At 62.7% G+C, this 115,343-nt stretch carries 99 protein-coding genes, 1 tRNA gene and 2 rRNA genes (1 of these 102 cut by a window edge); 44 read left to right on the forward strand and 58 right to left on the reverse strand.

Annotated features, from left to right (window positions below; genetic code table 11):
* The 3 genes from SPYCA_RS17100 to SPYCA_RS17110 form a co-directional block, all read left to right on the forward strand.
* Positions 1-1,911: ribosomal RNA gene (locus SPYCA_RS17100) — 23S ribosomal RNA — on the forward strand (it extends 880 nt beyond the left edge of the window).
* Between the two features lie 115 nt (positions 1,912-2,026).
* Positions 2,027-2,141, forward strand: a 5S ribosomal RNA gene (gene rrf, locus SPYCA_RS17105).
* Positions 2,142-2,247: 106 nt separating this feature from the next.
* A tRNA-Met gene (locus tag SPYCA_RS17110) sits at positions 2,248-2,324 on the forward strand.
* Positions 2,325-2,411: 87 nt separating this feature from the next.
* Here SPYCA_RS17110 and SPYCA_RS17115 read toward each other — a convergent pair.
* Positions 2,412-3,044 carry a TetR/AcrR family transcriptional regulator gene (locus tag SPYCA_RS17115; protein ID WP_232003394.1) on the reverse strand — a complete coding sequence of 211 codons (633 nt, stop codon included), beginning with the start codon at positions 3,042-3,044 and terminating at the stop codon, positions 2,412-2,414.
* 65 nt (positions 3,045-3,109) lie between these two features.
* Between SPYCA_RS17115 and SPYCA_RS17120 the strand changes: the two genes are divergently transcribed.
* The 6 genes from SPYCA_RS17120 (at position 3,110) to SPYCA_RS17145 (ending at position 11,165) form a co-directional block, all read left to right on the forward strand.
* Positions 3,110-4,537, forward strand: a complete 1,428-nt coding sequence (locus SPYCA_RS17120) for an efflux transporter outer membrane subunit (RefSeq protein WP_120221923.1) — start codon at positions 3,110-3,112, stop codon at positions 4,535-4,537.
* A complete protein-coding gene (locus SPYCA_RS17125; protein WP_120221924.1) occupies positions 4,537-5,685 on the forward strand; it encodes an HlyD family secretion protein in 1,149 nt (382 codons plus the stop codon). Before SPYCA_RS17120 ends, SPYCA_RS17125 begins: the two co-directional genes overlap by 1 nt.
* A 161-nt stretch (positions 5,686-5,846) precedes the next feature.
* A complete protein-coding gene (locus tag SPYCA_RS17130) occupies positions 5,847-7,397 on the forward strand; it encodes a DHA2 family efflux MFS transporter permease subunit (protein WP_120221925.1) in 1,551 nt (516 codons plus the stop codon).
* Positions 7,398-7,449: 52 nt separating this feature from the next.
* Positions 7,450-9,330: an ABC-F family ATP-binding cassette domain-containing protein gene (locus SPYCA_RS17135; protein ID WP_120221926.1), complete on the forward strand. Its 1,881-nt coding sequence runs from the start codon at positions 7,450-7,452 to the stop codon at positions 9,328-9,330.
* Positions 9,331-9,531: 201 nt separating this feature from the next.
* Positions 9,532-10,623: a 4-hydroxyphenylpyruvate dioxygenase gene (gene hppD, locus SPYCA_RS17140; RefSeq protein ID WP_120221927.1), complete on the forward strand. Its 1,092-nt coding sequence runs from the start codon at positions 9,532-9,534 to the stop codon at positions 10,621-10,623.
* Complete coding sequence (locus tag SPYCA_RS17145; RefSeq protein ID WP_120221928.1) at positions 10,620-11,165, forward strand: VOC family protein; 546 nt, start codon at positions 10,620-10,622, stop codon at positions 11,163-11,165. Before hppD ends, SPYCA_RS17145 begins: the two co-directional genes overlap by 4 nt.
* Positions 11,166-11,286: 121 nt before the next feature.
* Here SPYCA_RS17145 and SPYCA_RS17150 read toward each other — a convergent pair whose 3' ends face one another.
* Positions 11,287-11,643 (reverse strand): UrcA family protein, encoded by a 357-nt coding sequence (locus SPYCA_RS17150; protein WP_120221929.1) that lies wholly within the window; start codon positions 11,641-11,643, stop codon positions 11,287-11,289.
* Positions 11,644-11,874: 231 nt separating this feature from the next.
* On the opposite strand from SPYCA_RS17150, the gene SPYCA_RS17155 reads away from it, so the two are divergent.
* The gene (locus SPYCA_RS17155) at positions 11,875-14,220 is read left to right on the forward strand and encodes a BTAD domain-containing putative transcriptional regulator (RefSeq protein ID WP_172595121.1); all 2,346 of its coding nucleotides are present in this window, start codon (positions 11,875-11,877) and stop codon (positions 14,218-14,220) included.
* Here the strand turns inward: SPYCA_RS17155 and purH are convergent.
* Complete coding sequence (gene purH, locus SPYCA_RS17160) at positions 14,192-15,784, reverse strand: bifunctional phosphoribosylaminoimidazolecarboxamide formyltransferase/IMP cyclohydrolase (protein WP_120221931.1); 1,593 nt, start codon at positions 15,782-15,784, stop codon at positions 14,192-14,194. The two genes, SPYCA_RS17155 and purH, sit on opposite strands and share 29 nt — an antisense overlap.
* A gap of 248 nt (positions 15,785-16,032) precedes the next feature.
* Entirely contained in the window at positions 16,033-17,061 is a 1,029-nt protein-coding gene (locus SPYCA_RS17165; RefSeq protein WP_120221932.1) for a phytase, read from the reverse strand.
* A gap of 196 nt (positions 17,062-17,257) precedes the next feature.
* Between SPYCA_RS17165 and SPYCA_RS17170 the strand changes: the two genes are divergently transcribed.
* Positions 17,258-19,606 carry a TonB-dependent receptor plug domain-containing protein gene (locus tag SPYCA_RS17170; protein WP_120221933.1) on the forward strand — a complete coding sequence of 783 codons (2,349 nt, stop codon included), beginning with the start codon at positions 17,258-17,260 and terminating at the stop codon, positions 19,604-19,606.
* A 213-nt stretch (positions 19,607-19,819) separates the two neighbouring features.
* Here the strand turns inward: SPYCA_RS17170 and SPYCA_RS17175 are convergent, their stop codons facing one another.
* The 8 genes from SPYCA_RS17175 to crtY all read right to left on the reverse strand — a co-directional run bounded on the left by SPYCA_RS17175 (position 19,820) and on the right by crtY (position 27,929).
* Positions 19,820-21,598 carry a heparinase II/III family protein gene (locus tag SPYCA_RS17175; RefSeq protein WP_120221934.1) on the reverse strand — a complete coding sequence of 593 codons (1,779 nt, stop codon included), beginning with the start codon at positions 21,596-21,598 and terminating at the stop codon, positions 19,820-19,822.
* A gap of 3 nt (positions 21,599-21,601) precedes the next feature.
* A complete protein-coding gene (gene rpe / locus SPYCA_RS17180; protein WP_120221935.1) occupies positions 21,602-22,276 on the reverse strand; it encodes a ribulose-phosphate 3-epimerase in 675 nt (224 codons plus the stop codon).
* Positions 22,277-22,633: 357 nt separating this feature from the next.
* Positions 22,634-23,152, reverse strand: a complete 519-nt coding sequence (locus tag SPYCA_RS17185; protein WP_120221936.1) for an AAA family ATPase — start codon at positions 23,150-23,152, stop codon at positions 22,634-22,636.
* Positions 23,149-23,718 carry a nicotinamide riboside transporter PnuC gene (gene pnuC / locus SPYCA_RS17190; protein WP_120222416.1) on the reverse strand — a complete coding sequence of 190 codons (570 nt, stop codon included), beginning with the start codon at positions 23,716-23,718 and terminating at the stop codon, positions 23,149-23,151. Before pnuC ends, SPYCA_RS17185 begins: the two co-directional genes overlap by 4 nt.
* Complete coding sequence (locus SPYCA_RS17195) at positions 23,715-24,683, reverse strand: phytoene/squalene synthase family protein (protein WP_120221937.1); 969 nt, start codon at positions 24,681-24,683, stop codon at positions 23,715-23,717. The genes pnuC and SPYCA_RS17195 overlap by 4 nt, the downstream gene beginning before the upstream one ends.
* A complete protein-coding gene (locus tag SPYCA_RS17200) occupies positions 24,683-25,264 on the reverse strand; it encodes a TIGR00730 family Rossman fold protein (protein ID WP_120221938.1) in 582 nt (193 codons plus the stop codon). Before SPYCA_RS17200 ends, SPYCA_RS17195 begins: the two co-directional genes overlap by 1 nt.
* 32 nt (positions 25,265-25,296) lie before the next feature.
* Positions 25,297-26,775, reverse strand: coding sequence for a phytoene desaturase (locus tag SPYCA_RS17205; RefSeq protein WP_120221939.1), 1,479 nt, complete (start codon positions 26,773-26,775; stop codon positions 25,297-25,299).
* Positions 26,772-27,929 carry a lycopene beta-cyclase CrtY gene (crtY, locus tag SPYCA_RS17210; RefSeq protein WP_120221940.1) on the reverse strand — a complete coding sequence of 386 codons (1,158 nt, stop codon included), beginning with the start codon at positions 27,927-27,929 and terminating at the stop codon, positions 26,772-26,774. The genes SPYCA_RS17205 and crtY overlap by 4 nt, the downstream gene beginning before the upstream one ends.
* 74 nt (positions 27,930-28,003) lie before the next feature.
* Here crtY and SPYCA_RS17215 point away from each other — a divergent pair, with 74 nt between their 5' ends.
* The 6 genes from SPYCA_RS17215 (at position 28,004) to SPYCA_RS17240 (ending at position 34,475) form a co-directional block, all read left to right on the forward strand.
* Entirely contained in the window at positions 28,004-28,765 is a 762-nt protein-coding gene (locus SPYCA_RS17215; protein WP_120221941.1) for a sterol desaturase family protein, read from the forward strand.
* The gene (locus tag SPYCA_RS17220) at positions 28,719-29,120 is read left to right on the forward strand and encodes a DUF2141 domain-containing protein (protein WP_120221942.1); all 402 of its coding nucleotides are present in this window, start codon (positions 28,719-28,721) and stop codon (positions 29,118-29,120) included. The genes SPYCA_RS17215 and SPYCA_RS17220 overlap by 47 nt, the downstream gene beginning before the upstream one ends.
* A gap of 232 nt (positions 29,121-29,352) precedes the next feature.
* On the forward strand, positions 29,353-31,095 hold the full coding sequence (lnt, locus tag SPYCA_RS17225) for an apolipoprotein N-acyltransferase (protein WP_120221943.1): 1,743 nt from the start codon (positions 29,353-29,355) through the stop codon (positions 31,093-31,095).
* A gap of 51 nt (positions 31,096-31,146) precedes the next feature.
* Entirely contained in the window at positions 31,147-32,367 is a 1,221-nt protein-coding gene (metK, locus tag SPYCA_RS17230) for a methionine adenosyltransferase (RefSeq protein WP_120221944.1), read from the forward strand.
* 51 nt (positions 32,368-32,418) lie between these two features.
* Positions 32,419-33,138, forward strand: coding sequence for a tRNA (guanine(46)-N(7))-methyltransferase TrmB (gene trmB / locus SPYCA_RS17235; RefSeq protein ID WP_120221945.1), 720 nt, complete (start codon positions 32,419-32,421; stop codon positions 33,136-33,138).
* Between the two features lie 137 nt (positions 33,139-33,275).
* Positions 33,276-34,475 (forward strand): tyrosine-type recombinase/integrase, encoded by a 1,200-nt coding sequence (locus SPYCA_RS17240; protein WP_120222417.1) that lies wholly within the window; start codon positions 33,276-33,278, stop codon positions 34,473-34,475.
* Positions 34,476-34,626: 151 nt separating this feature from the next.
* Here the strand turns inward: SPYCA_RS17240 and SPYCA_RS17245 are convergent, their stop codons facing one another.
* Positions 34,627-35,577 (reverse strand): NAD(P)H-dependent flavin oxidoreductase, encoded by a 951-nt coding sequence (locus tag SPYCA_RS17245; protein ID WP_232003395.1) that lies wholly within the window; start codon positions 35,575-35,577, stop codon positions 34,627-34,629.
* 269 nt (positions 35,578-35,846) lie between these two features.
* Between SPYCA_RS17245 and SPYCA_RS17250 the strand changes: the two genes are divergently transcribed.
* The 16 genes from SPYCA_RS17250 (at position 35,847) to SPYCA_RS17325 (ending at position 53,436) form a co-directional block, all read left to right on the forward strand.
* Positions 35,847-38,378 carry a TonB-dependent receptor gene (locus tag SPYCA_RS17250; protein ID WP_120221947.1) on the forward strand — a complete coding sequence of 844 codons (2,532 nt, stop codon included), beginning with the start codon at positions 35,847-35,849 and terminating at the stop codon, positions 38,376-38,378.
* 129 nt (positions 38,379-38,507) lie between these two features.
* Entirely contained in the window at positions 38,508-39,488 is a 981-nt protein-coding gene (locus tag SPYCA_RS17255) for an NADPH:quinone reductase (protein WP_120221948.1), read from the forward strand.
* A gap of 16 nt (positions 39,489-39,504) precedes the next feature.
* Complete coding sequence (locus SPYCA_RS17260; RefSeq protein ID WP_120221949.1) at positions 39,505-41,415, forward strand: AMP-binding protein; 1,911 nt, start codon at positions 39,505-39,507, stop codon at positions 41,413-41,415.
* Positions 41,412-42,296 carry a GntR family transcriptional regulator gene (locus SPYCA_RS17265; protein WP_120221950.1) on the forward strand — a complete coding sequence of 295 codons (885 nt, stop codon included), beginning with the start codon at positions 41,412-41,414 and terminating at the stop codon, positions 42,294-42,296. The genes SPYCA_RS17260 and SPYCA_RS17265 overlap by 4 nt, the downstream gene beginning before the upstream one ends.
* 23 nt (positions 42,297-42,319) lie before the next feature.
* Positions 42,320-43,696, forward strand: coding sequence for an aromatic ring-hydroxylating dioxygenase subunit alpha (locus SPYCA_RS17270; RefSeq protein ID WP_120221951.1), 1,377 nt, complete (start codon positions 42,320-42,322; stop codon positions 43,694-43,696).
* A gap of 55 nt (positions 43,697-43,751) precedes the next feature.
* Positions 43,752-44,288: an aromatic-ring-hydroxylating dioxygenase subunit beta gene (locus SPYCA_RS17275; protein WP_120221952.1), complete on the forward strand. Its 537-nt coding sequence runs from the start codon at positions 43,752-43,754 to the stop codon at positions 44,286-44,288.
* Between the two features lie 10 nt (positions 44,289-44,298).
* Positions 44,299-44,625 carry a non-heme iron oxygenase ferredoxin subunit gene (locus SPYCA_RS17280; protein WP_120221953.1) on the forward strand — a complete coding sequence of 109 codons (327 nt, stop codon included), beginning with the start codon at positions 44,299-44,301 and terminating at the stop codon, positions 44,623-44,625.
* Positions 44,622-45,851, forward strand: coding sequence for an NAD(P)/FAD-dependent oxidoreductase (locus tag SPYCA_RS17285; protein ID WP_120221954.1), 1,230 nt, complete (start codon positions 44,622-44,624; stop codon positions 45,849-45,851). The genes SPYCA_RS17280 and SPYCA_RS17285 overlap by 4 nt, the downstream gene beginning before the upstream one ends.
* Positions 45,848-46,693 carry a 3-(cis-5,6-dihydroxycyclohexa-1,3-dien-1-yl)propanoate dehydrogenase gene (gene hcaB / locus SPYCA_RS17290; RefSeq protein WP_120221955.1) on the forward strand — a complete coding sequence of 282 codons (846 nt, stop codon included), beginning with the start codon at positions 45,848-45,850 and terminating at the stop codon, positions 46,691-46,693. The genes SPYCA_RS17285 and hcaB overlap by 4 nt, the downstream gene beginning before the upstream one ends.
* Entirely contained in the window at positions 46,690-47,565 is an 876-nt protein-coding gene (locus tag SPYCA_RS17295; protein WP_120221956.1) for a VOC family protein, read from the forward strand. Before hcaB ends, SPYCA_RS17295 begins: the two co-directional genes overlap by 4 nt.
* 43 nt (positions 47,566-47,608) lie before the next feature.
* Entirely contained in the window at positions 47,609-48,481 is an 873-nt protein-coding gene (locus SPYCA_RS17300) for an alpha/beta fold hydrolase (RefSeq protein WP_269462430.1), read from the forward strand.
* 30 nt (positions 48,482-48,511) lie between these two features.
* On the forward strand, positions 48,512-49,570 hold the full coding sequence (locus SPYCA_RS17305; RefSeq protein ID WP_120221957.1) for an alpha/beta fold hydrolase: 1,059 nt from the start codon (positions 48,512-48,514) through the stop codon (positions 49,568-49,570).
* 602 nt (positions 49,571-50,172) lie between these two features.
* Positions 50,173-51,456: an aromatic ring-hydroxylating dioxygenase subunit alpha gene (locus SPYCA_RS17310; protein ID WP_269462431.1), complete on the forward strand. Its 1,284-nt coding sequence runs from the start codon at positions 50,173-50,175 to the stop codon at positions 51,454-51,456.
* 72 nt (positions 51,457-51,528) lie between these two features.
* Positions 51,529-52,086, forward strand: a complete 558-nt coding sequence (locus tag SPYCA_RS17315; protein ID WP_120221959.1) for an aromatic-ring-hydroxylating dioxygenase subunit beta — start codon at positions 51,529-51,531, stop codon at positions 52,084-52,086.
* A gap of 24 nt (positions 52,087-52,110) precedes the next feature.
* Positions 52,111-52,470: a 2Fe-2S iron-sulfur cluster binding domain-containing protein gene (locus tag SPYCA_RS19810; RefSeq protein ID WP_120221960.1), complete on the forward strand. Its 360-nt coding sequence runs from the start codon at positions 52,111-52,113 to the stop codon at positions 52,468-52,470.
* A 24-nt stretch (positions 52,471-52,494) separates the two neighbouring features.
* Positions 52,495-53,436 (forward strand): catechol 2,3-dioxygenase, encoded by a 942-nt coding sequence (locus tag SPYCA_RS17325; protein ID WP_120221961.1) that lies wholly within the window; start codon positions 52,495-52,497, stop codon positions 53,434-53,436.
* A gap of 31 nt (positions 53,437-53,467) precedes the next feature.
* On the opposite strand, the gene SPYCA_RS17330 is transcribed toward SPYCA_RS17325, so the two are convergent.
* Together SPYCA_RS17330 and SPYCA_RS17335 are read right to left on the reverse strand one after the other, a co-directional pair.
* A complete protein-coding gene (locus SPYCA_RS17330) occupies positions 53,468-55,162 on the reverse strand; it encodes a sigma-54-dependent Fis family transcriptional regulator (RefSeq protein ID WP_120221962.1) in 1,695 nt (564 codons plus the stop codon).
* Positions 55,163-55,375: 213 nt separating this feature from the next.
* Positions 55,376-56,158, reverse strand: a complete 783-nt coding sequence (locus SPYCA_RS17335) for an IclR family transcriptional regulator (protein WP_331852511.1) — start codon at positions 56,156-56,158, stop codon at positions 55,376-55,378.
* Positions 56,159-56,230: 72 nt separating this feature from the next.
* On the opposite strand from SPYCA_RS17335, the gene SPYCA_RS17340 reads away from it, so the two are divergent.
* The 4 genes from SPYCA_RS17340 to SPYCA_RS17355 are packed head-to-tail and all read left to right on the forward strand — an operon-like array spanning position 56,231 to position 59,906.
* Positions 56,231-57,016: a 2-keto-4-pentenoate hydratase gene (locus tag SPYCA_RS17340; RefSeq protein WP_120221963.1), complete on the forward strand. Its 786-nt coding sequence runs from the start codon at positions 56,231-56,233 to the stop codon at positions 57,014-57,016.
* A 2-nt stretch (positions 57,017-57,018) separates the two neighbouring features.
* Positions 57,019-57,960: an acetaldehyde dehydrogenase (acetylating) gene (locus SPYCA_RS17345; protein ID WP_120221964.1), complete on the forward strand. Its 942-nt coding sequence runs from the start codon at positions 57,019-57,021 to the stop codon at positions 57,958-57,960.
* A complete protein-coding gene (gene dmpG, locus SPYCA_RS17350; RefSeq protein WP_120221965.1) occupies positions 57,957-58,982 on the forward strand; it encodes a 4-hydroxy-2-oxovalerate aldolase in 1,026 nt (341 codons plus the stop codon). Before SPYCA_RS17345 ends, dmpG begins: the two co-directional genes overlap by 4 nt.
* Before the next feature lie 27 nt (positions 58,983-59,009).
* Positions 59,010-59,906: a LysR substrate-binding domain-containing protein gene (locus tag SPYCA_RS17355; protein ID WP_120221966.1), complete on the forward strand. Its 897-nt coding sequence runs from the start codon at positions 59,010-59,012 to the stop codon at positions 59,904-59,906.
* Here SPYCA_RS17355 and SPYCA_RS17360 read toward each other — a convergent pair.
* The 29 genes from SPYCA_RS17360 to SPYCA_RS17500 all read right to left on the reverse strand — a co-directional run bounded on the left by SPYCA_RS17360 (position 59,894) and on the right by SPYCA_RS17500 (position 93,704).
* Positions 59,894-60,121 (reverse strand): DUF2274 domain-containing protein, encoded by a 228-nt coding sequence (locus SPYCA_RS17360; RefSeq protein ID WP_120222420.1) that lies wholly within the window; start codon positions 60,119-60,121, stop codon positions 59,894-59,896. The genes SPYCA_RS17355 and SPYCA_RS17360 overlap by 13 nt on opposite strands.
* A complete protein-coding gene (locus tag SPYCA_RS17365; RefSeq protein ID WP_120221967.1) occupies positions 60,121-61,323 on the reverse strand; it encodes a TrbI/VirB10 family protein in 1,203 nt (400 codons plus the stop codon). The genes SPYCA_RS17360 and SPYCA_RS17365 overlap by 1 nt, the downstream gene beginning before the upstream one ends.
* Positions 61,320-62,360, reverse strand: a complete 1,041-nt coding sequence (gene trbG / locus SPYCA_RS17370; RefSeq protein WP_232003400.1) for a P-type conjugative transfer protein TrbG — start codon at positions 62,358-62,360, stop codon at positions 61,320-61,322. Before trbG ends, SPYCA_RS17365 begins: the two co-directional genes overlap by 4 nt.
* Entirely contained in the window at positions 62,357-63,040 is a 684-nt protein-coding gene (gene trbF / locus SPYCA_RS17375; protein WP_120221968.1) for a conjugal transfer protein TrbF, read from the reverse strand. The genes trbG and trbF overlap by 4 nt, the downstream gene beginning before the upstream one ends.
* A 4-nt stretch (positions 63,041-63,044) precedes the next feature.
* A complete protein-coding gene (trbL, locus tag SPYCA_RS17380; protein WP_120221969.1) occupies positions 63,045-64,364 on the reverse strand; it encodes a P-type conjugative transfer protein TrbL in 1,320 nt (439 codons plus the stop codon).
* Between the two features lies 1 nt (position 64,365).
* Entirely contained in the window at positions 64,366-64,701 is a 336-nt protein-coding gene (gene trbK-alt, locus SPYCA_RS17385; protein WP_120221970.1) for a putative entry exclusion protein TrbK-alt, read from the reverse strand.
* A gap of 5 nt (positions 64,702-64,706) precedes the next feature.
* A complete protein-coding gene (gene trbJ, locus SPYCA_RS17390) occupies positions 64,707-65,465 on the reverse strand; it encodes a P-type conjugative transfer protein TrbJ (RefSeq protein WP_120221971.1) in 759 nt (252 codons plus the stop codon).
* Positions 65,466-65,471: 6 nt separating this feature from the next.
* Entirely contained in the window at positions 65,472-67,946 is a 2,475-nt protein-coding gene (gene trbE / locus SPYCA_RS17395; protein WP_120221972.1) for a conjugal transfer protein TrbE, read from the reverse strand.
* A gap of 5 nt (positions 67,947-67,951) precedes the next feature.
* Positions 67,952-68,227 carry a VirB3 family type IV secretion system protein gene (locus SPYCA_RS17400; RefSeq protein WP_120221973.1) on the reverse strand — a complete coding sequence of 92 codons (276 nt, stop codon included), beginning with the start codon at positions 68,225-68,227 and terminating at the stop codon, positions 67,952-67,954.
* Complete coding sequence (locus SPYCA_RS17405) at positions 68,227-68,544, reverse strand: TrbC/VirB2 family protein (RefSeq protein WP_443029509.1); 318 nt, start codon at positions 68,542-68,544, stop codon at positions 68,227-68,229. The genes SPYCA_RS17400 and SPYCA_RS17405 overlap by 1 nt, the downstream gene beginning before the upstream one ends.
* 11 nt (positions 68,545-68,555) lie before the next feature.
* On the reverse strand, positions 68,556-69,539 hold the full coding sequence (gene trbB, locus SPYCA_RS17410) for a P-type conjugative transfer ATPase TrbB (protein WP_120221975.1): 984 nt from the start codon (positions 69,537-69,539) through the stop codon (positions 68,556-68,558).
* 139 nt (positions 69,540-69,678) lie between these two features.
* A complete protein-coding gene (locus tag SPYCA_RS17415) occupies positions 69,679-70,866 on the reverse strand; it encodes a GIY-YIG nuclease family protein (protein WP_120221976.1) in 1,188 nt (395 codons plus the stop codon).
* Positions 70,859-72,922, reverse strand: a complete 2,064-nt coding sequence (locus SPYCA_RS17420) for a DEAD/DEAH box helicase (RefSeq protein WP_120221977.1) — start codon at positions 72,920-72,922, stop codon at positions 70,859-70,861. Before SPYCA_RS17420 ends, SPYCA_RS17415 begins: the two co-directional genes overlap by 8 nt.
* 5 nt (positions 72,923-72,927) lie before the next feature.
* Positions 72,928-75,678, reverse strand: a complete 2,751-nt coding sequence (locus tag SPYCA_RS17425) for a class I SAM-dependent DNA methyltransferase (protein ID WP_120221978.1) — start codon at positions 75,676-75,678, stop codon at positions 72,928-72,930.
* 272 nt (positions 75,679-75,950) lie between these two features.
* Complete coding sequence (locus SPYCA_RS17430; RefSeq protein WP_120221979.1) at positions 75,951-79,457, reverse strand: DEAD/DEAH box helicase; 3,507 nt, start codon at positions 79,455-79,457, stop codon at positions 75,951-75,953.
* On the reverse strand, positions 79,441-80,217 hold the full coding sequence (locus SPYCA_RS17435) for a Hachiman antiphage defense system protein HamA (RefSeq protein ID WP_120221980.1): 777 nt from the start codon (positions 80,215-80,217) through the stop codon (positions 79,441-79,443). The genes SPYCA_RS17430 and SPYCA_RS17435 overlap by 17 nt, the downstream gene beginning before the upstream one ends.
* A 145-nt stretch (positions 80,218-80,362) precedes the next feature.
* The gene (locus tag SPYCA_RS17440; protein ID WP_232003402.1) at positions 80,363-81,310 is read right to left on the reverse strand and encodes a DUF2971 domain-containing protein; all 948 of its coding nucleotides are present in this window, start codon (positions 81,308-81,310) and stop codon (positions 80,363-80,365) included.
* A gap of 90 nt (positions 81,311-81,400) precedes the next feature.
* Positions 81,401-81,997, reverse strand: coding sequence for a hypothetical protein (locus SPYCA_RS17445; RefSeq protein ID WP_146625178.1), 597 nt, complete (start codon positions 81,995-81,997; stop codon positions 81,401-81,403).
* Positions 81,998-82,044: 47 nt separating this feature from the next.
* Positions 82,045-85,164 carry an HsdM family class I SAM-dependent methyltransferase gene (locus SPYCA_RS17450; RefSeq protein WP_120221983.1) on the reverse strand — a complete coding sequence of 1,040 codons (3,120 nt, stop codon included), beginning with the start codon at positions 85,162-85,164 and terminating at the stop codon, positions 82,045-82,047.
* Entirely contained in the window at positions 85,161-85,367 is a 207-nt protein-coding gene (locus SPYCA_RS17455; protein ID WP_120221984.1) for a helix-turn-helix domain-containing protein, read from the reverse strand. Before SPYCA_RS17455 ends, SPYCA_RS17450 begins: the two co-directional genes overlap by 4 nt.
* A 400-nt stretch (positions 85,368-85,767) precedes the next feature.
* Positions 85,768-86,148 carry a ribbon-helix-helix protein, CopG family gene (locus SPYCA_RS17460; protein WP_120221985.1) on the reverse strand — a complete coding sequence of 127 codons (381 nt, stop codon included), beginning with the start codon at positions 86,146-86,148 and terminating at the stop codon, positions 85,768-85,770.
* A complete protein-coding gene (locus SPYCA_RS17465) occupies positions 86,145-88,136 on the reverse strand; it encodes a conjugal transfer protein TraG (RefSeq protein ID WP_120221986.1) in 1,992 nt (663 codons plus the stop codon). The genes SPYCA_RS17460 and SPYCA_RS17465 overlap by 4 nt, the downstream gene beginning before the upstream one ends.
* A 136-nt stretch (positions 88,137-88,272) precedes the next feature.
* A complete protein-coding gene (locus SPYCA_RS17470) occupies positions 88,273-90,018 on the reverse strand; it encodes a relaxase/mobilization nuclease domain-containing protein (RefSeq protein WP_120222422.1) in 1,746 nt (581 codons plus the stop codon).
* Between the two features lie 235 nt (positions 90,019-90,253).
* The gene (locus SPYCA_RS17475; RefSeq protein WP_120221987.1) at positions 90,254-90,946 is read right to left on the reverse strand and encodes a lytic transglycosylase domain-containing protein; all 693 of its coding nucleotides are present in this window, start codon (positions 90,944-90,946) and stop codon (positions 90,254-90,256) included.
* A gap of 3 nt (positions 90,947-90,949) precedes the next feature.
* Positions 90,950-91,279, reverse strand: a complete 330-nt coding sequence (locus SPYCA_RS17480) for a DUF736 domain-containing protein (protein WP_120221988.1) — start codon at positions 91,277-91,279, stop codon at positions 90,950-90,952.
* 4 nt (positions 91,280-91,283) lie between these two features.
* On the reverse strand, positions 91,284-91,862 hold the full coding sequence (locus SPYCA_RS17485; protein ID WP_120221989.1) for a S26 family signal peptidase: 579 nt from the start codon (positions 91,860-91,862) through the stop codon (positions 91,284-91,286).
* Positions 91,859-92,332: a DUF2840 domain-containing protein gene (locus SPYCA_RS17490; RefSeq protein ID WP_120221990.1), complete on the reverse strand. Its 474-nt coding sequence runs from the start codon at positions 92,330-92,332 to the stop codon at positions 91,859-91,861. Before SPYCA_RS17490 ends, SPYCA_RS17485 begins: the two co-directional genes overlap by 4 nt.
* Before the next feature lie 212 nt (positions 92,333-92,544).
* Complete coding sequence (locus SPYCA_RS17495; protein WP_120221991.1) at positions 92,545-93,423, reverse strand: replication initiator protein A; 879 nt, start codon at positions 93,421-93,423, stop codon at positions 92,545-92,547.
* A gap of 8 nt (positions 93,424-93,431) precedes the next feature.
* Positions 93,432-93,704, reverse strand: coding sequence for a helix-turn-helix transcriptional regulator (locus SPYCA_RS17500; protein WP_120221992.1), 273 nt, complete (start codon positions 93,702-93,704; stop codon positions 93,432-93,434).
* Positions 93,705-94,011: 307 nt separating this feature from the next.
* On the opposite strand from SPYCA_RS17500, the gene SPYCA_RS17505 reads away from it, so the two are divergent.
* The 5 genes from SPYCA_RS17505 to SPYCA_RS17520 all read left to right on the forward strand — a co-directional run bounded on the left by SPYCA_RS17505 (position 94,012) and on the right by SPYCA_RS17520 (position 98,477).
* Positions 94,012-95,655 (forward strand): AAA family ATPase, encoded by a 1,644-nt coding sequence (locus SPYCA_RS17505; RefSeq protein WP_120221993.1) that lies wholly within the window; start codon positions 94,012-94,014, stop codon positions 95,653-95,655.
* Positions 95,656-95,657: 2 nt separating this feature from the next.
* Complete coding sequence (locus SPYCA_RS17510; RefSeq protein ID WP_120221994.1) at positions 95,658-96,515, forward strand: HNH endonuclease; 858 nt, start codon at positions 95,658-95,660, stop codon at positions 96,513-96,515.
* A gap of 460 nt (positions 96,516-96,975) precedes the next feature.
* Positions 96,976-97,104 carry a hypothetical protein gene (locus SPYCA_RS19740; RefSeq protein ID WP_269462433.1) on the forward strand — a complete coding sequence of 43 codons (129 nt, stop codon included), beginning with the start codon at positions 96,976-96,978 and terminating at the stop codon, positions 97,102-97,104.
* Between the two features lie 40 nt (positions 97,105-97,144).
* Entirely contained in the window at positions 97,145-97,444 is a 300-nt protein-coding gene (locus SPYCA_RS17515) for a helix-turn-helix domain-containing protein (RefSeq protein ID WP_232003403.1), read from the forward strand.
* Complete coding sequence (locus SPYCA_RS17520) at positions 97,431-98,477, forward strand: reverse transcriptase family protein (protein WP_120221996.1); 1,047 nt, start codon at positions 97,431-97,433, stop codon at positions 98,475-98,477. Before SPYCA_RS17515 ends, SPYCA_RS17520 begins: the two co-directional genes overlap by 14 nt.
* Before the next feature lie 141 nt (positions 98,478-98,618).
* On the opposite strand, the gene SPYCA_RS17525 is transcribed toward SPYCA_RS17520, so the two are convergent.
* The 3 genes from SPYCA_RS17525 to SPYCA_RS17535 form a co-directional block, all read right to left on the reverse strand.
* Positions 98,619-99,119, reverse strand: coding sequence for a DUF2285 domain-containing protein (locus SPYCA_RS17525; protein ID WP_172595122.1), 501 nt, complete (start codon positions 99,117-99,119; stop codon positions 98,619-98,621).
* A complete protein-coding gene (locus SPYCA_RS19630) occupies positions 99,064-99,390 on the reverse strand; it encodes a transcriptional regulator domain-containing protein (protein WP_232003690.1) in 327 nt (108 codons plus the stop codon). Before SPYCA_RS19630 ends, SPYCA_RS17525 begins: the two co-directional genes overlap by 56 nt.
* A gap of 155 nt (positions 99,391-99,545) precedes the next feature.
* Positions 99,546-99,839 (reverse strand): DNA -binding domain-containing protein, encoded by a 294-nt coding sequence (locus SPYCA_RS17535; protein ID WP_269462452.1) that lies wholly within the window; start codon positions 99,837-99,839, stop codon positions 99,546-99,548.
* A 203-nt stretch (positions 99,840-100,042) separates the two neighbouring features.
* Here SPYCA_RS17535 and SPYCA_RS17540 point away from each other — a divergent pair, with 203 nt between their 5' ends.
* Positions 100,043-100,252 carry a helix-turn-helix domain-containing protein gene (locus SPYCA_RS17540; protein ID WP_120221999.1) on the forward strand — a complete coding sequence of 70 codons (210 nt, stop codon included), beginning with the start codon at positions 100,043-100,045 and terminating at the stop codon, positions 100,250-100,252.
* A gap of 69 nt (positions 100,253-100,321) precedes the next feature.
* Here SPYCA_RS17540 and SPYCA_RS17545 read toward each other — a convergent pair whose 3' ends face one another.
* The 3 genes from SPYCA_RS17545 to SPYCA_RS19355 all read right to left on the reverse strand — a co-directional run bounded on the left by SPYCA_RS17545 (position 100,322) and on the right by SPYCA_RS19355 (position 101,962).
* The gene (locus tag SPYCA_RS17545) at positions 100,322-100,642 is read right to left on the reverse strand and encodes a DUF736 domain-containing protein (protein WP_120222423.1); all 321 of its coding nucleotides are present in this window, start codon (positions 100,640-100,642) and stop codon (positions 100,322-100,324) included.
* Between the two features lie 606 nt (positions 100,643-101,248).
* Positions 101,249-101,758: a hypothetical protein gene (locus tag SPYCA_RS17550; RefSeq protein ID WP_146625179.1), complete on the reverse strand. Its 510-nt coding sequence runs from the start codon at positions 101,756-101,758 to the stop codon at positions 101,249-101,251.
* A gap of 39 nt (positions 101,759-101,797) precedes the next feature.
* Positions 101,798-101,962, reverse strand: a complete 165-nt coding sequence (locus SPYCA_RS19355; RefSeq protein WP_172595123.1) for a hypothetical protein — start codon at positions 101,960-101,962, stop codon at positions 101,798-101,800.
* Positions 101,963-102,215: 253 nt separating this feature from the next.
* Here SPYCA_RS19355 and SPYCA_RS17555 point away from each other — a divergent pair, with 253 nt between their 5' ends.
* Positions 102,216-102,749: a hypothetical protein gene (locus SPYCA_RS17555; RefSeq protein ID WP_146625180.1), complete on the forward strand. Its 534-nt coding sequence runs from the start codon at positions 102,216-102,218 to the stop codon at positions 102,747-102,749.
* A 17-nt stretch (positions 102,750-102,766) separates the two neighbouring features.
* On the opposite strand, the gene SPYCA_RS17560 is transcribed toward SPYCA_RS17555, so the two are convergent.
* From SPYCA_RS17560 to SPYCA_RS17595, 8 genes are all read right to left on the reverse strand, one after another.
* Positions 102,767-103,678: a DUF2493 domain-containing protein gene (locus SPYCA_RS17560; RefSeq protein ID WP_120222002.1), complete on the reverse strand. Its 912-nt coding sequence runs from the start codon at positions 103,676-103,678 to the stop codon at positions 102,767-102,769.
* A gap of 345 nt (positions 103,679-104,023) precedes the next feature.
* Positions 104,024-105,073 (reverse strand): DUF7146 domain-containing protein, encoded by a 1,050-nt coding sequence (locus SPYCA_RS17565; RefSeq protein ID WP_120222003.1) that lies wholly within the window; start codon positions 105,071-105,073, stop codon positions 104,024-104,026.
* A 1-nt stretch (position 105,074) separates the two neighbouring features.
* The gene (locus SPYCA_RS17570) at positions 105,075-109,412 is read right to left on the reverse strand and encodes a strawberry notch family protein (protein ID WP_120222004.1); all 4,338 of its coding nucleotides are present in this window, start codon (positions 109,410-109,412) and stop codon (positions 105,075-105,077) included.
* A gap of 41 nt (positions 109,413-109,453) precedes the next feature.
* On the reverse strand, positions 109,454-109,669 hold the full coding sequence (locus SPYCA_RS17575; RefSeq protein ID WP_120222005.1) for a DUF6117 family protein: 216 nt from the start codon (positions 109,667-109,669) through the stop codon (positions 109,454-109,456).
* On the reverse strand, positions 109,656-110,174 hold the full coding sequence (locus SPYCA_RS17580) for a hypothetical protein (protein ID WP_120222006.1): 519 nt from the start codon (positions 110,172-110,174) through the stop codon (positions 109,656-109,658). The genes SPYCA_RS17575 and SPYCA_RS17580 overlap by 14 nt, the downstream gene beginning before the upstream one ends.
* Before the next feature lie 66 nt (positions 110,175-110,240).
* Positions 110,241-112,328, reverse strand: a complete 2,088-nt coding sequence (locus SPYCA_RS17585; protein ID WP_120222007.1) for a ParB/RepB/Spo0J family partition protein — start codon at positions 112,326-112,328, stop codon at positions 110,241-110,243.
* A gap of 130 nt (positions 112,329-112,458) precedes the next feature.
* On the reverse strand, positions 112,459-113,664 hold the full coding sequence (locus SPYCA_RS17590; protein ID WP_120222008.1) for a DUF932 domain-containing protein: 1,206 nt from the start codon (positions 113,662-113,664) through the stop codon (positions 112,459-112,461).
* A 588-nt stretch (positions 113,665-114,252) separates the two neighbouring features.
* Positions 114,253-115,167, reverse strand: a complete 915-nt coding sequence (locus SPYCA_RS17595) for a ketopantoate reductase family protein (protein WP_120222009.1) — start codon at positions 115,165-115,167, stop codon at positions 114,253-114,255.
* Positions 115,168-115,343: the final 176 nt, after the last annotated feature.

The raw sequence follows: 115,343 nt of genomic DNA on the forward strand, positions 1-115,343 counted from the left end.
CCTTGGGGGGTAGAGCACTGGATGGATGCGGGGGTCGCGAGATCTACCAATTCTAACCAAACTCCGAATACCCAAGAGTAATATCCGGCAGACAGACGGCGGGTGCTAAGGTCCGTCGTCAAAAGGGAAACAGCCCTGACCTACAGCTAAGGTCCCCAAGTCATCACTAAGTGGGAAAGCATGTGGGAATCCCAAAACAACCAGGAGGTTGGCTTAGAAGCAGCCATCCTTTAAAGAAAGCGTAACAGCTCACTGGTCTAAATAAGGGTTCCTGCGGCGAAAATGTAACGGGGCTCAAGTGATGCACCGAAGCTTAGGGTGTGTAGCAATACACGCGGTAGCGGAGCGTTCCGTAGGCTGATGAAGCGGTCTGGTAATGGGCCGTGGAGGTATCGGAAGTGCGAATGCTGACATGAGTAGCGATAAAGAGGGTGAGATGCCCTCTCGCCGAAATCCCAAGGGTTCCTGCTTAAAGCTAATCTGAGCAGGGTAAGCCGGCCCCTAAGACGAGCCCGAAGGGGGTAGTCGATGGGAACCACGTTAATATTCGTGGGCCTGGAGGTGTGTGACGGATCTCGTAAATTGTCTGGCCTTATTGGATTGGTCAGGCTTTGAAGAGGTTCCAGGAAATAGCCCCTCCATTATAGACCGTACCCTAAACCGACACAGGTGGGATGGTAGAGTATACCAAGGCGCTTGAGAGAAGTCTCCTGAAGGAACTCGGCAAATTGCCTCCGTACCTTCGGAAGAAGGAGGCCCCACATTTGGGCAACCATTTGTGGGGGGCACAGGCCAGGGGGTAGCGACTGTTTAGCAAAAACACAGGGCTCTGCTAAGTCGGCTTCAAGACGACGTATAGGGCCTGACGCCTGCCCGGTGCCTGAAGGTTAAGTGGAGGGGTGCAAGCTCCGAAATGAAGCCCAGGTAAACGGCGGCCGTAACTATAACGGTCCTAAGGTAGCGAAATTCCTTGTCGGGTAAGTTCCGACCTGCACGAATGGCGTAACGACTTCCCCACTGTCTCCAGGAGATGCTCAGCGAAATTGAATTCTCCGTGAAGATGCGGAGTACCCGCGGTTAGACGGAAAGACCCCGTGCACCTTTACTGCAGCTTCAGAGTGGCATTAGGAAAGAACTGTGTAGCATAGGTGGGAGGCTTTGAAGCACTGGCGCCAGCCGGTGTGGAGCCATAGGTGAAATACCACCCTGTTGTTTTCTGATGTCTAACCTCGATCCATGAAACTGGATCAGGGACCCTCTGTGGCGGGTAGTTTGACTGGGGCGGTCGCCTCCTAAAGAGTAACGGAGGCGCGCGATGGTAGGCTCAGGACGGTTGGAAACCGTCTGTTAGAGTGCAATGGCATAAGCCTGCCTGACTGCGAGACTGACGAGTCGAGCAGAGACGAAAGTCGGTCATAGTGATCCGGTGGTCCCGAGTGGAAGGGCCATCGCTCAACGGATAAAAGGTACGCCGGGGATAACAGGCTGATGATTCCCAAGAGCTCATATCGACGGAATCGTTTGGCACCTCGATGTCGGCTCATCACATCCTGGGGCTGGAGCAGGTCCCAAGGGTTTGGCTGTTCGCCAATTAAAGTGGTACGTGAGCTGGGTTCAGAACGTCGTGAGACAGTTTGGTCCCTATCTGCCGTGGGCGTCGAAATTTGAGAGGAGTTGACCCTAGTACGAGAGGACCGGGTTGAACATACCTCTGGTGTACCTGTCGTGGCGCCAGCCGCGCAGCAGGGTAGCTATGTATGGACGGGATAACCGCTGAAAGCATCTAAGCGGGAAGCCTCCCTCAAGATAAGATTTCACAGAGCCGTGGAAGACCACCACGTTGATAGATCGGATGTAGAAGCGCGGTAACGCGTGGAGCTAACCGATACTAATTGCTCTATTCGCACTTAAGAGTCCCTCCATCAACGACAAGCCTGAAAGGTTTGTCCGTGGATGACGGATGATTGATCAGACAGTATTGCACGGATATCGATTGAAACCCTTTTGACCTACGCCGGCTTCATTGCTTGGTGACCATGGCGTCAGTGACCCACCCGATCCCATCTCGAACTCGGCCGTGAAACCTGACAGCGCCGATGGTACTGTGGCTCAAGCCCCGGAAGAGTAGGACGTCGCCAGGCATTGTGGCCGGCGTAAGGTTGAAAGAAACCCATTCACAAAGTCAGGGCGGCGTTGGCCGCCCTTTGCCGTTTTGGCGATCCTGCCAGGGATCGCTGGACTGGTTGACGCGGGATGGAGCAGCCCGGTAGCTCGTCAGGCTCATAACCTGAAGGTCGCAGGTTCAAATCCTGCTCCCGCAACCAACAAAAAGCCCGCCAGGTCGATGACCCGGCGGGCTTTTTGCGTCCTGGCACGGCCTTTGTCCGGACCAATGGTTCGGGCGCAAGCAATCACGTCTCCGCCAGCCAGGCGCGGCAGAAGGTGTCGACCGCGGCATCGACGTCTTCCGCAAGGCGGCTGAGATCGCGGCTTTCGGGAAGGCTCAGCACCGCAAATTGATACAGCCCCGATTGGCAGAGGCCCGCGAACTGTTGCACCGCGCGCATCGGATCGCCTTTGCGAATCTCGCCGCGCGCCATCTTTTCGGCAACCCAGGCGGCGGCGCGCGCCTTGCCCCGACGCGGTCCACGATCATAGAATGTTTCGGCCAGATGCGGGAAGCGCTCGGCCTCGCCGACGACCAGCCGATAGAGAGACAGCAGCGGCGATGCCGTCAGCTTGGTCATCAATATCATGCCGAAGTTGCGGAGCACGTCGGCGACGGGCGCGTCGATCGGCAGGTCGACGGTCAGCGCATGGCCATGCCGTTCGACGATGTCATCGACTACCGCGGCGAAGAGATCCTCCTTCGAGGGGAAATAGGTCCAGAGCGTCGTTTTTGAGCCGCCGACCTTGCTGGCTATCGATGACATCGTCGTTCCCGCATAGCCGTTGGCGAAGAACAGCTCGCGCGCCGCTTCGACGAACGCCTTGCGGCGCGCCGCGGCGGCGGCGTCGCCAGCAGGCGTACTATCTGGTATCATTTCGATTGACAACGCATCCTCCAGAGTTCATTTGCGCATGATACCAGCTAGTATCGTTGGAAGCCATGCCTCGTTCGATTTTTATCACAACCGCCGTTTTCAGCCTGTTGGCGGGCTGCGCAAGCGTTCCCGACCTCGGCCCGAAGCCCGCCCCGACGGCGCCCGAGTCGCTGGCGTCGGACGTCACGCTGGCCGGAACCGGCGCGGCCTGGCCGGTCGAAGGCTGGTGGCGCGGCTTCGGCGATGCGCAGCTCGACGCGCTGGTGGCCGAGGGGCTCGCCGGGTCGCCCGACGTCGCCATCGCCGCGGCGCGCGTGCGCGCAGCCGAGGCGATGGCGCAGCAGGCGGGCGCCGCGCTGCTGCCGCGCGTCGGCGCCGACGCGAGCGCGGGCGGGGGCCAGCAAAGCCGCAACATGGGCATTCCGCCGCAGTTCGTTCCCGAGGGCGTGCAGGACACGGGGCATATCGCCGCGACCTTTGCCTTCGACCTCGACCTGTGGAGCAGGAACCGCGCCGCGCTCGCCGCCGCGACCTCCGAAGCCGAGGCCGCGCGCGTCGATGCGGCGCAGGCGCGGCTGATGCTGACGACCGCCATCGCATCGGCCTATGCCGATCTGGCGGGCTATTATCGCGCGCTCGACGTCGCCAGCGACGCGGTGCGCGTGCGCACGGCGAGCGCCGAGCTGTCGGGCCAACGCGCGCGCGCGGGTCTTGAAAACCAGGCGAGCCAGCGGCAGGCCGAAAGCCGCGCGGCGTCGGCGCGCGCCGATGTCGCCGCGCTCGACGAAGCGATCGCGACGACGCGCAACCGGATTGCCGCGCTCATCGGCGCCGGTCCCGACCGCGGACAAAGCATCACCCGGCCGCAGATGGCGCGACCGGCGCTGGACCTCCCGACCGGCGCCGGGATCGACCTGATCGGCCGCCGCCCCGACATCGTCGCGGCGCGGCTGCGCGCCGAGGCGGCGGCAAAGCGCATCGACGTCGCGCGCGCCGATTTTTACCCCAATATCAGCCTGTCGGCGCTCGTCGGGCTGCAATCGCTCGGCCTCTCCAACCTGTTCGACGCGGGGTCCGAATATGGCAATGGCGGCGCCGCGATCAGCCTGCCGATCTTTGAAGGCGGGCGGCTTTCGGGTCGCTATCGCGGCGCCCGCGCCGATTATGACACCGCCGTCGCCACCTATGACCGCACGCTGACCGGCGCGCTGCGCGACGTCGCCGACATCGTCGCGGGCCGCGCAGCGACGGCGCGCCAGCTCGCCGGGCGCCGCGAGGCGCTGGCGGCCGCCACCGAGGCATCGAAACTCGCCAGACTGCGCTATCGCGCGGGTCTTGCCAACCAGATTGAGCAGCTGACCGCCGAGGACAGCATGGTCACATTGAGCCGCGCGGTCGCCGAGCTGGAGGCGCGCGAACTGTCCCTCGACATCGCCCTGATCCGTGCGCTCGGCGGCGGGTATCAGGCACCCAACCCCACAGGAGACGAATGATGGCCGACGAAACGGCTGCGACCGAAACCGGCGCTCCCGAGATCACGCCCGAGGTCAATGGCGCGCGGCGCAAGAAGCTGCTCCGCATCCTTGCCCTCGTCGTGCTGGCGGCCGCGATCCTGTGGGGCGTCTGGTATTTTCTGACGCAGGCGGGGCGCGTTCACACCGACAATGCCTATGTCGGCGCCGATTCGGCGCAGGTCACCGCGCTCGTTTCGGGCCCGGTCAAAGAGGTGCGCGTCAGCGGCACGCAGGCGGTGAAGAAAGGCGACATCCTCGTCATCCTCGACGATGCCGACCAGCGCATTGCCGTTGCCGACGCCGAGGCGGCGCTGCGCCTCGCGCGCCAGCGTTACGGGCAGGCCGATGCGAATGCGGACGCTGCACGCGCGCGCGTCGCCGCGCGCGGCGCCGATGTCGCGCAGGCGCGCGCACGGCTGCGCGATGCCGAGGCGAGCGTCGAACGCGCACGCGCCGATCTGGCGCGGCGCGAGAGCATCGCAGGCACCGGCGCGGTGTCGGCCGAGGAGCTGACCGCGGCGCGCGCGGCGGTCAAGCAGGCGCAGGCGGCGCGCGACCTTGCCGCCGCGGCCATTGCCGCGGCCGAGGCGACGCGCGGATCGGCAAGCGGCGACCTCGGCGCCGCCGAGGCGGTGGTGCGCGGGACGACGGTGGACACGGCCCCTGAAGTGGCGGCGGCCGAAGCGCGGCTCGAAAAGGCGCGTCTCGACCTCGCGCGCACGGTCATCCGCGCGCCGGTCGACGGCATCGTCACCAATCGGCAGGTGCAGGTCGGCCAGCGGATCGCCGCGGGCGCGCCGATCATGGTGATCGTTCCGATCGCCACCGCCTATGTCGACGCCAATTTCAAGGAAAGCCAGTTCGGCGACATCCGCATCGGCCAGCCGGTCGAGCTGACGTCCGACTATTATGGCGGCGACGTCGTCTATCGCGGCAAGGTGGTCGGCATCGCCGGCGGTACGGGCGCGGCCTTTTCGTTGATCCCCGCGCAGAATGCGACGGGCAACTGGGTCAAGGTCGTCCAGCGCCTGCCGGTGCGCATCGCGCTCGATCCGAAGCAGCTGAAGGAGCATCCGCTGCGCGTCGGGCTGTCGATGGAAGCGACGATCGACACGCGGGGGAACTGAGATGCGCGTCCATCATCTCTCCTCCTCGTCATTGCGAGCGAAGCGAAGCAATCTCCAGCTAACGATCTGGATGGGCGCTCGCTGGAGATTGTCGCGTCGCCCCGGATCAAGTCCGGGGCTCCTCGCAATGACGACGCCTTTTTCGGGACTGATAGCCTGACATGGCCAGCGTTGCTGCCCCCACCGCCACGATCCCCGCCGAGCCGCAGCCGCTTTCGGGCGTGCGGCTGCTCGTCGCCGCCTTCGCGCTCGCGCTCGCCAATTTCGTCGTCGTGCTCGACACGACGATCGCCAATGTGTCGGTGCCGCATATCGCGGGCGGCCTCGCCGTGTCGCCGACGCAGGGGACGTGGGTGATCACCAGCTATGCGGTCGCCGACGCGATCAGCGTGCCGCTCACCGGCTGGCTTGCCTATCGTTTCGGCACGGTGCGCTGGTTTCTCTATTCGATTTTCGGTTTCGGGCTGTTTTCGCTGCTCTGCGGCGTCGCGCAGACGCTCGACGCGCTCGTCCTCTTCCGCATCCTCCAGGGCCTGTCGGGCGGGCCGCTGATGCCGCTGTCGCAGATATTGCTGCTGCGCATCTTTCCCAGGGAGAAGGCGGGTATCGCGCTCGCCATCTGGGCGATGACGACGACGACCGCGCCGATCCTCGGCCCCATCCTCGGCGGGCTGATCAGCGACAATTGGAGCTGGCACTGGATCTTCTTCATCAACCTGCCGGTCGTTGCGATCTGCGCCTTTGGCGTGGCGACGCTGCTGATGCCGTTCGAGACGCAGCGCGCGAAGGCGCCGATCGACGTCGTCGGGCTCATCCTGCTTGTCGTGTCGGTCGGCGCGTTCCAGATCATGCTCGACACGGGCCGCGAGCATGACTGGTTCGGGTCGGCGTGGATCGTCACGCTCGCGATTATCGCCGCAATCGGTTTCGCCGCTTTCGTCATCTGGGAACTCACCGACGCCAATCCGATCGTCAACCTGCGTATCTTTCGCTTCCGCGGTTTCACCTTTGGCACCATCGCGCTGTCGCTGGGGTTCGGCGCCTTTTTCGCGCAGGTTGTGCTCACCCCGCTGTGGCTGCAACAGGTCGCGGGCTATACCGCGACCGAGACGGGCTATGTCGTCGCCTGGCTCGGCTGTTTCGCGGTGCTGTTTTCGCCGATCGCGGCGGGAACGCTGGGCAAGCTCGACATCCGCCTGACGGTGAGCGCGGGCATATTGTGGATGGCGACGATGTCGGTGCTGCGCGCCGGCTGGAACGCCGATGTCGATTATTGGACGCTGGCGCTGCCGCATGTGTTGCAGGGCATGGGCATGCCCTTTTTCTTCGTCGGCCTGACCGCGCTGGTGCTGAGTTCGGTGCCGGTGAAGGATCAGACGTCGGCCGCGGGGCTGATGAGCTTCCTGCGCACGCTGAGCGGCGCGATCGGCACGGCGGTCGCGACGACCGCGTGGGACGAGGCGGGGCGGACGTCGCGGTCGGAGCTGGTCTCCTCGCTCAACGATCCGGGCGGCTTCACGGCCGCGCTCGAACGCGCGGGGCTGACGCTCGAACAGGCGCGCGCGCTGCTCGACCGGCTCGTCGAGGTGCAGGCGCTGACGCTCGGCGTGATCCACATCTTCCTCGCCGCAGCGGTGGTGTTCGTGATCGCCGCGGCGAGCGTCTGGATCGCGCCGCGCCCCAAGCAGGTGTCGATGGGCGCCGCGCACTGATCCTGCGCCGCAGGGCTTGGGTCGACGCTCCCGCCATGCTAGGCGCGCGACCATGTTGACGATCAACGGCCTTACCGTTCGCCTTGGCGGGCGCACCATCCTCGACCGCGCGACCGCGAGCCTGCCCGGCAAAAGCCGCACGGGCCTGATCGGCCGCAACGGCGCGGGCAAATCGACCCTGATGAAGGTGATGATCGGCCAGCTCGAAGCCGACGAGGGCGGCATCGAAATGCCGCGCAAGACGCGCGTCGGTTATATCGCGCAGGAGGCGCCGAGCGGCAGCGCGACGCCGTTCGAGACGGTGCTCGCCGCCGACATCGAACGCGCCGAGCTGCTCGCGGCGTCGGAGGTCGAGCGCGACCCGCACAAGCTCGGCGACATCCACGAACGGCTGATCGCGATCGATGCCTATACGGCGCCCGCGCGCGCCGCGCGCATCCTGATCGGATTAGGTTTCGACGAGGCGATGCAGGGACAGCCGCTCGACAGCTTCTCGGGCGGGTGGAAGATGCGCGTCGCGCTTGCCGCGCTGCTCTTCTCGAACCCGGACCTGCTGCTGCTCGACGAACCGTCGAACCACCTCGACCTCGAAGCGACGATGTGGCTTGAAAACTTCCTCAAATCCTATCCGGGCCAGCTCGTCGTGATCAGCCACGAGCGCGACCTCTTGAACAATGTCGTCGACCATATCCTGCATCTGGAGGGCGGGAAGGTCACGCTTTACCCCGGCGGCTATGATGATTTCGAGCGGCAGCGCGCCGAGCGCATCGCGCAGCTTGCGGCGGCGAAAGCGGCGCAGGACGCGCAGCGCGCCAAGCTCCAGGATTATGTGGCGCGCAACAGCGCGCGCGCCTCGACCGCCAAACAGGCGCAATCGCGCGCCAAGCAGCTCGCAAAGATGCAGCCGATCGCCGCGGTTGCCGAAGATCCCAGCCTTGTCTTCGATTTCCCCAGCCCCGACGCGCTGAAGCCGCCGCTCATCACGCTCGACCTCGCGAGCGTCGGCTATGCGCCGGGCGAACCGATCCTGACGCGGCTCAACCTGCGCATCGATCCCGACGACCGCATCGCGCTGCTCGGCCGCAACGGAAATGGCAAGACGACGCTCGCGCGCCTGCTCGCGGCGCAGCTCGCGCCGATGGACGGCGCGATGGCGGCGTCGGGCAAGATGCGCGTCGGTTATTTCACCCAATATCAGGTCGAGGAACTCGACGGCGGCGACACGCCGCTGGGCCATATGACGCGCGTGATGGCGGGCAAGACGCCGGGCGCGGTGCGCGCGCAACTGGGGCGGTTCGGCTTCACCGGCAACAAGGCGACGACCGAGGTGGGTAAGCTGTCGGGCGGCGAACGCGCGCGGCTGGCGCTCGCGCTCATCACGCGCGACGCGCCGCATCTGCTCATCCTCGACGAGCCGACCAACCACCTCGACGTCGATGCGCGCGAGGCGCTTGTGCAGGCGCTCAACGGCTTCGACGGCGCGGTGCTGATCGTCAGCCACGACCGCCACATGCTCGAACTCACCGCCGACCGGCTGGTGCTCGTCGATGGCGGGACGGCGCGCGAATTCGACGGCAGCATGGACGATTATGTCGCCTTCATTCTGGGCAAAGCGGCGGCGAACGACGATGCGAAGCCCGCCGCAAAGCCCAGGGATGCGAAAGCCGCGCGGCAGGAAGCGGCAAAGGCGCGCGAGGCGCAGGCGGCGCTGCGCAAGAGCGCGAAGGAGCTGGAGGCCAGGGCTGGAAAGCTTGCGCAGCAGATCAGCGCGATCGACCGCGCGATGTTCGACCCCGCCAGCGCCGAACCCGCGCTCGCGAAACTGACGATGGGCGACCTCGCGCAGCGCCGCGGCAGGCTGGCGGCCGAGCTGGAGGCGGCCGAGGCGGCGTGGATGGACGCGCTGGAGGCGATCGAGACGACGGCGGCTTGATAGCCCCTCCCCTTCAGGGGAGGGGTTGGGGTGGGGTCCATCGGCCTTGCGCAAGGCCGATGGACCCCACCCGCTGCGACTAGCGAACAAGTTCGCAAGTCTCGCTGCCCTCCCCTGAAGGGGAGGGCGTCACCGCCACATTGACTCGCCTGCCCAAATCCCTCATAATAGTTTCAATTGAAACCATATGAGGGAATGACCATGGCCGACCTGTTCGAAAACCCACTGGGCCTCGACGGCTTCGAGTTCGTCGAGTTTTCGGCGCCCGAAAAGGGCATTCTCGAACCCGTGTTCGAACGCATGGGCTTTACCCGGATCGCGCGGCACCGCTCGAAGGACGTGCAATTGTGGCGCCAGGGCGACATCAACCTGATCGCCAACTACGAGCCCCGCTCGCCTGCCGCCTATTTCGCCGCCGAGCATGGCCCGTCGGCGTGCGGGATGGGGTGGCGTTGCCGCGACGCGGCCATGGCCTATGCCGAGGCCATCGAGCGCGGCGCCGAGCCGGTCGAAACCACGCCCGGCCCGATGGAACTCCGCCTCCCCGCGATCCGCGGCATCGGCGGCTCGATCATCTACCTCATCGACCGCTATGGCGACGACCTCAGCATCTATGACATCGACTTCGTGTACGAGGAGGGCGTCGATCGCCATCCGGTCGGCGCGGGGCTGAAGCTGATCGATCACCTCACCCACAATGTCTATGGCGGCCGCATGGCGCATTGGGCCGCCTTCTACGAGCGGATCGCGGGTTTCCGCGAAATACGCTATTTCGACATCAAGGGTGAATATACCGGGCTGACGTCAAAGGCGATGACCGCCCCCGACGGCAAGATCCGCATTCCCCTGAACGAAGAAGGCGCGGGCGGCGGCGGCCAGATCGAGGAATATCTGCGCGCCTATAATGGCGAGGGCATCCAGCACATCGCCTTTGCCTGCGACGATCTCTATGCCGCGTGGGACAAGCTGAAGGCGCTCGGCAACCCGTTCGCGCCGTCGCCGCCCGACACCTATTATGAGCTGCTCGCCGAACGTCTGCCCGGCCATGGCGAGCCGGTCGACGAACTGAAATCGCGCGGCATATTGCTCGACGGTTCGACCACCGAGGGCGACCCGCGCCTGCTGCTCCAGATTTTCGGCCAGACCGTCATCGGCCCGGTCTTTTTCGAGTTCATCCAGCGCAAGAAGGACGAAGGGTTCGGCGAGGGCAATTTCACCGCGCTGTTCAAGTCGATGGAGCTCGACCAGATCCGCCGCGGTGCGCTCAACGTCGAAGCGGAACCCGCCGAATGACCAGCCCGATCAAATTGGGCGGCGTCCACCACGCCGCTTATCGCTGCAAGGACGCGAAGGAAACGGTCGAATGGTATGAGGCCATGCTCGGCATGACCTACACCACCGCCTTTGCCGAGGATCATGTGCCGTCGACCGGCGAATATGACCCTTATATGCACGTCTTTCTCGACGCCGGGAACGGCAACATCCTCGCCTTTTTCGAGCTGCCCAACCAGCCCGACATGGGGCGCGACGAGAATACGCCCAAATGGGTGCAGCATCTGGCGTTCAAGGTCGGCAGTTATGACGAGCTGACCCAGGCGAAGGCGCATCTGGAAGCGAATGGCGTCGACGTGCTCGGCCCGACGCACCATGGCATTTTCAAGTCGATCTATTTTTTCGACCCCAACGGCCACCGCATCGAGCTGGCGTGCGACATCGGCACCGAGGACCAATATGCCGAACTGAGACGGGTAGCGCCGCTGATGCTCGAGGAATGGAGCCGGACCAAAAAGGCGCCGCGCCACGCCGACTGGCTGCACCAGGCGGCGAACGAATAGCGCCAAAGGCCGGAAATAATGCGCCGGGACCGCCGCAGGGCGATCCCGGCACTGCTCCCGCAAGGGACGAGGGGAGCATGGGGGAGCGATAGCGTCCGCGCGCGAAGCGGCCGCCGGATCGTCAGCGCCTGACGATGGTGATGGTCGCCGCGGCGGCGACCTGTATCCCGGCCTGCCGCGCCGCAATCAACTCGCGTCCGGCTTCGCGCCCGTCGGTCAGGGCGGTGTCATAGCACCGCTCGGCCGATATCTTGCGAACCAGCGATTCGGGATCGGGTCGCACGTCGCACACCGACCGGGCGGCGGCGCGAAGCCGACGGTCGAGGCGGGCGAGACCGCTTTTCGACTCGAGGTTGAGGTCGGCGACCTGGACGATCACCGATCGCGAGTCGCTCCACGGCGCCGTCGCGACGATCGGTTCGGCGGCGACGGGCGGCGCGACCAGCGCCAATATCGGCAAGGTGACGAAAATCTTCATGAAACTCCTCCTTCATGCCTCCGCCAGCCGCAATGCGGCGGCTGTGGACGTTGCGAAGGCTTAGCCGGAGGACGTTCCTGCCGCCGTCAAAGGCGCGTCAAAGGCGAATTAAAAATACGTGAAATGCCAGAATGATGAAATTATGCGTTCGTTGATGCGTCAAATCGGTGCTATTCAGCCGCGGGGATAAAAGATCAGGGTGCGCAGATCCCCATGTCAGGAGGCTGCGCCGTGCACGCGATATTCGCGACGAGTACGCGGGGATCGACATGTCCGCCACCCACGCTTCGGCTGCTGGGGGATTTCGCGGTCGATCCCGCCCTGCTTGCGCCGCATGGCCGAAAGGCCAGAGCGCTTCTCGCGCGCCTCGCCCTGGCCGACGGCCCGCTGTCGCGCGACCGGCTTAGCGCGCTGCTGTGGAGCCATCGCGCCGAGCCTCAGGCGCACGCCAGCCTGCGCCAGTGTCTGATGGAACTGAAAGCCTGGACGCGTGCCTCGCCGCCGCTGCTCCATGCCGACCGCGAGGCGATCGCGATCGACCATGCGCATGTCGCTGACGATGTCTCCCTGTTGCTTTCGGCTTGCGCGCGCGATGATGCCGACGCGGTGCTGCGCTGGCTGCCCGCCGACGAGGCGCCGCTGCTCGCCGACCTCGACGGGGTCGACGAAGCCTTTGACGACTGGCTGGCTGCCGAACGGGCGCGCAACACCGAACTGGTCGTCCGTGAGGTGCTGGCGATGGCGGAACGGTTGCTGGCCGCCGGCGAGGTCGACCGGTCGCTGCGCGTCGCCGACCGGATGACCCGATTCGATCCGTGCAGCGAACATGCCGCCCGTCTGGTCATGCAGGCGCGCTGGCAGTCGGGGGATGATGACGGGGTGCGCCATGCGTGGCACAGGCTCGAGGATGCCGTGGCGCGCGGCCTCGACGGGCGCCCTTCGCCGGAAACGGCCAGGCTGTATCATCGGTTGATGGCCGAAACATCGCGGCTGCCCGGTCGCGGCGCAGCCTGGTCGCTCGTCGCCAGGCCGCCCGACCGGCGCGTGCGCCGCGTCGCGGCGGTCGTGGCGGCGATGATCGCCTTTGGCCTGACGAGCGCGGACGCGCCGCGAAAGGGGGGCGGCGCTTCGGGCGCGATGACGCCGACGGTGCGGATCGACCCGGTCGTTTCGCGCAACCATGGCACGATCGAACGTGGTTTCGCCGACGCGCTGGCCGGCGATTTCGTTCGGCTGGCCAATGCGTCGGGCGGCCTCGTCCGCATTCTCGATGGACAGGCCAGGGGTGGTGGCGACTTCATCGTCCGCGTCGCGATCAATCGCGATGCCGACGCCTTGACGAGCGAATCGCGCGTGGTCGACGCGCGGAGCGGCGCGATTCTCTGGTCCAATCAGCTTTCGGGGTCGCCCCGCGACCTGACGCGCCTGCGCGAGCGGACGGCGGTTTCGGTTGCGGCGGTGATTGATTGCGCGTTGCGTCTCAACGACGGCCGGGCCGCGCTTGCCGCCGATGCCGACCGGCGCGCGCAAGTGTTTGCGATCTGCGACGCGCACGACGATCAGGACGGCGCGCGCGCCGTCGCCCTGCTCGAACGCTTTGCAGCGCGCTGGCCGGGCGACGGGGTCGCCCTTGGCCAGCTCGCCCTGGCCCGTGCGAAGCGCATATTCGGTGAGGCGGAAACAGCCGATCAGGAAACCCACCGCCAGCTCGCGATCCGCGCCGCGCGCCGCGCGCTGGCGACCGACCCTGCCAATGTCTATGCGATGGTGGCGCTGTCGCAGTCGGGGCGACGCGAACGCTATATGGTCGACGGCCTTCCGATGCTGAAACGGGCGCTCGCGGTCGATCCCCGATTCTCGACCGCGCTGATGCTCCAGGCGACGGGCCTGTTCCAGGCCGGTTATGTCGCGGCCAGCGTCCGGCCGTCGATCGACGCGGCGAATGCCGATCCCACCTCGATCTTCAAGGCGCTCGCGGTCGTCCGGCGGCTGGCCGCGGCGGGACGGCTGGCGGAAGCCTGGGATCGTCTCGACGCGATCGCCGCCATATGGCCGGACCATCCGGATCTCGTTGAGCATCGCTATCGGCTGATGCTCGAACAGCCCGATCCGGTCCGCGCCGCAGCGCTTGTCGCAGCCACGGACCCCGACGAACAATGGCAGTTCGATCGGTTCATTCTGACGCATATCGCGACGGGCAGCCATGACAGCGCCGCGCTCGATGCCGCGGCCGAGATCGAGTATTCGCGATTCCCCGCTGTCGCCTATCAGCTGGCGGCGCATTACACGCGGCTCGGCGACATTCGCCGCGCGCTGATCTGGCTCGACCGGGCGCCGGTTCGACAGACCAGCGGCCAATGGTCACTGCTCTATTGGCCGTCGGTCGCGCCGCTCCGCCGCGAACCGCGCTTCTTTGCCAAGATGGCGCGGCTTGGCCTCGTCGATTACTGGCGGCGCGAGAATCGCTGGCCCGACTTCTGTCGCGAACCGGGTCTGCGCTACGATTGTCGGCGCGAAGCGGCCCGGCTGGTCGACGCTGCGCGGTCGATCAATGCCGGAAGTGCCGCATCCCGGTGAACAGCATCGCGAGTCCCGCATCATTCGCCGCCGCGATCACTTCGTCGTCGCGGATCGAGCCGCCCGGCTGGATCACGCAGGTCGCACCCGCCTCGACCGCGGCGAGCAGCCCGTCGGCGAAGGGGAAGAAGGCGTCGCTGGCCACCGCGCTGCCGACGGTGCGCGGGCTTGCCCAGCCGTGGCTCTCGGCCGCCTCGCGCGCCTTTGCCGCGGCGATCCGCGCGCTGTCGCGGCGGTTCATCTGCCCGGCGCCAATGCCCGCGGTCGCGCCGCCCCTGGCATAGACGATCGCGTTCGATTTCACATGCTTGGCGACGGTCCAGGCGAACAGCGCGTCGGCCAGTTCTTCCCCGGTCGGCGCGCGGTCGGTCACGACCTTGAGGTCGGCGCGCGTGATGCGGCCATTGTCGCGGCTCTGCGCCAGCCAGCCGCCCGCGATCGTCTTCATCATCAACCCGCCGCGCGCCGGGTCGGGCAATTCGCCCGTCAGCAGCAGGCGGAGGTTCTTCTTCTTCGCGAAGATCGCGCGCGCGTCGGCGTCGGCGTCGGGGGCGCAGACGACTTCGGTGAAGATCGCGCTGATCGCCTCGGCCGTCGCCCCGTCGAGCGGCCGGTTGACCGCGATGATCCCGCCGAACGCCGATACATCGTCGCATTTCAGCGCCGCGTCATAGGCTTCGGTCAGGCTGGCGGCGGTGGCGACGCCGCACGGATTGGCGTGCTTGACGATCACGCATGTCGGATCGGCGTCGCGAAACTCGGCGACGAGTTCGAGCGCGGCGTCGGCGTCGTTGATATTGTTATAGCTGAGCTCCTTGCCCTGCACCTGCTCAGCCTGCGCAACGCCGCGCGCCGACGGCCCGGCGGGGAGGTAGAGCGCGGCCTTCTGGTGCGGATTTTCGCCATAGCGAAGCTCGCTATCGAGCTTCGCGGTCAGCGGCAGCGTGTCGGGGAAGAGTTTGCCCTGGTCGGCAAAGGCGAACCAGCTTGCGATCATCCCGTCATAGGTCGCGGTGTGGGCAAAGGCGGTCGCGGCGAGCCGCTTGCGCAGGTTCAGCGTCGTCGCGCCGCCGTTGGCGTCCATCTCTTCGATCACCGCGCCATAATCCTGCGGTTCGGTGACGATGCCGACGAATGCGTGGTTCTTGGCCGCCGAGCGCACCATCGCGGGGCCGCCGATGTCGATATTCTCGATGACCTCGTCGCGCGCGGCGCCCTTCGCGACGGTCGCGGCGAAGGGGTAAAGGTTGACGACGACGAGGTCGATTGCGCCAATCCCATGTGCGTCCATCGCCGCGACATGCGCCGCATCGTCGCGCACCGCCAGAATGCCGCCATGGACGGTCGGGTGCAGCGTCTTGACGCGGCCGTCCATCATCTCGGGAAAGCCGGTCAGGTCGGCGACATCGCGGACATTATGCCCGGCGTCGCGCAGCGCCTTCGCCGTGCCGCCGGTCGATACCAGCTCGACCCCATGGCGGACGAGCGCGGCGGCAAGCTCGGCGAGTCCGGCCTTGTCGCTGACGGACAAGAGCGCGCGGCGGACAGGAATCAGGTCGGTCATTTGGGAGGTGCCTAAGATAGCGTGGGAAGGACGCGGTTCCCCTAGGCGCCCGACGGCTTTTGAGCAACCGTTTGAAGGTTCACGCGGAGACGCGGAGGCGCGGAGAAGAAGAATATCAGAGGCGCAGAGAACGCAGAGAGGAAAATGGGCGAAGCCGCCAATCTCTGTTTCCTCCGCGTCTCCGCGTCTCCGCGTGAACCGATTTTCTCTGCGATCTCTGCGATCTCTGCGCGCTCTGCGCGAATCCTTTACAGCCCCAGCGCCGCCGCGATCCGGTCCCAGCGCACCAGTTTGAAGTTCTGCGCCCTGGGCGCGTTGTCGCCGTCCTGCGCGATGAAGATGCCGTCGGGATAGGCGGGGCCGAAATGGCCCGCGACCGCCTCGATCCCGTCGGTTTCGCTCGTCGCGCCGAACGCGCCCGCAGCCACCGCGAATCGACCGACATATTCGACCGACGGCAGGCGAAACACCGCATAGGCATTGTCGCCCTGGCTCGACGCGATCAGATAGCGCTGGCCCTTGTGGTCGATCGTCGCCAGCCCTTCGAGATCGGCGACGAGCCGCTGGTTATCGATCGGCGCCACCAGGCGCGCCGCCGCGCCCCGGCCCTGTTGCTTCAATTCCCACAGTCCGCCGACCTCTTCGCCGACATAGAGCGTGTCGCCGTCGAAGACGCAGCCTTCGGACTGGGTCGCGATCTTGTGCTCCCACTCGATGCTGAAGGTCGGGGCGCCGCCCGCGGGCACCCCCACTGTGCCGACGCGCACCGTGCCATCCTTGACGATCAGCGCCGCGGTGATCGGCTCGCCCGGCGCGCTTTTCCTGACGCACAGGCCATAGGCTTCGCCCGGTCCCGCCGCCGCGCGGCCGAGCGCGGTGATTGCGGGCGTCGCGCCGTCGAGGCGAAAGATCGCGAGATGCGCGTTGACGCCGTCGTTGCGGTCGCTCGCGACGATGATGTCGCCCGCCACGTCGACATTATTGACCAGTCCGGCCCTGATGAAGGCGACATCCTTGCCGGCGAGGTCATAGACGTGCAGCCCCGCCTTCTTGTCGGTCGCGATAATCAGCGCGCGGCCGGGGTTGGCGGGATCGACCCAGACCGCCGGATCGTCGGCGGCATCGGCGCGGCCCGTGCCGACCGGCTGCGTCTCGCCGCTCGCCGTCACCTGCACCGGCGGCAGGCCGGTGATGACCGGGCCGCTCGCGGCGCATCCGGCAAGCAGCGAAGCAAAGGCGAACGAAGTCAACGGCTTCGCCTGGCGGATGGCGGTCATGGTGGTTCCCCTCGTCACATCGGCGTCGGATCGGCGCAGCTCCGCGCCCGGTCGCGTCCCCTTTCAGCAAAGCGCGCCCGCGTCAATTGCACAATATTTCCGTCACTTAACTGTCGTCAAAATGTCATTTGACTCGCCGCAAACTGTCACACGCCGCCCCTAGACGCCCGGCAACCACAAGGGGGGTCTCGTCAAAATGATTCGAACTTTCAGCCTGCGTTCCACCGCCGCTCTCGCCATCGTCGCCGCGCTTGCCGCCGCCCCCGCGGCCGCGCAACAGACGCCCGCCGACACCGCGCCGATCCAGCGCGACGATAGCGAAATCACGACCTCGCAGGACATCGTCGTGCTCGGCAGCGTCGGCTATCGCAACCGCAGCGACGCGGCCGAGCCCATCCTCTCCTATGACAGCGAATTTTTCCAGCGCTTCGAGCCGCTGACCGCGGGCGACGCGCTGAAGCGTGTGCCGTCCGTCACCTTTCTGTCGGACGTCATCGAAAGCGACGGCGCGCGGCTGCGCGGCCTGCCGCCGGGCTATACGCAGATCCTCATCAACGGCGAGCGCGTGCCCGGCAATGCGTCGGACCGCAGCTTCTTCCTCGACCGCATCCCCGCCGAACTGATCGACCGCGTCGAGATCGTCCGCTCCTCGTCGGCGCGCCGCACCGGCGACGCGGTGGCGGGCACGATCAATATCGAATTGCGCGACGGCTATGAGCTCGATGGCGGCTATGTCCGCGCGGGCGCGCTCTATTATGACGACGAGGAACTCGAGCCGAGCCTCGGCTTCGTCTATGGCGGCCAGGTCGGGCCGGGCCGCCTGCTGATCGGCCTCAACTTTCAGGGGCGCCACAATCCCAAGAAGAAATTCTCGCTCCGCTATGGCGATTCGCCGGAGAATGATCCCGATTTCGCCACCAGCGAGTTCGACAATCGCAAGGATCAGACCGATACGCGCGACGGCAAGGATTATTCGGCGAACGCGAGCTACGAGATCGACGGCGAGACGACCGATTTTCGCCTGAGCGGCTTCTTCGTCCGCACCGACCGTTTCGAGAGCGAGCGCAGCTTTGAATATGACGATCCGGTCGCGGTGAACGGACCGCTGCCGACGGGCAATCTGCTCAGCGACAATGCCAACGACAATGACATCGACCAGCAGAATTACAGCATCGACGCCAAGCTGTCGCACCAATGGTCGCTCGGCAAGACGACGCTGCGCGTCGGTTTCGCGCGCTTCGACGACGAACAGAGCGAAAGCGAATATCAGATCGAGTTCAACGACGAGGGCGACGATCCCGAGTTCGAGCAGGAGTTTTTCACCACCGACATCGCCGACAAGGAGTTTTCGGTGAAGCTCGACCATGCGTTCGAGCTGGGCGGCGATACGCAGCTGATCGTCGGCGGCCTGTATCAGGACAAGGATCGCCGCACCGCGATTCTGGAAACCGACGATGACGCCGAGTTTCCGGGGCTGGAGGACAGCTACGACCAGTTCCGCAACAATCCGGCCGAGCTTGTGGCTCCGTTCGGCGAGCTCGAACCCGCCGACGGCGGGGTGAACAGCATCGAGGAGCGCCGCCTCGACGCTTTCGCGCTGGTGCAGGGCAAGTCGGGCGGGCTGACGTGGGAGGCGGGCATCCGTTACGAAACGACGCGCTTCGACATCACCGACTTCACCGAAGCCGCCGCGGTGCCGACACAGCGCAACGAATATGAAAAATGGCTGCCGTCGGCGTCGATCAAGTTCGACCTGACCCCGCGCGACCGCATCACCGCGTCGGTCGCGCGCACCAACCGCCGCCCCGATTTCAACTTCATCTCGCCCGCGCTGCTCGAAGAGGAAGTCGGCGACAGCGACCTGCTCGGCAATCCGCAACTCGGCCCCGAAACGGCGTGGGGTTTCGACCTCGGCTATGAGCGCCGCATCGGCCGCACAGGGGTCGTCGGGATCAACGCCTTCTACCGCGACGTGACCGACCTCATCGAGCTGACCAACACCGGCGAAGAGGGATCGGAAGGCGAGGGCACCTTTGTCTACCAGCCGCAGAATGTCGGCGATGGCAAGGTGTGGGGCGTCGAGTTCGACCTGTCGACCGACCTCGCTTTCCTCGGCCTGCCCGACACCGGCATCTTCGGCAATATCTCGTGGCTCGACAGCGAGATCACCGATTTTGCGGGCAAGCGCCGCTTCAACGGCCAGTCGGACTATGTCTACAATATCGGCTTCATTCAGGACATTCCGAGCTGGGGCGTCGCCTTTGGCGCGACGCACCGCAAGCAGGGCGCGGCCTATGACCGCGTCATCAGCGAGGAAGTCCGCACCACCTATGGCGCCGACCTGGAAATCTTCGTCGAAAAGCGGATCGGCAGCAATTTCACCATCCGTGCGGTCGGCTCGAACCTTCTGAACGGCGCCAAGCGCGAGGTGTTCAACAAGTTCGACAATCTCGAAGACCAGCAGACACGCGATTTCGACGAATATGAGCTCGAAAGCGAAAAGGCGGGTCCGGTGTTCCAGCTGATGGCGCGCTACGCCTTTTAGGCTCGGCGGCCGGCGCTCGGTCCCTTGGGCGCCGGCTGTTGACCCATGTGTGTCGGGCGTCGGTCTTGGGGTGGTAAGCCGTCAGCCCGACACCTCACCTCGTCATCCCGGACTTGATCCGGGATCCATGCCTTCGGCGCGGCTATGGATCCCGGATCAAGTCCGGGATGACGATGATGGAGAGGACAGTTTCCGGTCGAAAACCGCCACAGCTCACCCGATATGCTTGAAAATCCACCCCACGCTCGCCCCGCCCGCGGGGGCGGTGCCGGTGATGACGAGCTGTTCGGTCGGGTGCGGGCGGCCGTCGCCGTCGACCCACAGGCTTTCCTCGATCGCCAGCGCGCCGCCGGACGTGCGGAACTGCCACAGCGGCCCGCCGCTGATGCGCAGCAGCGCGCCCAGCCCGTCGGCGGTCAGGCTCGCCGAAATGTTGCGGCCAAGGTGAAAGCGCATCGTGAAAGTCTTGTCGCCCTTGCGCCGCGTGCGCGGGGCGGGGAGCAGCATGTCCTCGCCGCGCAGCTCGCGCCCGTTGGGCGACAGGATGAGCAGGCGGCGGTGAATCAGGCCGTGGCGGCGCGCATAGCCGTCGTGGCTCATCTCGAGCCGGCTGCCCTGCGGCGTCTCGCGCCGGTCGAGCTCGACTTCGGTGACGCCCTTGCCGAGCGCGCCGCCCGGCAGGATCGCGGTCGAATTGCTGTCGCCCAGCGTCAGCGTCGAATGCGCCGCGGTGGTTCTGAGGCCGCGCGCGAGGTCGGCGGGGATGGTCGCGCCGGAGAGCGCCGCGCCGCCGCAATTGACGACGATGCGCTCGTCGCCGTCGCTGAGTTCAAAGGCAAGGGTGGAGGCGCAGCCCGCCTCGGTCACGCGGGCGATCGGCGGCGGCGCGGCGTCGGCGAGCAGCACCACCTTGTTCGCGACGAGCCGCTGATAGCCCCAGTCGCGCGCCTGCTTCAATGGCCGGGTGCGCACGCCGCTGGCGGCGACGATCGCCTGCACATGCGCCGCCGACGTCGCGCCGCTGCCCTGCCAGCTGCCCATGCCGCCATCGGCGTGGAGCAGCCCGAGCAGCGCGGGAACGGCGCGCGCGAGCACTTCCTGGACGAAGGGCGGCACCTCCATCCGGCGCATCTCATAGGTGCGCGCGAGCATCGACAGCGCCATGATCGCATCGAGCTGCGCCTGCGGCGAGCGCGAGATATTGCCGCCGTCGGCGTAGAAGCTGGTTTCCAGCACCTTGCGCAGCCCCGCCTCGCCGAACACCTGCCGCGGCTCGCCGCCGGGCATGAGGAGCGACGCGGCGACGATGCCGACCCACGCGACCATCTGCCCCGTGCCCGGCCGCGTCTTGTCGGCGACGCGGTCGAGGTGCCGCGCCGCGCGCGCGAGGTGGTTGAGCACCGCCGAGCGATAGACGAGGTCGCTCGATGACAGGATCAGCGGCGCATGAGCGGACCAGAACAGGATGCGCCACCCCGTATTGTCGGCGCGCCACGCGGGTTCGCTCACCGTCTCGCCGTGCGTGCCGAGCCAGTGGCGCACCACCGCTTCGGCGATCGGCGCGCCATCGGCGCGGGTGCCGGTCGCGGCGAGGTCGCGCAGCCAGGCGAAGCTGTGCAGATAATCGGCAAAGGCGGGCGCGACGCTCAGCGATGCGAAATCGAGCTCGCCGAGCGGCAGTTTCAGCCCGCGATGCAGGAAATGGCCGGCGCGGATCGCGGTGCCCGCGCGCGCATCGCCGGGCACGGGGTCGGCGGGCACGCCGAGCAGCTTCAGCGGAAAGCGCCCTTTGAGGCGCAGCGCGTGGAGCGGCGTGCGCCAGGTCAGGCGGGTGATCGCATTGGCGACGCGGTCGCCGAGCGACAGCCCCTTGTCGGCGGGCAGGCGGATCAGCCGCTTGCCGGGTTCGATCGTGTCGTCGATCGGCGCGGCGTCGTAACCGGGATCGAGCGGCGGGTCGGCGGGGGCGGTGTTCAGCGGTCTCCCCTCCATCGATCAGGCACCGCCGCGCAGTGCCCGGATATTGGCCGCATAGGCTTGCGCGCCGCCCTTGAAGGTCGCGGTCCCGGCAACGAGCACGTCGGCGCCCGCCGATATGGCGAGCGGCGCGGTGGCGGCGTCGATCCCGCCGTCGACCTCCAGCCTGATGTCGCGGCCCGATTTCTCGATCATCTTCTTCACCGCCTCGATCTTGCGAAGCTGGCTGGAGATGAAGCTCTGGCCGCCGAAGCCCGGATTGACGCTCATGATCAGGACCAGGTCGATGTCGTCGATCAGATAATCGAGCATCTTGGCGGGGGTTGCGGGGTTGAGCGACACGCCCGCCTGCTTGCCCAGCGACTTGATATGCTGGACGGTGCGGTGGACGTGTGGTCCGGCTTCGGGATGGACGGTGATGATGTCGGCGCCCGCCGCGGCAAAGGCGTCGAGGAAATGATCGACCGGCGAGATCATCAGATGGACGTCGAAGGGCAGGCTCGAATGCGGGCGCAGCGCCTTCACCACCATCGGCCCGATCGTCAGATTGGGCACATAATGGCCGTCCATCACGTCGATATGCACCCAATCGGCCCCCGCCGCCTCGATCGCGCGCACTTCCTCGCCCAGCCGGGCGAAATCGGCGCTGAGGATCGACGGGGCAATGCGGACGGCGGGCGGCGTGGCGGTCATGCACCGGCCTTAACCATCTAGCGAGTCGGGAGCAAGCGGGGCAGGGCGCGGGCTGTGGAAAAGCGGGGGTTGGGGCGCGCCGTCGGGAGGGGAATGTCCGGTGGCGCCCGATTGCGATCATAAATCCTCCCTGTGGCCGAAGGCCATGGGGAGGGGGGCCGCCGCCGCAGGCGGTGGTGGAGGGGCCGCGACGTCGGCGCAAAAGCCCCTCCGTCAGCGCTTCGCGCTGCCACCTCCCCATCGCTGCGCGACAGGGAGGATCGTAACTCGCAAAGTCTGAATCCGGCCGTCGCGCTCTTCCCCGTGCCGGGGAGGAGCCCAACGTCCGCTCCCCACCCCGAAGCCGCCACCGACGCCTTACATCAACCCCGCCGCCTCGATCGCCGCAACGGCATGATCGATCCGGGCGTCGCCTTCGCCTTCGATCCACGCCCATTTGAGCTGCCGCCGTTCGAGTTCGCCGATCGCGACGTCCATGAACTGGCGCCGCGCCAGCTCGCTGCCGAACAGGCGCGTGCCGTCCTCGCGCCAGGGCAGGTCCATCGCGGGAACGAGGTAAAGGTCGGCCACGTCCGTCCAGGCGTCGATTTCGGGCAGGCGGCGGCCGAGCAGCATGATCGCCCAGGCCTGCGTCATCAGCGGGTCGGTGTCGGACACCAGCCAGTCGGGCTGCTGGGCCAGCGCCGCCGCGGTCGCGGCGCGGTGGCCGTCGAAAATGGCGAGCAGGTCGACCTCATCGAAGCTGGTCCCGTGCATCTCGGCATAGGTGCGCCCATATTCGGGGACGACCAGCCCGCCGAGCCGCAGCGCGAGCCGCGGCGCGAGCGTCGATTTGCCCGTGCTTTCGGCGCCGTGCAGGCAGATGTGCCGGGTCATAGCGCGAGGCGCCCCATTGCCGCGGCGCGGCGCCACTGGATCAGCCCGTCGATCGACAGGCCGAGCAGCACGATATAGACCGCGCTCGTCGCGTAAAGCCCGCGCGACGCGAAGAGCGGGATCGCGATCAGGTCGACGAGGATCCACAGATACCAGCTTTCGACGCGGCGCCGCGCGAGCAGCCATTGCGCGGCGACGCTCATCATCGCGATCGCGCCGTCGATCCACGGCGCCACCGCGTCGGTGTGGCGGTCCATCGCATAGCTCCACCCCGCCCAGGCGGCGAGCGTGCCCAGCCCCCAGCCCCAGCGCGCGCCGCGGCTCATCCAGCCGACGGGGACGCCGCTTTCGTTGCGCGCGCGCGTCCACGCCGCCCAGCCATAAAGGTTGAGCGCGAAGAAAAAGCCCTGGAGCAGCATGTCGCTGTACAGCTTCGCCTCGAAGAAGACGAAGGCATAGAGCGTCACCGCGATCAGCGCGAAGGGATAGTTCCAGACGCTGCGCAGCGCGACGAGCGCGACATTGGTGAGCACGAAGGCGGCGGCGATCCACTCGATCGGGTTCATGCGGCGTTGCGACCGGCGTTCGTCCGGGGCCGCGTCCACAGCCCCTCGCGGCTGATCCGGCGCTGCGGCGGGCGGCGGAGCACCGACCAGCCGGCGCGCGCGACCCAGCCCAGTTTGGCGACGAGCGAACTGGCGGCGCGGTGGTCCCACGCATGGTCGCCGCGCCGCCGCACCTCGCGCGCGATGTCGCCATAAATGCCCGCGGCGGCGAGCACCGCCCAGCGGCTGCGCGGGGGCAGCTTGCGGGCGCCCCAGCGCGCCGACGCTTCATATTCTTCGGCCATTTCGGCGAGCCAGCGTGCCATCACCGCGAGTCGCGGGCGAAAGGCGGGGTGCATATGCTGGCCGGGCGGAATGTCGAGCTCGACCAGCCATTCGACGGGCAGGTAACAGCGGTCGGCCGCGGCATCCTCCGCCACATCGCGCGCGATATTGGCGAGCTGGAACGCGATGCCGAGGTCCGATGCCCGGTCGAGCGTGCGTTCGTCGTCGGGGTCGATCCCCATCACCAGCGCCATCGCGACGCCGACCGCGCCCGCGACATGATAGCAATAGCGGAGCAGGTCGTTCTCACTGCGCGGCCGCCAGTCCTTTGCGTCGAGCTCGAATCCCGCGATGATGTCGTCGATCACCGCGCGCGGGATCGCCACTTCGGTGAGCAGGAAGCCGAGCGCGTCGAAGGCGGCTTCACCGGTCGGTTCGCCCGCAAACGCCTTGTCGGTCAGCGCCCGGATGCGCCCGACGGCGGCCGCGGGATCGTGTCCCGGCCGCATCGTGCCGCCATGATCCTGTCCGTCAGTCAGATCGTCGGCGGCGCGGCACCAGGCATAGAGCAACCAGACGCGCTCGCGCACCCTGCGGTCGAACAGCTGGCTGGCCAGCGCAAAGCTTTTCGACCCGCGCGCGATGCTGTCGTGCGCGAAACCGTGGAGGGCGTCGGCGTCATAGGCCCCCTCCGCGTTCATCAGAGATTTTCGGCCTTCATCGCGAAAATCGTCTGGTGCGGCTCATAATTCGCCATCTTGTCGAGCAGCTCGTCGAGCCCGGCATCGACGATCATGATCCCCGCGTGCGCGGGGCGGATGAAGCCGACGTCGATCATCCGGCGGTTGAAGGCGATGAGGTCGTTATAAAAGCCTGCCGCGTTGAGCAGCCCGACGGGCTTGGTGTGATAGCCGAGCTGCGCCCAGCTGATCGCTTCCCACAGCTCGTCCATCGTCCCGACGCCGCCGGGGATGGTCAGAAATCCGTCCGACAGGTCGGTGAACATCTTCTTGCGCTCGTGCATCCCTGATACGACGTGCAGTTCGGTGCAGCCGCGGTGCGCGACCTCGGCGCCGACGAGCGCTTCGGGGATGATGCCGATGACCTCGCCGCCCGCCTCCAGCGCGCTGTCGGCGACCGCGCCCATCAGCCCCAGCCGCCCGCCGCCATAGACGACCCCAATGCCGCGTTCGGCCAGGGTGCGCCCGACGTGGCGCGCGGTTTCGATATAGACGGGATCGTCGGGGGTCGCGGACCCGCAATAGACGGCGAGGCGTTTCATAAACTTTCCTTACTCGCTCGATGCGAACGGAGCTAAATGTCCAACATCAGCCGGGCCGTCGCCTTCGCGCTGCCGACGACACCGGGGATCCCCGCGCCCGGATGCGTTCCCGCGCCGACGAAGTAAAGATTGGAAATCATGTCGTCGCGGTTGTGCGCGCGGAACCAGGCCGACTGCCACAGCACCGGCTCGAGGCTGAAGGCGCTGCCGAGATGCGCGCCGAGGTCGCGGCCGAAATCGGCGGGGGTATAGTGAAAGCGCGTGACGATATTGGCGCGAAGATCGGGGGCGACGCGCCGCTCGACCTCGTCGATGATCGCGTCGGCGAAGCGCGCGCCGAAATCGCCGTCCCAGTCGGCTTTCGCCTTGCCCAGATGCGCGACGGGGGCGAGCGCATAGAAGGTCGAATGCCCCGGCGGCGCCATGCCGGGATCGGTGATGCTCGGATGATGGAGATAGAGCGAGAAATCGTCGGGCACGACGCCGTTCCTGTAGATATCGGCGAGCAACCCCTGATAGCGCGGGCCGAACAGGATGCTGTGGTGCGCGACGTCGCGATAGTCGCCCTTCGCGCCGAAATGGACGACGAACAGCGACGGCGACCAGCGTTTGCGCGCCAGGCGGCGCGCGGCTTTCGGCCCGCGCGGATGATCGGCGAGCAGGTCGCGATAGCTGTGCATCAGGTCGCCGTTGCACGCGATCATGTCGGCCTCGCCGCGCCAGCCGCTCGCGGTGGTGACGCCGGTGGCGCGGTCGCCCGCGGTGTGGATCGCCGCCACCGCATCGCCCAGCCGCAGCGTCCCGCCCAGCCGCTCGAACAGGCGGACCATCGCGGCGACCAGCCGATTGGTCCCGCCGCGCGCGAACCAGATGCCGCCGTCCTTCTCGATCGTGTGAATGAGCGCATAGATGGCGCTCGTCGTCATCGGATTGCCGCCGACCAGCAGGGTGTGGAACGACAGCGCCTGCCGCAGCCGTTCGTCGCGAACATAGGAGGAGACGATCGAATAGACGCTGCGCCAGGCCTGATATTTCATCAGCGCGGGGGCGGCCTTGATCATCGCCCGAAAATCGAGAAAGGCGGTTGCGCCGAGCTTGACATAGCCCTGTTCGTAAACGCCTTTTGAATAGTCGAGGAAGCGCTCGTAGCCCGCGACGTCGGCGGGGTTCAGCCGCGCGATCTCGGCGTGGAGCGCGGCCTCGTCGTTCGAATAATCGAAATTGGTGCCGTCGGGCCAGTTCAGCCGGTAAAAGGGGCTGACGGGCATCAGCTCGACGTCGGCGGCCATATCCTGCCCGCTCAGCTCCCACAGCTCGCCGAGGCATGGCGGATCGGTGATGACGGTCGGCCCGGCGTCGAAGGTGAAGCCGTCTCTTTGCCAATGATAGGCGCGCCCGCCGGGCTTGTCGCGCGCCTCGACCAATGTTGTCGCGATTCCCGCCGACTGGAGCCGGATCGCAAGCGCGAGGCCGCCGAACCCGGCGCCGATGACGATCGCGCGGCGGCTCATCGCCAGTCGAGCCTGGCGAGCGCCGCGAGCGCGCGGCCGACGGGCACCGGCGGCCTGCCCGCAAGCAGGCGCAGCCGGTCGGTCGCGGTCGAGCGCCCGGCATAGAAGCGCGCGATCAGCCGCGGCGAGAGGCGATAGAAGCGCTCGAAGATGCGATAGCGCGCATCGGGATCGGCGGCGCGGAACAGCATGGCGCCCAGCATCCGGTAAAAGCGCTGGCGGCGCCACGAAGCCGCGGCGCGCGCGCGCAGTCGGTCGGGCAGGTCGGCGCGGCCGACCAGCGCGGGCAGCGCCGTGGCGGTGCGCACCGCATGCGGCAGCGAATAGCCCGTGGTCGCGTGGAACATCCCCGCGCGCGCACCGATCCGCGCGGTGCGATCGGATGGCGGCCACAGCCGGTTGAAATCGCCTGCCATCACCACCGGCAATACCCCGCTTTCCTCGCGTGTCGTCGCGGCCACCCGCCAGCCCTGCACCGCGGCATAGGCGGCGATCCGCTCGCGCACCAGCGCCTCGTCGAGCCCCGCGTCGTCGCTGTAATAGGTATCCTCGACGAACAGCGTCTCGGCGTCGAAGGGGAGGAGGTAGACAAAGCGATAGCCGTCCAGCTGCTCGACCGTCGCATCCATGACGACCGGATGTTCGACCCCATGCCCGCCAGCGATCGTCAGCGCCTGTCCGACGAATTTCTGCCAGCCGCTTGTCAGCGTCGGAAAGCGGGCCGCACCGCGCGCGTCGATGACATGCTTCGCCGACAATCGCCCGCCGCGCGCCAGCAGCAGATGGTCGGGCGCGACATGCTTTGCGCGATCGGCGATGATATGCCCGTCGGGCAGCGCCGCCGCGACGGCCGCAGCCAGCGCTTCGCCGGTGATGCTTTTATATCCCATGCCGAGCGTCCGGTCGTGCGCGGGAAAGCGCACGTCGTAGCGCGGCCAGTGATAGCGGACGAGCGGCGCGACGAGCCAGCGGTCCTTCTTTGCGATGTCGCTGTCGAAAAAGGACCAGACATGATTGCCGCCGACCGGCCCCGGCTCGACCAGCCGTATGTCGAGATCGGGCCGCTTGGCCGCCAGCGCGAGCGCCGCCAGCCCACCCGCCAGCCCGCCGCCGACGATCGCGATGTCGCATCTATCGATGTTCGGCCCCACCATGTCTCCGCCCTAGCCGCGCATCGCGCCCCTTGCAAAGCCATTGCAACGCGCCGCCGAACGACTAGCCTTCCGCCATGACCGGCTGGGCGATCCTTTTGTCTGCGCTCGCGATGACCGCGATCGTCGGCGTGCGTTATTTGATTGCCAGCGGCGTCTTTGCGCTCGCGACGCGAATCAGGCGCCCCGGCCTCTATCGCGGGCTGGAAGGACAGATGCGCCGCGAGATCGGCTGGAGCCTCGCGAGCGCCGCCATTTACGGCATTCCCGCCGGGGTGGTCGCCTGGGGGTGGCAGGCGCATGGCTGGACGCGCATCTATACCGACGTCGACGCCTTTCCGCTCTGGTATCTGCCCGTCAGCCTGCTCCTTTATCTGCTGCTCCACGACGCATGGTTTTACTGGACGCACCGCTGGATGCACCGCCCGCGCCTCTTTCGCCTCGCGCACGCCGTCCATCACGCCAGCCGCCCGCCGACCGCATGGGCGGCGATGAGCTTTCACCCCGTCGAGGCGGTCACCGGCGCGATCGTCATCCCCGCGCTGGTGTTTGTCATTCCCATCCATGTTGCGGTGCTGGGGCTGGTGCTCGCGATCATGACGATCATGGGGGTTGGCAATCATATGGGGTGGGAGATGTTCCCGCGCGCGCTTGTTCATGGACCAGCAGGGCGCTGGCTGATAACCGCGACGCATCACCAGGCGCATCATGCCGCCTACCGGGGGAATTATGGACTTTATTTCCGTTTCTGGGATCGCGCGTGCGGCACCGACATCGGGCTTGGCCGCTTTGATGCTGGCCGTCCTGACCGCGAACGCCCCGCCGCAGCCGACGGTTGAGGTCAGCGTCACGGGGCTGCGCAGCGCCAGGGGACAGTTGCTCGTCTGCCTGACCACAAAAGCCAGCGCCTTTCCCGATTGCAGCAAGGACAAGGGGTCGGTGCGCCTGGCCGTGCAGGCCGCCGACGCCGCGCGCTTCGACGTCCACGCGCCCGGCGCGGGCACCTATGCGATTGCGGTCGTCCATGACGAGAATGGCAACGACAAGATGGACAAGGCGATCTTCCTGCCCAAGGAAGGCTTCGGTTTTTCGCGCAACCCCACGATCACCGTCGGCCCGCCGAGCTTCCGGTCGGCAAGTTTCGCGGTCACGGGCGACATGCGCCAGTCGATCAGGATGAAATATATGCTGTAGGGGGCGGATCATTGGCGGAGTCCGCCTTGGGGTGGGGAGCTGCCGCTCGCCTTACTGTTGTACCCCGGCGAAAGCCGGGGTCCAGAGCGCCCATGAGCAAGCGTTAGCTTATCCCGCCCTGGGCCCCGGCTTTCGCCGGGGTGCGGCAACTATCGGTCGTAAGCCGCCATTCCGGCCCGGTGGATTGCAAGCGCCATTGTGGGGCGGAGGGCGCAACGCTAAAGCATCGCGCGTGACCGCGACACGCCCCCGCATCGCCGCTTTCGCCGACCGCTGGCCAAAGCTTCTTGCCCTTGCGCTCGGCGCCGTTTCGGCGACGGGCTTCGCGCCGCTCAACCTCTGGCCCTTGACCCTGCTCGCGCTGGCATCATGGATGGCGCTGGTCGCGCGCAGCCCGCGCGGCTGGCGCGCGCTGGGCATCGGCTGGGCGTTCGGCGTCGGCCATTTCACCACTGGTCTCAACTGGATCGCGACCGCCTTCACCTATCAGGCGGCGATGCCCGCGTGGCTGGGGTGGATCGCGGTTCTGCTGCTCGCGCTTTATCTCGCGCTCTATCCCGCGCTCGCGGCGTGGGGGGCGTGGCAATTCATTCCTCCCCGGAACGGGGAGGTGGCAGCGCGCAGCGCTGACGGAGGGGGGGTGCGTCCTCCGACCGACCTCGCGCAAGGCCGCGAGCCCCCTCCACCGCCTGCGGCGGTCCCCCTCCCCGTTCCGGGGAGGATTTCGCTCTCCTTCATCCTCGCCTTCGCCGCGCTGTGGACGCTCACCGAATGGCTGCGCAGCTGGGTGTTCACGGGGTTCGCGTGGAACCCGCTGATCGCGACAACGGGTGATTTCTTCGGGTTTCTCCCCTGGGTCGGCACATATGGTGGGTCCGCAATGGTCATCCTTGCGGCGATGGTCGTGGTCGGCATGTTAAAATCGACGGCGGAAATACTGCGTGAGTTGCAGCGCCCGCAACCCGTTCCGCCACCGCGATCACAATTGCTGCAACTTCTTGGAGTAGGCGTAGTTATCGCCGCCTACATGACTCTGCTGAGCATTTTGCCGCAACGCCCGTCGGCAATGCCGCCTCCGACCACGGCCGCCACTTCCATCACCGTCGTCCAGCCCAATGTCGGCCAGCAGGATAAATGGGAGGGCAGCAAGGCCGACGCCAATTTCGCCAAGCTCGCGCGGCTGACGACGCCCAGGGACGAAACGCCGCGCCTCATCCTGTGGCCCGAGGCGGCGGTGCCCGACTATCTCGAATGGGGCTATCCCGCCGTCTATTACGAACGCTCGCCCGCCGAAGCGCGGCGGCGGATCACCGACCTGATGAATATGGGCGATGTCATGCTGCTCGGCGCGCTCAAGCTCGAAATGGACAAGCGCGGCGAGGTCGTCGGTGCGCGCAACGCGGTGATGACGCTCCACGCCGACGGCACGCTCGGGCCGCGCTATGACAAGGCGCATCTGGTTCCCTATGGCGAATATCTGCCGATGCGGCCGGTCCTCTCGGCGCTCGGCCTGTCGCGGCTGGCGCCCGGCGATATCGATTTCTGGCCCGGACCGGGGCCGCGCACGATCGACCTCGGCGCCTTCGGCCGCATCGGCCTGCAAATCTGTTACGAGATCATCTTTTCGGGCCAGGTCGTCGACCGCGACCACCGCCCGGCCTTCATCTTCAACCCGTCGAACGACGCCTGGTTCGGATCATGGGGCCCGCCGCAGCATCTGGCCCAGGCCCGCCTCCGCGCGATCGAGGAAGGACTGCCCGTCGTCCGCGCGACGCCGACGGGGATCAGCGCGGTGATCGACGCCGACGGGCGCATTCTCGAATCGCTGCCGATGCACGCCGCGGGGCGCATCGACACGATCGTGCCGCCCGCGCACGCGCCGACGCTCTTTGCGCGCTTCGGCAACGCGCTGCCGGTCGGATTTGCGCTCGCGCTGCTCGCGCTGGCCATTGCCTTTCGTCGGCGCGGACGCTAACAGCCACCCAACATAAAGCTTTCTTTATATCCGTCCGGAAAAAGGCTCCCCATGCGCAACAGCTTCCTCTTCACCTCCGAAAGCGTGTCCGAAGGGCATCCCGACAAGGTGGCCGACCAGATCAGCGATTCGATCGTCGACCTGTTCCTGGCGAAAGATCCCGAAGCGCGCGTGGCGTGCGAAACGCTGACGACGACGCAGCTCGTCGTGCTGGCGGGCGAAATCCGTTGCAAGGGCGTGTTCGAGGATGGCGAATGGGCGCCCGGCGCGCTCGACGAGATCGAGGCGACGGTGCGCCGCACGGTGCGCGAGATCGGCTATGAACAGGCGGGTTTCCACTGGAACGAGTTTCGCTTCGAGAACAACCTGCACGGCCAGTCGGCGCATATCGCGCAGGGCGTCGACGAGGCCGCGAACAAGGATGAGGGCGCGGGCGACCAGGGCATCATGTTCGGCTATGCGTCCGACGAAACCCCCGACCTGATGCCCGCGACGCTCGATTACAGCCACAAGATCCTCGAACGCATGGCCGCCGACCGCAAGGCCGGAACCGCGCCCTTCCTCGAACCCGATGCCAAAAGCCAGGTGACGCTCCGCTACGCCAACGAACGTCCGGTCGAGGCGACCGCCATCGTCGTATCGACCCAGCACGCGCCGGGTTATTATTTTCACAATGGCGAAGGCGACGAGGCGAAATATACCGAGCTTCGCAAATATGTGCTTGGCGTCATCGCCGACGTGCTGCCCGCCGAACTGCTCACCGCGAACACCGTCTATCACATCAATCCGACGGGCCGGTTTGAAATCGGGGGCCCCGACGGCGACGCGGGGCTCACGGGTCGCAAGATCATCGTCGATACCTATGGCGGCGCATCTCCGCACGGCGGCGGCGCGTTCAGCGGCAAGGATCCGACCAAGGTGGACCGCTCGGCGGCCTATATCACCCGCTATCTGGCGAAGAATATCGTCGCCGCGGGCCTCGCGCGCCGCTGCACGATCCAGCTCTCCTACGCGATTGGCGTCGCCGAGCCATTGTCGATCTATGTCGATCTCCACGGCACCGGCACGGTCGAGGAAAGCCGGATCGAGGCGTTGTTGCCGCAGCTCGTCCGCCTGACGCCCAAGGGCATCCGCACGCATCTGGGCCTCAACAAGCCGATCTATCGCCAGACCGCCGCCTATGGCCATTTCGGCCGCCAGGCGGCCGGCGACGCCTTTCCGTGGGAACGCACCGACCTCGTCGACAAGCTCAAGGCGGCGCTCGCGGTCTGATCGGGGCCGGGGTGCTTGCCGCCCCCGCTTGCCCGCGCTAACGCGCGCGCCATGACTGCGCACAAACCCGGCGACCCGACGACCCTCAACCGCCTCTACGGCCGATCGAAGGGCAAGCCGCTTCGCGCGGGGCAGCAGGATCTGGTTGATACGCTGCTGCCGCAGATTGCGGTTCCCGCCGAGGGTGAGGTAACGGCCGCGCGGCTGTTCGACTTCGACCGCCCGCTGCATTTCGAGATCGGCTTCGGCGGCGGCGAGCATATGGCGGCGCGCGCCGACATGCTGCCCGACCATGGCTTTATCGGCGCCGAGCCCTTTATCAACGGCGTGGCGCAGGCGCTTGTCCATGTCGCGGGCGATCATGGCGCGCACCCCCCGCTCGGCAATGTGCGCATCCATCACGGCGACGCGCTCCAGGTGCTGCGGCGCATCCCCGACGGCGCCTTGAGCTTCGTCTATCTGCTGCATCCCGACCCCTGGCCCAAGGCGCGCCATGCCAAGCGGCGGATGATGAACGACGGGCCGCTCGACCTGATTGCCGCAAAGCTCAAAATCGGCGGCGAGTTCCGGTTCGGCACGGACCATCCGGTCTATCTCGCCCACGCGCTGATGGTGATGCGCCGCCATCGCCACCAGTTCGAATGGCTGGCAAAGGATGCGCGCGATTTTCAGCTGCGCCCCGGCGGCTGGCCCGAAACGCGCTACGAGGCGAAGGCGCGCGCGCAGGGACACGAAGTCTGGTACTTCCGCTGGAGGCGTACCCAAGGGTAGCTCTGGCGTAGAAAAAGCATTTTATATCAAAATCTTACTTACGCTATGGTTTTCTCCCCTTGGCGGCAATTTCCGCCTCGGTGATTGCTCGGTGATTGCTGGGTGATTGCTGGAACGACCAGTCGGGAGGCCAGATCATGGCGAGTGGAAAGATCACCAAGCAGTCCATCGATGCCCTAATTGCGAAGCGTCATGAGGGCTTTTTGTGGGATAATGGGATCAAGGGCTTTGGCGCCAAGATCACCAAGTCGGGAAAGGTGGCCTACGTCCTTCAATTTAGGATGGGCGGGCGGGAAGCGCGCACCCGGAGGTACACCATCGGAAGTCACGGCTCGCCATGGACACCGGCAACTGCCCGCGATGAAGCAGTTAGGGTGTCGCTACTGATCGCCAAGGGCATCGATCCCGTCGAGGCCGATCAGCAGCGCCGCCGTGAGGCCGTCGATCTTGCTTTCGATAATTATGCCGACAAATTCGAAAGGTCGTGCGTCGGCAGGGGATGGAAGGTTCTGGTTGAGCGATCATTGCGCATCCATGTCAAACCGGTACTCGGTTCCAAGCCTCTTCCCAAGATTACCCGAATTGACATCGTCACAGTGTTCGACCGGATGCCAGCTCAGCAAGCAGCAAACCGGCGTAACGTGTTTGCCGTTCTTCGCCGTCTGTTTCGGTGGGCAGTGAGTCGCGGGGATGTCGAACGAAGTCCGATGGAAGGCATGGAAACCCCGCCTCCCGTCAAGGCACGTGATCGTTGGCTGAGTGATAGCGAACTGGCGAAGGTGTGGAAGCATGCGATGCAGACCCACCCCTGCTTTGGCCCAATCGTTCGTCTACTCATCGTAACCGGCCAACGAAGAGAGGAAGTCTCGTCTCTGTCGTGGGACGAACTGGACCATGGTGAACGACTTTGGACGCTTCCCGGCAATCGGGCAAAGAATGGAGAGCCCAATCGCATTCCCCTGAACGGTTTGGCGATGGCCGTGCTTGACGAATTGGCGGCAGGACCTGAGTGGCCGCGGAAAGGCAAGGTATTCCAAACTTCGACAGGCGGCAGCTTTACGGGATATGACAAGGGCAAGAAGAAGCTCGACCAGTTGATCGAGGAAGATTCCGGGGAACCGCTCGCACCTTGGCGGCTGCACGACCTGCGCCGGACGTTGGCGACGGGTTTCCAACGCCTAGGAGTTCGTTTTGAAGTGACCGAGGCCGTGTTGAACCACGTCGGAGGCTCCCGCGCGGGGGTGGCCGGCATTTACCAAAGACATGACTGGAAGGAAGAAAAGCGCCAAGCCTTGGCTGACTGGAATTATCATTTGCTATCAATTTCAGGTTGGTGATCTATGGACGCAACTAGCCGTTGCTAACTCGCGAGCGGCTGTTTGGGAGAGGCAGAGCGGGGCGTCAATGAATGAGCCGCGGTCGCTCCAAACATCACCAAAGCCGCATCCTGCGCGATAACAGGTTGCTCAATCCGCTGTGGGGCGGAGCCTACAATAAATAGTTCAGCGACAATCGATCGATTGTCTCGCTTACCATCTGCGTGATCAGCTCTGCGCTCGAAGGGGTGTCGTGTATCAAGCCCACGCTCTCCCCAACCGTTACATGAGCCAGATCATAGTTCTCACTGGCAACGCCCTGCTCATACCTGGACCTGGCCTCAACGATTCTCGCCTGGAGTTCGCTTTCCCGTCCCTCCCATTCACGGTGAAGCGCGTTGCGTATGGATCGAAAGTCATATGGCTCGGGCCAGTCTTTCCCTCGAAGCAAGTCGAATATGGGGCTCCGAATGGTGCCATCGCCAGTCGCAGCGATGGCAACCTGCTTTGCCATTGCTGATGCCAGCGACTCCCTAGTCGCCCAAGCGCGGCTCCCGATCATGGCACCGTCTGCACCAAGCATGAGACTGGCAGCGAGACCCCTTCCATCCGAAATCCCGCCCGCAGCAATGACGAGCGTTTCGGGAGCGACCTTAGCAAGAATGTCCGCGACCTCAGGCACGAGTGTGAAGGTACCGCGCCCGAGAGAAGACCTAATGCCGTGGCCGCCGGCTTCGCTGCCCTGGGCGACAATCACGGATGCGCCAGCGTCAATCACCGCGTGAAGCTGATCTGCGCGCTGAATCTGACAAATGGCTGGAATGCTCCGATCTGCCAAGCGCTTCACCCATGAGCCTGCGTCTCCGAATGAGAGCATAACCGCTGCCGGGGTCTCGGGTTGGTCAAGCAGCCAGTCAAATGCGCTGCAATCCTGGTCGAGTTTCCAAGTGATAAAGCCGCATCCGAGGCGAGAGAGCGCAGCCGGAGTAGACCGCAATTTCGATACGGCTGCGCAATATTCCTGCTTGAGCCAGTCCACGTCGCCGTAACCGCCACCAACCAAGGCCAACGCTCCTGAACGAGCCCACGCAGCTGCCAATTCTCCTCCAGCGGCCAAGGCCATGGGGGCAAGGCACAAAGGTGCAGCAAGCCCGAATTTGCGACTGAAACGAGTGTGGAGCGCCCCCGTTGGCATTGAGCGATCCTAGGCAATTCGGCGCCTGGAAGCAACGCGAGAGTACGATCGAGTTCCGGCCCGCACCTCGAAAAATTCCTTCTCCAAAAAATGTTGATGTTTTTTTCAAAAGGAATATTAGTTGCGACGAATCGCTCGGAACCCGACCATGTCCCAACGACAGGGCGAGCGGCGCAACGCCAGGAGAGGAGTTATTGATGAAAGCCACGACATCCCTCAATTCGCGGGTCCGGGCGGCCCGCAAGCTGACCAGGATCGCCTTAATGGCTACCGTGATGCTGCCGTCTGCCGTTTTCGCGCAGAGTGCAGAGGGCAGCGATGGCAATGCACAGGCGGCCGCCGAAGAAGATTCCCCGTTCGGCGACATCGTGGTTACGGCCCAGAAGCGTGATCAGAGGACGCAGGATGTCGGCATCGCGATTGCCGCGTTCGGTGGCGATCAGATGAATGCTTTGGGCGTCGTGGACGTCAAGGATGTCGCAGTCCTCGTGCCTGGTTTTACGGTCGCCAAATCGTTTCGCGGGCCGCCGATCTATACTCTGCGAGGTGTCGGCTTCAACACGCCGAACATGTCGACGTCTTCGCCGGTTGGCGTCTACCTCGACGAAGTTGCGTATCCCTATCCGATCATGACCGAAGGTCTGTCGCTGGACCTTGAACGCGTCGAAGTGTTGAAAGGTCCCCAAGGGACCCTGTATGGCCGGAACACAACCGGCGGCCTCATCAACAGCATCGGCAACAAGCCGACCGATGAGCGAAGCGGTGAGATCAAGGTCTCATACGGCAGCTATCAATCATATGGCCTCGAAGGTTTCATCAATGGCGGTATCGCTCCCAATCTGAACGCACGCCTTGCCTTCGATGTGCAGCGGGCGGACAAGGGCTGGCAGGTCAGCGTTACCCATGGAGAGCGTCTCGGCAAAGTTGACAAGGCGGCAGCGCGCTTTTCTCTCGCATGGGAACCTGCGGACGATACCAAGTTCCTGTTTACGACAAGCTGGTGGAAGGACAAATCAGACACGCAGGCTGGTCAATCGATTGCCGTATTTCCAAGAGGTCTCATCGCATTTCTTGGGCTAACCACTCCGGCGCAGTGGGCTGCTGCGGCGCCAGGCCTTGGCTTGCCGCCGGAGATCTTCAGTCAGTCGTATACCCCGACCAGTGGCAGTCAGGCCAACTGGGTGGTTCAGAACCTTCCCTGGGGCGGCACCAATGGCGGAGGACAGAATTTCACGCCCGCCCCGCTCGATTTCCGCAAGGATAACGAGCTTCTGGCCTTCGCACTGCGTGGTGACATCGGGATCGCCGATGGCGTCAAGCTGACTTCGCTGACCAGCTATGCGCATTTCACCAGGCGTGAAGGCTATGACACCAGCGGCTGGGATATCGAGAACCTGATTGGTCTCGGTGAAGGTTCGATCAAGTCCTTCTCCCAGGAGTTCAGGCTCAGTGGCGACTCGGACCGCCTGCATTGGGTCGCGGGTGCCTTCTATGCGAGGGACAAGATCCGTGAGAACGACAAGACCTGGGGTGCGACAATCAGCACGGTCGCATTGGTCAGGACTTTCGGACAGCTGACATCGCCTCCCGGCACCACGGTTGCTCAGCTGGAAGATATCCAATGGGGCTTCCGCGATTGGGAAAACCTGATCAATCAGACGATCACGTCCAAGGCGTTGTTCGGACAGGTTGAGTACAAGTTCACCGATCAGTTCAACGTCACCTTCGGTATGCGCTATTCGAAGGACAAGGCCGAATTTGCCGGTTGTTCGAAGGACCAGGGTGACAACAGCATCGCTGCCTCCTGGAATGCATTCTTCAACAATGCGACGCCGTTCGGAGCCAACGTACAGCCTGGTGGCTGCGTCACCTACCTCGCCGATCTCGTGCCGGGCGGCAACAACGTCCAGGGCGTGGTTCGGAAGGTTCTCGACGAAGACAACCTGTCCGGTCGCATCGCGCTTGACTATCACCTCAATAACAATGTGCTCGTCTATGTCTCGGCCGCGCGCGGCTTCAAGTCGGGCGCATTTCCCAATGTCAACGCGAACGTCGCCCCGCAGTATGATCCTGCCAAGCAGGAAGAAGTGCGGGCATACGAAGCCGGCATCAAGGCGAGCCCTGCCCGTGGCGTAATCCTGAATGCTTCGACGTTCTACTATGATTATCGCGACAAGCAGCTTTTCGTGAATACGCCTGACCCGGTCTATGTGACGCTGAACAGCATCAAGAATATTCCAAAATCTCATGTCTTCGGCATTGAAGGGGAGGTGTCGGTACCGCTGTTCCGTGGCCTGGACGCTCGCGTGACTGCAACTTATCTTGATGCGAAGATTGACACCTATCAGGGCTTCAACGACTTCGGGCAGGCACGGAACTTCGCGGGTGCAAGCTTCCCCTTCACCCCCAAGTTCCAGCTGAATGGCACGTTGACCTACGGGTTCGACGTCGGTGACAGCCTGAATGCCCGCCTTACCGTGAACGGACGATATTCCAGCTCGTCACGGGGCGATCTTGAAGGTGATCCCCTGTTCAAGATCGACAGCTATGCGTTGTTCGATGCCAATCTGGCGGTCATGACCAATGACGATCAGTACCAGCTCGACGTCTTCGTGCGCAATATCGGAAACAAGTACTACTGGAATAGCGTCCAGCTGCCTCTGGACAGTCTGGTTCGGTACGCGGGCATGCCCCGCACTTGGGGAGTTTCGCTCAAGGCGAAGTTCTGAACGCGGGACCACCCCGCATCCCGCTGCGGCGGATGCGGGGTGGTCTCCCTCATGTCTCCTTTGACTGGCGCGTATTGCTTCAAGACCGACGGCGAACGTGCGAAGTCACCTGACAGACCGAGATGAAAAATGCGCGGTGTCCAATATAATGAAATCGGCGAAGCATCGCGCGTTCTGGCGCTCGTAGATGGTGAAATGCCGACGGTCGGAGTCGGTGAGGTCCGTGTCAATGTGAAGGCCTCCGGGGTGAACCCGTCGGACGTCAAGATCAGGAGCGGCCATATTCCCTCATCCTGGCTCTTCCCACGCGTGCCACACAGTGACGGTTCCGGGGTGATCGATGCAGTCGGTGAAGGAGTCGATCCGGCAAGGATCGGCGAACGTGTTTGGGTCTTCAATACGGCCTGGGGGCGCACGACCGGAACGGCCGCGGAATACGTCGTCGTACCGGAAAATTTCACGGCACCTTTGCATCCCGATATTTCATTCGAAATTGGTGCATGTCTAGGCATCCCGGCTTCGACAGCTCTGCACGCGCTTACGCTGAACGGCGATGTTCGCGGCAAGAGTGTTCTGGTCGCCGGCGGTGCCGGTGCAGTCGGGCATTATGCAGTACAGTTTGCACGCCAGCTGGGTGCAGAGTGCATTTTGGCGACAGTCAGCAGTCCCGAGAAGGCTGAGATCGCACGATTGGCGGGCGCTGATCGTGTCATTAACTACCGGGAGGAAGACAGCCTGAAGGCGATCCTCGAAACCACAAATGGCAGAGGCGTCGACCTTATTCTCGAAGTCGATCTTGCTGCGAATGTCGATCTGGACGTCGCAGCTTTGGCAAGAGAGGGCCGCGTAGTTGCCTACGGCAGTTCAGAACGCGAGTTCAAGATGCCGTTTTCAAAATCAATACTGAAGAATATCGGATTTGATTTCTTCATTCTTTATCATCTGGCAGATTCGCGACGTCTGGAAATTTCCAATGGCGTCAATGACCTCATCGAGTCGGGAAATATTGACCATAATATCGCCGAAGTACTGCCTCTCGATTCGATCGTGAAAGCCCACGAGTTAGTGGAATCTGGCAAGGTTGTCGGCAACGTGGTCGTGGCAATCTGAGGCTGGGCAAAAGACAATGTCGAGCTATCGAGAGACCTATGATGAATGGATGACCGACCCTCTCGGTTTCTGGTCGGATGCGGCCACTGCGGTCGAATGGATGGTGCAGCCGACAACCAGTGAGGTCAATGACAAGGGAATTGCCCGCTGGTTTGCCGATGGGACATGCAATGTTTGCTGGAATGCTGTCGACCGGCACGTGGTGGCCGGGCGTGGTGCCGAACCCGCGCTGATCTATGAAAGTGCGCTTCTAGGCATCAGCAAGTCCCTTACCTTCTCGGAACTTCTGGATTCGGTCCAGGTGTTTTCGTCAGTCCTGCGCAGCCATGGCGTGATGAAGGGTGACCGGGTCATCATTTACATGCCGATGGTTTCGGAAGCGGTCATCGCGATGTTGGCCTGCGCGCGTCTGGGGGCAGTGCATTCGGTCGTATTCGGAGGATTTGCGGCGCACGAACTTGCCGTACGGATTGATGATGCGAAACCACGTGTCATCGTTGCCGCGTCTTGTGGCCTCGAACCAAACAGGACAATCGCCTACAAACCGCTGCTTGATGAGGCTGTGGAAAGCAGCCAACATAAGCCGGAGGCGGTAATCGTCCTCCAGCGTCCGCAGCTCATTTGCGAGATGATCGCTGGCCGGGATCACGATTGGCATGTCGAGTGGAGCGACGCCCTTGCTCGTGGCGACAAACCGGCGTGTGTTGAAGTTTCCAGCACTGATCCACTCTACATTCTCTACACATCCGGAACGACCGGCAAACCCAAGGGAGTCGTGCGGGAGCACGGGGGGTACATGGTCGCCCTTGCCTGGTCGATGTCTCATATATTTGGCATGAAGCCAGGAGACGTATACTGGGCTGCTTCCGACCTGGGCTGGGTCGTGGGCCACTCCTACATTACTTACGGCCCGCTTCTCGCGGGATGCGCCACTGTCGTATTTGAAGGAAAGCCCGTCGGGACACCCGATGCCAGCACCTTCTGGAGGGTTATTTCGAAGTACAAGGTGAACTTGCTGTTCACTGCACCAACCGCATTGCGCGCTATTCGCAAGGAAGATGCCGACGGCCTCATGCCTCGCCAGTTTGATCTGTCTTCGTTGCGCGCAATTTTTCTCGCGGGCGAGCGTGGCGATCCCAGCATAATCAAGTGGGCTGAGACGGCACTCGACGTTCCGGTTCTGGATAACTGGTGGCAGACAGAAACCGGCTGGCCAATGACGGCGAATCCGATTGGCTTGGAGCCTGTCGAGGTCCGGTATGGATCGGCGGCGGTGCCGATGCCTGGCTACGATATCCAGATCCTGGATGAAGAAGGCAAACCCGTTGCGGCGGGAGAAACCGGATCAATCGCCGTCAAGTTGCCGTTACCGCCAGGGGCACTTCAGACGCTCTGGGAGAACCACAAGGCATTCGAAGAGACATATATCTCTGACTTTCCGGGATATTACAAAACTGGTGATGCCGGATACATTGATGATGACGGTTATGTATATGTCATGAGCCGGACGGATGACATCATCAATGTCGCGGGTCATCGCCTGTCGACAGGTGCTATCGAGGAAGCAATTTCGACGGTTGCTGAAATCTCAGAATGCGCTGTTGTTGCCATCGCGGATAGTATCAAGGGCGAAGTCCCTCTTGGGCTGTTCGTAGTGTCTGATGGTGCCTCACTGACGCACGGCGAAATAGCCGCCAAGGCCGCAATCGCAGTTCGTACGAGAATTGGACCAATCGCCACGCCGAAGGCCGTCTTGGCTGTACCACGGCTGCCGAAGACGAGGTCCGGCAAGATCCTTCGCAGCACAATCAAGAAGATCGCGAATGGTGAGTCATGGTCGATTCCGCCGACGATCGACGATGCAACCATCCTCAACGAAATCATCGCAGCTCTGGCGCGTGAAGGCCTGCTTCCGGTGATGCCATGACAGAGCTTAAATTTTTGACAAATTCAGAAAAATCAACAAACCTTCGAAAGGAGAAAATTTCGGCGATTCCGCAATCACAGGAGACACCTTTGGGTTTGACCAACCATTCAGCCGCATCGCGACGCACGATCGATGCTGCTGCAGATAAGCCCAAGAGCTTGATCGAACGCGCATATCGCGAACTGGGTAATGACATCATCCATGGGACATTCGCGCCTGGCTCAAAAATCAAGCTTGAGCCATTGAGCACCCGCTACGGGGTGAGCACAGGCACGATTCGCGAGGCGCTGTCTCTGCTTGTCTCCGATGGGCTGGTCATAGCCAACGCGCAACGCGGCTTCTGCATCGCGCCCATGTCGGTCGAGGACTACCAAGACCTCGTGAACACACGGCTCCTTCTTGAGCTTTCAGCCTTCCATACGAGCATCCTGAATGGCGGTGATGCCTGGGAAGGCCGGGTTGTCCAAGCATTTCACCAATTGAGTCTTGCAGAGCAGCGCCTTGATGAAGCTGCCGAAGACACCTTCGATCTATGGGAACAGCGAAACCGGGAATTTCATGAAGCCCTGGTCTCGGCGAGCGGATCGAATTGGACCCTCCGGTTCCGCGAAATTTTGTACCGACAGTCCGAACGGTACAGGCGCCTGACGTACACTTCTCGTCAGAGCCCTCCCGGTCAGATTGTGCACGATGAGCACAAGAAAATATTCGACCTCACTCTTTCAAGGAAAGCAGATGAGGCGATTGAGGCCCTTGCTGATCACATAAAGTCTTCGGTTTCATTCGCGAAAATTAGTCAAATTCTTCCTTCAAGAAATTCCGACGCGAACGTGGATAAATTTGACCTGACGAAATTCAGTAAAATTCGCGAACAGCAGTAGATTCAATTTTCGGGAGAATTAAAATGCCATCTGACAGAAAAGCGGATTTCATCCATACATCGTGGACTCCTGAAGCGCTTCTATCGCTTGTGGATGATGAAAATGGCCTGCTCGATCCTCGCATCTACACGGACGAGGGGATTTATGAACTTGAGCAAGAACGAATTTTTGCTCGTTCATGGATTCTGATGGGTCATGAAAGCCATCTGCCCAAGCCCGGCGACTACATGACAGCCTACATCGGCGAAGACCCGGTTGTCGTCGTTCGCCAGAAGGACCGGTCGATCAAGGTGTTCCTCAATCAGTGTCGGCACCGAGGCATGCGGATTTGCCGGGTGGATGGCGGAAACGCTAAGGCTTTCACCTGCACTTACCATGGATGGGCCTACGACATCGGCGGCAAGCTGGTAAATGTTCCATACGAAAACGAAGCGTTCATCGGGGGGCTCGACAAGGCGGAGTGGAGCCCGCTTCAAGCCAGGGTCGAAACGTACAAGGGCCTGATCTTTGCCAACTGGGATCCGGAAGCGCCGACGCTCAAGGAATATCTCAGCGACGCCTGCTTTTACATGGACCATATGCTCGACCGCACAGAAGCGGGAACCGTCGCAATTGGCGGCATCCAGAAATGGGTCATTCCTTGCAACTGGAAATTCGCGGCAGAGCAGTTCTGCAGCGACATGTATCATGCGGGCACCACGTCACATCTGTCCGGGATCATCGCCGGTCTTCCGCCGGAAATGGAGCTATCGGACGCCAAGATTCCGACAGTCGGCCTTCAGTTCCGTGCGGAATGGGGCGGGCACGGGACGGGCTTCTACATTGGCGAGCCAGGTATGTTGCTGGCTATCATGGGGCCGAAGGTTACGGAATACTGGACGAACAGTCCGTATGCCGAAAAGGCAGCAGAACGGCTCGGAAGTTCCGAACGCGTGCGCGATCTGATGGCTCAACACATGACGATCTTTCCGACGTGTTCATTCCTCCCAGGCATCAATACAGTTCGGACCTGGCAGCCGCGCGGCCCGAATGAAACCGAAGTTTGGGCCTGGACGATCGTCGATGCCGACGCCCCCGACGAGATCAAGGAAGAATATCGGCGACAGACACTGCGCACCTTCTCGGCAGGGGGTGTTTTCGAGCAGGACGACGGTGAAAACTGGTGCGAGATTCAGTCCGTCCTGCGCGGGCACAAAGCAAAGAGCCGGCCACTCAATGTCCAGATGGGCATGAAGGGCGAGTTCGGCGGAAATGACAAATATCCTGGGCGCACCGGCTACGTCTACAACGAGGAAGCTGCACGCGGGCTCTACGCCCAATGGCGCCGCATGATGACGGAAGCTGACTGGCGGACCTTGGCACCCAAGCACGTGCTTGAGGAGATGGCGGCCGGCAAATAGCGCTGCCTCCCAACTCCCGATATTGCCTGTTCCAATTAGACTTCAGGATTTTGTCATGTCATCTCAAAGAACTTTTTCGATCGAAGATCTTCTTCTTCAACATGAAATCGAACAATATTACTATGATGAAGCAACATTGCTCGACGATCGCGATTTTGATTCATGGTTTGCGCTGCTTCATGAAGACATTCGATACTTCATGCCGATCAGGACGAACAGAATTCAGCGAGACAAGGCTCTGGAGTATTCCAGAGATGATGAATACGCACACTTCGATGACACTTACGCGATGATGCAAGGGCGCATCAGAAAGCTGAAGTCTGACGTAAGCTGGTCGGAAAATCCTGCATCGCGGACGCGGCATATTGTTGGGAATGTCGTAATCCAATCGAAGACCGGACCGGGCAATCTGGAAGTAACCTCATCGTTTCTGATTTATCGTAATCGACTTGAGCGGCAGGTCGACATCTTTGCTGGATACAGAAATGATGAATTGATTCGTTCTGATGATGTTCGATTCAAGATTCGTAACAGAACGATACATATCGATCAGAGCACTATACTTTCCAATAATCTCAGCATCTTCTTCTAGGACTAGTGGGATGACCTTTATTAAACTTGCCGATGTGGCTGATATCGAGCCCGGTGACGCGCTGAAAATCGGCGAAGGCGAAGCCGCAATTGCGATTTTCAATGTCGATGGCGAGTTCTTTGCTACCCAGGACCAATGCACGCATGGCGAATGGTCGCTTACAGATGGATATCTTGAAGGCGACGTGATCGAATGCACGCTGCATTGGGGCAAGTTCTGCGTGCGCACCGGCAAGGTCAAGGCCCGACCGGCCTGCGATCCCATCAAGGTCTATCCACTCGAAGTTCGCGATGGAGAAATCTACGTTGATGTCGATGCCGGACACGTCTCGGCATGACGCAGTCTGTTTGCATCGTCGGCGGCGCCCTGGCCGGTGGCACGGCTGCTGTTACCTTGCGCCAAATGGGTTTCGATGGTGAACTTTTCCTGATCAGCGACGAAATCAATGCCGATTACGATCGACCAAGTCTTTCAAAATCGGTGCTTTGCGGTCAGCAGGAATGCCCCCCTCCCTTATTTGAATCGGGCTGGATCGAAAGCAATCGGATCGAGTTGCTGCCGTCCACGCGGGTAGACAAGCTGCACACTGATGCCGGCGAGTTGGTCCTTTCAAATGGCTCGACGCTGCGAGCGGATAAGATACTTCTTTGCACTGGTTCCCGCGCCAGAATGCCGGAAATTGGCGGAATTGCTCGTCCCGGGATCTTTTCATTGCGAACAGATCTGGACAGCATCGCAATCCGCTCATCGATTTCGACCGGTAGCGAGGTCGTGATAATCGGCGGCGGCCTGATCGGGTGCGAGGTCGCAACCTCCCTGGTTAAGCTTGGCTGCAAAGTCACGGTGGTTGAATCGGCGCCGGCGCTTCTGCTCAGAGTTCTGGGGGAAGTAGGGAACTGGATGCAGTCCCGCTTGGCAACACTGGGGGTGACTGTCCTACTCAACAGTCAGGTCACGTCTATCGAAGGCAACGGTCATGTAACTGGAGTCCAACTAGCATCTGGTGACAAGCTTCCCGCGGACGTCATCCTCGTGGCGATTGGTGCGGAACCGAACGCACAGCTGGCTGTTCAAGCCGGGCTGGTTTGTGAAAGAGGCATCGTGGTTGACGCTCGCGGCGTGACCAGCAACGAGAATATCCTCGCGGCTGGTGATGTCGCTAGCTGGCCCATAAGAGGCGGTGGCAGGCGCAGTCTTGAAACATACTTGAACAGCCAGGCGCAGGCGCAGATCGCTGCTGCTGCAATGCTGGGTCGAGCTGAGCCCGCAGCGCAAGTCCCCAATTCCTGGACCGAGATTGCCGGACATCGTCTGCAAATGGCCGGCGACATTGTGGGGCCGGGCGAAATTCTCCACCGCGGAGCAGTTGGCGAAGGGCCGAGCCTCGCATTTCGTATTCGAGAAGGCCGGACGGAAGCAGTCATCGCTATCGACGCAGCGGCAGACTTCGGCGTGGCCAAGCGGATGATCGATGACCAGTCGGCAGTTCTGCCTGACGAACTGCGCGATCAGACCATTCGCCTCCGGGATATTCATAAGAAAAGCAGAGAGGTAGCCCTATGAAACTTTCAGGTGAAGTCGCACTTTTGACCGGCGGTGCGGCCGGTCTCGGACGCGCTATAGTCGATCGATTTATTCAGGAAGGCGCGAAGGTTGCGGTTCTGGATAAATCCGCTGACCGACTGACGGAACTTGCCGCCCAGTATGGTGACGCATTCTTGGGCATCGCCGGAGACGTGCGTTCGCTCGCCGACCACAAGTCGGTTGCGCAGGCATGCGTTGAGCGATTTGGCAAGATTGATTGCCTTATCCCCAATGCGGGCATCTGGGACTATGGAACCTCGCTCGTCGACCTGCCGGAAGATTGTATCGACGAGGCATTCGACGAGATGTTCCACGTTAACGTAAAGGGCTATTTGCTTGCAGCGAAGGCTTGCTTGCCCGAACTGGTCAAGAGCAAAGGCGCGATCGTATTCACTGCGTCGAACGCAGCCTTCTATCCCGATGGTGGTGGCCCGCTCTATACGGCTACAAAGCATGCGGTAATTGGCCTGGTTCGGCAGCTGGCTTTCGAACTGGCACCACACGTACGTGTCAACGCGGTTGCCCCGGGCGGGATCGGTGGCAGTGACCTTCGCGGACCGAAGTCCCTCAAACTGGACACGACCAGTATCACCAGCATCCCGTTGGCCGATATTCTCAAGGATGTACTTCCGTTGGGCGAAATGGCCGACGCCGACGAATATGCCGGAGCCTTCGTGTTCTTCGCTTCGCGAACGGACTGCGCCCCGGCAACAGGGGCAGCGCTCAATTTTGACGGCGGCATTGGTGTTCGCGGCATCTTCAAATCGTCAGGTGGTCATGACCTGCCGGAGAAGCTTGGACTTCAGGGAGAACTTGCATGACTATTGCCCGTCTCGGATATCTCGGCTTCGAAGCGACGGATCTCGGCGCATGGAGAAGCTTTGCAAACGACACACTTGGCATGATGTCGGCGGCAAGCGGCAAGGATTGCGACCGATACAGGCTGGATTCCCGTGCCTGGCGCCTCGCTGTGCATAATGGTCAATCGGACGACATTGCCTATGCCGGTTTTGAAGTTGCCGATGCTGCAGCTCTCGCGGCTACTGTCAGTCGATTGCGTCAGATGGGTTATGAGCTGACGGAAGAATCCGAGGATCTCAAATCTGATCGCGGCGTCCTCGGTCTGGCATCGGTCATCGACCCCTCAGGCGTGAGGATCGAGATCTACTATGGCGCAACCGAATTGTTTGAGGTTCCTTTCGTCTCGCCGGTTGGCGTTTCCTCATTTGTAACCGGCGAGCAGGGTTTTGGGCATTTTGTTCTGACAACACCGGATATCGAGGAATCGAAGAAGTTCTACATCGAGGGCCTCGGGATGGAACTTTCCGACATTATCGATTGGGACCTCGGTCCTGGTGGCAAGCCCAAGCTGCACTTCTTCAATTGCAATCGGCGGCACCACACCCTCGCGCTTTTGCCCGCACCCTCACCCAAGCGGCTGCACCACTTCATGGTGGAATCTGCGTCACTCGACGATGTCGGCCGCGCGATTGATCGCATGGAGCGCGACTCTCGAATCCTCATTACTTTCGGCCGCCATACAAACGATCACATGTATTCCTTCTATGGAATCACACCTTCGGGTTTCGCGGTAGAGTTCGGTTGTACGCCACGCGATGTTGATCGCTCTTGGTCGGTCGTTCGCTATGACAGCATCAGCATGTGGGGGCATAAATTCATTCCTCCGGAATGATTTTCCTCAAGAAACACTTCAATATTTCAGAGGAGTAACGTCCATGGCAGATGTCATGAGCGATGTGGCCACCAATCCCGAAATTTCCAAGTCGATCGTGGCAGGCGGCATTCGTACAAACTACCATGATCAGGGGGAAGGCCCGCCAGTTGTTTTCATCCACGGGTCGGGACCGGGTGTTTCAGCATGGGCGAACTGGCGTTTGATCTTGCCGAAAATGTCGCGCAAAACACGGACGATCGCGCTGGACATGGTCGGCTTTGGCTTCACCGATCGCCCTGAGAACTTCAGCTACAATGTCGAAGCCTGGGTCGAACACTTGCTTGGCTTCCTGGATGCTCTCGGCCTCGAACAAGTCGATCTTGTCGGCAACTCGTTTGGCGGCGCGATATCACTGGCCGCCGCAATCCGACACCCCGCGCGCTTTCGACGTCTCGTGCTTATGGGCAGTGGCGGTATCAAGGGCCCGATGACGCCAGGCCTGGACGAAGTCTGGGGCTATACACCCTCGATCGAGAACATGCGCCGCCTTCTCGATATCTTTGCGTACAACCGCGATCTGGTGAACGATGAACTCGCCCAACTGAGGTACGAAGCAAGTATCAGGCCTGGTTTCCAGGAATCCTATAGCCAGATGTTTCCCGCGCCACGTCAGCGTTGGTTTGACTCGCTTGCCTGTAACGAAGACGATTTGCGCAGCCTTCCACACCAAACCCTGATTGTTCACGGCCGTGAAGACCGCGTCGTGAGTGTGGAGGACGCGTATCGCATGGAAAGCCTGATCAGACGTGCGCAACTGCATGTGTTTGGGGAATGCGGTCACTGGACGCAGATCGAGCAATCCGAGAGGTTTGCACAGCTCGTCTGCAATTTCCTTGCCGAAGCTGCCCCCAACGAACCTCTGCCCCTCGGCTGAAGAACCCTCCCCCATCCGACTGGAAATTTCATGGCGAACCTACAAGATTTTGAGACCTGTCACCGGCATGTCAATGTACGTGGTGTCCGCCTGCATTATGTCGAGATGGGTGAAGGTCCCTTGGTTGTATTGATCCATGGGTTTCCTGAACTCTGGTATTCATGGCGCCATCAGATCCCTGCGATTGCCGCACAGGGGTATCGAGTCATCGCAGTCGATCAGCGGGGCTATGGCTCTTCGTCAAAATTCGGGGGGCCTGATCAATACCGCCTCCGCAATATGGTGGATGACATAGTCGCCTTGATCGCTGCGCTGGGTGAGGAGTCGGCAATACTGATTGGCCACGATTGGGGGGCAGTCGTGGCCTGGACCGCTGCGTGGCTTCACCCGGAGGTGGTCGACGGAGTGGCGGGCATCGCTATTCCTTTTTCCGGCAGAGGGCAGATTGCTCTTCCAGGAAACCCCTTCGGCGAACTTCCGCCAAGCCAGATCGATCCGATCATTTCCGGACCGGACAAAATCTTCTATCAGGAACACTTCGGTGGAATGGCCGCCATTTTTGATGAAATCGAGGCCGACCTGGCCAGGTGGGTCAAAGGCATAACCTGGTCTGTCTCGGGCGAAGCTCTGGCGGCCGCGGGCTATGCTCCTGACGGAATCGATCCGGTTGAGTTCATCAGGGCCAGTCCGATGTGCGTACCGCATGGGGCCAAGCTGTCGGACCTTTTCGCCATTCCTGCGACGATGCCCGATTGGTTCAATGATGCCGATCTTGAAGTGTTCGTCGACGCATTGCAGTTGAGCGGTTTCGCCGGTCCCCTGAGCTTCTATCGCAACATGGAGGACAATTGGAACGAACTTGCGCCGTTTGTCGGAAAGCCGGTCGAATGTCCGTCAATGTTCATCGGCGGAGAATTCGATGTGTGCACGCACTGGGGTGCCGATGCCATCGAGCAGGCTCCAGATCATATTCCGAATTGGCTGGGTGCCAGAATCGTGGCCGGTGCCGGTCATTGGATCCAGCAAGAGAAGCCCGATGAAACGAACGCGATTCTGACGGAATTTCTGTCTTCGCTTCGCGCTGACTAGCGAACAGGCTTTGCATTCTGGTGGACAGCGGATCTCGGGTCTGTCGCGTTCTGCTCGAGCCTTTGTGGCTTGAACTGCCTGTCACGTCCAAGCCTGCGGTAGGTAGAGCCCCCAACGGCCCGGTGCGCCTACGAGTGCCCCACCATGTTTGTCACCAGTCAGCCCATCTCAAAGGCCGCCTCGAATAAGAGTTCAGGCCACAGGTGCGCTCGGCTGCCGCGCGAGGCGTTGCGCTGCATCACTTGATCATCGATGCCGCGTACACCGGAAGCAAAGGGTGCGAACTTCCTTGCATTGACTGGCCTTGCCCGAATTGCGGGGAGCGGAATCGCCAAATTGGGGATTCTGATAACGGCCAAATCTGCACACATCTGATCGCATTGGACAATTCTGTCACACGAGAAAAATCCGAAATTTCATAATATCCCGTTTAATCAATTGGATAGGGGTTTGGCACGTGCCTTGCTTTTATTCAAATGGCGGCCAAGCCTTCCCGCTTGGCCTCTGGATTGCCTGTTAAACGTGGAGAGGCACAAATGGGTACTTGTGGATCTGTTAAGAAAAGACCGTCGTCCTGGAAGACAGACGACATTCTGGCACTCGTGAATGAGCAGGAAGGATATATCGACCCGAGGATATATACCGACGAGGATCTCTACCAGCTGGAGCTTGAGCAGATTTTTGCTCGTTCTTGGCTGCTCTTGTGCCACGAAACTCACATACCCAATCCCGGCGACTATCTGGCCGCCTACATGGGCGAAGATCCCGTAGTCGTGGTTCGCCAGAAGGACATGTCGATCAAGGTGTTTCTCAACCAGTGCCGTCATCGCGGCATGCGAATCTGTCGCGACGATGGAGGAAACGCCAAGTCGTTCACTTGCAGTTACCATGGGTGGGCATTCGATATCGCCGGAAGCCTCGTCAATGTCCCGTACGAGAAGGAAGCCTATTACAACGAACTCGACAAGGAGCGCTGGAGCCCGATCCAGGCACGCGTGGACACCTATAAGGGGCTGGTTTTCGCGAACTGGGATCGTGAAGCCCCGTCGCTGATTGAATATCTCAGCGACGCGACTCCTTACATGGACCACATGCTCGATCGGACCGAGGCGGGCACTGAGGCCGTGATCGGCATGCAGAAATGGGTCCTGCCCTGCAATTGGAAGTTCGCTGCCGAGCAGTTCGGGAGCGACATGTACCATGCCGGAACCGTATCGCATCTCTCTGGCGTGCTCGCAGGTCTACCGGCCGATATGGATCTCGGCGACGCTCAGATCCCTACAAATGGCGTACAGTTCCGTGCGAAGTGGGGCGGTCATGGTACGGGTTTCTTCATCGATCAACCCGGAATTCTCGAAGCGATCATGGGGCCGAAAATCACTAAGTACTGGACCGAGGGCCCGGCCGCCGAAAAAGCGGCGCAACGTCTGGGAGGCGAACTGCGAGGCAGCCGCCTGATGGCCCAGCACATGACGATTTTCCCGACTTGCTCGTTCCTTCCCGGAATCAATACGGTCAGGACCTGGCAGCCGCGAGGTCCGCACGAGACCGAGGCATGGATCTTCGTTGTGGTTCCTGCCGACGCTCCGGAGGAGATCAAAGACGAATTCCGCAAGCAAACCGTCCGGACATTCTCGGCCGGGGGCGTGTTCGAACAAGATGACGGCGATAACTGGGTGGAGATCCAGCGCGTGCTGCGAGGCGCGGTGGCAAGGTCTCAGGTACTCAACACCCAGATGGGCCTCGGCCATTCGCGAACCGACCATCCCGATTATTCCGGGATCATTTCCAACGTTTACGCAGAGGAATCCGCTCGCGGCTTCTACACCCAATGGCGCCGGATGATGACCGAGCCATCGTGGAACACGCTGGCTCCGACGGCCTGAGTTCCTCACGTCCAAAATGACCGTTGGCACGGCGCAGTCGATGGCAACGGTCCCGAAATCGAGAGATTGCTCATGACAACCCTGCTTGCAGAAACTTCGCGGCGCCTTGCCAACTCGGTGGATTCCGAGACCCAGCACATGGTGGAACAGTTCTACTATCTCGAGTCCGCCCTCCTCGACAGTCGTGACTATGATGAATGGCTCGATCTGTTCACTGAGGACATGCATTATTACATGCCGATCCGGCGCAATCAGACGCGCAGGAACAAGGATGCCGAGTTCTACGAAGATGGGGCCTTTGCCCACTTTGACGACGACATGACGACGATGCGTGGGCGAATCCGCAAGGCAACGTCCGATCTGAGCTGGTGTGAGAATCCCGGCTCTCGAACGCGACACGTGATTACCAATGTGATCGTGCGCAAGGGAGCCGACGCTAATACTTTCGAGGTCAGCGCGGCGTTCGTTGTCTATCGCAATCGCCAGGAACGTCAGACGGATTTCTTCGTCGGTGAACGGCGAGACACGTTGCGAATTGCTGACACAGAATTCGGTTTCAGCATCGCCAAGAGGACCATCCTTCTGGATCAGGCGACGGTGCTCGCCAACAACATCAGCGTGTTCTTCTAGAGCACAGAACCGGACCGGGCTTGCGTGACGAATTCGCCTCTCCCGAATGCGTTGGCCCGGTCCGGACAGGATGGCTTTCTCAGGATCCACATCGTCGAACTTGATGCGACAGTTCAGATCGGAAAGGCCGAAACCGTTTATTCAGCGATCCGAGGCCTCTTTGGGCAGAGGCAAGCTCGAGGTTGCCTGCATGGCGGATGCGGCTTGTGCCTGATTGGCGTCCTGCGTGGACAGGTCAATCAACTAGGCCCGATGAGCCGGGATAAGCTCCAGACTGTTTCACTCGCATCGAAAGCCAAATTGGCGTGCAGGATAGGTGCTGCAACAGATCTCGAAATCGAACTTGGCCCAAGATTGCGGCGCTGCGGCGCACCACAGACATAGTGAGAAATTTAGTAGGAGGATTGGATGTCGATCGTACGCCTTGGGCATGTCCAGATCAAAGTGATGAACATTGATGAGGCTGTTGACCACTACACCAACATTGTTGGGATGAGCGTCACGGCTACCGAGTCCGACGGAAAGGTCTATCTGAAGTGCTGGGATGAGTGGGACAAATATTCATTGATCCTCGAACCTTCTGAGAGCGCAGGACTGGACCACCTGGCGTTCAAAGTGGCGACTGATGCTGACCTGGACAACCTCGCCAATCGGATCGCCGGACACGGGCGTAAAGTAGAAGTACTTAGCCCGGGTGACATTTCCGGGTGCGGTCGCGCGATTGCATTTGAATTGCCTAGCTCTCACCGCGTCGTGCTTTTCGCAGAGAAGGAATTGCTTGGAACCGAGGTCGGCGACATCAATCCGCACCCCTGGCCCGACGGCATTCACGGCATTGGCGTGCATTGGCTCGATCACCTTGCGCTCGTCTGTGAGTTCGACCCTGCAAGGGGCATCAACACAGTGGCCGACAATGCCCGGTTCATGCAAGAAGCGCTGGATTTCAAGCTCACCGAGCAGTGCCTTGCCGGGCCTGATGGATCCCTGCAACTGGCTGCTTTTCTGACGCGCAGCAATACACCTCATGACATCGCCTTCGTGCCTGGTCCTACCTCGGGCCTGCATCACATCGCCTTCTATCTCGAAGACTGGAACTCGGTCTTGAAGGCTGCAGACATCGTTGCAAAGTCGGGCAAGCAACCGAGTCTCACACCAAATCGTCATGGCATGACGCGCGGCGCCACATTCTACATGTTTGATCCTTCAGGAAACAGGAACGAGACCTTTGCCGGACTGGGCTATCTGGCCGCGCAGGATCGACCGGTCGTAACTTGGACCGAGGACCAGCTTGATCGTGGCTTGTTCTTTCTTGGGGGCGAAAACCGCTCATTCCTGGAAGTGTACAGCTGAACCTGTCTCGGGAAATGCCCGTACGGCGCGATCAGTGGTATGAATCCTGCGGCGTGTTGCATTCACTACCGGTGATTGCCTTCCACTTGTAAGTGAACTGCCGCCTGGAAAGCCCCAGGCGGCGGGCAGCCTGCGACTTGTTGCCTTTCGAGCGGCGCAGGGCTAGCTCGAACAGCGCACGCTCATGGGCTTCCAGTGGAAGGTCTGCATCGAAAATTCGAGCGTAGGCCATTTGCAACGCAGGGCTGGAGTCCATGCGGAACTGCCCTTTGCTGTCTAGAAGCAAGCCTTCTGGATCAGGAAGGATCCCTCCGGCGAAGAGGTGTTCGAGTTCGATCCAGGTGTCCGGCATGGCAAGCAGGACTCCGCGCTCGATCAGATTCTCGAGCTCTCGAACATTGCCCGGAAACCTGTGCGTCATGAGGGCGTCCATGGCGCGATCGGACATGCCACGCAAAGACTTGCGATAGCGCTTGGAAAGGCGCTCAACCAATTCTGAGACGAGCAACGGAATATCACTACGTCTTTCTCGAAGCGGGGGAATCGTCACTGTAAAGGTCGATAGACGGTAGTAGAGATCCAGTCTGAAGCGGCCTTCATCGACGGCCTTTTTCAGGTCGACGTTGGTTGCAGCCAGGATCCGGACGTCAACCTTGCTGGTCGTACTATCGCCTAGACGGTCAACCTCGCCGTTCTGGATGACCCGAAGCAGTTTCACTTGCGCTGACAAAGGCAGATCACCGATTTCGTCGAGCAGGATAGTGCCGCCACTTGCGCGCTCGAACCTTCCTGCACGGTCCAGCGTTGCACCGGTATAGGCACCCTTCCGTACGCCGAACAGTTCGGATTCGATAAGGTCCATGGGGATTGCCGCGCAATTGACCGCCACAAAGGGTTCGCTCTTCCTCTCGCTGTTGTCGTGAAGCCAGCGAGCAAAAACTTCCTTCCCTACCCCGGATTCTCCCAGCAAGAGGACATTGATGGGACTGGCCGCAGCGATCTTGAGCTGCTCAAATGCTGATCGGAAAGCTTGCGAATTGCCAACGAGATCGCACTTTTCGTCGTGCGAACGGGATATTTCCGCGCTTCTCAGGCGATCGAGTTCACTTTCCATTGCTGAAGTTGTTGGGTCTTCCGGTCCAAAATCATCGCGGTGATCGTGCCAATCTTCGGCTGGCTTTCCGACGAACCTGCAGCAACTGTCGCCTTTTCCCACACATTCCACTTCACGGAATACAATATACCTGCGCAAGAAGCGGCTGGTGTAGCCTGAAGCGTGACCGGCGAGAGACCAGCAGACCGGCCCCTCACTCTGTCCGAATTGCTGAATGTATGATTCCGCTTCCCATGACGCAGACCGCACAACTTCGCCGCGGAAGATCCCTTCCTTCCAGTCTATCTCACTGCTGACGATTTCGGCCTTGCCATTGCCTTCGAACGAATAGAGCTCCGGTCCGATCTTGAAAACATCCATCGGATCACCGCTGCCGAGCATCTTGTGGGCGAGTTCGGCATCGCGCTGTCCGGCGCTGTAGCCAGTTCTGAACAGGAGGCTTCGGGTGCGGTTTTCACCGAGCGACTCGTATAGTTCCTTGCGCAGTTCCGCCAGGGCGCTCGCGTGCAGCAGCAGCATCCGGCTTTCCTCCAGCCAGATATCGCCGCGAGTGAAGTCAATCCGTAGTTTGTTGAGGAGGTCGAATTGCTCGATCAGGTTTTCGTCTGCCATCTCCCGCTCCCTTCTTTTGAGGGTCTGAGGGACATGGCCCTAGCGATACGCGCGGTGCAGCCACCATGACATGGATCAATTTTGAACGACGTGTACAAATTTGTCGCAGGCCGTGTCTGCGGAGGATGTAGTGAACGTCAATTGGGATGTGGAAGCAATGACAGGAGAGCGGTCAAACCGATCTTGGAGGTTGGAAAAACGGACGCAGCGATCTTACGAGTGCTGGGGGCCAAAGGCTTCGTTCTCAATTCGAGCTGCGCAAGCCCGCAACTTGAGCAACAATTCCGCATCGCCAATCGCTGTTTTTGAGCCCTGCGCCTGCGAAACAGAAATCGCCGAGAGTACGTCGCCGTTCGCGTTGCGGATAGGAACAGCCAAACATCGCAATCCGATCGCAATCTCTCCATCGTCGACGGCAAAGCCCTGTTTACGGATCAATTCAAGCTCATCTGCCAATTGGATGGGATCGGTAATGGTTCGATCCGTCAGGGCCACAAAAGGACCTCCTGCAAGGTAAGCGCCCCTTTCGAGATCGGGAAGATTCGCCAGCAGGATCTTGCCGATACCAGAGCAGTAGGCTTCGAGCTGCATGCCAATACGCGTGAACAGATTGCCGGACCCGCGACCTGTCTTGATTCGGTAAGTGACCATCTCGTTTTCCAGAGTTCCAAGCTGGACGACGCTCTTCACTTGCATTGCGAGTGCATGGAGGATGGGGGCAGCCACGTTGGCGATCAGCTGCTTCTCGTCCAGTTTGTGCAATAGGCCCAATAGTCGTGAGCCTGCGACATGACGCCCGTTGCCAGAGGGCTTCAAATATCCTTCGGCAACAAGTGTGGTTATCTGCCGATGCGCAGTAGCAGGGGGAATTCCAGTCGATTCAGCCAGCGCAGTTACGTTGCTACGCCCCCCGTCGGCGATCACAGCGTCCAGCATCGCCAGTGTACGCTTTAGTGACGAGAGCTGCGGCGTTCTATTTCTCATTATATGAGACATAGGCCAAACCGGTCACTAGTGCAAAGGATGCGATCAATCTAACGGGAAAAAAACGACGACAGGACACGATGAATGGCGACTCCCAGCCTCGATGATCTCGCACGGCGATTGCGCGATGCCTACGATGGCGGTGCGGTCGAACCGTTGCGCGACGGTCTCTCCCCTGAGGATGCTGACTGCGCATATGCAATACAGGAGATTAACACCCGATATTGGGTAAAGCAGGGTCGGCGTATCGTTGGACGCAAGGCTGGCCTGACCGCCAAGGCGGTGCAGCAGCAGCTGGGGGTCGACCAGCCCGATTTCGGCGTGCTGTTCGAAGACATGCAAGTGTCTGATGGCGGCAGACTCGATCCCTTTCGTTGTTTGCAAGCCAAGGCTGAGGCCGAAATCGCCTTTATTCTCGGGGCTGACTTGCCTTCTCCGGTTTCCACCCCTGCCGAGGTAGCCGCTGCCGTTTCTACGGTGCATGCCGCAATCGAGATCGTCGACAGCCGAATTGCCGACTGGAAGATCACCTTTGCGGACACCGTGGCCGACAACGGCTCCTCGGCCTTTTTTTTGCTGGCGGAGCAGGGCTTGCCAATTGACGGGCTCGATCTGGCGAACGCAACCATGGAAATGACCGTGAACGGTCGGACTGCGTCGACTGGCATCGGCGCTGCTGTTCTTGGGAATCCGCTCAATGCAGCGGTGTGGCTTGCACAAACGCTGGCAAGGCGTGGTGCTCCCTTGCAAGCAGGAGATATCCTTTTGGCCGGCGCGCTTGGTCCAATGGTGGCTCTGAAAAAAGGTGATCACGTTCGCGCCGAAATCGCCGGGATCGGTGCCTGTTCCTTCACATTCACAGGAGCCTGATTATGGGCAAGATCAAGGTTGCAATCATCGGATCTGGTAACATTGGCACCGATTTGATGATCAAGGTGTTGCGCCTGTCCAAGGTGCTGGAAATGGGCGTGATGGTGGGAATTGACCCCGCCTCTGACGGGCTGGCCCGAGCAAGCCGTATGGGCGTTGCGACGACCCATGAGGGTATCGACGGGCTGATCGCAATGCCCGAATTCGCCGATGTGGAAATCGTCTTTGACGCCACTTCTGCCGGCGCTCACAAGCGCAACAACGAACTTGTCCAGGCCGCTGGCAAGCGCATGGTCGACCTGACCCCGGCAGCGATCGGCCCCTATGTGATCCCGCCGGTCAACGGCGAGAGCTGCCTCGACGCCAGTAACGTCAACATGGTGACCTGCGGAGGCCAAGCGACGATTCCGATTGTCGCAGCGGTGAACCGGGTGGCCAAGGTACATTATGGCGAAATTGTTGCTTCGATCAGTTCGAAAAGCGCTGGTCCGGGGACTCGAGCCAATATCGATGAGTTCACCGAAACCACCAGCCAGGCGATCATGGACGTCGGCGGGGCAACCCGCGGCAAGGCGATCATCATCCTAAACCCGGCCGAACCGCCGCTGATCATGCGCGATACGGTCTATTGCCTGTGCGAGGACGCTGATCAGGACGCGATCCGCAAAAGCGTGGAAGACATGGTTGCTGAAGTACAGACCTACGTCCCCGGCTACCGGATGAAGCAGGCCGTGCAGTTCGAACACATTGGTTCCAACCGCCCGCTGCGTATCCCCGAAATGGACGGGGAATTCACAGGCCTCAAGGTCAGCGTGTTTCTCGAGGTCGAGGGCGCAGCACACTATCTGCCCGCTTATGCCGGCAACCTCGACATCATGACCTCTGCGGCGCTCAAGACCGCCGAGAAGATCGCCAGGCGCATGCACGAAGGAGTCGCGGCATGACTTTCGACCCCAGCACCCAGAAGCTTTATATCCAGGACGTCACCCTGCGTGACGGGATGCACGCGATCCGCCACCAGTACGGCCTCGATCACGTGCAGGCGATTGCCCGCGCGCTCGACCGCGCCGGGGTCGATGCGATCGAGGTCGCCCATGGCGACGGCTTGCAGGGCTCCAGTTTCAACTATGGCTTTGGCGCTCATACCGATTGGGACTGGATCGGCGCGGTGGCCGAAGTTCTTGAACGATCCGTCCTGACTACGCTACTGCTGCCTGGCATCGGCACGGTCCACGACCTAAAGCATGCTTATGAAATGGGTGTGCGTTCTGTTCGTATCGCAACACACTGCACCGAGGCGGACGTCAGCAAACAACATATCGAAGCTGCCCGAAATCTCGGCATGGATGTTTCCGGCTTCCTCATGATGAGCCACATGAGTGATCCCGATGCATTGGCCCAGCAGGCAGTTTTGATGGAAAGCTATGGTGCGCACTGTGTTTACGTCACCGACAGTGGCGGGGCCATGACGATGGACCAATATGCTGCCCGCCTTGCCGCATATGACAAAGTTCTCAAAACCGAAACCCAGCGCGGTGTGCATGCGCACCACAACCTCTCGCTGGGCGTCGCCAACTCGATCGTGGCAGTCCAAGGCGGCGCTTTGCGTGTCGACGCCAGTCTCGCGGGGATGGGCGCGGGCGCGGGCAATGCACCGCTGGAAGTCTTCATTGCTGCTGCCGACCGGATGGGCTGGAATCACGGCTGCGACCTGTTCGCGCTCATGGATGCAGCAGAAGAACTGGTACGTCCGTTGCAAGATCGGCCGGTCCAGGTCGATCGTGAAACACTGACGCTCGGCTATGCCGGCGTCTATTCTTCGTTCCTGCGCCATGCCGAAAAGGCATCGTCCGAATACGGCATCGATACGCGTTCAATCCTTGTCGAACTCGGTCGAAGAAAGATGGTCGGTGGGCAGGAAGACATGATTGTCGATGTGGCGCTGGACATGCTGCAGGGCACGTGAAGCCCAAACTGCTCGGCAAGCCGTTGCATGGCAATCGAAATCTATCAACTCCGATACGCTGTTGTAACGGCGGACGCGAAGAGCTTCTCGCGCGCGGCTGCCTCACTTAACGTGAAGCAAATCACATTAAGTCGCAAAGTCCAGCAGCTTGAGGATCGGCTCGGCATCAAGCTGTTCGAGCGGACCACACGCGGCGCCGAAGTGACCGAGAACGGCAAGGTCTTTATCGAGCAGGCACGCCGAATCGTCACCGACATCGACAACCTGCGGACAACGGCCCGCAATGTCAGCTACGGCCTCGAAGGCAAGCTGGCGGTCGGCTACTGCTCACCGCTGATGTCGGGCAATTTGAGGCTAGCTTTCAAGGACTATCTATCACGCTTTCCCGATGTGCAATTCGATGGCATCGAGGCGGGTCCGGAAAAGTTGCTGCAGGGCCTGCAAACGCAGACGATGGATGTTGCGGTGGCGCCGACCGGGCTTGATGAGCCAGGCCTCAAGTCGCGGCCATTGTGGTCGGAGCGCCTGTTTGTGGCCCATCTTGAGGACAGTAGGCTCGCGACCAAGGAGCGCATTTACTGGCAGGATCTGCGCGGCGAGGTGTTCGTCGTGCCCGGAGGTGGTCTCGGACCGGTCATCGGCAATTTGGTTTCCGCGCGGCTGACCGAACAGGGGTTTCGTCCTGCAGTGATCTACCAGGATACCAGCCACGAAAGCGTCCTCTCGATGATCTGCGCCCGGCGCTATATCTCGGTGGCGACCGAAGCCTCGCAGGGCGTTGCATGGCCGGATCTCAGGTTCAGCGAGATCTATGACATGTCCGGCCCTGCCCGCCTCGAATTCGCGCTCTACTGGCGCGGGGACAATGCCAACCCCGCCTTGAAGCGCTTCTTCAGCCTGATCGAGGAACGCTATCCGGGCTGACTGGCACGCCGCGCCTTGGCATAACTGCGGTCGGTCGCAATGAACTTCTCGATCATCGGTGCGATCAGCCGCTCAGGGGGCGGTGCGCCCTTGCTCTCACCCTGGTTGAGCGCCACGCAATAGGCGGCAAGCTCGCGGTGCAGCCGAGCTGGAAGTTCGATGGTGAGCCTGACCGGCTTTTCATCGGCAAGATCTGACAGTTTCAGCCGGGTCATCATTCACCTCCGAGCACGAGGTCGCGGGTGACCAGCACCCGCACCGGATATCCCGGACGGATGGTGAGCGTCGGACGGATGTTCAACTCGCGGCTGACAATCTGCTCACCGGCGCGGTTGACGCTGTCCTGTCCGCCCCGCCTGATGGCGCGGGCAAGATCGGTGTCATTGCCCGAACCGATCTCGGAGCCGACCCCGAGCAGGGTCGATACCAGCGCGGCCTTGAGCACCCCGCCCCAGTGATAGTCGGTGCCGTCCTGCAAGCCGGCAAAGCCCGAGGGGTCCGAAGCGGGCTGGCGGTCGAGCACGATCGAGCGGCCATCGGGGAGGATCAGCCGGTTCCAGGCGAGCAGCACGCGGCTCTGCCCAAAGGCCACGTCGGCGTCATAGTCACCGATCAGCCGCGAGCCTTGCGGAATCAGCAGGATGTGCCCGGTCGGACTGTCATAGACATTCTGGGTCACTTGCGCGGTGACCAGGCCCGGCAGGTCCGAGCGGATCCCGGTGATGAGCGCAGCCGGAATCACCGATCCGGCCTGAAGGACGTTCGCCGAGACCAGCCCGGCAAGCCGTTCGCCCGACATTGTGCGCCTGTCACTGGCGCGTTCGAGGAAGGCCTGGCGCCGGTCAGCTTCACTTTTCGGTCCCGCAGGCGGTGCAGCCGATGCGGCTGCCTCGGCCATCGCAGGCACCCCGGCGAGGCCAGTTGCTCCACCGCCTGGAGCGCCACCGTCGAAGAACAGGCGGCTGCCGCGCGCTGCTTCGCGTTCCTGCTCGGCTCGCTGGCGCGCGGCCTCGGCGGCAGTGGCGGTAGGATCGGGCGGTGATGGCGGCGGAACGGCACTTGATGGCGGCAGGGCAGCCACATCGCCGCGCTGCTGTGCATCGAGGATCGGCTTGCCAAGATCGCCAGGCAGCGGCGGCCCAAGCTTTGGCACCTGACCATAGTCTCTGGGCGCACCGGCGAGCGTGTCGGCCACCGCGACGCCTTCGGTGTTGTAGAGTTCCTCGCCCTTCTTGCTGCCCTGCGGCTGCAGCGCATAGATCAGCGCCCCGCCGACGAGCGCAAACCCGCAGGCCGAGGCAATGCCGATTGCCTTGCGTGACAGCCGCATGACCCGCGGCGGATCGCCGCGCAGGCGCACGCTGGTCTCGGGATCGGCGAGAGCTTCGGCGGGTTCGGCCGGTTCAGCGTCCGTCATGCCCGCCCCCTGCTCTTGGCGATGATCCGCACCTTGACCTGGCCCCGGCGCGATCCGAGCCGCAGTTCGGCGGCGGCGAACAGCCGGTCGACGATCATGAACCGGCCCGCAACACGGTAATTGACCAGCTCAGCTTCGCCCTTGGGACCAAGCACGAACAGCGGCGGCAGTTCGGTCCGGGCGATGCCCTCGGGAAATTCGATGAAGGTCTGCCGGCCGTCATCGAAGACGCGCAAGGGGCGCCAGTCGGGCTTGTCGCCTTCGACCTTGTAGCGAAAGTTGAGGCTGGCAAGGTCCATTCCCGCCGCCACCGGCGAGGCCCGCTCTGCTTCGGCGCTGGCCTGCCGCAACGCGATCAGCTGGTCCTGCGGATAGGTCCAGGAGACCGAGGCCATGTAGACCGAAGGGTTGGCGCGCAGCTCGAGATGGTAGGTGCGCCGGTCTGTGTTGATCACGAGATTGGTCGCGATGTCGGGGCGAACGGGCTTGACCAGGATATGCACGCGCGCTGCCGGACCGATCCCGCTTGTCGTATCGCCGATCATCCAGCGCACGGTGTCGCCGGCTGCGACCGGACCTGCGCCGACCAGCTGCTCGCCTTCCTGCAACGCGATGTCGGTCACCTGTCCGGGCTTGGCGTAGATCTGGTAGAGCGCGCCTTCGGTATAGGGGAAGACCTGGATCGCGTTCACGAACCCGCTGCCATCGGGCTGGACCCGCGCTGCCTCCATTGCCGCTCCCACCCGGTCCTGCAGAGTGGGGCGACTCTGGGACGGGCGGGAGCGACCCGCGGCCCGGGGAGGGGTTGGCCGCGGAAGGGGCTGGAGCTGGCCGGGAAGAGGCAGCGGCACGGGAATGGCGACCACCGTCTCGGCCGGGACGGATAGGGGCGCCTGCGCCGCCTCGCTGCGCGGCGCAGGCGCTGCAGGCGCGGCCGCGATTTGCGGGCGGGCCTGCGATGGCATGGTGATGACAGTGCTCGCAGCGAGCATGGCGAGGGTCGCCGCGCACCGGGTGCGCAAAAGCGTGCTGATCATGATCCGAGTTCCTTCGACCAGTTGATGGCGTTGACGAAGATGCCGAGCGGATTCTTGCGCAGGGCATCGGGGGTGCGGGGTGTCTGGAGCGCGATGGTGAGGATCGCGGTCCAGCGGCTCGTTTCGGCAAGGCTGCCGTCGCGGTAGCGCCGTTCGACCCAGGCGACCCGGAAGCTGGTCGGCGAAGCGCGGATCACGCTCGTGACATCGACGCCCACCTGTTCGCGTCCTACAGCCAAGAACGGATCGTTGGTCCGCGCATAGTCATTGAGCGCAAGCGCGCCCTTGTCGGTGGCAAAGTCATAGGCGCGCAGCCAGTTCTGCCGCACAACGATGGGATCGTCGGGCACGGCGCGCACCTGTTCGATGAACCGCGCAAGGTGGAAGGCGATCTGCGGATCGCTCGGGCTATAGCCCGCATCAGCGGCAGCCACCGCCTGCGCTTCGCCGAGCTTGTCGACCTGGACCACCCAGGGGACGATCGACCCACGAGCGCCCTGCCAGATGATCCCGGCGGTAAGGCAGGTGGAAAGACCGAGCGCACCGAAGAAGGCGAGCCGCCAGCTGCGGGCCTGGACGCGGGCCGACCCGATCCGGTCGTCCCAGACCTGTGCGGCGCGCTGGTAGGGTGTTTCGGGCTCGGGGGTCTTGCCGTAGCGGATCGAGGGGCGTCGAAACATGCGTTCAGTCCTTTGTCGAGGTGTCGATGGAAGCGCCGCCGCCATGGCTGTCGCCGGCCTTGAGCGTGTGCGCAGCGATGGTGGCGCTGTGGGTGATCGCTTGCCGGTCCTTCAGCGCCTTGGCCCAGGCGGGTTGACCCTGGTCAGCGGCAGCGGGCGGCGCCGGTGGAGGCGTGTTCGGTCCCGGGGTGATTGTTCCGCCGGTGTTGGTAACAGCAGCCCGGCTACCCTCGCGGAACGACTGCTTCATGGAATCGCCCGCCTTGCGCAGCGGCGAAGTTGCGGCGCCGACGGTGGCATCGCCAACCGCCGCCATGCCCGAACCGACGGCAGAAGCACCCGACTTGCCTGCCGAGCCCAGCGCATAGGCCATGGTTGCGCCGCCCGCCGCGCGCGATGTGCCGTGCGCGACATTGGAAGCCGCGCTGGCAACGGCGCCGCCGGCAAGCTTGGCCCCCGCGACCGCGCCGACCGCTGCGCCGCCTGCAAGGAGCGCGGTACCAGCAGCAGCGCCAGCCCCAAGCTGCGGCCCGCCCGAGACGATGCCGTTGGCGATGCCTGGACCGAAAATGCCGAGGCCGAGGAGAGTGAGGCTCGCGAGCACAATCGACAAGGCGTCTTCGATCGTCGGTTCGCCCGGAATGGCGGAAGTGAACTCGGTGAAGATGGTCGAGCCGATGCCGATGATCACCGCGAGCACCAGCACCTTGATGCCTGAGGAGACGACATTGCCGAGCACGCGTTCGGCCATGAAGGCGGTCTTGCCGAACAGGCCGAAGGGGATCAGCACGAAGCCCGCGAGCGTCGTGAGCTTGAACTCGATCAGGGTGACGAAGAGCTGGATCGAGAGGATGAAGAAGGCGATGATCACCAGCGCCCAGGCGACGAGCAGGATCACGATCTGCAGGAAATTCTCGAAGAAGCTGACAAAGCCCATGAGATCCGAGATCGCCTCGAGCATGGGATAGGCGGCATCGAGACCGACCTGCGCGACCCGGCCGGGTTGCAACAGCTCGGCGGCGGTAAAGCCGGTCCCGCTGGCTTTGAGGCCAAGTCCGGCGAAGCTTTCGAAGACGATCCGGGCGAGGCTGTTCCAGTTGCCGATGATGTAGGCGAATATGCCGACAAACAGCGTCTTCTTGACCAGACGGGCGAGGATGTCGTCGCTCTCGCCCCAGGTCCAGAACAGCGCGGCAAGCGTCACATCGATCACGATAAGCGTGGTCGCAATGAAGGCGACCTCGCCCGAGAGCAGGCCGAAGCCGGAATCGATATAGCGCGAGAAGATGTCGAGGAAGCGGTCGACGACGCCGGTGCCACCCATGTCAGTTCGCCTTTGTCGCTGGGGGTTGGTCGGTCACAGGGATGTTCGCATCATCCGGGACTTGCGCCTCCTCCGGGGCAGGATCGACATCGACCCCAAGGAACCGCCGCCGCTTTTCGGCCCAGGCCGCGCGGCAATCGGGCGAGGACAGCGCGAGTTCGCCCATCGCCGCGCAGGCCTTGATCTGTCCGGGGAGCGGATCGCCGTCGGGCTCGAAGACGGTGATGGATTGCGGTGGCGGCGGCCCGGGCTCCTCGCGCAGGTCGAGCACGGTCATGGTCAGCGCCACGGCCACGAAGGCCCCGGCTCCGATCCGCGCGAAGAGCCTGGTGTCCATGCGCCTCAGTTCCGGTACATCTGCGCGTTGGCCGGGACGTATCCACGCCCCGGCGCGAGGAAGCGGCGCAGCTGCTCGCGGGCCTGGGCCTTGGCGGCAGCGGCATTGGCGGCGTCAAGTGACTGCGCCCGGTTCATGGCCGCAATCGTCGCGATGAGGTCGGCAAGCTGCTGCGACTGGAGCGCGAGCAACTGGTTGCCCGCCTGGGATGCCTGCAGCGCACCGGTCGCCGACTGGCTGGCGGTGACCAGTGTCTGGACTGCATTGCGCGCGCCTTCGATATTTCCGACCGCACCGGCCTGGACCTTGAGGGCATCCTCGAAGGCGGCGACACTGTTCTTCCAGCGCTCTTCGGCGCCCTGCACCATCTCGCGCTGGCTGCCGGTGAGATTGTGGCCGGAATACTGGCGCGCGAACTCGGTCTCGATCTGCTGGACATCGAAAGAGATTCGCTGCGCCTGCGCGAGGAGTTGCTGGGTCTGACGGATCTGCTGCTGGAGCGGTTCCAGCATCGTTGTCGGCAGGCTGGCAAGATTGCGCGCCTCGTTGATCAGCGAGGTCGCCTGGTTCTGCAGCTGACTGATCTGGTTGTTGATCTGCTCGAGCGTGCGCGCGGCGGTGAGCACGTTCTGCGCATAGTTCGAGGGGTCGTAGACGATCCCGCCGAACTGGGCATAGGCCGGGGCCGGAATCAGTGCGGTCGCGGAGAGCGACAGGATCGCGGCACCGGCGGCGAGCGCTTGGGCAAAGCGGGGAATTTTCATGGGGCACTACTCCTGGGGTTGGCCCGAGGGGGTTCGGGCTGGGGGAAAGGGATCGGGAAGCAGCCGGTCGGGCGGAAGCAAGTCGGCGGCCCAGGCAAGGCCGCGATGGCGCAGCCAGGCGGCGGCAAAGCCGGACGTGCCATGCGCTTCGGTGAGCTCGGCGATCGCGAGCTGGTCGGCCTTGGAAGAGGTGGCGGTAAAGGCGAGCGCGACCTCGCCCAGCCCCAGTTCGAACAGCCGGTTGCCGCGTGCCGACTGGCAGTAATAATCGCGCTTGGGGGTGGCCCGTGCGATGATTTCGATCTGCCGGTCGTTCAGACCGAACCTGCGATAGATCGACAGGATTTGCGGCTCGATCGCGCGCTCGTTGGGGAGGAATATCCGGGTCGGGCAGCTCTCGATGATGGCGGGCGCGATTGCGCTGGTCTCGATGTCAGCCAGGCTCTGGGTCGCGAAGACGACGCTGGCGTTCTTCTTGCGCAGCGTCTTGAGCCATTCGCGCAGCTGCGCGGCGAAGGCGGGGCTGTCGAGCACCAGCCAGCCCTCGTCGATGATGATCATCGTCGGCGAACCGTCGAGCCGGCCTTCGATCCGGTGGAACAGATAGGCGAGCACGGCTGGTGCCGTCGCCGAGCCGGTCAGTCCTTCGGTCTCGAAGGCCTGGAAGCTCGCCTCCCCCAGATGCTCGGCCTCGGCATCGAGCAGCCGCCCGAACGGGCCGCCGATGCAATAGGGAGCGAGCGCCTGCTTCAGCGCCTGCGACTGGAGCAGCACGGCAAGCCCGGTCAAAGTGCGTTCGGCAACCGGCGCGGTCGAAAGCGAGGTCAGTGCCGACCACAAATGTTCCTTGGTGACCGGATCGACGGTGACACCCTCGGAAGCGAGGATGGCCTGGAGCCATTCAGCCGCCCAGTTGCGCTCCGCCGGTTCGTTGATGCGCGCCAGCGGCTGCAACAGCACCGCGCCAGCGCCGTCGTCGGAAAGGCTTGTTCCCAGATCCTGCCAGTCGCCGCCGCAGGCGAGCGCGGCGGCGCGGATCGAACCCCCGAAATCGAAAGCAAAGACCTGGGCGCGATCATAGCGCCGGAATTGCAGCGCCATCAGCGCGAGCAGCACCGACTTGCCGGCGCCCGTGGGACCCACGATCAGCGTGTGGCCGACATCACCGACGTGGAGCGAAAACCGAAATGGGGTCGAGCCTTCGGTCCGGGCATGGAACAGCGGGGCTGCGCGGAAATGCTCGTCCCATTCGGGCCCGGCCCATACGGCCGACAGCGGGATCATGTGGGCCAGGTTGAGGGTTGAGATCGGGGGCTGGCGAACATTGGCGTAGACATGGCCGGGCAGCGAGCCAAGCCAGGCCTCGACCGCATTCATCCCCTCGACGACACAGGTGAAGTCGCGGCCCTGGATGACCTTTTCGACCAGCCGCAGCTTTTCGGCTGCGAGCGCCGGATTCTCATCCCAGACCGTCACCGTCGCGGTGACATAGGCCTGACCCACGAAATCCGAGCCCAGTTCCTGCAGCGCCGCATCGGCATCGGCCGCCTTGTTCGAAGCATCGCTGTCGAGCAGCGTCGAAGCCTCGTTGGTCATCACCTCCTTGAGGATCGCGGCGACCGACTTGCGCTTGGCGAACCATTGCCGCCGGATCTTGGCGGTGAGCCTGGTCGCATCGATCTTGTCGAGCATCACCGCGCGGGTCGACCAGCGATAGGCGAAGGCGAGCCGGTTGAGTTCGTCGAGCAGCCCGGGGAAGGTCGAACTCGGAAAACCCACTACGGTCAGCGTGCGCAGATGCGCGCGGCCGAGCCGGGGTTCGAGCCCGCCGGTCAGCGGTTCGTCGGCGAGCAGCGCGTCAAGATGCATCGGGGTCTCAGGCACACGCACCCGGTGGCGCTGCGTCGAGATGCAGCTGTGGAGGTAGGTCAGCGTCTCGCTGTCATCGAGCCATTGGGCTTCGGGCATGAAGCCTTCGATCAGCCGCAACAGCCGGTCGGTGCGGTCGATAAACTGACCCAGTAAATCCTTCGGGTTGACGCCCTTCTCGGCCTTGCCCTCGTAGAGCCAGCTCTCGGCGCGCGCGGCGTCCTCGGCAGGCGGCATCCACAGTAGTGTCAGGAAGTACCGGCTCTCGAAATGCGCACCTTCCTCGGCGAACTGCGCGGCGCGTTCCTGCTCGACCAGCGCCGAAGCGGGATCGGGGAAGATGCTTTCGGGATAATCCTGCGCCGGGCGGCGCACCGCCTCGACGAAGATCGCCCAGCCCGAACCCAGCCGGCGCAGCGCAGAATTGAGCCGCGCGGTCGTTGCGATCAATTCGGCAGGCGTTGCGCTGTCCAGGTCCGGCCCGCGAAAGCTCGCCGAACGCTGGAAGCTGCCGTCCTTGTTGAGCACCACGCCGGGTGCGACCAGCGCTGCCCAGGGCAGGAAATCGGCAAGCCGGTCGGCCTTGTTCCGGTATTCGCGAAGCGAGAGCATCAGCTTCAGACCCTCAGATAGGTGGGAAAGCGCAAGTGCCGCCGGGCGACATCGACGAATTGGGGATCGCGCCGCGCCGCCCAGACAGACACCGCATGGCCGAGCGCAAAGATCACGACGCCCGCGATCCACAGGCGCAGGCCGAGCCCGATCGCGGCGGCCAGCGTCGCATTGGCGATCGCAAGCCCGCGCGGCGCACCGCCAAGCAGGATATGCTCGGTCAGCGCGCGGTGGACCGGGACGACGTAACCCGGCACCGCCTCGGGCGGCACGGCGTCCATCAGACCAGCGCTCCGCCGCCGAAGCTGAAGAACGACAGGAAGAAGGACGAGGCGGCAAAGGCGATCGACAGGCCGAAAACGATCTGGATCATCCGGCGCGCGCCGCCCGACGTGTCGCCAAACGCCAGCGCCAAACCGGTGGCGATGATAATCATGACCGCAACGATCTTGGCGACGGGCCCCTGGATGGATTCGAGGATCGATTGCAGCGGCGCTTCCCACGGCATCGACGATCCCGCCGCATGGGCGGGCGTGGCGATGGAAAGAGCAACGAAGCCGCCGAGCAGGACCGCGGACAGGCGGGCACGGGCGCGGATGAAGGTCTGGATCACGGAATGTCTCCTTGAGGCTGGGGGGTGATGGGAAGGATCTGGTAGTCACCGTGGGCATCGAGCCCGGTGATCCGTGCGAGTTCCGAGAGCCGACGCCCGGTGCCGTCGCGGACCAGCACGGCAATCACATCGATCGTCTCGGCGATCAGCGCGCGCGGCACGGTGACCACGCTTTCCTGGATCAGTTGTTCCATGCGCCTCAGCGTGCCGAGTGCCGATCCGGCATGGATCGTGCCGACCCCGCCGGGATGACCGGTGCCCCATGCCTTCAAGAGGTCGAGAGCTTCCGCGCCGCGCACCTCGCCGATGGGGATGCGGTCTGGCCGCAGCCGGAGCGCGGAGCGCACCAGGTCGGAGAGCGTTGCTACGCCGTCCTTGGTGCGCAGTGAGACGAGGTTGGGCGCGTCGCATTGCAGCTCGCGGGTGTCCTCTATCAGGACCACCCGGTCGTCTGTCCTCGCGACTTCGGCGAGCAGGGCGTTGGTGAGCGTCGTCTTGCCGGTCGAAGTGCCGCCGGCGACCAGGATGTTCTTCTTGGCGGCGACCGCCGCAGCGAGCGCATCGGCCTGCCACTGGTCCATGATCCCGGCGGCGACGTAGTCGGCAAGGGTGAACACAGCGACGGCGGGCTTGCGGATCGCGAAACTTGGTGCCGCCACGACCGGAGGCAACAGCCCCTCGAACCGCTCCCCCGTCTCGGGCAGCTCCGCCGAAACGCGCGGCGCGCGCCCATGAACCTCGGCCCCGACATGGTGCGCGACAAGCCGGATGATCCGCTCGCCATCGGCAGCGGACATCCCGCTTCCCGTATCGGCGATCCCGGCTCCAAGTCGGTCGACCCAAAGGCGCCCGTCGGGATTGAGCATGACCTCGATCACCGAGGCGTCCTCAAGCCAAGCCGCGATATCCGGTCCGAGCGCGGTGCGAAGCATGCGCGCGCCACGTGACGATGCTTCTTTCCGGATCGGGGTGACGCTCATGAATTGCCTCGCAGATGCGAGCCAGCCGACCACTGGCTGCGCTCGCGAGGCAGATCAAAAGGACATCAAATCGTGGTCGCGCAACAGCAAGTTGCGCAGGGCGTATCCTGGCGCGGAGAAGGCCAGATAGTGCGGAGTGTCAGGCTCGAATGAAGCGCGCCTGGGCCCTGTCATAATGATATTCGGTCACCGTTCCGTCGCTGATACGGGTGACCAGTTCATCGATAGCCGCGAACGGGATCAGGAACCATTCACGCGGCTGGACGGACTTGCCGAACCGGTCTCCGGCCGAGAGGTCCAACCGGGCTGGCGCGAGCGCGCGATGGATCAGGCCTTCGAGCTTGCTACGGTTGATGTTGTAGAGCTTGTATTGGGCAATGATCTCGACGTCGGCGAGGAGAAACGTCGGATCGTTGCGGGCATTGGCGATCCGGCTGACAACCGGTTGACCGGTAACCCCGATCTTGTGGATCAACTCCCGGTGCTGCTCCACATACGGATGAGCGGACTTGCTACGCAGGACATAGATCGTGCCGCTGGCCAGATCATCAGGCTCGGCCACATCTCCAAACAGCGGACCAGCGCTGACCTCGGTTATCCTGCGGGCCGTATCGTCCCGATAAAGCGCCTTCTGGAACGACCGCGACAGGACGGTCGCTTCGGTTCCGTTGTCGTAGATGACCCGGACACGGCGATCCTTGCGCTCGTATTGCGTGACAAAGTCTTCGGTTGAGGCGGCGATATAGGCGAGCTGCCCGCCGACGATGAAGAAGTTGCCGGGCTGGATTTCCGCGAGGGTGACTTCAGTTTGCTCGAGCACCTTGGCCTGCCGCGCACCCGCCTTGAGGTCGGCCTGGACCCGCTCAAACAGGTTCCTGAAGTTGTCGAAATCGACACATGGCTCGCGATTTGCGATTTCCTCGGCAGCGCGCTTGTCGGCGCGTGACGAGACGTGCCGAAGCCGGGTGATGTCGGCATCAGACCCGCCAACGATACCAAGTTCGGCGAGCAATGCCTCATCATCGAGCGCCGCCGGAGCGGCTGCGGTGGTCGCGCCATCAAGGATGCCATCCGCGTCGAGCGGCGTCAGCAATTCACGTGCTTCCGGCATGTTGCGAAGCTGGTCCAGGCGAACGGCATAAAGCCGCTCGAAAATGTCGCGATCCTCGCCATGCCTGGGCAACCGGCCATGTACCGCAACAAACCGCTGGATCTCCTCGAATCCCGCAACAATCCGCTCCTGCAGCGGCGTCAGCGTGCGCTGAACCTCGGGCGTCATGTCGACGCCGAGTTCCGCCAGCAGTTCGAGATCGCTCAGTTCAGCCATCGGTGCCGGCCTTTGCGGCATGGCGCTGGAGAAAGGCGATCCCCTCGGCCATCTTGCGCTCCCAGGCGTCCTGCGAGGTCAGCGAGGGCAGCCGCCCACGCTCTCGCTTGAACTCCAGCGCCCGCTCCGCCAGCGCCCGGGCGTCCTCGTAGGTGAGCTTGTCCTTCTTGGCGTTAATCACCGCCTGCACCTGCAACAGGGTCTTCTCGTCCATCGACTTGGCCAGCACGGCATAGGTAGCGCTGAAGGGATTGACCCGGTCGATCATGTCGATGTCGAGATCGGTAACGCTGAGCGCGAATTTGCGGACCCCGTCGATGAAGGCGGTGTTCGCCTTGATCTCGCCGTCAACTACGTCTCCGCCCATCATCGCCTTGGCCTGCTGGGTGACGTTCATCGCTGCAATCGCGTGCTGGCGTACCGCTTCCTGATCCTCGGTGCTGAGTTCGGGATACTTCTCACGGATGATCTTGCCCATCTTCAGCTGGGTTAGTTCTTCCGGCACCACGTCAGGATCGAACATGCCGCGTTCCAACACCGACTTGTCCTGCACGAAGCTCGCGATCACCTCGTTGAGGTCCTCGCGGCAGATGCGCGTAGCCTCGATGCTGGTCGGCAGCTTCAGGCCCTTGATCTCGAAGTGCATCTGGCCCTGGGCGTTGACGCCGACATTGGCTTCGCCCGGCTTGTAGCCCTCCTCGCCATAGTCGAAGCCCTCCTTCGGTCCGGCGTCCTTGGGCGTGAACTCAAAGCGCGGCGCCAGCACCTGCTCCATCAGCAGGCTGGCCGCGATGGCTTTCAGGTAATCATTGATCGCATCTACGACGAGCGGATCGTCAGCGGCCGGTTCCGCGATCAGATTGGTGAAACGAGCCCGCGTCTTGCCCGGCGCATCGCGGGTGGCGCGCCCGATGATCTGGATGATCTCGGTCAGGCTCGAACGATAGCCGACGGTCAGCGCATGCTCGCACCAGATCCAGTCAAACCCTTCCTTGGCCATGCCGAGCGCGATGATGATGTCGACAAATTCGCGGTTGGTCCGGGCCTCGGGTGATTTCAGCGATGCCACCACCTTGTCGCGCTTGGCCGCATCGTCGTCGACAAGGTCGGCGACCTTGATGACGCTGCCCGCTGCTGTGTGAACCAGGTGAAAGCCAGTCTCGGGATCGACACCATGCCAATCGCCGAGATGGTTCATGATGTCCTCGGCCTCGCGGTGCTTGTCCTTGAGGCTCTCCCGCGAATTGACCGAGGGGATGTGAACAATGGTTTTCACCGTGGGGTCGAGAAGCGCCGAGATCTTGTCCGTGTAGCGGCCCATGTAGAAACTGTAGCCGATGTCGAGCACCTTCAGATGCTCGTAGCCGTTGAGCTGCTCGTAGTAGGTGTAGGTGACGGTCTCGAATTTTGCTTCGTCCTCTGGCGCCAGCACCGGGATGGCATCGCCCCGGAAATAACTGCCGGTCATGGCGACGATGTGCGCCTTGTCGCGTCCGATCAGCTGGGCAAGCTGGGCGCCAAGCCGGTTGCCAGCATCCGCCGAAACATGGTGAAACTCGTCAATGGCGATGACTGTGTCGTCGAATGCCTCCACCCCTAACTCGTCAAAGGCGAAACGGAAGGTGGCGTGAGTGCAGACCAGCACTCTCTCATCGCCTGCCAGGAACTCACCCAGGGCCTTGACCTTGGATTTTGCCACCTTGGGGTCGTCGGCACCCGGCGTGTTGCACAGGTTCCACTGGGGGGCGACTACCCAGTCCGCCCAGAAGCCATGCTTGCTCAGCGGTTCACTGGCAAAGCTTGCACCGATCGAACGCTCCGGAACGCAGACGATCGCCTTCCTGACGCCCTGGTTGGTCAGCTTGTCGAGCGCGATGAACATGAGCGCGCGCGACTTGCCCGAAGCTGGCGGCGACTTGATGAGCAGGTACTGCTCACCACGCTTGTCATAGGCGCGGGCCTGCATTGGCCGCATGCCGAGCTCGTTTGCCTTGGCGGTCGCACCGGTGCCGGCGGGGCGGAAGGTGACCGTGGGGATGATATCGCCGTTTGCCATGCAGTTCAGGCCGCCTTCTTGCCGGTCATCTTGGTGTAGAGCTCGAACAGCTTCTCGAGCCGCTCGGTGTCGTTGCGAAACTTGCGGCCGATATAGATTCGCTCCAGCACCTCGTCATTGCGCTCATGGGCATGGCGAAGGTTTTCGGGCATCTTCTCTGGATCGTAGAGTTCGGCAATCGTCTTGGGGAAATGGGCTTCACGCGCCAGCAGGATGTCCTCGGCACAACGAGTGAGGTCGGCTTTGTTTTGTTCAGTCAGTGTGGGGACGGGAAACGTGTTCCAACCTAGATTGCTTGCATATCGAAGACGAGTCTCAAGCTTACCGCATACCGTGCTAATCCATGCTAAGTGAAGTTTGGACATTAAGATCGAAAGATCCACCATTGTCGGAGTGTATATGGCATGAGCAAGGTGCGTAATAATGAACTCTTTACTTAAAAGTCCGACCGGGAGATATTCCCGCTTCTCAGAAGAAACCTGCGGAACAACAATTTGAAGTCTCTTACTTGTGTTTCTGAATCGAAATTGATGGGATCGATCGACGAGCGTAATTGCCACCTCTCCACCATCTTCCCTAGCCTTCCGGACCTTCTCAATCCGCTCCGCAATCTCGGGGAATTGCATAAATTCAGTCAAATCTTGGTCGTCTATCCATAAACAGTATCGCAAAATACCATCAATAAATTCACTGGTTCCCGTCACCGGTCTGATTGACTTAGAAACGACCGGATACCTCTGCGAAATGGCCTTCGCCTCCATGGAATTCAAAAACAGATTCCCTCCGTCATAAGCGGCATTGCCCGTGATCATCGGAGAAAGCGAGTTTATCGGTTTTGACTCGCTTTCGACAATCACTTGGGGGCCGTCTATGAGATAGGCATTTATATTCGTAACCTTTCGGCGCGATTGGTCGTTGTATATGAATTTTTCCGAAACCAAGTGTCGCGTCAATCCGACGATGGTTACCGATACTCCCGCATTATTTTGCGCATTATTCTGCCACTTGAAGGTTTCGTAGGAAAACTCAACGATACACCCTAGTTTTTCTAAAATTGGCCATAGCACGGGCACGTGGGTCCCTTGCGATATGGAGTTCGTGGTGACAATAGCGGCCCGATCATAGTATTGCAGATAGATTCCTGTTTTCACAAGAAAGGCACAAATGTAGTCTAAGTTTTTGAATTTGGGCTCATTGGCGAATATCGCCTTCATGTCGGACTTTTGTGCGGCATTTTGCTTCTTCCCCCCGATGTAGGGAGGGTTGCCGCACACAAAAATTTCACCGCCTTCGTTCTCGAAATCTATCTCCGCTTGGTCAAGCGGTGTCTCGAACAGGTCATGAGCCTGCATTCGAACGCCTGATCCCGTGGGCGGGCAAAGACTCAGCCAGTCTAGTCGCAGCGCGTTGCCGCACGTGATCCAATTCTGGCTATCGAGCGGCAAGAAATCGGCGAGCGCCTCCTTCTGCCCGCGATACAGGACGTCGCATTGGAACTCGGCGATGATGAGTGCGAGCCTCGCGATCTCGGCCGGAAATTCACGAAGCTCGATGCCTCGAAAATTGGTCAACGGGATTGCGGTCTTCCGATGGGCTTCGCCCCGCCGCAAGTTGATCTCGGCCTCGATCTCCCGCATCTGCTTGTAGGCGATGACAAGGAAGTTGCCCGACCCGCACGCCGGATCAAAAACGCGGATGCGTGCCATGCGATGGCGCAGGTTCAGCAGCTTGCGGGCGTTGTCGCCAGCCTCGTCGAGCGCCTTCCGCAGATCGTCGAGGAACAGTGGGTTCAGCACCTTCAGGATGTTCGGCACGCTGGTGTAGTGCATGCCGAGCGCGCCACGCTCCTCGTCGTCGGCCACCGCCTGGATCATGCTGCCGAAGATGTCGGGGTTGATCTTCTTCCAGTTCAGGTTGCCGATCTGGATCAGATATGACCGCGCGATCCGGCTGAAGCGCGGGACGTCGGTGTTGCCGGAAAACAGCTGGCCATTGACGTACGGGAACACGTCGGCCCAACGAGGCGTGCCGGCTGCCTTGCGATAGCGCTCATCCAGCTTGCCTTCGTGCCGCGTGGGCGTATCCATCGCCTGGAAGATCTGGCTGATGACTTCGTGCGTGTTGCCTGAATCCCTGGCGCTCATCTGATCAACGGTGCGGGTAAACAGGCCCTCACCGTTGAAGATGTCGGTATCCTCGGCAAAGAAGCAGAAGATCAGCCGGGCCATGAAGTGGTTCATGTCGGCCCGGCGCTCGGCGGTTGCCCACTCCGGATTGTCTTTCAGCAACTCCACATAGAGCTTGTTAAGCCGGCTCGTCGCCCGAATGTCGAACGTGCTCTCGCGAATCTGCTTGACGGTCGTGATGCCGGCAAGGGGCAGGAACAGGCCAAAGTGGTTGGGAAAATCGGCAAACGTGCAGGCGACGGTCTCGCCACTGTTGAGGTCTTCCGCCTGGAAATCTGCCCCATCGGTGGCGAGAATGAACTTTGCCTTCGCCGCAGCCGTCTTCGGGCTCTCGCGCAGCGCCTTCAGCGTCTGATCGACGGTCCCGGCGTCACAGGTGGCGATGTGAATGTTGCTGCGCTGAAGCACGCCGCCCGGCAGATCGGAAGCGTTCGATGCCCCGCTGCGCAGCTTCTTGAGCGTTGTGGCTTTGTTTCCAAAGGCTTCAAGGAAAGCGAACGGGAACTCCGCTCGATCAAAGGGATGTTCAGCTAACTCCGATATTGCCTGTTCGATCTCGACTGCGTTCATACGCCTTCACTACGACGTGAACGGGGATGATAACAAGCCGAGACGGGGCGGCAATGTCGGACAATCCGGAATGGCTCGTTACAGGAGCGCGATCGGTATAGCGGACACTCCCGACGGCGAACGGCGCGTCTCGAGCGCCTGCTGCACGACGTTCCGCGGTGGACGCCGCAGATTTCAGGACTGGGAGTGGGTAGTCACGAAGCTCAGGAAGGAGCCAGATCGGCGCTCGTAGAGCAAAGCCATTGCCGGGAGATCAAGAGCAGTCGACATGTTCAAGCGAGCCAAAGATCATCTGGCCCGTGGTAAAAAATGTCGACCTTGTTCGCCTCGGTGCTGACCACAGCACGAAGTAGCCCGCGATGACCAGGGTTCAGCACTGCCTGGAGGTCTCCGAGAACCGTGCCATCTGGGGCCATCACGGGCCGCTGACCTTCGCTTGCACGCAGACGCAACGGCGACCCGGCAGCGGGCAACACGCCCGGCTTCCACTGTACCCACGCCCAATAGCGGCGCTCAATCCACGTCCGCTTTTCGGCAGGAACGAAGCCGGTCCGGAAAGCGGACCAGAGGCTCGCCGTCTCAGCGGTTGGCCAGCCGGGCATTTGGGAGAAGGCCGTCACGATATCACTGTCGAGCCAGACCTGAAGCTCGGCGAGCGTGACGAAAGTTGCGGCGGTGTCGCCGACCGCTTTGATCGCCGCCAGCCGGGAGGAAAAGCCTGCCTGGATCAGCAGCGAGGCGGATCGGTTCATCGTGCCAGTCTCAACCGCTGGTACGGCCAGGCCGAGTTCGAAGTCGTCCAGAGCCAGCCCAAATGGAGCGATGGTGTCGGCATTCGCGACACCGCGAACGCGGATGGCTTCCATGGCCCATGGCAGCCGATAGACGAGCCCTCCCTCGACGAACTGCATCATGTCCGATGGATCACCGCCCGCCAGACCGGCAAGGGGCTGTCCCAGCAGCCAGGCCCGAAGGATATCGCACCAGTTGTCGGGCAACGTATCGGGAGCGAACGGAAAGATCCCGAACACCAGCTCGGCAATCTGCGTGATCGCGAGGATCGCCGCCTCTCCATCCTGCGCCAGGAGGGATCCGTTGGCGTTGACGAGCAGGTCGTTTGCCACCGGAGCGATCGCGTCCAATGCGTGGCCGGTTCCGAGCCCGACACCGGCAAGGAAATATCCGCGCCGCTGAGGGGCCGTCGAGTTCGCCCAGACGACGCGACTACGGCCGACTAGCGCAGCGCGCATGATGGCGCGGAACTCAGCCGTCCTGCGATTCAGCCTGCGCTCCCAGAGCGACGACTGAAGTATGGTGTCGAGCGCCTCGGCGATGCCGTCGTCGGGAACTTCGGCTTCACCGAGGAGGGCGAGTACCGCCGTGTCCAGGGAGGCGACATAGCCATCCCACGCCCGGCGCTCTCGTTCAGCATCGGCCGGATCTTCGCCGGCAATCTCAGGGAATGTCCATGCAGCAGCGTTATTGAGAACATACTCCATAAGTTGGTCGTCGGTCCGGACTTGCTGTTGCTGCATGCGGAGGAGCAAGGTCAGCACGAGCCGCAGGAGGCCGCTCTCCATTTCACGTGACCGTTCGTCGTCGATCAGCCCTTCCCATTGGCCAGTCCGGTATGCGTGCCGGTCGTACATCGGATACAGCACCAAGCCTTCGACATCGACGTAGGCGCGCCCGGCGCGACCGACGACATTCTTGAACTCAGCCGCTTCGATCCGCACGCGGTTGCGGGTGAGCGAGTGGATGATCACTGCGGTAGCGGACAGATTGAGCCCTTGGGCCAGCGTCGGGGAAGAGATGGTGACCTTGAGGACGCCGTCCCTGAGCAGGCGCTCAACTTCTTTTCGATAGGCGGTTGGCAACGCGCCGTGATGGATCGCGACGCCTAACTGCAGGCACTGTAGGATTGGATGGTCTGCCCCGAGCCACTCAGCGCCTAATACCAGAGCGGTTGTCAGCACGGCGGGATCGACGGTCAGGAGATTCCGGAGCGCGCCGCGGCGATGGAGGTCGATGATCCTACCAGCGAACGGCTCGACGTGCGCCCGGACAGGGCAGAAGATCAGCACCGATTGTCCGTCGTCTACGAGCCGCCAAGCGGTAGCCAGGCAAAGCTCCCCCAAGTCCTTCGGGAAAGGCGTGGTCCGTTGGCCTATCGGCGGCACCGATGCCGTCAGGTAGCGCGGTACGAACGGGCGTTCGTCACCGACGCGCAGATTGAGGCGTGCGTGGTTGCCGTTCCAAATGACTTCCCCGTAGCGAAGTCGCGTTGGGCGCCAGTCATTCTTGATGAGCCCTCCAGCCTGGTCGCGACGGAGCCAGCAGGCAAAATCTTCAAGCTGGTCGCCATCGGGCAGGATTGCGGACAAGCATACGATGCGCCGCTCGGCGGCATCCGCGCGCTTCAGCAGGCGCTGGATTTGCACCTCGTAGCGAACCTCGCGCTCGCTGAGGCCGATCATGTGTCCTTCGTCGAAAACGAGGAGGCCCACGTCATCGAGCAGGGTCGGATCGTTGCGCAGAGCGAAGTCAAGCTTCTCTGGGGTCGCGACGACGATATGGCGAGTCCGGATCGCGTCCTCGTCGACGTCGCTGACGCCGGTGCTGCCATAGAGGGCGGAGATGGTCTTTCCGAGGGGGGCGAATGTCCGCTGCAGCGTGACTTCCGTCTGCGCGGAGAGCGCGCGGAGCGGCGTCACGAACATCACGCGCTTGCCTGCTGCGAGGCAACGCAGGATGCACAGCTCCGCTATCCGAGTCTTGCCAGCACTGGTCGGGAGAGACACGACAAGGTCATCGGTCTGATCGACACTCCGCGCGGCCGCGTCGAGCTGGGAAGGCCAAAGCTCGATCTCGGCCTTCCGGCGGCTGTGCAGGACGGCGAGATAGAGGGTCCGCAACGCTGGCCAAGTGGGCGCGTCGCCACCTGCGGGGGCGAGCGGCAACCGATGATGGAAGCTGCAATCCCAGAGATCGTTCAAAAGGTGGATGGTCAGGCGGTGGAGCCACCATTGCGGCACGAGATTGAGCTCGGCGGACGCTTTTATGCCCTCAGCCAGGTGCTCAAGCGCCGTGTCGAGCAAGGCGCGCTCGCCGCGTTCAAGCGCGAGGAGGAACATCGCCATCGCGCCGAAGAAGCGATCGGTCAGCGCAAGATCAACAGCGTCGAAAAGGAAGCCTGGGTCGTCAGTCTCGGGTCGGCCGATGAGTTCGTCGACCATAAGCTGATCTTCGAGGGAGGCGGCAAGCGCATCGTCGGAGCCTGAGCCTTCCGCCCTGAAGGCGAGGATTGCGCGCTCAAGTTCGTTGAGGTTCCTGAGCATCAATTGCGCGACTGCGCGCTCCGCTTGTGAGAAGTTTTCGTCGCCGAGCACGATGGTGAGCAGAGAGTAGGCTCGGGCCGACATGCGGGCCAGATGGTAGCTGGCTGCAGCGACGACGAAGTGGAAGCTCCGATCGGCCCCGTCACGAGGACCGCGGGCGATCACGGCCTCCAGAGCCGTCGCGGCTTGCTCGAAAGCCGATCGGGCACGAGCCTCGTCGCCGCCGAGGTCGCGCAGCCGAAGCCCGAGTTCCAACAGCGCATAGCCATAGCCGAGCAGGTCGTTGCTGAGCTGCGGCGTGAAGGCAGGCGCTTCGGGCGGGAGGACACCGTCCCGCCACACTATCGCGCGCGCCTGGCCGCGTGCCAGCAGGCGGTTGCGAAACCCGGGGACAATGGCCGCGTCGATGTCGGCCTGGATCGCTTCAACCGTTGTTGGCATTGGCGATCACCTGATCATAGACTCCGGCGATGAACGCGCCGTGCGGGTCAATGCGGATGCCGACATAGAGCTGGCTGAAACCGCCCCCGTAACCTTGCAGGTTCGCTCGGAGGAGATTCGCTGGGTTGTTGCCCGACAGCGTGAACAGCAGGTGTTTCACGCTTTGCGGAGCGATGCCATGCTTCAGCAATGCGTCGTCAATCGCGTCGGCCAGGTCGTTGTTACCCGCCTCCATCAACCGGTCGGCGATGAACTCTAGGGCATGCGCGGATGGCAATCCGCCATCCTTGTCGAGACCCGCGCGGGCCTCGGTGAGGACCCCCCCCGGCAGCGTGGCCCGGCTCTTCGCTTCGGTCTTCAGGAATCGCAGGTGGCCGGTGGCCGGGTCACGGTAGAGCCCGATTACATCGTCGCCCCGCATGGCCATGTTGCGATGGTCCTTCCAGCGCAGGCGCTTGATCGGCGCGGCGTATTGCGTCCCGGCCGCGATGTACTCGGTCGCGAGAATCTCGCCGAGGTCGCCAGAGCGGATCTGCTTGGTGGTGGGCAGCTTGCCTTCGATGAAAGCGGCGGTCTTTGGGCGGCCGAGCCGACGGAGGATTCGAGCGACATGTTCTTCCGCGGCATAGTGTTCGGGCACGATCGCTGCGACGGCTGCGGAACCGTGCGCGATGTCAGCCGCTCTGGCTGTGATGAGTTCGAGCGCATGGGCGCCGACGTCTTCGGCAGCCCGGTCGCACCAGTTTGGAAAGCCTACCATTCACACCCCCTGCGACACCCTTAGTAGACATGAGGGGGAATGGCACGAACCATTGATTGCAGGCGTTCGTTGCTGGCTTCTTGAAGTCGGCAAAAATGAATGCTTGGGAAACTGCGAGACCAGAGCTTTGAATTTGCGTGGCCGGCTAGTCGAGGTCGGTCAGGTCCGCGAATGCTTCATCGATCGACCTGGCGCGATGGGGAAACGAGACCTTCAGTTCGTCGGTGTCCATCGCCCGCTTCACTAGCGTGAAGCGACCCGGCTGCTCCCGGATCTCGTAGAACCGAACGGCCCGGTTCCGATCTTCCAGCGCCTTCACGACCGCGTATTTCACCGCAGCAGCGCAGCGCATCCCGAACACAATTTCCTCCATTTCGAGCGGTGAGGCGTTCACCCCCCGCGGCCCGATCAGCCGCCATTCTTTCTCGTAGCCCCAGGGCATCGCCTTTCGGAGGAGAACGGCGCCATCCACGGCAGTCCGCGCTGCGCTGTCGCCGTCGAGCATTCGGGCAACGGCGCTCGCCTTGACCATCCGGCTCCCTCCGTAGCGAATGACGTGGAGGTCGGGCAGCGTGTCGGCGGGCGCCGAGTAGCCGATGCACAGGCCGTTGTGCTGATCGCCGTAGTGGCTCCACATGAGCGGGCAGACCGCGCGCTCGGCGAGCGAGACAACGCCGCTGTTGTAGCGCCGGAGAAGCTCCGCTTCGACATACTGGCCGAACAGATACTGCTGGGGATCGGCGATCTCGTAGTCGGGATTGGTCGCCTCGTAGCGGATGCGCTCGATGAGCTGCTCGGCCGTGCGCCGACTATGCCGCGCAATATGCTCGACGGTCTTGGGTCCCCGATATTTGATCGTCTTGGCCGCCGCTGCCATCTCGTCCTTGGATCGCTGCTCAACAAGACGTGAGAGGATGGTGGCAAGCTGGTCCGCGCCAAGGTCCGTTTCCAAGGTGGGCTTGGTGTCCAGCGGGTCGTTGAAGCTGCTGGGATCAGCGAAGTAAAGCGTGTCTGAGACCAGCATCTCCAGCGTCAGATTGCTGAAGCTGCGGTACTTGTAGAGTCTATTTGGCGTTTTGGCTGATGCCGCCACGTTGCTCGTCTCCAGTCGTAGTTACTATCGTCACAATTCCGAACGGCAGCATCACCCCAAGGCTACTCGATGCAGGTCTTTCGATCTGGGCTAAATCTCAGACCCTGCCGAGAATATGTGCTGGACAAGAAAGGGCTGCTGCGCCTCCGCGCGAGTGTGAGCAGTTTCGAACACGCCGGCCTCATCAGGGAGAAATCTCGACGGGCTTAGGTTTGGCTCGCCAACGAACCCCAGTCCGTTCTTCTGAGCGACAATCGCTACCGCAACCGCATTAACCGCGGCATCAACCTGACCGTCGAGGACATAGCCGAGCATCCCGCCATGACGGACCTGTGCGCCATACTGTCGTCTTACAAAACGGAACATGCCCTGGCTTACATACTCGGTGGCCAGCGTGCGGCGTTGGCCCCCGATCATCGCATTGAGGCGCTTGCATTCCAGGCAGAAGTAAATGGTTTCGTTCGGAACCATCGGTGAGAACACGATGTCCATCCGACCTTGCCGCTCACCGGCCGCTGGATCGAGCTCGACCATTTGTATGTCGATGCGAAAAGGCAGCTCGCCGCTGGTTCGATTTCTGCGGAGCGCGCGGCACAGCCCTTCTGTGGTCGGGTCCTCAAGCGCGTCGGGTGCGAGGGGTGGCATATCTCTCCAGGTCGAAAGGACCAACTGCAGAATTGCCGGCATCTGAGAGTCGATGAAATCCAGCCACGCGGTCGGGTCGCCTCCGAAGCTCATGAATGCGCGCGGGCCGGAATGGCGAGCAGGGTTCCTGCTATCTCATCCGCGTCATTCAGCGCCGCCGACTGCGTCCAAAAGCGGCGCGTGTCCGGCTTGATGACGTAGAGGTGCGGTCCGTCGAAAATTTTCATGCCCCGTACGAAATCGAGCGTGCGCCTTGTGCCTGGTAGGGCCATTTGCAGTTTTGCGATCGTGGCCAGGATGTCCGACCCATCAGGCGCGGCCGGCGCGTGGTTGTGGCGTCCGTTCGCACGTTCGACGACGGCCATGGCGAGGCCGAGTTTCGTCGAGCGCGTCACCTTGGCCGAGATATCCTCTCCGGGGCGTGCCCACTGACCGAGCGTGTCGCAAAGCCGTGCCGAGTAGCCCTGCAAGGCCTGGTCGGTCACGGCCAACATGGTCGGACCGGAAGGGCGCGATCGGTTCGGCTGGATGCTGGGTATGATGACGTTGACGGTGTCGTCGATCAAAAGGCGCTCCGACGCCTCGACCCCGAAATAGGCATCGACGAGCGGCTCGATCGCTTGCGTCGCCGCATCGACCGCGTCGCGCCGCAGCAGGTAATTCCGAGACGCCCGGCCCACGGCATCATCGAATACTTGGGCGACCTCCGCCACGATCGCTTCGGCGGCAGCCGGGTCTTCATGATCGCCTGGCACGACGAAGGGGAGCCGCAGGATTTCCTGAACATGCACCTCAGGACGATAAATGCCCCAGTTTGAAGAGGTGTGGAACGTCAGATATTTCGCCAGAGATGTCCGCAGATAGGCCGCCAGGAAAATCAGCAACCTGCGATCTTCCGGCGGTCCATGGATGCCGCGAACGGCGTGACGGAAGCTGACGTCGAAGTCCGCAAAGGCGATGCGCTGAAAGCCCTTAGTGATTAGAACGTGCGGCGCTCGAAAGACGTCCGTAGCCGTATTCGATCGGCCCCGGACCAACACTTCGTCGTCGGGGAGATCGGTCGCGTCCTCGGGCAGGGCGAAGAGATCGATGCCGGAATGGGTCGCCTCGATGAAGCGGCGCGAAGGCAGCTTCAGTCGTTTGGCCAGCGCCGGGTCGTCGTTTGCTCCGGCGGGTTGGAAACCTTCGGCTCTGACCCACCGCTTGGCGTTCGGCGGCTCCGACGGCAACCTGACGATATCGCGCAGACGCGGATTGAGGAGTATCCGATCGATAAAGCGAAGGTCGCGTGGGGAACCCCAGAAGGTCTGGCTCCAGGTCTGGGGCGCGTCCGGACTGTCAAGGTCGAGGAGAAGCTTGTCGCGCTTAATCGATCGGCGATCAGCCTCGTCGATGACGATGACCTCGGCTTGGGTCGTGGTCCAGTTGGCCTTAGGCGTCAGATACTCGATCTGGTCCGATTTCCGATAGCTGGCGGCCGGCCTGTAATTCACGACGAGCGCGGGATGGATGGCCTCGCTGAACAGGAAGAGACGAAGGTCCGCGAGATTGAGCACACGCTCGATTGTCGATGTCTCGATCCACTGCCGCTGGAAGCGGACCGCGGTTGGGCTGTGGTTGAACAGGACGCCGTGCGGTAGCACGAATGAAATCCGCCCGGTAATGGAGATATGCTCACCTGCCTTCCACACGAAAGCGGCGGCGATCTGGCTGTCAGGCACGGTCTTTTCCGCGCGTGCGCACCATTGTCCGGCAAGCGTCTTCGGTCCCGCCGTGCTCCCCCATGGCGGGTTGCCGACGATGAGATCGACGTCTGTAGGGACATCCCCGTCGCCAAAGAAATCGGCGCAGCGGATGGTGCCGGGCGCCGCACTCTCGGTAACGCCGGCCTTGTTCGGTGGATCGACGATCAAACGTGGCAGCGCTCGGCCCTTGGCTTGCAAGCCCTGGATGTCGCGCGGCGAAAGCTGATCGAAATAGGCCAGGTAAAGGCTGAACGCCGCGATCCTGCAGGCCGTCCGGTTGATGTCGATCCCGAACAGGTTCTGCTGAAGGATGCGGCTCAGCTCGGCGGCACGACGATCATTGCGCGCGCCGGGATTGGCGAGCCGCCACTCTTCCGCCAAGCGATTGAACAGGCCGACTAGAAAAATCCCCGATCCGCACGCCGGGTCCAGAAAGCGCTTGTCAAGTAGCGATCCGATGCCTTCCAGGGCGGAATCGAGGACAATCTCCGCCAAGAAGCGCGGCGTATAGAACGCGCCGTCCTCCTGGTCTTCTGCCTTCAGGAAATGCTCATAAATCGCGCTGATCGCCTCGATGGGGATGTACCGAAAGTCGTATGGCCAGAATGAAAGCTGGCCTGTGCGCACCTGCGTTCCTTGAAAGAAGGCGTCTAGGATCGCGACATGGTCGTTCGAAACGAGACGTGCTTCGGCTTCAAGGTCATCGCTGAACAGGTCGCCGTTGAAGTCGAGGCTGAGCTGCCTGAAAATCTTGAACAATCCGTCTTTGGCGTGTTCGAGCGGCCTCTGGCTCAGGACATCGCGCAGATGCGTAGCCGAACCCAGCCCGAGATCTTCCAGATAGCGCTCGCCGACGACGCCTCGGTCGAAGAGATAACAGGTGAAGACGAGCCTGCAGAGCAGGGCGTCAAGCACATCGAGGGGGATGGCGCCCGTCTCTCCCACGCTGAGTTTGGTGCGGACGTCAGCGAGATTGGAGAGGAGATCGCGATCGACACGCTTGCTGGCATCGAACGACCGGGCATGTTCGCGGAAGAAAACGCCGGACTCGATCGCGAAGAGGAACTCCGGGAGGGCTGTTACCAGATGCTCAAGCGTGGTGACGAGCGCCGGCAAGTTCACGCCTGCGTCTTCACGGCGAACCGGGCGCGCCATACCGGAGTAAATCTCGGCGCGACCGCTCGATATTAGGACAAGAATGGGGGCGCCGCCATGATTCCAGAACCGTTTATGGGTATCGAACACCTCATCGGGCGCGAAGCTGTCAATGAGCTTAAAGAAGACGATCGGCGCCCCCTCGGTACAGAAGACGCCATCAAGTTCCAGCAGCTCAAATGCATGGCGGATTACGTGTGCCTGGGGGGTCTGCGGCGTGACGTCGGCAGGAGACAAGAACAGGTTCGGATAGAGCGAACGTTCGATGCCGATGTCCGTAAACCATGCGCTGGTGTGCTGAGCGGTCATGGCCGGCTTCCGGCGACGGATTTCCGAGCATCCCGCGATGGTTCGAAGGCGAACGCCCAACCAGCAGCGAGGCGGCGGGCGGTGATCGCGTGTCCCTTGCTGCGGAGATAGCTGACATCGCGATTGATTGTCGCTGCGGAAACACCGAGCTCCTGCGCGAGCGCAATGGCCGAACGGTCGCCCATCCCGATGAGCGTGAGCAAGGATTGGTGCCGCTCGGCAATGGCTGCGCTCCGACCGTATAGCAATCCAGTATCCTCAAGTCTATCACGAATCGATAGACTCGGTTTCTTAGAAAGGCAAGAACGTTAGCGGAATGGAGTGGGCTCAGGGAGTGAGTGGTCAACGCGGCCACCTGTCAGCTTCGCTTGGCTGCGAGCGGAAGATCCTCGACACGCCGGCAACGGAGGCACGGCCGCTCGATTAAACGCCTGCTCTAGCAAAATTCTCACAAAATGCGGTCAGTCGGTGATCGGCCCAGTTGCCTTCCTCGGTGAGCTACTGAATTAATGGCAGCTATCGACGTGCGGAGCCAAGGCTGGGAATGACGGCTTAGTTGGCGGCAGCTGCCCACTAACCGCGCTAATGTCGGCCTGATCAGCATCAGCGGCCCAAGCGCTCGCTGCTTTCTATGCGACGCGTCAATGCCCGAATGAACCCGTCGTACCTCTCTTTGCCAGAGGCTTGCGCGGCTGCACCGGCTCCATCCGGCAGCGCGGGCGTCGCCGTGAGCCAAAATCGAACGAACAGGGCCAAGGCTTCATTGCCAATCTCAACACTCTGATCAACCTGCTCCAACTGACGTACCAAGCGATCAATTCGCCTGCTTAATGCCGCTTCCATCCGCTCCGATCCGTCGGGCGACATGAACGACGCAAGTGCCGCTTCGACTATCTCCGCCTGCGAGGCTCGCCGCCGTATGGCGAGTTCGGCCAGTTGCCGTGCGATCTCGGGTGAAAGGCGAAAGGTATGCTTCGATTTCACAGCGCAATGCCATCGTCGGGGTCGAGCGACGCCCGCCGCGCGTTGCCGCGCATGGTCTGCTGGATACGGCGATTGCGGGCGGCATCTTCGTCGGTCTGATCCTCCCGGTCGAAGTCAAATTCCCGGTTCACAGATCTTGGCGGCGGCGCAATATCCTCGTGCAAGGGCAGTTCCGGCTCGGTGCGGATGCCGGCATTGGCGGGATCGGTATCTTCGGACTCCATCGCGCCCGTGCGCGGCGTGGCCAGATCAGGCGCCTTCGCGAGGCGATCAACCCAATCGTGCAGCACCCCCGCGCCCTCGCTGGCGCGGACCTGCGGCGGCGACAGGACGCGCGCCGACAGCCGCCGGTCCCGAAAATACTGCGCCTTCTTCGCCCGAATGGGGTGCATGCCCGCCATCATCACGATCTCGTCGGTAATGGGCAGTTCCTGGATTTCGCCCTGGGTGAGGAGAGCGCGGGCCGTCTCGGACTTGGAGATCATCAGATGGCCGAGCCAGGGTGACAGGCGGTGCCCGGCATAGTTCTTCATTGCGCGCAGTTCGGTTGCGGTGCCGAGCGATTCCGAGACGCGCTTGGCGGTGCGCTCGTCGTTGGTCGCAAAACAGACCCGGACATGACAATTGTCGAGGATCGCGTTGTTGTGGCCGTAGGCATGCTCGATCTGATTGAGTGACTGGGCGATCAGGAACGCCTTGAGCCCATATCCGGCCATGAACGCGAGCGCGCTTTCGAAGAAGTCGAGCCGCCCGAGCGCCGGGAATTCGTCGAGCATGAGCAGCACCCGCTGGCGCGAGGTGTCGTGAGCCAGTTCCTCGGTCAGGCGGCGGCCGATCTGGTTCAGGAGGAGGCGGATCAGCGGCTTGGTGCGGCTGATGTCCGAGGGCGGGATGACTAGGTAGAGCGTTGCCGGGCACTTGCCACCGACCAGGTCGGCGATCCGCCAGTCGCATTGCCGGGTCACCTGCGCCACGACCGGGTCGCGGTAGAGGCCAAGGAACGACATCGCAGTCGACAGCACCCCCGAGCGTTCGTTGTCGGACTTGTTGAGGAGTTCACGCGCTGCGCTTGCGACCACCGGATGGACCCCATCCTCGCCAAGGTGCGGGGTCATCATCATCGCGGCAAGCGTCGATTCGAAGGAGCGTTTGGGGTCGGAGAGGAACGCCGCGACACCGGCCAATGTCTTGTCAGGTTCGGCATAGAGAACATGGAGGATCGCGCCGACCAGCAGCGAATGGCTGGTCTTCTCCCAATGGTTGCGTTTCTCCAGACTGCCTTCGGGATCGACCAGCACGTCGGCGACATTCTGGACATCGCGAACTTCGCAGACCCCGCGGCGCACTTCAAGCAGCGGATTGTAGGCGGAAGACTGCGCATTGGTTGGATCGAACAGCAGCACCCGGCTGAACCCGGCGCGATAGCCTGCAGTCAGTGTCCAGTTCTCGCCCTTGATGTCGTGGACGATGGCCGAGCCCGGCCATGTGAGCAGGGTCGGGACGACCAGCCCGACGCCCTTGCCGCTGCGGGTCGGAGCAAAGCACAGGACATGCTCGGGACCATCGTGACGCAGATATTCGTTATTGAACCGGCCCAATACCACGCCCTTGTCGTCGAACAGGCCCGCCTGTTTGATCTCCTGCCGGTTTGCCCAGCGCGCCGAACCATAAGTCTGGGCATTGTTGAGTTCGCGGGCGCGCCAGACCGACATGGTGATGGCGACGATGATTGCGGCAAAGCCGCTCGACGCGGCGATCAGCCCGCCGGTCTCGAAGATGCGCGGTGCGTAGGCGTCATAGCTGAACCACCACCAGAAGAAGTCATAGGGCCGGTAGACCCGCAGCCCGAACAGCGAGAACCAGGCCGGGCCGAGTTCGGGCTGGTAGCCAAGCGCTGCCGCGGTCCATTGGGTCGCGCCCCAGACGCCTGCCAGCACCAGCATGAATACGGCGATGATCTGACCCCAAAGGATCTTTGTTGCGGCCATGGGCACCTCCTTGTGAGGCTACTCGTCACAGTCGGGGCGATGATCGCAAGCTTCTGCGCACCGCGAGCGCGCACTGGCGCAAAAGGACAAAGGCTGGCGAAAATGCCCGTTCGGTAGAACGCCCCAATCGCCCCACTCAAATCCCCAGTGTCCGCGTGCGGGTGAAGCTCCAGTCGATCCCGCCCCGGGCGTTGACCGTCCCGCTGACCGCTTGCCCCAGATGCTGCTCCATCGTCTTTCGCCACGGCACAAGCTGGAAGCTCAGACCATCGTCGATCATAGCAAAGCGGCCCGAGGAAAGTGTTACCCGCTCGCGGTAGATGCCAGCGAGATGCTCGCCCGGCCTGGCTGGTGCATGCGGCAACCCGGTGCGCGCGGCGATGGATTGGACCGCCTCGGCGAGATCGCGGTTGCGCAGCTCGCCGAGCAGGTCGCGGGCAAAGACAAACCGTTGCCCTTGACGGCGCGCCAGTCCCTCGGATGCCAGATGCTCGGAGCGCGCGGTCAGTGCATCGCGCACCTCGGCTCCGAACCCGCCTGCCGTCTCGACCGGATCGCGCGCGACCAGTTGCCGGTCGAGCCAGGTCGCACCGGGGGCCTTGATCTGCTCGGCGAGCGGAATATCCGAGCGCAGGTTCAGCGATTGGTGATCGGTGCCCCGCGTATCGCGCCAATGGCCAAGTTCGACGATGGCGCCGGGCCCCGCGTCGCCGGTCTGGTCGATATCGTTGAAACGCAGATGGTGGACCCGCCCGTCCACGCTGTCGACCACGGCATAGGCGCTGCCAGAGAGCTCATCGTGCAAGCCGCGTTCGACAAGGCGGCCGAGGACCGGATCGAGGGCTTGATCGTCATGGAGGGCAAAGCGCCCGGTGTCGGGGTGGAGACCCTGGCCGCTCATGGCCCGGTGCATGGTCTTGATCACGTCGCCGCGCACACCGAGCTGGCGCAAAGTCGGTTCGAGATCGGGCTTGAGTGTCCAACAGGCCGGCATGACGCTGGTCGCCAGCCCCAGGCGTTCGAGCTTGCCCGCCCGCCCGATCAGATGGCGATCCAGCGCCGATTGCAGTCGCCCCGGTTCCGGCCGCAGATCAACCACACCGCCCAGTTCGTCCGCCATGCGCTGCAACCGGCGATCAAGGCTGGTCCAGCGGTCGGCATCGACCTCGCGGGAAATGGCAGCATCGATCTCGCGCTGGGTGCGTGGGCCGAGTTCAAGCGTCACCCGTTCCTCGGCGCGGCCGCGCAGGCCTGAGCGGATATAGTCGCGGTCGATTACCAGATCGCTGCCATCGTCGGCGCGCCCGCGCAGCAGGACATGGATGTGGGGGTTGTCGGTGTTCCAGTGATCGACCGCGACCCAGTCGAGCCGGGTGCCAAGGTCACTCGCCATGTCGGCCATCAACTCGCGAGTGAAGGCGCGAACGTCCTGGAGTTCGCCGGCATCCTCGGGCGAGACGACGAAACGAAAATGGTGACGGTCGTCGGTGCAGCGCCCGGCGAAGGCCTCGCCATCGACCTCGCCTGGATCGGCGTCGAAGAGCCCTGCCTCCCTATCGTCGCGGGTGACACCGTCGCGCTTTAGATAGGCGATATGGCGCGCGAGCGGGGCGGCGGCAAATTGGCTGCCCTTATGCCGGACGACTCGTGCCTTGACGACCACGCGTCGGCGGCTCTGAGCACTGGCCATGCGTAGCCGTGCAATCCGCCCGCGACCATGCCGACCGGTGCCACGCTTGCCGGAAGACGATCCAATACCGGCGACCCGGCCCGCCTTGTTGAGCCTGGCCTTGACCTGGCCAACCAGCGAGCGGGGCTTGGCCGAGCGGCTGCCTCGGTCGCGGACCCGTCCCGGTCGGACCGTGAAGTCATCGTCGCTCATGCTCGAACCGGCGACGGCGCTGGAAATGGCCAAACTGCGCCGATTCCGGGCAAAGATGCCAGCAGAGGTGCCGAGCGGCTGGCGCTCAAAGCCCAGCAATTCCAAAGACCTCCACCCCACCCGACGGCGCTGCTTTTATCTTGCCATCCTCCTTCCCTTGTCCCCCTTCCCGGCCTCAATTCCCTCCACACTTCGCCAATCCACGCCGTGACGCGCCAGAGGGAGAACGACACGTTCACTGCGGACCGCTCCCGGAAACGGGCGCGAAGAGGCCATGCGATGGGGGATTTGCAGGCTCCGGCGGCGCGGCGGCGGCGAAGCTGCCGGATGCGCCGGCTGTGCTGTCGGAGCGCGCGGCAAACAGCTGGCTCTGCGTCCAGGACAGCCGCACTGGCTGCACCGGAGATGCGCCGGCGAACACAACAGGCGCGCTGCCGGATTGCAGCAGCGGTGCAATTCTGGCGACATAGGCGCGCGTTTCGGCGGGAAGCGGACGCCCACGATCCCGCCAGTCCTGGTAGCGTCCCGGTCCCGCATTGTAGGCGGCGAGCATGCCAGTGGCACCGTAGCTGTCATACATCTCGCGCAGGTAGGACGTGCCCGCCAAGATGTTGTCGCGCGGATCGAAGGGATCGCTGCCGAGGCCGAACCGGGCGCGCTGGCGCGCCCAGGTTGCGGGCATGAGCTGCATCAGGCCCATCGCCCCGGCAGACGAAACCACGTGCGTCCGGCCTGCGCTCTCGATGCGAATCACGGCATAGATCCAGTGCTCGGGTATACCGAAGCGTTGCGAGGCCTCGTGCACATGGGCCGCGATATCGACGGTGCGGGGCTGCGCCTGCTCGGCAGCAACCTGCCCCAAGGCAGGTGCATCACCGAACAGGCCAAGCGCCGGGACGAGGAAGGCAAGCAGGACAAGACGGCGCATGGGTCAGGCTGCCGCTTCGCGTTTGGTCGGGCGTGACCAGACGAGCACGTGACTGCCATTCTCGCCCTGGAACAGGTTGGCGCGCTGCGGTTGGATGAACGCAGGATCGTCGATCTGCAGCGCGACATAGTCGCCCGCCTTCTCGCCAACATGTTTCCAGCCTGCACCGACTTCGCGCGCTCTATCGTCCGATCCCGCAATTACCCGGTAGTCCGGTGCGTTTTCGCTGTCCGAGTTGTCAGCAGGGACGAGCACGAGTTCGATGTCGAGCGTCAGCGTGTGCAGGTGCCCGGTAAAGCCGCCGTCTTCAGCCATAAATGTTCCGATACGCATGGGGTCAGTCTCCTTGGGTTGGTGAACTGGATGGGGGATTGGCGCGTGGATCGGCGAACCAGACATGGTCGCCATCGCCTGCTTCGTCGGTCCAGACAGGCATGGCCCGGCCGATGACGTGGTCGATCGTCAGCACGCCGAAATAGCGGCCATCGAAGCTGTCTGGGGCTGCCGGGTTCATGACGAAGAGCTCGCCCGAGCGCAGCGTGACACAGCCGAACCATGTGGGCAGCGCGCGGCCGAGACTGTCACGGGCACGCGCAGCTCCGACATAGGTCCCGTCGATGGTCACGCCATGCGCGAAGCGGCAGACGCGCTGCCCGCTGACAGCGGCGATGCGCTTGACCAGCGGAACGCCTGTCGGGAGATAGCCTCGCTCGGCAAGCAGGCGGCGCAGGTCTGGCGGTGGCTCGATCGCCACGCGCTCGCCGACGTGGAGGCTGGCCTTGCCGCGAATGAGATAGAGCCCGGTCGGGACCGAAGCGGTCGCGTTCCACACTGCGTAGCGGGTGACCGGCACCACAAGTGTCGCGAGAACGGCAGCCGAAGCCAGGCCGGCGATCAGGTAGCGACGCCGGATCATGACTCCAGCGCCCTGCGCCGAAGCCAGGCGATGTGCCGCGCCGGCGAATAGCCACGCGGCACATCGCGCGCGGCCAACCGGTTGTGGATGTGCCGCCAATGATCGGGCGCGACCTCGCACGGGTCGATGCCCGAGGCTTCGATCGCATCGATCAGGCGGAAGATCTGCGCAACCTTTGGCCAGCCATGAACCGACAGCAGTACGTCGCCGCCGGGGTTTACCTGCGCTAGCCTGGTAACAGGCTCGCCGGCACCAACGGCGCGCACGATGTCGAGGGTCGAACGGATCGTGCCGTAGTCATTGCTCGCCCAGCGCACCAGCCCGAACACCTGGCCGGGCGCATAGCATTCGACGCGCTGGCGGCGGTCAATGATCCGCTCGGCCACCGGCCTGCCAAACTTGAGCCAGTCCTCGCGTTCGCCTTCGCGCCAGACCAGCGTGACCTCGGTCAGAAACGGACCATCGCCCATCCCCGTCTCGGCAGGCCTGCAGGGCGGCGCTGCGCCATGTGTCGACAGGCGTGGTCCGGTTAGCAAGAATCCGAAGGATTCTTTGTTAGCTATGTTAAGGGCAAAATCCGGCGCAGTTTTCTGCGGGTTTGAAGCCGATTCCGGTTCCCGATAGTCCGAACTTCCGGTTCCTGATCGTCCGACTCCGCCGGTTCCTGATAGTCCGAACAGCATCACGACATATCCACAGGCTGAAGACCGACGCGGCGCATCGCGGCATCGAACGGGTCGAGGGGGATGGCTACGAAGTTCAGCCGCTCACGGCCAAGCGCCTGTTCGAGGCTGAGGCTGTATCCGGGGAGCGCCTGCCGCCGGACGATATCGCGCAGTTCGAAGGCGAAACGTTTCATCGGCGAGAGCGCACCGGACTTGATATGCAAATGCTGGAAGTCGAAGCTCCAGCCATGCTTCTGCTTGCCGCCATGCTTGCGCACGAGCCGGTAGAGCCAGCGCTCCAGCCCGCCAGTCAGCGCGAAATAGGCCGGGTCGATGGTGAGAACGAGCGCCCGGTCGAGTACGCCTTCGTAGAACCAGTCAGGGATGATGAGTTCGATGCCGAGCGCGCGGCCCGACGGATCGAGCCGCTCCTTCCATTCGTTGATCCAGCTGAACCGGTGGCGTCGCCGTGCATCATGCTGACGGATCGAGGTGGCAATCGTCGTCGATTGCAGCCGGTCGAGACCGGCCTTCAGCCGCTCGTAACTCGCCTTGCCAGTACCGCGCCGGGTGAAGGCGAGGATCTCGTGCGGCGTGGCAGCGATCAGCCGCGAGGTCGTCCGGCCCGCGTCGCGCGCCTCGACGATCTGGCTGGCGACCCAGATGAGCACGTCGGCGTCCCAGATGGTCGCCATGCCGTGTTCGGCGGTCGCCTCGACCAGGATCGACACTTCGCCCATCCGGAAGTCGATCGGCTTCACCCGCTTGGACTTGGCGAGGCTGAAAAAGGGCCAGGCCATCAGGTCCTGCGCGTCGCGCGCGGCGATGTCGCCGCCTGCGCTGACGAACAGGTCGAGCTGGTGGCTTTCAGCCGGGAAGTGGGACAGGCGCGGCATGGCTGACCTCAGCGGCGTACCGGCGGCGTATAGCCGTCGAGCCGCTTGGCGGGGTGGACCACACCCTTGCCGGGGTCGCTGGTCGAACGGCGCAGGCCCAGTTCGGCCCAGGCGTCGAGGTCTTCCACCGAATAGACGATCCGCCCGCCAAGCTTGCGGTAGATCGGCCCCGTGCCGAAGCAGCGGTGCTTCTCGAGCGTGCGAGCGGACAGGCCCAGATGCACGGCGGCATCGGGCGTGCGCAGGTAACGGGCAACAACAGGCGTGGGTCTGGCATCCATGGGCGGCCTCCGCTGGAATTTGGCGACAGCAGCGGGCTGCCGCTGATCGCAGGCAGCAATGGCGAACCAGTGGAGAGGTGAGGGAGTGACAGAATGAGTAGGGTGAAAATTGTCACCCTGCCGCAGGCCTATCGACCAAAAAGGCTATGGCCGAATATGGGCCGCTAGCGGAATGACGGCTTTGGGGCGGAAGAGTGTGGAAAGCTGACCATAGAGCAGTGGGTTGACCGCTCAGGTTTCATATGCTGCTCCACTGGGCTCCTGCTAATCGCCTCGAAGCCAAGCTCCGCATCAGAGGAAAGCTGTCATGAAGGTCGTCGTCTTCAAGCCGTCTAGAGGGACGCCCCCAGCGCTCGCGGACATTGTCCTGCAGCAGGATGCCTGGGACGACTTCGGTTTCAAGACGCAATACCACGTCTTCTACTTCGCGGGGGACCAGGATGCCTTCGTAGGAAACATCAAGATCCTGCAGCGGGGTCAGGTGGAGACTCAGGACAGTGTGCTGCCGGAGGGGCCGCTAGAACCGCTGGGCGATGACTTCTGCTCACTCGGCCAGTCCCTAGACTACTACGAGCGCCTCGCCGCGTTCCCCGAGGAGCTGCGCCGCTTCCTCCTAGAGTTCTTCCGCGACGCCCTTGCTGACCCGATTCACGCGGAAACCTTCGAGCAGGAGAAGGGCTGGCGCGTCTCAGTGACACGCGACCTCGACCTCGACAGCTACGTGCCCCTCGCACGAACCCTGCTCGAGCGGGACTACGACGCCCTTCCCTCGATGGGCCTCGACATGACCTTCAGGGTCGCGGGGTGGCAGGAGCCACTGAGCCTAGACTTCGCAGCGCCGGCTCAGGAGGGTATCTGGGCCGTTGACTTCGATTCGGCCAAGGCGAGGCTGCCCGAACGGGTGGCGGTCCTCACGGGGCGGAACGGCTCCGGGAAGAGCACCCTGATGGCCAGGCTCGCACGCGTCCTTCACGCTTCGCAGCGCGATCGCCGCTCCGAGGCGATCTTGCGGCTCGGGAGCATCGAGCCGGCGGGCATCGGGTTCAGCCGCGTCGTGACGGTCGCCTACAGCGCGTTCGACACCTTCCAGGTGCCGGGCGTCGGGATTGAGGAGCGCCGTCAGATCGCCAAGGACCTCCGGGCGGGGACCGGGCGCTACTCGTTCGCCGGGCTGCGTGATATCGCCGCCGAGCTGGAGGAAAGCCTCGAGAGTGAAGGGGACGCGATCGACGCCGACTCGGGCGCGCTGGACGACCGCATCGCATTCGACCGCCAAGTCAGGACCCGGCTAAAGTCTGCGGAGCAGCTAGCCGACGAATATGCCCGGACGATCCAGGCGATCTCCGAGGCGGGCCGGTCCCAGCTTCTGCTGAGGGTCCTCCGCCCCCTGCTCGCAGATCCGTCCTTCTCAGACATCCCGGACCAATCGCCGATGGAGCTGCTGGCGCTTGAGCCGAAGTCCACCTTCATGGGGTGGAGCACCGGCCTTAAGATCGTGATGCACGCGACCGCGACCCTCGTCGCGCGAACGGAGCGCAAGTCGATAGTCCTTATCGACGAGCCTGAAAGCCACCTGCACCCGCCGCTCCTCGCTGCATTCATGCATTCGGTGCGGCTGGTATTAAAGGCAAACGACGCGTTTGCCGTGGTCGCCACGCACTCTCCGGTCGTCGTGCAGGAGACGCTCGGACGGCACGTGTCGGTTGTGAACCGGGTCGGCGACGAGATCACCATCCTCCCCCCGCGCATCGAGACCTATGGGGAGAGCATCGGCGAGATCACGGACGAGGTGTTCCGGCTCCATCCCGGAGCCACCGACTTCCACGCAACGCTCAAGGCGATGGTCGATGCCGGTCTCACGACGGAGCAAATCGACGGGCGCTTCGACCGCGGCCTCAGCCTCCAGGCCAGAGCCTACGTCTTGAGCCTCGTCGCGACGCGAGCGGCCTGACGATGTGGAAGGTGAGGTTGCCGGATGCCGGCGACATCGACGATCAGCTGGATACGGCGCTCACGCTGAAAAGCGGCGAAAAGGTCTACGACCTGAGCGACGCGGAGCGCGCCGCCATCCACAGCCTCTATGCTGACTACGACCAGCGACTCGGTGAGCCGGACGCGGCGCTGCAGCCCCCGGCGCTCGCCGACTGCGCCGAAGCGCTGCACGGCGCCTACAATCAGGTCCAGAAGGGCCAGCGGCTCGCTTCACTCCGCAGCCGCCTTCTAAGCGCGGTCATGGAATGCCCATTGTGCGGGTCGGGTGACGCCACGACGCTGGATCATCATCTGCCGAAGGATGAATACCGAGCGCTCGCTATCAATCCCCGCAACCTCGTGCCGAGCTGCCAGCCTTGCAACAGGGCCAAAGGGACGCTGGCGGCACTGGCTGGCCAAGGGATGATCCACGCGTACTTTCAGGTCATTCCGGCCGTGACCTTCCTCAAGGCGAACGTGACCTACGCTGCAGGTTCACTCGAAGTGGTATTCTCGATCGAACCCGCAGGGCTGCCCCCGGCCCTCGCCGACCGGCTGACGTTCCAGCTCGACCGCTTGAAGCTCACCGAGCGACACCCGGATGCCATCAATATTTTCCTTTTCAGCCAGAAGGTCGCGTTCCGGCTGTTCCGAGGCAACCCCGGGGAGCGCGAGCTGCTTCGGCAGTTCTTGCTCGACGGCGCAGACACGCTGGACCAGGACCTCGGGCTAAACCACTGGCGGGCCGCGCTCCTCAAGGGCCTCGCGGCTTGCGATGCCTTCCTTGACGACCCTTGGGCCTACCTCGACAAACCCCCACCTGCGATGAACGCTGGATGACATAGGAGGCCAAATCAACGGTCAGCTGCAGCATATGGCTAAAGCTCCGCTGACTGGCGATAGGTGGGCCGGGAGGAGATTGTCCGGACCCATCGATCTATCCTGGAGAGCTGTCATCTGATTGCACCTTCTGGACCCTCCGCCATCGATCATAGAAACGCGCCTGTGGATAAGATATCGCTCTGGGCGATATTCAATCTTCCATTTGCTTCTCGGTTGTGATCATATGATCGGGCGATGGTAGCTCATACTGATCCCGTCAGAAGCTGGGGCCTATGGCCCTGTGGGGAGATTGTTTCCCCGACTACCACCTGCGTCTCGGCCGGGGGTGGCGTCGCGCCGCGCCCGCCCGGGACCGGGCGCGGCAAACCCGAGGTACAAACGCTCCGGAACAGTGTTCTCCGACAGGCTTACGGGCGCCGGCATTTCATCGCCGGTGTAGCCGAAAGGAGAAAGACCAATGAGCAGCGATCCTCGCACGCAGCGGCATCACCCGCCGCCGGACCCCTCGCGATGGCTCTTCGCAATGAAGGTGCTGGTAGCGATCGGGCAGGTAGTGGTTTTGGTGAAGAAGATTTTTCACGAGTAATTGATGACCTCGGGACAGCCGAACGATGACGAAGCGCCCAATGATCAACGAGGCGCTGCGTCTGCTCCGTCTTTACTGCCGATACTCCCAAGCTGAGATGGCAGAGCGGCTTTCGGTCGCTCAATCCATGATCTCCGACATCGAGAGGGGCCAGAAGAACGTAACCATGGACCTGTTGGAGGGCTACAGTAGGGCCGTGAACATCCGCATGTCGCAGTTGCTGTTCTTCGCCGAAGAGATCGAGGGCGAACCCATTGCCCGCCGCGGTCAGCTGATCGTGGCCGAAAAGGTTCTGCAACTCCTCGACAAGATGAAGCCGACAGAACGTGAAGCGGCGTAAGCAGCAAGAATACGAGCGCTATCCTTTCAGCGACTCGCCTTGGACGCAGGACCTCACTCAGAGAGACCTCGCAGAACTGATCGGTTGGAAGAAGCATCAGCTCGAAGCACTTGTCCGCGACAAAGAGCGCTACACGAGGCGTAAGACAGAGCTGATCGGGTCAAAGTTGCGGGACCTGGCGGTACCCACGGGCAAGCTCCGCACTGTCCACGAGCGGCTGAAGTTCCACCTCAACAAGATCAAGCAGCCGACCTACCTGTTCAGCCCGCGAAAGGGTCGCTCACAGCGCGACAATGCAGAGCATCATGTCGAGCAGGTTCAGTTCCTCAGCCTAGACATCAAACAATTCTATCCATCGACCAGTGACGAACACATCTTTCGCTGGGCCTACTATGTCGCTGGTCTCAGGAGCGACGTTGCAGGACTGCTCGTCAAACTCATCGCGATTGATGGCAAAATGCCGTTCGGCTCGCCTGTCAGCCCTGTCCTGACCACGCACGTACACCGCTCAATGTTTGACGAAATCTATGAACTTTGCCGCAGCCAAGGTCTCAAGATGTCGCTCTGGGTCGATGACCTCACGGTTTCCGGCCAGTTCGTCCGGGGCGAGCTGGTAGAGGCTATCAGAGTCATAATCCGCAGGCAGGGATTCAAGACCCACAAGATCAAGTTCCGCTCTGTCGGGCGTGCGCAAGGTGGACGCCCTGTCGTGGTCACTGGCGTCCCAGTCCGGGCGAGGCGTGTCGATGCGCCCTTCTCGCTCCAGAAACGAGTACAGGACGGCTACGCGAAGCTCCGCCCCGACTTGACCGACGTTGAACGCGCCCAAGCAATCGACAGCCTTCTCAGCGCACTCGGGACTTATCGCTACCACCTTGGTCGCAGCTCCCCAGAAGGGCGCAAAACGGCTGACCGTATGCAGGCACTACGTCAACGGCGGGCGAAGCTTGACCTGACCGTCATCACCCAACCGTCTGGGCCAATCAAGCCTTGGGGAACTACGACGCGTGATTCTGACGTGCCTTGGGAATGACCCACCTCTGATCGCTGATCAGCTAAGAGACGCGATTGGCATTATCGATAACGATCGACCGCTTTCGGGGATTCGCTGCGGAAGTCGAAATGACCGGGATGGGGCGCTTTGCCGCCGTCCTTGGCGTATCGGGATGGTCGTTCACTTGTGCAGAAGCAGTTTGCGAAAGCCGCCATCCACCAGGCGGCGCGCTTCGGCGATGAGCCGGAGCGTGTGGCGCCTCTCGCCTGATCCCTTCCAGGTCGCGCCAGCCAGCGGGCGATGGTGTGGAAACACGAGGGCGAATGCGAGGTCACGTGTTCCCGCACCGGCCTCTAGCCCGTCGCATATGGCAAGCAAATGGATGAGCCGACCGCGACGATAGCCGGTCGGCCCCGCCGCGCGATCCGGACCATGCGAAAGGTTGTCCGCCATCCGCTCAAAGTGAAGCGCGGCGGAAAGCCGCTCGGGCGCAGACCGGTCACGCAAGATGATCAGGCTCTCGGCACTACCGGGCAAAAGCGGGCGAAGGCAAAGGCGAAGCCGCGCCGTGCCCGACCCTGCCACGACATGATGCTCGTCATGCCCCTGTCCATCGACCAGCGGCTCAAAGCCGGAAGGGAGCGGGACTGTCGAGATATCGGCAGTCGCCAGCACGATCACGTCTGGCGCGGCGAGTGGCGACCACAGCGCAGGGCTGATGCGCGGGTCGGCATCCGGCGCAGTGGGGAAAGCTCAGCCCCCACCGCCCGGCCAGACCCTCCTTTTCGGCAAAGGCACTGTCGGGATGGGCAGCAATCCGCTCGCGGGTTTCGGCATGGTCGCGCCGGTAGTCGGGATTGCGTTGCAGGAATTCCTGCGCAAAATCCGCATAGTCATGGTGCCGGTATTGATCCGCAGTCGGCTCCGACCGCCATGAAATACCCCCGGACATGAGCCCTCCGCAAAGCAAAGGCAAGCTGGCCAAGCCTCAAATCATTGACCGGTAAAGAAAAGGAGCAAGTAGCAAAGTGGGCGGGAGTTTGTGCGCGCAGAAGGACTATGGCGGGGTGTTCAACTACGAAGAATTACGCAGCGCAGCACTGGTAGTCACTGATTTCGCGACTTTTCCAGCAGCTGGCGATAGCCTTGTTCGGTCATCCAGCGCGCCCGCGCGAGATGGCTGTCATGGACAAGGCGCGCGCGTTCGGGGTCGGATTCGAAAGCGAGGCCGAACACGATCCGGGCTACTTCCTGCCATTCCGCACCTTCTTCGGCGGCGTCGAGCAGGCGCAAATAGGTAACAAAATGGCGCTCGTCATAGGCCGTAACCTGGTCGTCACTGGGCGCACGGTCCTCGAACGAAGGAACTGTCATAGGTCGAGCCTCCGCTTCGACTCGAATTTCATGGAACGAGGTGTATCAGAAGATTCCTCCAAACTGGTGAATTCCTCGCTTGTCCCCATTTGGGGAAGATGGGGTGCGCCGCAGGGCATGACCGGATCTGTCGCAGAATTGTGCGGTTTAGCAGCACGTTGCCCTTCGAGCGCGGTACTTCAGAGTATACTCCGTGGTTAAATACTCTGCAATGATGGTCTTCCGGCGCAATGACATTGCGCGAGGTCCTGGCGAAAAACTTGAAACGGCACCGGTTGGCAGCGGGGTTGTCGCAGGAAGAACTCGCCCATCGCGCTGAAGTCGACCGGACCTATGTCAGCAGCCTCGAGCGGTGCCAGTATGCGGCGACTGTCGACGTGATCGAAAAGCTGGCGCGTGAACTCGAGGTCGACGCTGCGCTTCTGCTAGAACGACCCTGAGCGCCAGCAAGGCCTCGATCGCACGACAAAGCCCCGCCCGGCGGTGCCGGGCGGGGCCTGTCTGGCCGGTCAGTCGCCGTTGGTGCGGCGCGCCCGCGACCAGATCAGGTTGAAGCTCTTGCCGTCTTCGTCGTCGAACAGGTTGGCGAAGATCGGGGCGGTGAAGCTGGGATCGTCGAGCTTGACCGAGAGGTAGTCGCGGCCTTCGTTCGAACGCTTGGTCCAGGCGGCTCCGATTTCCGCGCGGCCGACGAAGACCCGGTGCGACGGTGCGTTTTCGTTGTCGCTTTCTTCGGGGACGATGCGGACGTTCTTCTGCTGCACCGACATGGTGACGATCTCGCCCTTGTATTCGTTGCCGGTCTTGGTGAAAGTTCCGATGTTTGCCATGATCAATTCCTTCAAGTTGCTCGAACCCGCGCCCATCGCGGCCTCGATGGCTGGTTGAAGGCAGGGGCTTGCGCCCGCTGCACCCGCAGGGCCGGAACGGAGGTGGAGGACACGGGGCCGGCGGGTTTCTTGCCTCGCGAGGAATGGGTCGCAGAGCCAGGGGAAGAAACCGGGCGGCCCCGCGTTGCAGCAAGGGATCAAGCGGCGAAGCCATCCCCTGCCAACCAAAGCCATTGAAGAGGTCGCATTGGGTTTGGGTCGTACTTGAGATGGAAATCCATGGCTCTCTATCGGACCTCACAGACTGGCGCTGTAGAGGATCGGGATCAGCCTCTGTTGGTGTCCGCAGTTACGCCCGCACTCCCGAATTGCGGCATCGGGAAATCACCTGTCACCAGTCGTCCGGAACCGCGCTCTATCAGACCGCTCATCCAGCTTCGGCCCAGCCCTCGGTCCTTGGGTCAGGCTGGATCCTGACACCGCCCCGGCAGCCACCGACGCGATTGAGACAGAGCCCACCCTGATCCTCCGCTACCCCGTCCCGGCTGGCTCTGACCGGGCATGCCCCGTCCGGCAGCCGCCGGGCGGGGCTTCGCGTGAACGTCGTCAGCGGGCGGAGCGGCTCCACTGCGCCCATGAAGTCGCAGCGATCACGCCGCCGCCGATCAACGAAACGACCGTGGGCCAGATGCTGACGGGCATCGTCGCTGCGGCGATGCCGTGGACCGCGTGGTAGCCAGCGATGGCCGCTGGCATGGCAAAGACGAGACCGATGGCGGCGCGGGCAAGGTCGGAACGAGCCAGACCGAGCGCGATTTGGGCAAGTGCAATGGTTGCGATGCCAGCCAAGGTCGCCGCGACCAGTGCGGCAACCAGGCCGTGGTCAGAATGGTAAGTGACCGATGCGGCAGCGAAGCCCACGAACAGAGGCAGAGCATGCACCGAGAGGCGAATAAGCAGCGCGCAGCACATGTAGACTGCGACAATTACGAGTGTGAGACCGATCAACATGGCGTCCTCCTTGAAATCAAGGATAAGGGACGCGCTCTCCACCACCACCGCAGCGCAATTTGCCGAGAGTTCATAGCAGACATGCGAACTGGCCGGAATAGCCATTGGGCATCCGGCCTGTCCGGCAAGCGCGTTGTGCCGCGTTCAGGGATTGAACGGGTCATATTCGTGGATCACGCTGCCGGGATCGCCATCGAACTCGGAAGTGGGAACGGCGGCATAACCGTTACCGGCCTGAAACAAGGTGACGCAGACCATCAGGGTGCGGGCGAGGCTCCAGGCGTGACGCTGTGCGGTCTTGAGTGACATGTTCGAGCTCCTGTCTCGGAGCAGGGACCATCCCCGCTCGACAGGCCCCGGACAGACGGCGCAAAGCCGCAATCACCACGAAGGCGACAGACGAAGTGGCCGCACGCGAACGCGTAGCGGACCCTTCACGGGTTGATTGAAGGAGGCTTGGGGTCGGCCACCGGATTGGCCTTTGAGAGCGGGATGTCCTCCCAGACCTAGAGGTATAAAGGGGCACTGGAGCAGCTTGCAGTGACAGGGTAAATGCACTTTGATGAACACGTTGCCTAAGTCGATAACTCCGGAGCTGCTGAGCTTTTGTCGGTCCATTTCGCTGGAACGGCCAGTCTACATTCGATCAAAGCGGTCGTCGGATGCACAGATGTCGGCATGCTTCGACAATGTGGCTCGAAAGATTACGAGAGCTGGCGGGACCATCGCCTACGGGTGGGCAGTATGGCACATTCCCGGTCTTTATTTTGAAGCGGAGCATCACGGTGTTTGGCGCAAGCGGAACGGCGAGTTGATCGACGTAAGTCCGCAATTGGGCGATGTCTCGAAGATCCTATTCCTGCCAGATGCTGCCGCCGTCTATGATCCTACGCAATTTCGGTCCAACGTGATCGCTTCCGTAAGCGACACACCAATCGCGACCGAGTTCGTCGCGCTTGCTAAAGCCCGAAACGCCATTCTCGACCGTTACAGGACTGGCGAACATATTTCGGTAATGCTGAGCGCGGCCGATCAATCCATGCTTGATACTATTACGCGTCGCTTGAACGAGCTTTGGAATTTGGCTGGAAATTGAAAGGATAGATCTGCCTCTTATTCGATCATCCAGACTGAGATCCCCATCTTGCGCGCCTTGTCGACAAGGTTGGCATTGATGCCATTGCCCGGGCAGGCGACCACCGCCTTGGGTAGCGCTTCCAACATCTGATCGTTGCGGCGGAAGGGTGCCGCCTTCTTGAACCGGTCCCAGTCGGGCCGGAACGGCACATGGACGATCTTGCGATTGCGTGCCCATAGCGAGGCTATGTGCTCGCCGCCGGTAGGATTCCCGCCGTGGAACAGGACCATGTCGGGATATTTGGCGAGCACCTTGTCGAGCACGGCCCAGATGCGGCCATGATCCTGATAGGCGGGGCCGGAGGTGAATGCGATGCGCGTGCCGGTCGGCACAAGGGGTTCGGTTTCCGAACGGCGCTTGGCGGCAAGCAAGTCGCGGCTGTCGATCATGGCGGCGGTCAGAGTGCGGTGATTGACGAGTGAGCCGGTGCGCGGAGTCCAGGCCTTGCGGAAATGCACTTCGAACTGGTCGGAGGCGGCATCACGCATGAACTCCATGGCGTTGCGGCGTTCGATCAGCCCGATGCCTTCGCGGATCAGCCGTTCGAGCTCGACCGACTTGACCTCGGAGCCGTCCTGCTCTCGCTGGCTGCGCTTTTGCGCGTCCTCATTATCGTCGAGCTCGCGGCTGATGCGGCCTTCAGCGCGGTGGAACAGATTGCCGAGTGCCCAGCACAGGTCTTCAAGATCGGGTTCAAGTCTGGTGTCGAGCATCGTGGCGATCAGGGCGTCGAACATGTCGGCGACAGCGCCGGCGGCGATGCGTTCATCGGGAAGTGGTCGTGGGTCAGCTTCGTCCGAGAAGGGACGGTAACCGTAGAGTGCGATTTCATCGAGGAGATGAGCTGTCGGCGAGACTTCATGGTCGGGTTCGTCGGGGAATGTCATGGGGATGATCCTGGGTTCGCATGACCGGGCACCTTGCCCGGCCTTCACGGCGATCCCTCTGACCGGCAGCGGCGGGGCTGCATCCCCTTGGACCGGAGCGCAGCGGAGGATGGTGGGCGGCGGCTATTTTGGGTCGCGATGGAAAGGCGCGGGTTTCGCTGATTTGTCGCATCGCTTGATGCGATGCTTCCTGCGCCGCCGGAAAATAGCCGCGGACCGCCATTGCAGCCTCGCCGCTGCCGGTCTCTCGGATCGCGCCTGAAGGAGGGCCGGGCGTGCTCGGTGCGGATAGCCGGGAGACTATGATCAAACCGGCGCGCCACCCACGCCCCGTCTCGGCCGACCTCAGCTCTCGATGAACCTGCTGCGATCAGCCTCGTGCAACTGGACAAAGACCCGTGTGCTCAAGGCGGGCGCACCGTGTTGGCGCAGATCGTCGTTGAAGTCCCCCAACGCTGGTATGAGCGAAACCAGCTCGATCTCTGCGGCCTGTGCCCGGTCCGAGAGCAACGCAAATGCGCCATCGCCAGCCTTGTCTCGGTCGCGCGCGACATAGAGGCGGCGCAGCGAGGGCGGGAACTGGATGGCGGCAAGGTGGGCGGACGATGTTGCCGCGATCATCGGCATAGCGGGCATAGCATCAAGCAGCGACAGGACGGTCTCGATGCCTTCGCCTGCGACCATGACATCCTCAGCCAAGCCAAACCGGATCGCGTGCCCGAGAATATTGCCCATCGCGCGTCGCGGCGATGCGACGGCTGCTTTTGCCGAGCCGCTTGCGTCTAGCCAGGTGCGATGCGTGCCGGTCTGCACGCCGTCACAGTCTGTTACCGCCGCGATCAGGGCTGGAAAGCTGCCTGGCGTCCCGGGAAGGTCATCCTCGCTTGTCCGGTAGTAGCAGCGGGGATGGAAACGCAGTGCGGCAAGTTCACCGATTCGGGTGATGCCGCGCACGGCAAGGTAGGATGCCGCCAAAGTGCCAGCGAGCGGTTTCGAGGCCGCGAACAGCCGTCGTGCAGCGGTTGGCGAACCAACGCGGGCGAGCGGCAAATTGGCCATTCGGCAAGGATCGACCTCCGCCGATGGCGGGAGGGAGAGGAACTTCTCGGCTTCGTCGATGGTCTCGGACAGGCGGCCATGTCGCTGGTTCAAGCGAATGAGGTCAACAAGATCGCCGTGTTCCCCGGTCGCGGCATCGACCCAGTTGCCGATCCTTCCCCGTTCCGTTTCGAACAGGCGGACGTAGAGGCTGCGCCCGGGCGCGCCTGCGACATCGCCGACCATCCAATACCGCCCCTCGCGGCGACCGGCTGGCAGGTAATGGCGGCAGACGGCCTGCACATTTTGTGCAAGCCGCTCCGACAATTCGCCCGCGCGGGTCGAAAGTGTGCCCATGTCAGGCAGCCTTCCGGTCGAGGATGCGGGTCAGGGGATGACGGGCGAACAGCCGTTCGATCACCTCGCTGCCCAGGGCGGTGTCGTCGGGCACGAAGAGCCGCAGCTTCCAGCTGATGATTTCGGAAAACAGCCCCATCGCCTTGAGCCGGTCGACGGCGGTTGGACCGAATCCGGTCAGTTCGATCCGGTTCACTTGGCAGTGGCGCGAACGGCGCAGTTGCAGTCCGTCGGTCAGGTTGAGCACGGTGTGCCCTTCGCGCAGCAGCGACAGAGCTTGTGGTGGCGTGAGTTGCGGTGCGTCGGCGCTGACGGCATTCACGGCCCATGCCGGGGACACGCGGCGGCCAACGATGGTGGTCCCGTCGTCAGTGCGCAGCCGATAGACGCGGGTCGAATCCTCCGGCAGTCGCTTCCAGATGGGCAGCAACAGCCCGGTGACGATATGCAGCTCGCTGGTATCGAACTCGGGAACCTGCGCGATTTCCGCATCCCACACTGCCCGGAACGTAGCCTCGTCGGCGGGTTCCCAGCTGGTCTCTGGCAGATGAGCGACTGACAGATAGAGCCTCTCCATCGGCCGGATCAGGCGGACGCGCCGCTCGATCTCGCCATCGTCGAGCATCAGACTGCGGGCAGGCAATTGCACGGCGGCACGCTTCGAGCGGGAGTTGACCAGCGGCCGCGCGCCGGGCTCGCCCAAAAGGGCCAACGCCTTATCAATCGTCACCGGCTGATTGCGCTCCCGCACCGCGATCGTGAGCAGGCGGGTTTCAGCACCGGTCGACGGATGGGTGTAGATGGTCTCGCTGTGCGCGACCGTGAAGCTGTCGGCGGTCAGCGTTTCAAGCCCGATGTCGTAGGTGCCGCTCGCCATCGCGCTTTCGACCTTGGCGGAGAGCAATTGCTCGAACGCGGTGAAAAGCACGTTCTGCATGGCGATGGTCAGCGCGAGCAGCCGGTTGAGGAAGGTGGTGATCGGCGGCAGTTCGTCCTTCAGGCAACCGCTGCCGTCGGTCAGCGACAGGCCGGTCAGGCTCTCGAAAAGCACGAGCGAGCACCCTGCTACCTTGCCCGTATAGATCAGCATATAGAGCTGGCGCAGGGCATCTCGGGCGTAGGGGCTTTCGAGATTGTCCTCCGGCCTGAACAGGCCTTGCCCGCCGGTCTGGCGTTGCCCCCGCGTGATCGCGCCCAATGTGTCGAGCCGCCGCGCGATGGTCGAGAGGAAGCGCTTTTCTGCCTGGACGTCAGTGGCGACCGGGCGGAACAACGGCGGCTGCGCCTGATTGGTGCGATTGGTGCGCCCGAGCCCCTGGATTGCGGTGTCGGCCTTCCAGCCTGCTTCGAGCAGATAATGATGCCGCAACCGCTGGTTACGGCTGCCAAGATCGGCGTGGTAGCTCCGCCCGGTGCCGCCGGCGTCAGAGAAGATCAGGATATGCTTCCTGTCCTCCATGAACGCCTGCGCCTCGGCGAGATTGGCATGGGCGGGCCGGTTCTCGACTGCAAAGCGCGTCCCATCTGAATCGACCTTGCGGATGATCCGACGCGAGCGGCCGGTGACCTCGGCGACCATATCGGTGCCGAACCGCTGGACGATTTGATCGAGTGCGCCCTGGACCGGTTCCATCGCTGCCAGTTGCTCGATGAGCCGATCGCGCCGTTCGAGGGCATCGCGGCACTGGATGACATTGCCATCGCCGTCATAGGCAGGCCGTGACGAGAGGTTGCCATCGCCATCAGTGAACGGCTCGTGGAGCTGCGTCGGGAAGCTGTGCAGCAAATAGTCCAAAACATATTCGCGTGGCGTAACGTCGCACTGGACATCGTTCCATTCGCCCGGATCGATGTCGGCAAGCCGCCGCGACAGCAGGGCTTCGCCGGTCGAGACGATCTGCACCACGGAGGCATGACCATCAGTGAGCCCCTGCTCGATCGCGCGGATCAGCGTCGGGGTCTTCATCGCGGTGATGAGGTGGTTGAAGAAGCGCTGCTTGGCGCTTTCGAACGCTGAACGGGCAGCAGACTTGGCAGTAACGTTCAATGTGCCGTCGGCGGCGCTGGTCACCCCCGCGGCTTCGAGCGCGGCATCTAGGTTGTTATGGATGATCTGGAACGCTCCTGCGTAGGCGTCATAGATACGAACCTGATCCGGGGTTAGCTGGTGTTCGAGCAGTTCATATTCGACGCCTTCGTAGGACAGCGACCGTGCGGAATAGAGGCCGAGCGCCTTGAGGTCGCGCGCCAGCACTTCCATCGCCGCGACACCGCCGGCTTCGATTGCCGCCACGAAATCGGTGCGCTTGTCGAAGGGGAAGTCCGCGCCGCCCCAGAGGCCGAGCCGCTGCGCATAGGCGCGGTTCTCGACCGTGGTCGCGCCGGTGGCGGAGACGTAGAGCACCCGGGCATCCGGCAGAGCGTGCTGCAGGCGCAGGCCAGCACGGCCCTGCTGTGAAGGGGCCGCATCCCCGCGTTCGCTCTTGCCGCCACCGGCATTCTGCATCGCATGGCTTTCGTCGAAGACAATGACCCCGTCGAAGTCGGTTCCGAGCCAATCGACGATCTGCTGGACGCGGGAAACTCTGCCTTCACGCGCATCGCTGCGTAGCGTGGCATAGGTCGTAAAAAGGATGCCCTGCTCAAGCCGGATCGGCGTGCCCTGACGAAAGCGGGCAAGCGGGGTGACCAGCAACGGTTCCTGCCCCAATGCCCGCCAATCGCGTTGGGCGTCTTCGAGCAGCTTGTCTGACTTGGAGATCCACACCGCGCGGCGGCGGCCCTTCAGCCAGTTGTCGAGGATGATCCCGGCAACCTGGCGACCCTTGCCCGCGCCGGTGCCGTCGCCAAGGAACCAGCCCTTGCGGAAGCGGACCGCAGTGTCGCTGTCGTCCGGCGCGGCCTCGACCTTGTCGAAAGTCGCATCGACCGTCCAACTGCCGGCCAAATGCTGGCTATGCGCCTCACCTGCATAGATCACCGATTCAAGTTGGGCGTCCGAGAGCAGGCCTTGTTCGACCAGAGCATTGGGAAGGTGTGGACGATAGCTCGGCTTGGGCGGCGCGACCGAGGCCATGGCGGCGGATTGCACCAGCTTGGTTGGATGCGGCTGCGCACCGGGAATGCGCAAGGATTGCAGCGTGTAGGGCTCGTAGAGGGTTTCGCTGAGGCGGGCCGATACCTCGTCTGTCCAGTCGGCGACCTCGTAGTCGAGCAGCACGCCAGTCGGTTCAGCCGGGTGGGCGACTGCAAGTCTGGGCCGTGGTGCAGCTACCCGGCGCGATGCGGCTGGCCGGAGGGCTGGAGTTTGCTGGGCGGCGGGAATGGCGCGGGGCGGCAGGCGATCGATTAGCCAGTGCAGCAGAGTCGCTAGGTCGGGCGCGGTGCCCGGGGGCGCCGGGAAGGAGGTCGGCTCAGCGGCGGGCAGCTTGTCGATCACCGTCAAACGGGTTTCGATGCTCGTGCCGTGCGGAGCGAAGATCGAGCCGGCAATCGGCGCGGTGAACACCACACGGACTTGTTCCTGCAGCCGCACGAATCCGTCGCGCCACGCTCTGTGCTCGGGCGAGCAGTTCGCGCCGGTGATGGCGACGAGACGCCCGCCGGGTGCGAGCCTCACCACAGCCGACGACAGGTGGCGGAATGCAGCATCCGCCACGCGCGTCTCGACGCCAACGGCGGCAGAAAACGGCGGGTTCATTACGATGCAGCTCGGCAAGATGCCGGGATCGAGCCGGTCGTGGATCTGCGCGGCATCGTGCGTGGTGACGGTCGCGGTGTAGAACAGCTGGCGTAGCAGCGCGGCGCGCACATCGGCCACCTCGTTCAATGCCAACCTGCTCGCGCCAAGCTCGGCCTGAATGACGAGCAAACCGGTGCCCGCCGATGGTTCGAGCACCAGTTCGCCAGGGACGAAGCCCGCTGCGAAGCCAGCTACCCAGGCCAGCCCCAGTGGCGTCGAGAATTGCTGGTAGGCCTGCATTTCCTCGCTGCGCCGGGTTTGCGTCGGGGCGAGCCGGGCAATCCGCTCGACGAGTTTGAGTTGTTCGAACGGATCGGATGTCCTGGAATTGATGGCCGGACCATAGCGCCGCAGGAACAACAACTGCGCGACCTCAACCGCCTCGTAGGCAGCCTTCCAGTCCCAAGCTCCGGCAGCATCGCTCGCGCCGAATGCCGACTGCATCGCGGTGCGGATGGCTGGCGTGTCGATGCGGCGACCGGCGGCGAAGTGCCCGAGCAGATCATAGGCGGCAAGGATGATCGAAGCTGCGGTTTGCTCCGGGCATTGGACGGACAGCGGGCGCACGAAAGCACCCGCAGCAAGCGAGTTGGTCATGGGAAATGTCCTTTTGAAAATGGTTTGGGAGTCGGCGCCGCTCAGGCGGGCGGGACGTAGGCTTCGTAGGGATTGCCTGGGGCGAGGTGACCGAACGGGGTCATGACATAGTCACCCTCATCGCGGCCGATGGCGCAGAGCACGTAACGGGTCTCGCTGCTTTCGACCTCGGTGCATTCCATCAGCGCCAGATCACCGGCTTTGGCCGCTTTCACCAGCGTTTCGAAGTTGGTGCGGGCATAGTCAGGAATTGCCATGACTGATCTCCCCGTTGGCTGAAGCCTCGGCATAAAAGCGATCGAACAGGGTGTGGGTGGATTCAGAGCGGATCGCGGTGCCCGTGATCAGCATGGCGAGTCCGCCAAATCCGTCGGGGCGCATCTTCGAACAGGTGAACGCCATGGTGACGGTCACGTGATCGAGGTCGGGCGAGCGGCGCACGATGTCTTGCAGTACGTCCGGCCACAGGTCGCCGCACATGTCTAGATCGATGTCATCCTCGCCCAGGATCGCATCGGGCTGTTCGTCGATCAGCTTCTGCGCGAGCCGGCTGGTTTCGGGCGTGGCGGCATCAAGTGCCGCCCGGACCTCCTCGGCAGACAGCGAGATCAGGTCACACGGACCGTCTTCGCTGAAATAGTAGGCAGCCTCGCCATTGATTTCCTCGCTGAAGACCTGCGCAAGGAACAGGCGTTCGATTGGCAGCATGGCGACAAGCGGAATGAACGGGTCGACCACAGTCGGGGTGTAATAGTCAGCCATCGTCTGGCTCCTTCGAAGTCGGGAAATGGGCGCGGGACGGCGCACCGGCCGCCCCGCGCATCGGCATCATTCGGCGGCGACTGCGTAAGCGTCGTCCTGCTCGTGCTGATCGAACTGACCCTCCTCGGCGAGGAAGTCGGGCAGATCGGCGACCTGCTCGTCGGCTTCGGGCTCGGCTTCGGCTTGCGGCAGTCGCAGCGGTTCGGGGAGCCAGCCGGTGCCTGCAAGCAGACGTTCGGCCTCGCGGGCCATGTCGCCCTTCTTGAGATGCTCGATCAGCACAGCCGTGGCGTCGCCCTTGGCCTCGCGCACTGCCTCGATGATCCGGGGCTTGGTGACGCGGCCGAGGTAGTTGTCGACCGTCGGCGCCCAGCCTGCTTCAGCCATGTCGAGCCCGACCACTCCCGCCAAGGCATCGGCGGCGGCGATCCGCTGCGCAACCCCGTGCGCGGAGATCCGACCGTCGTAGCCCTTGGTCGCCTCGAACAGCGCGTTGACGCCTTGGCTGACGCAGTGGGCAAGCAAGGCCATCTGCTCTTCGTGGGCCATGGCCGTGAGTGCCGACCACAGCTCATCGGGCTCGCTGGGCAGCCGATCGGCCCATTGCTCGTGCCGCTGCTGGATCGACTGGCTCCACGCCGTCTCGCGCAGGTTCGGGGCGGCATTGCCAAGCCATGCCTGAGTGACGCCGATCTGCACGCAGCCAGCCTGCACATGCGACCGGAACACCGACAGGCACAGCGCGTGCAGCAGGGCGAGGAACGCGGCATCGGGCGCATTGGCCAGAGCGTCACGCAGCGCCAGCGTGCGCTCGGCGGTTAGTTCGGATACGAGCCGGTCGGGCAGCGGACGGATGGCGTCGTCTTCGTCTTCGGCCTGTTCGCCAGTCTGCACCTGGCCACCGACGCTTACCGTCGGGCCGGTCGGAGCAATTCCGGCAGCCTGGCTATCGTCGTCACCAGCACCTTCAGCGGCCGGTTCATCCTCCGGGCGCACATAGCCCCGGTCGATCCGCAGCCGCCCATCGTGCGACAGCGAGACGAATACGCCTGCGCGCGCCTGTTCCTCAGGATCGTAAGTGACCGGACGCTGGGTGAGCGCGGTGATACCGGCGTCGATCTCGGTCAGCCGCGCATCGACCTCGTCGGGCAGGTCGCCGCCATCCTGGTACTCCTCGCCGAGGCCGTCATATTCCTCGACCAACGCGTCGAGCTGTGCCTGCTCATCGTCGGTCAAAGGCAAGGTCGTGCCGGTGATCCGGCGCTTGCCGCGCTCGCAGCCGTAGGGCAGATCGATCGCGGCTTCGACCCACTTCCAGCCTTCGGCGCCGATCTCCTCGGCAATGGTCGTCAGCTTCGCGTTGACGAGTTGTTCGACAAGAGCCGGATCTTGCAGCCAGCCATCCTGGTCAGACGAGAACAGGTCGCGCATGACGTAACCGCCAGCTTCGACATAGGCGTCGAGGCCGATGAAGCGCACCCGGCGGTCGCTGGCGGGAATGGCATCCTCGGTCAGCATTCGGCGGATCTGGTGGGCGGAAGGCTGGTAGGTCTGCTTGAGCTGCTCCCAGACCTGCTCTTGGCGCGCATGGTTCTCATTGACCGTGAAGGCCATGAGCTGTTCGAGCGACATGCCGTCCTCGCCGTAGATTTCGAGCAGGTTGGGCGAGACCGAGGCAAGCCGCAGGCGCTGGCGCACGGTTTGCCCCGAGACGAAGAAGCGGGCTGCGATGTCCTCCTCGCTGAGGCCTGCGTCGATCAACGCGGTGAAGGCGCGGAACTGGTCGAGCGGATGTAGGCCGACACGCATGACGTTTTCCGCCAGCGAGTCTTCCTCGGCGATGCCAGCCTCGCGAACCACGCAGGGCACTGGCTGATCCTTGGCCATCCGCTTCGACTTCACCAGCAGTTCGAGCGCGCGGAAGCGTCGGCCGCCGGCGGGAACCTCGAACATACCAGTTTCCTGGCCATCCTCACCGACTACGGGCCGGACATTGAGGCTCTGGAGCAGGGTGCGGCGGTAGATGTCGTCGGCGAGGTCTTCGATCGATAGGCCAGCCTTCAGGCGCCGGACGTTCTTCTGGCTCAACACCAGCTGACTGAAAGGGATGTCACGCGAGGAACTGAGCACGAGCTTGGGCAATTGCTTGGTCATAGTGGTTCTCCATGACGGGCCGCCTGAAAGACTCTCTCTCAGGCCTCGACCCGTCACGAAGCGAAGCGCCGCCCTCTCACTCTGGAGAAGGCAGCGCCACGCGAGGGGAGACAGGGAGGACTGACCGGACTCAGTGAACCCGGTCGAGCAGCTTCTTCGCCTTGCCCTCCATATCGAGCCGGGCATCCTGGTGCGCCTTGCCGCGAGCCAGCGCGGTGATCCCCTGCACGAAATCGAAGATCGATTCCGGCGGACGGCCTTCCTCGGCAAGCACCGTCTCGATGATCTTGCCGGTCTCGGCCTTCGAGAAACCGCGATGGCGCAGGAAGTCGCCGCGTTCCTCGTCGGTGCGGGCAACGATCCGCTCACGCGCCGCCTTGATGCCGTTGACGAAGGGCAAAGGCGAGGAGTTGGCGAAGCCTTCCAGCGCCGGCGCGGCTTCATGGGCAAAGCGGTTGGCGGCATATTTGCTGTGCCGGATGCTGATCTCTTCGAAGTCCTCGACGCCCCAGAGATTCCGGTTCTGGCACACCGCCCGCAGATAGAAGCTGGCCATGCCGAGCGTCTTGGCGCCGACCTCGGAGTTCCAGCAGTAGAAGCCGCGGAAGTAGAGATCGGGCGATCCATCGGGCAAGCGGCCCGCTTCGATGGGATTGAGATCGTCGACCAGGAACAGGAACACGTCGCGGTCGGAGGCGTAGAGCGTGGTCGTGTCCTTCGAGATGTCGACGCGCGGATTGTAGATCCCGGTCGACCAGTCGAGCACGCCCGGCACCTTCCAGCGGGTGTCCCCGGTGCCGTTTCCCGCGATCTTCTGCACGGCTTCGACCAGTTCGTGATCATAGATGCGCCCATAGTCAGGGCCGGTCACCGCGCGCAGTTCGACGCGGCTGCCGCCATGCCCATCCTTGGTCTCGAGGGTCTTGATCTGCTCGGCCCGGTTCGAGGTCAGCCCATATTGCAGATTGATCGCAGCCAGAGGTGCGGGAAGCTGGCGCAGATATGCCGCAGGTGCGCCGACCTGGCTCGCGAGCTGGCCGAAGCTCCAATGGGTGGGCGCGACCGGTGCATCGGCGCCAGGCAGCATCAGCGCCAGGCGTTCCGGATCGCCCCGGTTTGCCTCGACATGGATGAGCGCGGTCTCGACCACGCGGGTCCTGCTGCGCTCGGATCGCCCGCGCACTGAGCTGGCCAGCTCGTCCAGCGATAGGAAACGCTGATCATCCGGCCGCGAGAACCATTCCGACGAAACCCGACCATTGTGAGAGCCGCGTGAGACATCGACCTTGTAGCCGCCGCTCGCATCGCGGCGTGTATCGAGAACCTGCATGTTCATGGGAAAATCTCCATGACGGGCGGCCGGGAGCCTCTCTCTCGACCCTCATCCCGTCACGGCGAAGCCCGCCCCCCTCTCACTCTCATCTTCTCCTGTTCTTCGCGAATGTGGCGCAAGCGACCAGCGAGATTACGCCAACAGGAAACCGCACCCTGAAAGGAGGCGGCAATGGCACACTTGCTCGTGCAGGCGGAATGCCGGGACCTGTCGGCATTCCAGGCCTGCGCGTGAAGTCTTGACCGCCGGTTCAGAGTGCATGCGGGGCCATTCTCGTGAAATGCCGCGCCCTCAGGAGCGGGGCCGCAGGACCTGCGGGACAGAGCGCGTCAACAGCCCCGCTCCGCTTCCCGGGGCGTTGCGGGGTGTCCCCGCTTGAAGGGGTAGCCCAAGACAGCGCAGCGGCTCGGGCTCAGGGGAAGGCTTTCCCCCAAGGATTAAAGCAGATTAGGACGCGCATGTGATCAGACATGGTTTGAGGTCAGCGTCGCCACTTGGACCGACAAGCAACCGTCGTCGCGCTGGACGGATTGACGGATATTGGCTGACCATTTGGTCGTTGTCGGATGCGGCTTCGCAAAGGTATGAAACTCAGGTCAACAAGCCGCGCTGCCTGATTAGGCTCTCAATTTCCTTGTGTGCGGGGACGGAAATTCGGGATACCGCTGCCATGCGGATGACGGCACCGGTCAAACTCACGTATTCCGATGGCCGTCTTGCTTCGAGATCACGATGCATTGAGGTCGTCGCGTCTGCAGGGAATTCAGCGACGAACGCAAGGGTGCGTTCAGCACAATTCTCCGAGACTCTGACACCTCGGGCGTAAGCGACAGCAATGACTTCCCGGACTGCAGCCTTAAATAGAGCCCAATTGGCCGGATCCCGCCGCAAGCCGCCAACATTCAATCCGGTTGCTGCGCCAATTCCGCCAAGCGAGCTCGCCAGGACCAGCTTCTCCCAAAGGTCAGCTTCAATATCGGATGATTCCGTCGCAGCGATCCCGGCAATTTCAAGAAGTCCCGAAACTTGTTGCACGGCTCCAGCGGCGGTGCCTGAGATTTGGCCAAAGACAAGGCTAGGAGGCACTCCCACGTGCCGTACGCGCAGCCCGTGTAATTCGAAGAAACCGTGCAGGCGTGCTGCCAGCACAGGGGAGCAAGGGAACTTCGCGGCGATCAGTTGCGGTGCTTCAACCCCATTCTGCAAGGTGACGATTGCTGTGCTGGGGCCAACATTTGTCGTGAGTGAACACAATGAACCCTCGACATCAGGCGCCTTGGTGCACAAGAAAACAACGTCGGCAATGCCAGCGCCATCACCTGTGGTGGCAACCGGAACAGTTGCAGACATCACTTGGCCAGCGAATTCTATATCAATCTTGTTGTTTGCAATTTCTCGAACTCTTTTCCCTCGCGCAAGAAGCAGAGTTTCAATTCCGCCGCTAGACAGTCGTCCCGCCAGGTAGCTACCGACTGCGCCGGCTCCTGCAACGATGATCCTCTGCATCAATTCCTCACATCGCACTACAGATCGTCAGGTCTCTCGAGATGTCTCCAAAACTCCAAACCGTATCCGATGAAGCGGCCACCGGGAAATGACGGACCTCACCGCTTGTTTCGGTCTTGCTGTCGAGAAGCTGACGCGAGTGCGCCATGCATTTGCACTTGCCACTTGGATTTTCG

The organism is Sphingopyxis sp. FD7 (genome assembly GCF_003609835.1).
In the GTDB taxonomy this organism is placed as follows: Bacteria; Pseudomonadota; Alphaproteobacteria; order Sphingomonadales; family Sphingomonadaceae; genus Sphingopyxis.

Excerpts from the sequence above, each read along its gene's own strand:
- SPYCA_RS17115 (WP_232003394.1), bottom strand. The coding sequence starts at position 3,044 with ATGATACCAGATAGTACGCCTGCTGGCGACGCCGCCGCCGCGGCGCGC.
- SPYCA_RS17120 (WP_120221923.1), top strand. The coding sequence starts at position 3,110 with ATGCCTCGTTCGATTTTTATCACAACCGCCGTTTTCAGCCTGTTGGCG.
- SPYCA_RS17125 (WP_120221924.1), top strand. The coding sequence starts at position 4,537 with ATGGCCGACGAAACGGCTGCGACCGAAACCGGCGCTCCCGAGATCACG.
- SPYCA_RS17130 (WP_120221925.1), top strand. The coding sequence starts at position 5,847 with ATGGCCAGCGTTGCTGCCCCCACCGCCACGATCCCCGCCGAGCCGCAG.
- SPYCA_RS17135 (WP_120221926.1), top strand. The coding sequence starts at position 7,450 with ATGTTGACGATCAACGGCCTTACCGTTCGCCTTGGCGGGCGCACCATC.
- hppD (WP_120221927.1), top strand. The coding sequence starts at position 9,532 with ATGGCCGACCTGTTCGAAAACCCACTGGGCCTCGACGGCTTCGAGTTC.
- SPYCA_RS17145 (WP_120221928.1), top strand. The coding sequence starts at position 10,620 with ATGACCAGCCCGATCAAATTGGGCGGCGTCCACCACGCCGCTTATCGC.
- SPYCA_RS17150 (WP_120221929.1), bottom strand. The coding sequence starts at position 11,643 with ATGAAGATTTTCGTCACCTTGCCGATATTGGCGCTGGTCGCGCCGCCC.
- purH (WP_120221931.1), bottom strand. The coding sequence starts at position 15,784 with ATGACCGACCTGATTCCTGTCCGCCGCGCGCTCTTGTCCGTCAGCGAC.
- SPYCA_RS17165 (WP_120221932.1), bottom strand. The coding sequence starts at position 17,061 with ATGACCGCCATCCGCCAGGCGAAGCCGTTGACTTCGTTCGCCTTTGCT.
- SPYCA_RS17170 (WP_120221933.1), top strand. The coding sequence starts at position 17,258 with ATGATTCGAACTTTCAGCCTGCGTTCCACCGCCGCTCTCGCCATCGTC.
- SPYCA_RS17175 (WP_120221934.1), bottom strand. The coding sequence starts at position 21,598 with ATGGAGGGGAGACCGCTGAACACCGCCCCCGCCGACCCGCCGCTCGAT.
- rpe (WP_120221935.1), bottom strand. The coding sequence starts at position 22,276 with ATGACCGCCACGCCGCCCGCCGTCCGCATTGCCCCGTCGATCCTCAGC.
- SPYCA_RS17185 (WP_120221936.1), bottom strand. The coding sequence starts at position 23,152 with ATGACCCGGCACATCTGCCTGCACGGCGCCGAAAGCACGGGCAAATCG.
- pnuC (WP_120222416.1), bottom strand. The coding sequence starts at position 23,718 with ATGAACCCGATCGAGTGGATCGCCGCCGCCTTCGTGCTCACCAATGTC.
- SPYCA_RS17195 (WP_120221937.1), bottom strand. The coding sequence starts at position 24,683 with ATGAACGCGGAGGGGGCCTATGACGCCGACGCCCTCCACGGTTTCGCG.
- SPYCA_RS17200 (WP_120221938.1), bottom strand. The coding sequence starts at position 25,264 with ATGAAACGCCTCGCCGTCTATTGCGGGTCCGCGACCCCCGACGATCCC.
- SPYCA_RS17205 (WP_120221939.1), bottom strand. The coding sequence starts at position 26,775 with ATGAGCCGCCGCGCGATCGTCATCGGCGCCGGGTTCGGCGGCCTCGCG.
- crtY (WP_120221940.1), bottom strand. The coding sequence starts at position 27,929 with ATGGTGGGGCCGAACATCGATAGATGCGACATCGCGATCGTCGGCGGC.
- SPYCA_RS17215 (WP_120221941.1), top strand. The coding sequence starts at position 28,004 with ATGACCGGCTGGGCGATCCTTTTGTCTGCGCTCGCGATGACCGCGATC.
- SPYCA_RS17220 (WP_120221942.1), top strand. The coding sequence starts at position 28,719 with ATGCTGGCCGTCCTGACCGCGAACGCCCCGCCGCAGCCGACGGTTGAG.
- metK (WP_120221944.1), top strand. The coding sequence starts at position 31,147 with ATGCGCAACAGCTTCCTCTTCACCTCCGAAAGCGTGTCCGAAGGGCAT.
- trmB (WP_120221945.1), top strand. The coding sequence starts at position 32,419 with ATGACTGCGCACAAACCCGGCGACCCGACGACCCTCAACCGCCTCTAC.
- SPYCA_RS17240 (WP_120222417.1), top strand. The coding sequence starts at position 33,276 with ATGGCGAGTGGAAAGATCACCAAGCAGTCCATCGATGCCCTAATTGCG.
- SPYCA_RS17245 (WP_232003395.1), bottom strand. The coding sequence starts at position 35,577 with ATGGCCTTGGCCGCTGGAGGAGAATTGGCAGCTGCGTGGGCTCGTTCA.
- SPYCA_RS17250 (WP_120221947.1), top strand. The coding sequence starts at position 35,847 with ATGAAAGCCACGACATCCCTCAATTCGCGGGTCCGGGCGGCCCGCAAG.
- SPYCA_RS17255 (WP_120221948.1), top strand. The coding sequence starts at position 38,508 with ATGCGCGGTGTCCAATATAATGAAATCGGCGAAGCATCGCGCGTTCTG.
- SPYCA_RS17260 (WP_120221949.1), top strand. The coding sequence starts at position 39,505 with ATGTCGAGCTATCGAGAGACCTATGATGAATGGATGACCGACCCTCTC.
- SPYCA_RS17265 (WP_120221950.1), top strand. The coding sequence starts at position 41,412 with ATGACAGAGCTTAAATTTTTGACAAATTCAGAAAAATCAACAAACCTT.
- SPYCA_RS17270 (WP_120221951.1), top strand. The coding sequence starts at position 42,320 with ATGCCATCTGACAGAAAAGCGGATTTCATCCATACATCGTGGACTCCT.
- SPYCA_RS17275 (WP_120221952.1), top strand. The coding sequence starts at position 43,752 with ATGTCATCTCAAAGAACTTTTTCGATCGAAGATCTTCTTCTTCAACAT.
- SPYCA_RS17280 (WP_120221953.1), top strand. The coding sequence starts at position 44,299 with ATGACCTTTATTAAACTTGCCGATGTGGCTGATATCGAGCCCGGTGAC.
- SPYCA_RS17285 (WP_120221954.1), top strand. The coding sequence starts at position 44,622 with ATGACGCAGTCTGTTTGCATCGTCGGCGGCGCCCTGGCCGGTGGCACG.
- hcaB (WP_120221955.1), top strand. The coding sequence starts at position 45,848 with ATGAAACTTTCAGGTGAAGTCGCACTTTTGACCGGCGGTGCGGCCGGT.
- SPYCA_RS17295 (WP_120221956.1), top strand. The coding sequence starts at position 46,690 with ATGACTATTGCCCGTCTCGGATATCTCGGCTTCGAAGCGACGGATCTC.
- SPYCA_RS17300 (WP_269462430.1), top strand. The coding sequence starts at position 47,609 with ATGGCAGATGTCATGAGCGATGTGGCCACCAATCCCGAAATTTCCAAG.
- SPYCA_RS17305 (WP_120221957.1), top strand. The coding sequence starts at position 48,512 with ATGGCGAACCTACAAGATTTTGAGACCTGTCACCGGCATGTCAATGTA.
- SPYCA_RS17315 (WP_120221959.1), top strand. The coding sequence starts at position 51,529 with ATGACAACCCTGCTTGCAGAAACTTCGCGGCGCCTTGCCAACTCGGTG.
- SPYCA_RS17325 (WP_120221961.1), top strand. The coding sequence starts at position 52,495 with ATGTCGATCGTACGCCTTGGGCATGTCCAGATCAAAGTGATGAACATT.
- SPYCA_RS17330 (WP_120221962.1), bottom strand. The coding sequence starts at position 55,162 with ATGGCAGACGAAAACCTGATCGAGCAATTCGACCTCCTCAACAAACTA.
- SPYCA_RS17335 (WP_331852511.1), bottom strand. The coding sequence starts at position 56,158 with ATGTCTCATATAATGAGAAATAGAACGCCGCAGCTCTCGTCACTAAAG.
- SPYCA_RS17340 (WP_120221963.1), top strand. The coding sequence starts at position 56,231 with ATGGCGACTCCCAGCCTCGATGATCTCGCACGGCGATTGCGCGATGCC.
- SPYCA_RS17345 (WP_120221964.1), top strand. The coding sequence starts at position 57,019 with ATGGGCAAGATCAAGGTTGCAATCATCGGATCTGGTAACATTGGCACC.
- dmpG (WP_120221965.1), top strand. The coding sequence starts at position 57,957 with ATGACTTTCGACCCCAGCACCCAGAAGCTTTATATCCAGGACGTCACC.
- SPYCA_RS17355 (WP_120221966.1), top strand. The coding sequence starts at position 59,010 with ATGGCAATCGAAATCTATCAACTCCGATACGCTGTTGTAACGGCGGAC.
- SPYCA_RS17360 (WP_120222420.1), bottom strand. The coding sequence starts at position 60,121 with ATGACCCGGCTGAAACTGTCAGATCTTGCCGATGAAAAGCCGGTCAGG.
- SPYCA_RS17365 (WP_120221967.1), bottom strand. The coding sequence starts at position 61,323 with ATGACGGACGCTGAACCGGCCGAACCCGCCGAAGCTCTCGCCGATCCC.
- trbG (WP_232003400.1), bottom strand. The coding sequence starts at position 62,360 with ATGATCAGCACGCTTTTGCGCACCCGGTGCGCGGCGACCCTCGCCATG.
- trbF (WP_120221968.1), bottom strand. The coding sequence starts at position 63,040 with ATGTTTCGACGCCCCTCGATCCGCTACGGCAAGACCCCCGAGCCCGAA.
- trbL (WP_120221969.1), bottom strand. The coding sequence starts at position 64,364 with ATGGGTGGCACCGGCGTCGTCGACCGCTTCCTCGACATCTTCTCGCGC.
- trbK-alt (WP_120221970.1), bottom strand. The coding sequence starts at position 64,701 with ATGGACACCAGGCTCTTCGCGCGGATCGGAGCCGGGGCCTTCGTGGCC.
- trbJ (WP_120221971.1), bottom strand. The coding sequence starts at position 65,465 with ATGAAAATTCCCCGCTTTGCCCAAGCGCTCGCCGCCGGTGCCGCGATC.
- trbE (WP_120221972.1), bottom strand. The coding sequence starts at position 67,946 with ATGCTCTCGCTTCGCGAATACCGGAACAAGGCCGACCGGCTTGCCGAT.
- SPYCA_RS17400 (WP_120221973.1), bottom strand. The coding sequence starts at position 68,227 with ATGGACGCCGTGCCGCCCGAGGCGGTGCCGGGTTACGTCGTCCCGGTC.
- trbB (WP_120221975.1), bottom strand. The coding sequence starts at position 69,539 with ATGAGCGTCACCCCGATCCGGAAAGAAGCATCGTCACGTGGCGCGCGC.
- SPYCA_RS17415 (WP_120221976.1), bottom strand. The coding sequence starts at position 70,866 with ATGGCTGAACTGAGCGATCTCGAACTGCTGGCGGAACTCGGCGTCGAC.
- SPYCA_RS17420 (WP_120221977.1), bottom strand. The coding sequence starts at position 72,922 with ATGGCAAACGGCGATATCATCCCCACGGTCACCTTCCGCCCCGCCGGC.
- SPYCA_RS17425 (WP_120221978.1), bottom strand. The coding sequence starts at position 75,678 with ATGAACGCAGTCGAGATCGAACAGGCAATATCGGAGTTAGCTGAACAT.
- SPYCA_RS17430 (WP_120221979.1), bottom strand. The coding sequence starts at position 79,457 with ATGCCAACAACGGTTGAAGCGATCCAGGCCGACATCGACGCGGCCATT.
- SPYCA_RS17435 (WP_120221980.1), bottom strand. The coding sequence starts at position 80,217 with ATGGTAGGCTTTCCAAACTGGTGCGACCGGGCTGCCGAAGACGTCGGC.
- SPYCA_RS17445 (WP_146625178.1), bottom strand. The coding sequence starts at position 81,997 with ATGCCGGCAATTCTGCAGTTGGTCCTTTCGACCTGGAGAGATATGCCA.
- SPYCA_RS17450 (WP_120221983.1), bottom strand. The coding sequence starts at position 85,164 with ATGACCGCTCAGCACACCAGCGCATGGTTTACGGACATCGGCATCGAA.
- SPYCA_RS17465 (WP_120221986.1), bottom strand. The coding sequence starts at position 88,136 with ATGGCCGCAACAAAGATCCTTTGGGGTCAGATCATCGCCGTATTCATG.
- SPYCA_RS17470 (WP_120222422.1), bottom strand. The coding sequence starts at position 90,018 with ATGAGCGACGATGACTTCACGGTCCGACCGGGACGGGTCCGCGACCGA.
- SPYCA_RS17475 (WP_120221987.1), bottom strand. The coding sequence starts at position 90,946 with ATGCGCCGTCTTGTCCTGCTTGCCTTCCTCGTCCCGGCGCTTGGCCTG.
- SPYCA_RS17480 (WP_120221988.1), bottom strand. The coding sequence starts at position 91,279 with ATGCGTATCGGAACATTTATGGCTGAAGACGGCGGCTTTACCGGGCAC.
- SPYCA_RS17485 (WP_120221989.1), bottom strand. The coding sequence starts at position 91,862 with ATGATCCGGCGTCGCTACCTGATCGCCGGCCTGGCTTCGGCTGCCGTT.
- SPYCA_RS17490 (WP_120221990.1), bottom strand. The coding sequence starts at position 92,332 with ATGGGCGATGGTCCGTTTCTGACCGAGGTCACGCTGGTCTGGCGCGAA.
- SPYCA_RS17495 (WP_120221991.1), bottom strand. The coding sequence starts at position 93,423 with ATGCCGCGCCTGTCCCACTTCCCGGCTGAAAGCCACCAGCTCGACCTG.
- SPYCA_RS17500 (WP_120221992.1), bottom strand. The coding sequence starts at position 93,704 with ATGGATGCCAGACCCACGCCTGTTGTTGCCCGTTACCTGCGCACGCCC.
- SPYCA_RS17505 (WP_120221993.1), top strand. The coding sequence starts at position 94,012 with ATGAAGGTCGTCGTCTTCAAGCCGTCTAGAGGGACGCCCCCAGCGCTC.
- SPYCA_RS17510 (WP_120221994.1), top strand. The coding sequence starts at position 95,658 with ATGTGGAAGGTGAGGTTGCCGGATGCCGGCGACATCGACGATCAGCTG.
- SPYCA_RS19740 (WP_269462433.1), top strand. The coding sequence starts at position 96,976 with ATGAGCAGCGATCCTCGCACGCAGCGGCATCACCCGCCGCCGGACCCC.
- SPYCA_RS17515 (WP_232003403.1), top strand. The coding sequence starts at position 97,145 with ATGATCAACGAGGCGCTGCGTCTGCTCCGTCTTTACTGCCGATACTCC.
- SPYCA_RS19630 (WP_232003690.1), bottom strand. The coding sequence starts at position 99,390 with ATGTCCGGGGGTATTTCATGGCGGTCGGAGCCGACTGCGGATCAATAC.
- SPYCA_RS17540 (WP_120221999.1), top strand. The coding sequence starts at position 100,043 with ATGACATTGCGCGAGGTCCTGGCGAAAAACTTGAAACGGCACCGGTTG.
- SPYCA_RS17545 (WP_120222423.1), bottom strand. The coding sequence starts at position 100,642 with ATGGCAAACATCGGAACTTTCACCAAGACCGGCAACGAATACAAGGGC.
- SPYCA_RS17550 (WP_146625179.1), bottom strand. The coding sequence starts at position 101,758 with ATGGCTATTCCGGCCAGTTCGCATGTCTGCTATGAACTCTCGGCAAAT.
- SPYCA_RS19355 (WP_172595123.1), bottom strand. The coding sequence starts at position 101,962 with ATGTCACTCAAGACCGCACAGCGTCACGCCTGGAGCCTCGCCCGCACC.
- SPYCA_RS17555 (WP_146625180.1), top strand. The coding sequence starts at position 102,216 with ATGAACACGTTGCCTAAGTCGATAACTCCGGAGCTGCTGAGCTTTTGT.
- SPYCA_RS17560 (WP_120222002.1), bottom strand. The coding sequence starts at position 103,678 with ATGACATTCCCCGACGAACCCGACCATGAAGTCTCGCCGACAGCTCAT.
- SPYCA_RS17565 (WP_120222003.1), bottom strand. The coding sequence starts at position 105,073 with ATGGGCACACTTTCGACCCGCGCGGGCGAATTGTCGGAGCGGCTTGCA.
- SPYCA_RS17570 (WP_120222004.1), bottom strand. The coding sequence starts at position 109,412 with ATGACCAACTCGCTTGCTGCGGGTGCTTTCGTGCGCCCGCTGTCCGTC.
- SPYCA_RS17575 (WP_120222005.1), bottom strand. The coding sequence starts at position 109,669 with ATGGCAATTCCTGACTATGCCCGCACCAACTTCGAAACGCTGGTGAAA.
- SPYCA_RS17580 (WP_120222006.1), bottom strand. The coding sequence starts at position 110,174 with ATGGCTGACTATTACACCCCGACTGTGGTCGACCCGTTCATTCCGCTT.
- SPYCA_RS17585 (WP_120222007.1), bottom strand. The coding sequence starts at position 112,328 with ATGACCAAGCAATTGCCCAAGCTCGTGCTCAGTTCCTCGCGTGACATC.
- SPYCA_RS17590 (WP_120222008.1), bottom strand. The coding sequence starts at position 113,664 with ATGAACATGCAGGTTCTCGATACACGCCGCGATGCGAGCGGCGGCTAC.
- SPYCA_RS17595 (WP_120222009.1), bottom strand. The coding sequence starts at position 115,167 with ATGCAGAGGATCATCGTTGCAGGAGCCGGCGCAGTCGGTAGCTACCTG.